The organism is Arcobacter sp. F2176, assembly GCF_004116465.1.
Lineage (GTDB): Bacteria > Campylobacterota > Campylobacteria > Campylobacterales > Arcobacteraceae > Arcobacter > Arcobacter siniprincipis.
The window spans coordinates 57,672-173,014 of record NZ_PDJV01000006.1 but is presented as its reverse complement, the minus strand read 5'-3'; the positions used below and the strand labels follow the sequence as shown (position 1 = coordinate 173,014).

Sequence of the window (115,343 nt, the reverse complement as noted above, 5' to 3'; positions counted from 1 at the left end):
ACTATCAGCAGCAACAACTCTAAACTCTAAACCTAGTCTTTCATAAATCTTTTTGTATGCATCTTCCATTACATGAAATTCTCTTACTAAATCTTCATGTGTAGCATGGAAAGAGTAAGCATCTTTCATCAAAAATTCTCTACCTCTCATAAGTCCAAATCTAGGTCTTGCTTCATCTCTAAATTTTGTATTTATGTGATATAAATTTACTGGTAAATCTTTATATGATGTAATTCTATTTTTTACAATATCAACTACAGTCTCTTCATTTGTTGGACTTAGTACAAATCCTGCACCTTTTCTGTCTTTAAATTTTAGTAATTCAGGTCCCATAACACTTGCTCGACCTGATTGTTCCCAAAGTTCTAAGGGTGTAACAAAACTCATCAAAAGTTCATTTGCACCTGTATTATCCATCTCTTCTTTTACAACAGCTCTTATTTTATCTAGTACGATTTTTCCAAGGGGTAAAAAATTATATAAACCAGAACCTGTTTGAGTTATAAAACCACCTCTTATTAAATATTGGTGAGATGCCAAAGTTGCATCATTTGGTGTCTCTTTTGTAGTTGGCATAAACATTTGAGAAAATTTCATTAACATATTCCTAATAATTAAATTTTATTGCGTGGTCACATTTTTTAATAGAGTTTGAACCACCTTCTAACCCAAAAACAGATTGTACTGTTCCCAAAATAATATCACATTCCACATCTTTTGATATCTTTTTTAATTGTGTTGTTGGTTCATGTAAAAACTCATTTAAAACTGTTTGACAAAGTTTTTTTATATTTTCTTCATCTTCAGCTTTTATAAATCCTTTTTTTATAGCATTTTCTAATTTCTTTTCAATTACATTGTCAGCTTTTTTATATAGATGTTTTACCACTGGTTCTACTTCTAGTGATTTTAGCCATTTGAAGAATTTCTCAGATTCTTGATTTACAATCATATATGCTCTTTTTGCTTGTTCTGCTCGAAGTATCATATTAGAATTTACAATATCTTGTAAATCATCTACCGCATAAATTTGTAAATTTGGACTTTCAAACTCTTCTATATCTCTAGGCAATGCTATATCAAACCAATATCTATTGAAAGTACATGGTTTTACCATATCTTCTTTTATGATTGGATATGGAGCTGAAGTTGCTGTAACCATAACAGGAACTTCATTTAAGTATTTTTCTAGATTTTCATAAGCTTGAACATCAACTTCAAAATCAAAAGTATCCACTAACATCTTAGCTTTTTTAATATCTCTACTAATTAAAATAATATCAAATCCAGCTTTATTTAAATGTTTCATAGTAAGCTCACTCATCTCACCTGCACCAATAACTAAAGCTTTCACACCTTGTGTGTCTTTAATAATATCTTTTGCTTTTGAAACAGCAGTAGAAGCCACCGATACAGAACCTGTACCTAAGCTTGTTTCATTTCTAACATTAGCAGCACATTTAAAAGCATAATTCATAGCTTTTGATATATCTTTTCCACAATACCCTTTAGATAAAGCTAATCTAAAAGAGTCTTTTAATTGTCCTACAATTTGTGTTTCACCAATTACAAGTGAATCCAAAGCAGATGCCACAGAAAAAAGATGATGAATAGCACCTGTATTATCATATATATCTGCTATTTCTATTAAATTATCAAAATCTAAACCAGAATATTTTGCTAAAGTATCAAAAATCTTATTTGTAGATTGTTTTATATTTGAAGAGGTAGTCATAATTTCTACTCTATTACATGTAGATAATAGTACAACCTCATCAATTGAGTCATCTGCTTTTACATTTTTTAAAAAAGTTTCTACTGAACTTTCATTTGAAAAAGCAATCTTTTCTCTTGTTTGTATATCTGTATTTTTGTGTGTAAAAGAGATACTTAAATAACTCATATCCTAAAACTCTCTTTCTATCATTTCTTTCATTATTTTAATTAGTCCTTCAGAATTTTCATCTTCTAAAATCATAATCGCCTCTCTTCCTAAAGCTTTTGCTTGAGAAATTGCATCATTTAAGGAATCTGTTCGCTCCATTTGTTGTTTTATCCAAAGAGCATCAACTTCGTTTAACTCTTTTTTGAAAAGCGATTCTAATTTTGTTTTATCATCTAATCTTTGATGTAACAACAAATATGGAATAGTAGCCTTTCCTTCCACAAAATCAAACATTGCAGGTTTTCCTAAAGTTTGTGCATCTTGCGTAATATCTAAAATATCATCAATCATTTGAAAAGCAAGACCAAGATTTTTTCCATATAGTGCATATTTTTCTTCATCTTTATTTGCTAGTATTGCAGCACTTGCAGCACTTGCTTCTATTAATGAAGCAGTTTTTTTATAAATCATATCAAGGTACAAACTATAATCGGTATTAAAATTCTTAGTTAAATCAATATCCATCATCTCACCAATACTTAGTTTTGTAACGGCACTTGAGATATTATATGCTACTTTTCTATTCATTTGTGAAAGTTCAGTAAAGGCTTTAGAGTATAAAACATCTCCAAACATAATAGCAGTTTTAGCATCATATAAAGCATTAACAGAAGGACTTCCTCTTCTAGTAGTTGCTTCATCTATAACATCATCATGTAAAAGTGATGCGGCATGAATCATCTCTACTATTGCACATAGTTTTATTGATTCTTCATTTACTCCTGCAATTTTAAGTATTAGTTTTGACCTTAGCATCTTTCCCGTTGCCAAATGTCCAAAAAGTTCTACACTTTTTTCATCTTCACACTCTTTTACAAACTCTAAAATTTTTTCTTTTACTATTTTTAATTCTTCCACAAAATACCTTATGAATCTAATCTACAAATAATTTCACCAGTAAACTCTATATATAAATCATCTTTTACTTTAGAGACTTCATCTAGATTTTCTAAAACAAAAGAGTTTATATCTTCATTTACATCATAAGATTCACCTTTATCTTTTGATAAAAGTAATTCCATCGCTGCGTATTTTTCAAATATTTTATCTAATTCATCACTTACAATTTCACTTGAAGCGTGTTTGACGACATCTAAAAATTTTGATTTAGGTGTTCCAAATAAAATATCATCCATATTATTTTTCTAATCTCACTCTTACAGATTTTGCATGGGCTGTTAGACCTTCTGTATCTGCCAATAATGCACAAGCTTCGCCAAGTTCATCAATCGCTTCTTGTGAGAAACTTATGATTGAAGATTTTTTCAAAAAGTTTTCCACATTTAATGGACTATAAAACTTAGCTGTACTTCCAGTTGGAAGTGTATGATTTGGTCCTGCTATATAATCACCTATTGGCTCAGGAGTATTTTTACCTAAGAAAATAGCACCTGCATGTTTTATTTTTGGCAATAATTCAAAAGCATTGTTAGTCATTATTTCTAAATGTTCTGGTGCTATTTCATTCATATATTTTATAGCTTCATCCATATCTTTTGCAATGATTATAACACCTCTTTCATCAATAGATTTTTTAGCTATTTCACGTCTGCTTAACTCTTGTAAAAATCTATCAACTTCTATTGAAGTAAGTTCTGCCACTTTGTCACAAGTTGTTATCATAATAGAACTTGCCATTTCATCATGTTCTGCTTGAGAAAGTAAATCAATAGCTAAAAATCTAGGGTTTGCACTTGCATCACTTAAGATTCCAATCTCACTTGGACCTGCAATCATGTCAATATTTACTTCCCCAAAAACTAACTTTTTAGCAGTTGCAACAAATATATTTCCAGGTCCTGTTATAACATCTACTTTAGGAATAGTCTCAGTCCCATAAGCCATAGCAGCAATAGCACTTGCACCACCTACTTTAAATGCTTTTTTAATTCCACAAATATGACATGCTGCAAGAAGAAGTTCATTAATCTCATCATTTGGAGTTGGAGTGCATACAACTATCTCTTCAACACCTGCAACTATTGCTGGAATTGCATTCATAAGTAAGCTACTTGGGTATGCAGCTTTTCCACCAGGGATATAAAGTCCTGCTCTATCAACCGCACTTACTTTTTGTCCTAAAATTGTTCCATTTTTTTCAAAATCAATCCAAGATTTTGGTAGTTGTTTTTCATGGTAAGCTTTAATTCTATCATATGCTATATGAAGTGATTTTTTTAATTTTTCATCAATATTCTCATAAGCTTTTTTCATATCATCAATTGATATTTCTAAATCACTATCTTCTTTTACTTCCCATTTGTCAAATTTTGAAATATGCTCTTTTATTGCACCATTTCCTTTTTCAACAATCTCATCAATAATATTTGTAACTATTGCAGAAACACCTTTGATATCAGTTTTTGCTCTTGCTTGTATATTTTCAAACTCTTCTTTAAAATTTGAATCTGTAGTATTTATTATTTTCATTTAGTCCTCATTCACACTTGCTTATTAATTCTTTAATAATATCTTCCATATCTCTAGCTTCCACATCAACTATTACATCAGATACTTTTTCATACTCTTTAATTCTTGTTTCATAAAGTTTTTTTGCTTCATCAAGATTTTTAAGAAGTGGTCTTTTATCTAGTTTTTGTTTGGCATTTGGAGCATCATTAATTCTTTTTAAGATACCTTCAAAAGAGGATTTCAAATAAACAACTTTACCAATATTTTTAATATTTTCTTGCCTATAAAATCCACCACCTGTTGATATAACGGTGTTTGTAATTGATTTTTCTAACCACAAAGCACATTGTTTTTCCAAGTCTCTAAAATAAGATTCACCTTCATCTTTGAAAATTGTTTTAATTTTCTTCTTTGTGATACTCTCTATTAAGTCATCTGTATCAATAGAAAATCTACCACTAGATTTAAACAAAGCTCGTGCAATGGTACCCTTACCTACACCCATAAAACCGATTAGTATAATATTGTTTTTATTCATAACTTGCGATTATAGCTAAATAAAATTAAAACTTTAAAGGATAGGCAAATAAATAAGGAAATTAGCACCTTTATATTTTTTATTTTCCCACTCAAACTCTTCATTTCTAACTTCAATTTTTCCATTAATATGATTTTCAATAATCTGATGAGTCATGTATAAACCAATACCTGTACCATTACTTTTATGCTTTGTTGTAAAGTATGGTTCAAAAATTTTATCAATTATGTCTTTTGGAACTCCGCCTGCATTATCTTTTATTGATAAAACTAAATATTTATCTTCTTTAAAAACATCAAAAAATATAAATTTCTCTTCATTTAAATTATTTAAGTTTAAAGCATCTTTTGCGTTGTTAAATATATTAACACTTGCTTGAATTAGTTCATTAAGATAAGTATTTATCTCTAAATCTTCACATTTATTGTTTGTAAAAAGTGTAATTGCATTATCTTTTAAAGTACTAATTATCAGATTTTTATTTTTGTCAATGATAAAATTTGATGTAACCCGAGTCTTTTCTTTATCAGATTTATAAAAATTTCTAAAATCATCTATAGTTTGAGACAAATATTGTGCTGATTCATTCATATTATCCAATGAAGAGATAACACTTTCTTCCTCATATTTGCCTACCATAAGTTTTAGTTTTAGACCTGTAGATACTGCACTAATAACGCTTAATGGCTGTCTCCATTGATGTGCAATATTTCCAATCATCTCTCCCATTGCTGCCATTTTTGATTGTTTGAAAAATAACATCTCTTTTTCTTTTATTTCCCTTAAATCAATTAGACTTATAACATAAACAGCTTTCCCCTCAAAAGCAGTTGTTTTTACTTTTATTAAAGAAGGAATTATATTATTATCTTTATCTTTTATATTTATTTCAAAGGGCTCATCTTTTGTATATAAATTTTTTATAATCTCTCGTCTTGAACCACTCTCAAGAAAGTTTAAAATATTTTTTCCTATTAATTCTTTTTTTTCTTTATATCCTAAGAGTTTTAAAGCATTTTCATTTGTATCTATACAAATATTCTTTTCAATCACAAAAATAGAATCCATAGTTGAACTAAGAAGCATTTCAAAACTTTTTAAAGTATGTTCTAACTCTTTTTGCATTCTTTTAAATTGATTATTACTCTCTTTTAATTTATTTCTTTGTTCTTGAATTTTCTTATTTTTATTAATCAATTCTTTTTGTCTATAACTAATCAGAAGTATTACTATTAAAAATCCAATAGTAACTTTCCATAATAAAGAGTAATCAATACCCTTATCAAACTTTATATTTATCCATTTATTTAGAATTTCTTGCTTTTTATCTTCAGGAATATTTTCTATAACTTTATTAAAAATCTCCAATAACTCCAAATCATCTTTTTGAACCCCAATACTTAAATCTAAAGCTTCATCAAATTTTCCTACTATTTTTAGTTCAGTTGTATACTCTTTTTGAATTTTATATCCAACAACAGATAAACAATCGATATATCCAAAAACCTCACCTGAGAGTACTTTATGCAATCCCTCTTCAATTGAATTTACTTCAACAATATTATTGTAATTATATTTTTCTTTTAAAATATCAACAATTCCATAATTTTTTACTACTGCTAATTTTCTTTTTCCTATGATTTTTTTTACATCAGGAACAAATAACTCATCATTTTTTGTGACAACAACAAAATTTGAAGAGATATATGGTTTTGTAAAATTAATATACTTTTCTCTCTCTTTCGTATCCATGGCAAGGGAAAGAATATCACACTTTTTTTCTTTTAATTTTTCTAAACTATCACTCCAACTATTTGTGGGTACTAAAATAATTGGTACATGCAATATACTTTGGAAATAATCCATATACTCTTTACTTATACCAATATATCTACCATTTTGTATTTTTTCTAAAGGCATCCAATTAGGATCAATACAAACATTGATTTTCTTTTTATTTTGTAAATATTCTTTATTTTTAGTGTTAAAAAGATCATTCTTTTTGTAATAGTTATTTTTAAATACAATATCTTTATTCGTAATATTTTTACTTAAATTAGAACTTTCTATTTTTTCAAGTATGCTTCCAACAAATTCACTTCTAATACTACCTATGTCATATATATCTGGCATGATTAGTTTTTCAATTTCATCAGCTTCAAATAATAGGGCATCTTTTGATTTTAGTTTTGAGTATTTGTAATAAATGATATTTACAATCTCTTTTTTATGACTAAAGGCATATTCCCAACCTTTATTTGTAGCATCAATAAATTTTCTTATTTGTTCAGGGTTCTTATCTACTGTACTTTTTAGTGAAAATAAATTAAGACTAAAAGTAGCTAAGTCATAATTTGAAGGATCGATTATATTATATGGTATTTTTGACTTTTTGATTTCGTATAGTTCATTTGATAAATATGCAGTTATAATATCTACTTTGCCATTTAAAAAATCTTCTGATGAAAAATGATGTGGCTCAATCTTTTTAAAATCACTTTTTTTGATTGAGAATTTTTTTAGCAATTCTGATAAAACAGATTTCTCTAATTCGTTTTTACTTGCCATTATAACTTTATTTTTAAAATCATATGGAGTAATAATATCTTGTTTTGATACAAAAACTAAACCAGACTTTTTCATATAATTTGCTAAAAGCATTAGAGGTTTTTTATCATTGTAATATTCAAATAATGATAAATCAAAAATACCAAAATCAGCTTTTTCATTTGTCACATCATCTATTATATTTGTATCTTTTGTAAATTCTCTTATATCTACATCAAGTCCGATATCTTTATAATAACCTTTTTCATATGCTGTTATAAAACCTGCAAATTCAAACTGATATTTCCAATTTAATTGAAGGGATACTTTCTCTAATTCTTTAGAAAAAAGAGCAGAATAAAAGAATAATAATATTAATAGTAATTTATTTATTTTCATTATTCACTATTTTAGTAGATTTAAACTTAAAGATATTTGTTTTTATATCTACTTACCATACTTTCATTACCTAAAATTCCGCCTTGATGTATATACAAAATTTCACTTTCATTAAAATATTTTGATGATACCAAAGTGAGCCAACCTAAACTATCATAAAGTAAATCAAACTCTATATTTGTTTGACTTAAAAGATTTAAATGCATTTCATAAAACTCTTTATAAAGCTTTCCAAAGTGATATTTTTTTTTAGTTTTTATTATTGTAGGATGTTTGATTTCATCACTATTTAATTGCAAAAACTGCTTTTTAAGATAGTTTTCATCACCTACACAAGGAGAAGTTAATACTTCTACATCTAAATGTTTTTGTAAAAAAAGTGCTGTTGTTCCAGTACCACTAGGCAAATACACTTTTAAATTTTCTTTTTTATTTTCTTTTATCCAAGTGTTTATTTCATGGGCTAATATCTTTATTCCATATTCAGCTTCTTTTACTCTTCCACCCTCTTCTATATATGCAAAATCTTTTTCATCTTTTAAAATTTCTTTTTCTACATACTCTTGACTTGACAAATCATCTTTTTGTATTTCTATTATATTTGCACCATTTTTTAATGCCTCTTTATAATTTCCTTGAGGATTCTTTTTTAAAAAAGAAGCTATGTGAGAGACATAAAAATCTAGTTTTACATTTTTTATTTTTGCTAAAACAGACAAAGAGTACAAAGAGTTTGCTTGGGGGGAACCAAAAGAGATGATTTTTTTAATACCATTAAAGTCTTTGTTTAAAAAATAGTAAAATTTTCTTGCTTTATTACCTGAGAACTCTTTACTTAATAAATCATCTCTTTTAATAAAAACTTGATGATTTTGAAAATTTATTGAATCAATTCTTGAGTTTATATATTCCATTAAACTTATTATACTAAAATAACTAAAAAATTTGGAGTAAGTAATGGATTTAATGCAATATGTTGATAAGGGTGGTGTTATTGTTTATATTCTTATTTTTTTAAACATAATAGGATTTACTATTATTATTTGGAAATTCTTTACACTTCCAAGAAAAAATGCCATGGTTAAAAAAATAAGAGATAAAGTAAATACTCAAAATGGTCTTACAATATATGCCCAAATAGAATATGAAGTAAAAAAATTAGAGACTGGTTTAACTTATGTAAAAAATATAGCTTCTATAGCTCCACTTTTAGGGCTTCTTGGTACAGTTTATGGAGTATTTAAATCTTTTGAAGCAATTACAAAAAATGGACTAGGAGATCCAAGTATTTTTTCTAATGGTATCTCTATTGCCTTGATTACTACAATTGCTGGACTTATTGTTGCTATACCACATCATATTGCTTATAATCATTTTATTTCACAAATAGATTCTATAGAATTAAAAGCAAAAAAAGAGATTGTTAAATCATGAAAAGAAGAGAGTCTTTAGGTATGGATTTAACACCCATTATTGATGTGGTGTTTATTTTGCTCATATTTTTTATAGTTACTTCTGTATTTAAAAAAGAAGAATTAGCTTTAGTTTTAGATTTACCAAAATCAAATGCTAAAGAGACTGAAGTCTCAAAGGATGAGATATTTATAGAACTTTCACCTACAAAACTTGCTATAAAAGGAATAGAAGTGTCATTTGAATCATTAGAAGACAATCTCAAACAAATAAAAGATAAAACAAAGCCACTAATAATTCGAATTGATGAAAAAGTTCAATATAAAAGAGTAGTAAAAGTTTTGGACTTATTGCAAAAATATAACTTAAATAATTTAGCATTAATAACGGAAAAACAAACTTCAAATGAATAGATAAAATAATTATTTTTTTAGTTTATTTATAAAGAAATTATTTTTTTTTTGCTATTATAAACAAAAAACTTCGATAATATCGAATCAAGGCACCATATGATAAAAAAATATTCTGATGAAATAATTCTTATTTTATTAATTTTAATAATTTCTCCCATTTTAATTGAACTTAATTTATTTGAAAATATATACAAATTCACTCGTGATTATGAAAAATATAGTGTAGATGAATTCTTTTTAGTTTTTATTTCTATATTAATTGCATCTTCACTTTACGCACTTAAAAAACTTAAAGATTTAAAGAAAATTAGAAAAGAACTTATTGCAGTAAATGAAATTGATTCTCTTACTAAATTAAAAAATAGAAATGCATTTTTAAATGTTGATGACAGAGAATATAATTATGTAGTACTTTTAAATGTTATTGATTTTGGTGTTTTTAATAAGTATCTTGGATTTAAAAAAGCTGATAAACTTTTAGTAATGATTTCAAATGAATTAAACTCCATAGTAAAAGAAAATTTAGAAGTAAATCTTTATAGAATTTATGGAGATGAATTTGCATTTTACTGTAATGAAAATGATATTGAACATTCTATAAAAAGAATAAAACTTCTATTTGAAAAAAAGTCTTTCCTTCTTGATAAAAATGAATTCACTATTCACTTAAATTTTGCCTATTCAGATAAAACACCTAAATATCTCACTGCTCTTTCTGCGTTAAGATATGCCCGAAATAGTATTCATAAAAGCATTTATCTTTATACTGAAAATATTGATATGAAATCAGATTCATTAGAAATGTTAACTACTTTAGAAAATGGATTTAAGGACAAAAGAGTAATTCCTGTTTACCAAGCAATTTATGATAATAAGAACAAATTAACATATAAATATGAAGCTTTAGTTAGAATAAAAGAAAAAGGGACTTTATTAAGTCCTTATTTGTTTATAGATGTGGCAAAGAAGTTTAAACTTTATCATAAAATTACAAGAAATATTTTTGAGCATACATTCAATGACTTTAAGGATCTTACAGATGAATTTTCAATAAATTTATCTTATATTGATGTTATAAATCAACACACAAATGAATTTATATTTAAAATGCTTGAATCACACCCAAATGTTGCAAATCGACTAACAATAGAATTTTTAGAAACAGAAAATATAATGGATTATGAATTTTTGATTCAATTTACAAATCAATTAAGAAAATATGGTACAAAAGTTGCATTAGATGATTTTGGTTCAGGATACTCTAATTGGAACAATATATTAAAACTAAAACCTGATTATTTAAAAATAGATGGTAGTCTTATTCAAAACCTTGTAAATAACCAAAATAACATAAATATTATCAAACTAATTGTAGAGTTTTCTAAAATTAATGGTATTAAAACTGTTGCAGAATTTGTTGATAATGAAAAACTTGCTCAATTAATTATTGATTTAGGTATAGATTATTCACAAGGTTACCTTTATGCTCAACCAAAAGAAAAACACTTAATTTGGGGAAATTAATACACTAAACTTCTTATTTTTAATTTATGCTTACTATTAGTATATATGTTAATCATATTCTTGCTAGAATTAAATAGTTTTAAATTATTCCAAGGAGTTTAAACTTGAAAAATAGACTTAATTTATTAAAAATAATTTCAATTATACTTTTATATACTTTTTTTGCAACTGGCTGCACAGAAAATGAAAACAATAAAAAGAAACCAAAAGAATACACACACTTCTATCCTTCTGAAAGAATTACATCAGACATAGATAGACATGAAACTGTATATGTTCCTGTATATTCTCATGTTTATACATCTGATGAAAAGTATGAACTAATGGGTATTACACTTAGTGTTAGAAATACAGATTTTAAACAAAATATGTGGATAAAAAAAATATCTTATTATAGTACACAAGGTGAACTTCTAGAATCATATGTTTCAAAATCTCATGAATTAAACCCTATGGCTTCAATTGATTTTGTTGTTGATTTAAATGATATAAGAGGTGGTTCAGGAGCAAACTTCATTGTGGAATGGGAAGGTTCAAAAACTTTATCTAATCCAATTATCCAAGCTGTTATGGTAAATAATTCTGGAAATAAAGCATTTTCTTTTATCACTAATGGAGAAAATTTAAAATAAATTGTAAAAGTACTTAAATTTGATATAAATTAAGAAGATAATAGCTTCTTAATTTTATATCAATTTTATTTTTTTAAAGGATAATATTCTTTTTAAATATCCTATTCTTTTACTTCTTTAAAAAAAGAATTTTTATTCCATCCTCCACCTAAACTTTTATAAACAGTTAATCCTGAACTTAAGAGTGCTTGTTTAGTTGTTATAGTATCAATCTGAGCTATAAGAAAATCATATTCCGCATCTTTAAGATTTATATAATCAGAATAACCATTCTCATACTGTTTTTGTGAAATTTTATAAATCTCCTCTAAGTTTTTTTCATAACTAATTTGTTGCACTAATCGTTCTGATAATGAATGTCTTATATTTAAAGCATCATAAACCTCTTGAAATGCTAATTGAACTGTTTGTCTATAAGTTAATATTGCTAATTCTTTATTTGTTTTAGCTGTTCGTACATTAGCATTAACTTTCCCCCAATTTAAAAATGGCATAGAAATATTTCCACCATAACTATTAGTTCCAGATTTGGATCCTACTAAACTAGTTAATTGAAGGCTTTCATATCCTAAAATTCCAGATAATGAGATTGAAGGAAAATATTCAGCTTTTGCAACACCAACTTGAGAATTAGTTGCTATCAATTTTTGTTCGGCTTCTTGAATATCTGGTCGTTTATTTAAAATATCAGATGATAAATTAGAAGGTACAACAATATCATTAGGCAATTTTTTTGCAAAATTTTCATTTTTAAAATTTATAATCTCTTTTGGAGATTTACCAATCAATGTAGCAAGAGCACTCTCTTGCAAATTAATTGATTGTTTAATCTCATTTTTTAATAATTTAACTCGATTAAGCTCTGCTTTTTTCTGAAATAAAATATTTTGAATAATTATACCAGAAGAGTATTGTCTATTAGAAATTTTTAAACTCTCCTCTTTTGCATTTACTGCCTTTTGTATCACATCAAGTTTTTCATACAAACTGATTAAAATAAAATAACTATCTGCTACATTTGAAGCTAGTGCTAATTTTACTGTATCTTTTTGAGCATAAGAAGAAATCAATAAAGCTTTTGAAGCTTTTTGGGCTTCTCTAACTTTTCCCCATAAATCAACTTCATAATTTAAAACACCACTTAATGAAAAGTTATTATAAGTATTATGTTTACTATTTTGAAATGTATTTGCACTAGTTTTTGTTTTTTCCCCATCCGCTCCAAGATTAAGACTTGGATATCTATCTGAAGTACTACTTGTTAAAATTGCTCTTGCTAAAGAGATATTTAACATTGTCTCTTGTAGATTATAGTTATTTTTAAAAGCTTCATCTATTAATAACGAAAGTCTTTTGTCCTTATACTTTTCCCACCAAGTATTATCAATTAAAGTTTTATTTTCATTTGAATTTAAACTAGATTCTTGTGGAAAATCCATTTTTGGAACTTCAAGTTTAGGAGATAAAGAACACCCGGCAAGAAGCACTGACACTAAAGATAAAAGTATAAGATTATTCTTCATCATGTTTTTTTCCTTTTTTTGTAAATTTTGTATTTAATCGAGCTAACCAATTATAGAAAAGTGGAATAAAAAATATTGCAATGCAAGTTGCTGCAATCATTCCTCCAAGAACACCTGTACCAATAGCATGTCTACTCCCCGCTCCTGCACCTGAACTAATTACTAAAGGAACAACTCCAATAGTAAAAGCAAGTGAAGTCATAACAATGGGTCTAAATCTTAAACGTGCTGCCTCTAGGGTTGCATCAAAAACTGATTTACCACTTTTTTGAGCTTGCATTGCAAATTCAATAATTAATATGGCATTTTTAGCTGATAATCCAATCAATACTAATAGTCCAATTTGAAAGTAAATATCATTACTTAACCCTCTCATATAAACAGCCAAGATTGCACCAAAAACTGCGAATGGCACAGAAGTTACAACTGCAAGTGGCATTAACCATCTTTCATATTGAGCTGCAAGAATCAGGAAAATAAATACAATACCAAAAATGAAGGCTTGCGTTCCACTTCCATTCATCGCCTTTTCTTGAAATGATGTTCCAGCCCAAGCAGGAACATAACCCTGTGGTGCTGTTTGTTTAACAACTTCCTCTATAGCTTTTAAAGCATCTCCTGATGTATATCCAGGCGCAGGTTCTCCTACAATTTTTGCTGCGCTGAATACATTAAATCTATCAACAACATCAGGTCCAATGCTACGTTTATATTTAACTAAAGAGCTAATAGGAATCAATTTCCCAGAATTTGATCTAACAAATACATCTTTCATATCTTCAGGTTTTTCTCTAAAATCTGTATCTGATTGAACATTTACTTGATATGTTCTACCAAATAAATTAAAATCATTTACATAATATGTACCAAAAGTTGATTGAAGTGTTCTAAATACATCATTAATAGAAATTCCTAATGATTTTGCTTTTTCACGATCAAGTGTCATTTCATATTGTGGAACAGCTGTGTTTAGTGTACTTCTTACCATAGTTAATTCTGGTCGTTTTCTTGCAGCATCGATTACTTTTTGAACAACACCATTTAAGTCATTTAACGAACCACCTGTTCTATCTTGTAAATACATTTCAAATCCACCTGTAAGACTTAGTCCAAAAATTGGAGGTGGATTTACCGTAAAGATACTCGCAGCTGCAATTTGTGAAAAAGCACCATTGTATACTTTACTTAACTCTATGGAGTGTTGAGCAGAATCTTTTCTTTCATCCCAATCTTTTAATATAAGAAAGTCTGTTGCTGAACTCGTTTTTCTTGCTCCACTAATAAAATCATATCCTGAAATAACAACTGAATCAATCAAGTTTTTATTTTTTAAAGCTATATTGTCAACCTCACTCATAACATCACGTGTACGACTTAAAGTAGAAGCTGGTGGTAAATTAACAAAAGAAATTAAATAACCCTTATCTTCCATTGGTACAAGACTTGATGGCACTTTTTGGAAAAGTTGATATGTAATTCCCATCAAGGCAGCAAATATAATAATACTTATAACTCCATGACGAATTACATTACTCACACCTTTTGTAAACATATTAGTAAGACGATCAAAAAATTCATTGAACTTTCTCATAAACCAAAATGGTTTGGGTTCATGTTTTCTTAAAAAAATTGCACATAAAGCAGGAGTTAATGTTAAGGCTACCATACCTGAAATTACAACTGAAATTACAATTGTAACTGCAAATTGTTGATACATTGACCCTGTAAATCCACCCATAAATGTAACTGGAATAAATACAGCACAAAGAACAAGTACAATAGCAATAACCGGTCCAGTTACCTCTTTCATTGCTTGAATAGTGGCATCTTTAACTGAGATATCACGTCTTGTGTGCAAAATTCGTTCAACATTTTCAATAACAATAATAGCATCATCCACAACAATACCAATAGCCAGAACCAATCCAAAAAGTGTTAAAAGATTGATTGAATACCCAAGTACATACATTCCTGCAAATGTACCAATAATAGAAATAGGAATAGCAATAACAGGAATAATAGTTGCTCTAATATTTTGTAAAAAAAGATAAACAATTAATACAACTAATAATAATGCCTCTAAAAGCGTTTTAACCACTTCTTGGACAGATATTTTAATAAATTTTGTAGTATCATAAGGCACTTTGTATTCTAAACCTTTAGGAAAAGTTTTTGATAATTTTTTCATAACGGCATCAACTCTTTGTGCAGTACCTAAAGCATTTGCTCCTGATTGTAAAAATATTCCAATAGGTACCATTGGTTTACCATTAAGTGTTGCTGTAACGTCATAAGATTTAGCACCTAGTTCTACTCTTGCTACATCTTTAATTCGAAGAGTTGAACCATCTTTATTTGATTTTAAAATAATATTTTCAAACTCTTTTACCTTATCAAATCTACCTTGAGTAGTAACAGTGTAAGTAAATGCTTGAGTTGATTTAGAAGGTGTTTGATTAAATCTTCCTGTTGCAAATTGTGAATTTTGTTCTGATATAGCTGAAATCACATCATTTGGTGTAAGATTAAATTTAGATAATTGATCAGGTTTCATCCAAATACGCATTGAATAATCATAATTACCAAATAGCGCTGCATCACCAACACCTTCAACTCTTTTTAATTCATCAAGAATATTAACTAAAGCATAATTAGCCATATAAATTTGATCAAAAGAATTATTTGGAGATTGCAAAGCAATAAATTCTATAATAGATTCAGACTTTTTACGAACAGTTACCCCTTGAGTTTGTACTTCACTTGGTAAATTAGCCAAAGCAGCTTGTACTCTATTATTTACATTAACAGCAGCTTGATCTGGATCTGTACCAATTTTAAAATAAACATTAATTTGTAATGTACCAGCTGATGAAGCAGTAGAAGACATATAAATCATATCTTCAACACCATTAATTTGTTGTTCTATTGGAGCAGCTACTGTTTTAGAAATAGTTTCTGCACTTGCTCCATTATAAGTAGCTTGAACTGTAACTTGTGGAGGTATTACTTGGGGATATTCTTCAATTGGTAAACCTCTTATACCCATTAAACCTGCAATAATAATCACCAAAGATAAAACCGTAGCAAAGATTGGACGGTTAATAAAAAATTTAGAAAACATTTTTATTCCTTAATTGTCGATGCACTTACTAGTACACCTGGACGTAACTTTGTAAGATTATTAGTAATTACTAAATCTTGATTTTCTAAACCACTATCAATAATATATTTATCTTTATATGTACTACCAACTTTGACATCAACTTTAACAACTTTCCCATCTTTTGCAACTAATACATAAGAGCCTAAAGCATCTTGAAGTAGTGCTTTTTGTGGAATAGCGATAGCACCTTTATAAATCAAACCTTTTATATCTACTCTTACAAATAATCCTGGAATTAAAGTATTACTTTTATTAGAAAATGTTGCTCTTGCTTTTATTGTAGATGTTTCATTGTCAACAAAACTATCAAGAAAATCTAAACTACCAATATCTTTATATTCGCTATTATCTGGCATTATTATGTGAACAGCCAATTTCGCTTGAGCAATATCATTCCAAGTACCATTATTTAAGCCATATCTTTTTTTAAGTAAATCAATATCAGGTAAAGAAAACTCAGCATAAATAGGATCCATCTGTGTAATTGTTGTTAATGTCATAGTTTCGCTATTATTCCCAACATAACTACCAATATCTTGTGCATTAAAACTTGTCATACCACTAATTGTTGCTTTTACGTTTGTATAATTAAAATCAATTTGCGCTTTTTTTAAAGTTGCTTGTGATAACTTTAACTTAGCTTCTGCTATTTCATAACTTGATAAGGCTTCATCTCTATCTTTTTGACTTATTGCATTTTGTACAAATAACTTGCTAATTCGATTCCAGTTTCTAGTAGCTACTTTTAAATTTGCCTCTTCAACCTCTTTTTGAGCTTGAGCTTCTTTAAGCAAAGCTCCATAACGAGAAGAATCAATTTGATATAACAACTTACCTTCTTTAACAAAACTTCCCTCTTTAAAGTGTTTATTTTCTAAAATTCCACTAACTCTTGCTACAATATTAACTTGTTTAACACTTCTAATTTTTGCAGGATATTCCAAGTTAATTGGTATATCTTGTAAAAGCACTTTATACACTGAAACAAGCATTGGAGCTACTACTTGTTTTTCCATTACTTGTTTTTCATCATTTCCTGCAAAACAACCAGTTAATACGCTACTAAAAATAATAGATACTAGTGAATATTTTAAAAATTTAAAATAACTATTTTTTTTATTCATTCTCATTCCTTTTTTTAATTCTGGAATATTATCCAATTGTGACATTATTGTCAAGTAATGACTTTTATGTCGTAATTGACTTTTTTTAAATTATTAGTTAAAATATAAAAAAGGATAAACATGATTGAACTAAATGGAAAACAATATAAATGTTCATGCAATATTCCTATGGAGATAGTTGATGATAAATGGAAATTTCTAATACTTTGGAATTTATCAATTAAACCATTGAGAATTAGTGAATTATCCGAAAGAATTCCAGATACTTCACAAAGAACAATCAATAGAAAGCTAAAATCTCTAGAAGAAGTATCCCTAATAAAAAGAGTTGTATTTCCAGAAGTTCCACCTAAAGTTGAATATTCACTTACAATTCATGGAGAAAGACTTGTTGAGATATTTGAAACAATGAGAAAATGGGGAGACCAATATGCTGAAAATATGGGAGGGAAAATAGAATAAATAGTTTTTTCTTACTTCCAATAAAATACTACTAAAACTAGTATTTTCTGCCTCTTTTCAAATAGTTTACTTATAATTTTTATTTTTAGATATTTGGGAACAATTACTTCTATTGTATTTTTATTATTCTCTTTAAAGTTGGATTTCAAGGTTTATTAGAGCTTTTTAGATTGTGTGGTGGTACCGCTAGTCGGACTTGAACCGACAAGACCGAGGTCACCGGATTTTGAATCCGGCGTGTTTACCAGTTTCACCATAGCGGCACACAAGCTAGTCTGTAAACTAGCTTGGGATTATATATTTTTATACATTAGTTTTTGTTTAAAGCTTTCAAATCTGTGTATGCAATTTCTAATCTTGCAATCATTGATTCCATTCCAGCTCTTAACCATTTTCTTGGATCATAATAAGATTTGTTTGGTTTATCTTCCCCATCTGGGTTACCAATTTGTCCTTGTAGATAGTCATGGTTTTTAGCTTCAAATGCTCGTACACCATTCCAAAAAGCCCATTGAGTATCTGTATCAATATTCATTTTAATTACACCATATTCAATAGCTTCTCTTATTTCCTCTAAAGAAGAACCAGATCCACCATGAAATACAAAGTTTACAGATTTAGCAGGAAGATTAAATTTTTCAGAAATGTATTTTTGAGAGTTATCTAAGATTTTAGGACTTAACATAACATTCCCTGGTTTATAAACACCATGAACATTGCCAAAAGATGCAGCAATAGTAAAATGAGGTGATACCTCTTTTAATTGCTCATAGGCATAACACACTTCTTCTGGTTGCGTATAAAGTAGAGCATTATCAACATCACTATTATCAACACCATCTTCTTCCCCACCAGTAATTCCAAGTTCTATTTCAATCATCATATCAATAGTTTTCATTCTTTTGAAATATTTAACACAAGTGTTAATGTTTTCTTCTAAGCTCTCTTCAGAAAGATCTAGCATATGGGAAGTAAAAAGAGGTCTTCCATGTTTTGAATAAAATGACTCGCCAGCCTCAATTAAACCATCAATCCAAGGCAAAAGTTTTCTAGCAGCATGATCTGTATGCAAAATAACAGGTACTTTATATGCTTCTGCTAGAGCATGAACATGCATAGCTCCTGAAATAGCACCATATATTCCTGCATTATTATCTTTTAAACCTTTACCAGCAAAAAATTCAGCTCCACCATTTGAGAACTGAATAATAATTGGTGAATTAACTTTTGCAGCAGCTTCTAAAACAGCATTTACTGAATCTGTACCTACAACATTAACAGCAGGTATTGCAAAAGAGTTCTCTTTTGCATATTCAAAAAGTTTATGTGCTTCACTACCACTTAAAACACCAGGCTTAACAATATCTAAAACTGACAAATTTTTTCTCCTATTACTTAATAATTATTTTTGCATCTTTTTTAAGTTTTGCAACTTCTTCTTTTATAATTTTGGCATATTTTTCTTGAACAATTAATTTTTCTATGTTATCTTTTACTTTATCAAAAGGTAACACTTTTGAGATTTCTTTGTTCTCTAAATAAATTACATGATAACCAAATTGAGTTTTAACTGGTTTTTTAGTGTATTCTCCTTTTTTTAACTTTAAAGCAGCTTCTGAAAACTCAGGTACCATTTGTTTAGCTTGGAATTTTCCTAAATATCCACCTTTTGTTTTTGTTGGTCCTATTGAGAATTTTTTTGCTAACTCTTCAAACGAACCTTTTTTATTTTTTGCAATATTTAGTTTTGCAATAACATCATTAGCTTCTTTTTCAGTTTTAACTAAAATATGACTAGCTTCTAAAGTATCAGGTGTTTTGAACTTCTCTTTGTTCTTATCATAAAAACTTTTTTCTTCTGCATCAGTTGCTTTTACTTTTGAATACTCTTTTTGCATCCATAATTCTAATGCTAAGTCTTCTTTAATTTTTGACAATGCATCTTTATATTTTTCATCTTTTTCTATACCACTTTTAACAGCTTTTTGTGTTAATAGTTTTTTTTCAATTAATTGACTAATAACTTTATCTTTTGTCTCTTTTGGAAGATTTTCAAATTGAACATTTTGTCCTCTTAAAAGTTGCGCAACATCTTGTGTTGTTACATCTTCACCATTAACAGATGCGAAAGTTTCAGCTGCACTTAATGTTGTAGCTGTCAATGCGAAAGCTGTAACAATACTTAAAATCGTTTTTCTCATATAAAATCCTTAAATTAGTTATAAAAGATATTTTACCAATTTTTTATTAATATATAGTTAATGACCCATCATATATATGTGCCCTAAAAAGAAATTTAGTAATTTTCCTTAAAAACCCTTTAAATTTGAAATTATTTATGATATAATTCGCGAAAATTAAATTAAACTTAAGTTTAACATAAGAAAGTAAGGGACATAAATGAGAATTTTAATTATCGAAGATGAAATTACGCTTAACAGAACACTGCAAGAGGGCTTGACTGATTTTGGTTATCAAGTTGACTCAGCAGAAAACTATAAAGATGCAGAATATTTTATAGATATCAGAAATTATGACTTAATATTAACAGACTGGATGTTACCAGATGGTGATGGAATTGAGTTATGTAAAATTGTTAAAAACAGAAGTAGCAGAACAGCAGTTGTTATTATCTCAGCAAGAGATGATAAAGATAGTGAAATCGAAGCATTAAAAGCAGGTGCTGATGATTATATTAAAAAACCATTTGATTTTGATATCTTACTTGCAAGAATTGAAGCAAGATTAAGATTTGGTGGAACAAATATAATTGAAATTGATGAATTATCAATCAATCCTGATGAAGAAAAAATTCTTTATGCTGGTGAAGAGATTGAATTAAAAGGTAAACCTTTTGAAGTATTAACTCACTTAGCAAGACATAGAGATCAAATTGTTTCAAAAGAACAATTACTTGATGCTATTTGGGAAGAACCAGAATTAGTTACTCCAAATGTTATTGAAGTTGCAATCAATCAAATTAGACAAAAAATGGACAAACCATTAAATATCTCTACAATTGAAACAATTAGAAGAAGAGGTTATAGATTCTGTTATCCAAATACTGATGACGAACCTACAGCTTAATTAAAGAGAATTAAAAAGTGAATTTCAAAAGCATTTATAAGCAATTTTATCAAAAACTTATAATTGCTACTTCACTTTTTATAATCACCCTTTCATTTTTATTTTACGGTTATACAAAAGCTACAATTTATGAAGGTATCAAAGAAAGTCTTTTCAATGATGCCAAAATCATCTACCAAATAAGTGTCAATAACGAACAAACAGAAGATAACTTTAATATTATTACAAACTCTGGAATTATTGTAGATATTGTTACGATAGAAGATCTTACAGAAGTTAAATACAAAGATTATCGACAAGATGATAAATATTATATTGAAATCTTATATCCATTTGATCTTAAAAATCACAAATTTATCAAAATAATAAAAAATGTTGACTATGCAATCTCAATGCTTAATAAGATATTTAATAATGTAATATTACTCTCTATTGGTGGATTGATTATGGTTGTTTTATATGCATTTACAGTATCTAAGACCCTTTTAAGACCAATTATTCAAATAACTGATAAATTATCAAATATGAATGAAAACTATTTAACAAAAATAGATAAAAATGGACTACCAATAGAATTTCATCCATTGGCAAACTCTATTAATAAACTTACAAATAGAATACAGACTTTTGTTATGTTTAAAAAAGAACTTTTTGTTGGTGCTGCCCATGAGCTCAAAACTCCTCTTGCTGTTATGAAATTAAAAAATGAAGTAACTCTTATGAAGCAAAGAGAACCAGAAAAATATCAAGAAACTTTAAAACTAAATATACAACAAATAAATGATATGAATAAAATGATTTCATCTATTTTAGATATAGGTAGACAAGAAGGTGCTCAATTTGAAAAAGCAGAAGAGTTAGATTTAGTTCAATATATGAAAAGAAAAGCAAATGACTTTAGAATGTTAAGTGCTGAGAAAAAAATAACAATAACATATTATGCAAGTGTAAATAACTTTTATACTTCTATTCAACCTACACTATTTAATCAAATACTACAAAACTTTATGCAAAATGCTATTAAATTTACACCCGTAGATAAAAGTATAGCAATAGTACTAGATAGAATAAATGATAAAGCCGTATTAACAATAACTGATGAAGGTATTGGTATTGATGAATCTATGGATTTATTTGCTCCATTTAAGAGATTTGGGGAAGAAAGTGGTGCAGGACTTGGATTATTTTTAGCAAAAAATGCAGCTGATGCTTTAGGTGCTAATATTACATTAAAAAATAGAACAGATGATAAAAGTGGAACTGTTGCAATAATAGAATTGCTAAACAATCCACACTTAAAACATCTAAGTAAACTTAAAACAGAGCCGCGTGCTCTATTTTAGTACATTTATTTTGTACTACTTTCATACCTGATTCTTCTGCTTTTTTAGCAGCTTCATTATTTACAAGCCCCAACTGGGTCCATACAGTATCAATATCTCCTCTTTTTATGCAAGCATCTACAACAGAAGCTATTGCAACTGGTTTTCTAAATATATCAACCATGTCTATTTTAAAAGGTATCTCTTCTAAACTTCTATAAACCTTTTCACCTAATATAGTCTCTTCTTTTGGATAAATTGGTACTATTTTAAAACCAGCATTTTGTAAATACCTAGCAACCATATTACTAGCTTTACTAGTATCAGGAGAAAGTCCTGCAATTGCTATTGTTTTAGTATTACTAAATATCTCTTTTATCTCTTCATTATTTGAATTAACCGTTGGAAATTCACACTCCATATTAGTTCCTTTTGTAATTATTGTTATATTAAACAATAATTAGCCTTATTTATCACTAAACTTTTTAGATGATACTGTTAAAAACATACCCAACTAAAATTATCCCAAAACCAACAATACTAAAAAAAAGTAGTATCAATTTAGTGTGTAAAACTCTTTTTAATATCATAGCTTCTGGCAAAGATAGTGAAGTAACAGCCATCATAAAAGCTAAAGCACTTCCTAAAAGCATACCTTTTGAAGTTAGAACTTCAACTAAAGGCATTACCCCAGCTGCGCTTGAGTACATCGGGATTCCCAAAATTACAGCTAGCGGTACAGTATACCAAGCATCTCCACCTGTATATTTTGCAATAAAATCAGTTGGAATATATCCATGAATAAAAGCTCCAATTCCTACACCTATTATCACATAAAGATATATCTTTTTAAATATGTCAACAGTATAATCCCAAGCCTCTTTTACTCTTTCTTTTGCTTCAAAACTTATAGTTGGATTTTCGCAACATCCTTCCATAGGCTTTATATCAAGCAAAATATATTTTTCCATATTTAGTTTTCCTATTACAAAACCTCCAACTATAGCGACAACTAACCCAAAACCAATATATATAGCTGTTATTTTCCAACCAAATAAGCCAAATAACATAGCAATAGCAACTTCATTATTTAATGGAGCTGATATTAAAAAAGAAAATGTAACACCTAAAGGAATTCTTGCTTGTATAAATCCTAAAAAAAGTGGAATAGCACTACATGAACAAAAGGGAGTTATGATTCCAAAAAGACTTGCTAAAATATTTCCTGTAAATTCTGACTTACCTTGCAGATAAGCTCTTACTTTTTCTACATTGAACCAAGTTCTTAAATATGAGACTAAAAATATAATTACTATTAATAATATAAATATTTTGATTGTATCAAATATAAAAAAGTGAAGAGAAGTTGCTAAGTGGTCTGTTTTGTTTAAACCTAAAAAACTATAAACAAAAAAATCAACTAACTTTTCCCAATAATAAAACATCTATTTCAAAGCCTCGATGATTTTAGGTAATAAAACCTCATCTATTTCTTTAAAAGTACTTTCAAAAGCTTCAAAACCTTTTCCATCTGGATCTTCAAAACCTACATGTATTTTTTTAACAGGTTTTGGAAACATAGGACAAGTCTCATTTGCATGATCACAAACAGTAATTATCAAATCATACTCATTGTCAATAACTGTATCTAAAGTCTTAGAATGATACTCCTCTTTCCACATACCTTTATCTTCAAGTAGTTTTTTTGCATTTGCATTGACTTTTCCACTAGCTTTTACACCAGAACTATCAGCACTGATTCCTTCAAGTTTACTATTTACCAAAGCTTCAGCGATTATACTTCTACAAGAATTTCCTGTACACAAAATTAATACTTTTTTATTCATTATTTTTTCCTTTTATATTAGTGTTAATAAAACTATAAATAGTACAGGTGGCGTTACTATAAGCCCAAATTTACTATATTGCCAAAATCCAATTTTCACTCCCTTTTGACTTAAAACATGAAGCCAAAGTAAAGTTGCTAGGGAACCAAATGGTGTCATCTTTGGTCCTAAGTTACATCCTACAATATTCGCATAAGCTAAAGTTTGATTTCCTACATCATGTAGTGCTATATCCATTATCATAACAGTTGGCATGTTATTCATAATAGCACTTAAAAAGGCACTGATAAATCCTGTTCCCATCACTGCTACAAAATCACTATGAGTACTTAAATCTTTTAAAATAACAGTTAAATAATCAGTAAGTCCTGCATTTTTTAAACCATAAACAACTATATATAGTCCAATACTAAACCAAACAACCTGCCAAGGTGCAGTTTTTATTGTAAGCCAAGCACGAGCAGATTTTGTATAACTAGCGATACCTAAAAATATAAGAGCGCCACCTAAGGCAAAAAGTGAGATTGGTAAATCATATCTATCTCCTATAAAATAACCAACTAAAAGTAAAGCTAAGAAAAACCAAGAAAATTTAAATAACATCTTATTTTTTAAAACATCATCTGGATTTTTAAGTAAGCTAGTATCTATTATTTTTGGAATATCATTTCGTAAGACTAACCATAAAACAATAATTGAAACAAAAGTACTAACAATATAAGGAATAAGCATATTTGATAGATATTGAATAAATCCTATATTAAAATAGTTTGCTGTTACTATATTTGTAAGATTTGAAAATACAAAAGGTAAAGAAGCACTATCACTTATAAATCCACCAGCTAATAAAAAGGCTAAAATTGTTTTGGCATTTAACTTTAAAATTCTCATTTTTGCTAATAAAATAGGAGTTAAAATAAGGGCTGCTCCATCATTTGCAAATAGTGCTGATACAAAAGAACCAAGAACTAAGGCATAAACAAACATTAAATGTCCATTTCCCTTTGATAGTTTTGCCATTTTGATTGCACACCACTCAAAAAATCCTATTTCATCTAAAACCATAGATAAAATAATGATTCCAATAAAAGCTAAAGTAGCATCCCAAACAATTCCTGTCACTACTAAAACATCATCTAAACTAACCACTTGTAAAACTAAAGCAACTATTGCTCCAATTACAGCTGTTGTTCCTATTTGTAATCCCTTTGGTTGCCAAATTACAAATATTAAAGTTATTAAAAAAATAGATATTGATAAAATCATACTTCACACCCTTTTTCTAATGTTGGAATGTCTAATTCCAAGTAACTTATCTCTTTAATAATTGATTGTCTAAACATATCCATTGGAGTTCTAATACTATAATATGCCCATCGCCCTTCTCTTCTTAGATTTAAAAAACCACCATCTTTTAAAATCTTTAGGTGTCTTGATACTCTTGATTGAATCATGTCAAATGAAGTTTCTATATCACATACACAAACTTCACCATTTATATCTATGAATCTTAAAATCTTAATTCGTGTTTCATCATTTATTGAACCTATTGTATTTAAAAAATATTCCAAGCTAGTCCTTTGCTATTTTTGAAATTGTATCATATTTATATTTATATATCAAGATATATTGATATATAAATATAAAAAAAGAGTATTAGAAGTTTGAGTTTTACTCAAACTTCTTAAAAACTCTCCCATTCATCATCATTTGATTTAGCTGGAGTTATAATTTTATTTGATGTTGTTTCTTTCTTTTCAACTTTTTCAGTTTTTGTTTCACTCTTATTATTTAATGTGTTAACTGATTTTTTCTGATTATTAACTTTTTGCTCTTTTGATGCACTTTTATTTAACAAGATACTATTTATATCTTTTCCTTTTAGAGTATCTTTGCCAGCAAATTCTTTAGCATTTGCATTACTTACAATTAATTTAGAAATTTCATGGGTAGCCATAGCAATATTATTTGTTTCCGATGCTATTGAAGCATTTTCTTGTGTTTGTCTATCTAGATTATTAATAGCAGCATTTATTTGTTCTACTCCATCTAATTGCTCTTTACTTGCCATTTCTATATCTGATATTAAGTTAATTGTATGAGTAATATTTCCATTAAGGTTTTCATATCCATTAATCATATTCGTAGCGATATCTTTACCTTCATTTGCTTTGTTGGTTGCCCTTTCAACTATATTTTTTATCTCTTTTGCTGCTTCTGCACTTCTTGTTGCTAGATTTCGAACTTCCCCTGCAACTACAGCAAATCCTTTTCCAGCTTCTCCAGCAGTTGCTGCTTCTACTGCTGCATTAAGTGATAAGATATTTGTTTGAAAAGCAATTTGATCAATTACTGTTATCGCTTCATGTATTGAAGTAACTTGTGTATTAATCTCTTCCATTGCAATAGTAGTTTTATTTGCTAATTCTTCACCCTCATTTACTGATTTTGTAACAGCATTTGATAATTGAGCCATTTTTGCAATATTATCTGTATTACTTCGAACATTACCTGTTACTTCTTCTAATGCAGCTGCTGTTTCTTCTAATGAGGCTGCTGCTTCGTTAGAACTTAGATTTAATTTATTCATATTAGATAATAATATATCCGAACCACTATCTAGAGTTAATCCATTTACTTTATTTTCAGATAAAATATTTGTAATTGAAGTCCCTAAATCATTTACTCCATTGGCAAGTTTTAATAAATCTTTTTTAATATCATTTGTACTTACTTTATTTAAATAGTTATAATGAGTATACTCTTCAAGTACATTAAGAACTTTATCTATATTATTTTCAAGATTTTGTGCCATACTATTTAATACATTTTTTAACTGTGAAAGTGATGGATTTTTAACATTAGAATTTAGTCTTTGACATAGATCACCTTGTTCAAATTCACTTAATACTAATATGGTTTCATCAATTAATTTTCGATCTTCTTCAATTCCAATTTTAGTTTTTTCAATATTTCTACTTACAATTCTAGACATATGACCAAATTCATCTTTACAAGTAATAGGTGTAAAGTTTATTTCATCTTTCTCTCTATTTAAAAAGGCAAAAAAGTTTTCGACATTTTCATTTAATAACTTTACTTTTGAAACAATATCTTTACTAACCATAGAAAATGTACTAAATAAGATAATTAAAATAATTAGAATAATTCCAGCTGCTTTAATTATATTATCATTAAAGTCTGCATCAATATCATCAATATAAATTCCAGTTCCAATAACCCAACCCCATTGATCAAATTTTTGTAAATAAGATAGTTTAGGCACAAGTTCGTTACCAGACGCTTTTGGCCAAGTATATTTTATAAAACCATTTCCATTTTCATTGGCAACTTTTGCAAAAGCTTTAAACATATTCATGTTATCAAGTTTGTCAACTTTATTTCCATACTCTATACTAAAGGCATTGTCATATTTTTTATCCTCAAGCGTAGTATTAACTAAGGACTCATCTATTGGATGCATTATAATTTTTGGTGTTTCTTCTGAATCATTATTTATAAAAACATAATTCGTTTTGTCAAATCTTAACTTTTTTAATAATTCTTTTGCATTTTCTTTTGCAGTCTTTTCATCGATTTTACCATCTTTGAATTGCTGATACTCATTGTCAACTAAACTATATGACATCTCTACAAGATTAGTTAATTTTGCTTTTTTCTCCATTAACATTACATTTTTTTGATTAACTATAAAATAAGCACTTAAGGAAGCAATTGCAAAAAATGTCAATATACCTATCGATAATAACTTTTTGAAAATACTTAAGTTCCCAAATATCTTTCTTCCAATCATAATAATATCCTTATACTAATTTTTTAAATAATATAGTATAGATATTTAATTATAACTTATAAAATATTTGTACTAATTATAATAATTATTAGTAAAAATATAGTTACTTTATGAAACATTTTAATCAATTAAATACTTATAAAATCTTTCTTATATTTTAGGACTTTTTTTAAATAATTTCGTGTTTCTTCATAGGGTAAATTATTTATAAGTACCTTATAAACTTCAGAAGGTTTTTTACTGTTAATTTTATTTTTAGCTTCGTCTTTATCTTTTGAAAAAGTTTTTAAAACATTCCCACTTCCTGTGTTATATGCACTTATGATACAATATTCTTTTGATATTGGATTTTCTATTCCTGTTAAATACTTACTTCCTAATATTTTTAAATATGCACTACCTAACTCAATATTATTTTGCGCATCAAATAAATATGATTTGCTAGGTTCCCAAGTTTTACCTTTAACATATTTATAAGCATCTTTTCCAGCGCTTGTAGGAACTATTTGCATAAGTCCATAGGCATTGGCACTACTTATTGCAAATTGGTTAAAATTACTTTCAGTTTGAATAATTGAATAAATTAAATTTTTACTAATATTATATTTTTTAGCAAATTTTTCAACAAAGGGTTTGAATTTTGACACTCTAATATTTGCATGATCTTTTACCATAGGTATTTTTACAAAATAGACTTTTACATCTTTCCCATCTTTTTTTATTGTTTTAGTGTTTAAATCATTTTTTACTAAAATATTTGCAAATCTATTTGCTCTCCATTCATATCTTATATCTTTATTCTGGTCGTCTTTAATTTCACCAAGTAAATAAGGAGTAGAGCCAAGTTTTACGCTTTTTGCTTCAAATAAATCAGCAGCTCTTGGATCATCTGGTAATAACAAAGTTGTTACTATTGCATTTTTTAAACTTTTTTCAAAGTTCTTATCATCTACTGTTTCAACAGTCACTATTCCATTATCAAAATCAACCAATGCCCTACTTTTATAATTTTGTAAATATTTTACATACTCTTTTTGTTTTGGTATTTTGACATTTTTTTCACCCCAAATATTTGTAATCTCTTTTACAAAATTTGATAAGAATTTATCTAAACTAGCTATGTCTTTTGATAGCCTTTTGGGATTTGTTGTATATTGAATAGATTTTGATTTTGCTATACTTTTTAAAGCATAAGAAGGGTCTTTACTAATTGCAGCTTGTGCTATATTTTGAACATCCGAAACACTACATGAACTAAAAAAAAACACTATGAAAATCAAAACAAATTTAATCATTTTTTCTGTTCTTTAAGCTCTTTATCTCTTAGGCTTATTACATCTAATAAATCTTCAATTCTTTTATTTCGTTCTTCTAACCTATTTTGTAAATCAAAAATTACATCTTTTTTTAATTCAATTTCAATTTCAAGCTCTTTAAAATCTTTGATAAGTTTATCATTTTCTGATTTTATTTTTCTTAAGGCAAAAATAGATTTAGAAACTTTATTATTTGCACTATCAATTAGCTCTTCATTTTTTTTTCTAATTGCAACTATTTCTTTATCATATTGGTTTATTTGAGCTTTTAATTGTCCATTTTTCTTTTTCATATTATCCATTTGCTCTAAGTACATAGACAAATCAGGTTTTACACTTGTTCTTATTTCTTGTTCTAATTCTCTTATTTTATTTATATACTCAATCTCTTTTTTCTTTGATTGTTGCATATTTTCAATTACTTTTTTTCTAAATTCTCTTTTTGAATTTTCTTCTTCTGTGGTTAAAAATCTTATTCCAACATACTCTACTATCTCATTTCCCAATTCATCAAAAAGAGGTATAACAGTACTATTTACATAATAGACAGAACCATCTTTTGCTAAATTCTTAATTTTTCCATTCCAGGTTTCACCTTTTTTAATTGTTTCCCAAAGATTTTTAAAAATTTCTTTAGACGAATCTGGATGTCTTACTATATTATGAGGTTTTCCAATAAGTTCTTCTCTTTTATATTTTGATATATCACAGAAAAAATCATTTGCAAAGGTAATATTACCTTTTAAATCGGTTTTTGAAATAATAGCAACATTATCTATTGCGGCTAAATATCTTTCTAATTCTTCTTTTTGTTTTTCAATTATTTGATTTTGATTATATTTATGAGCATCTTTTATAACTTTTTTTACCATTATTGATATATCGATTGGTTTTATAAAATATGCAGTAACATTTAATTTAATTACTTCTAAAAGGTTATTTTCATCTGAGTAAGCAGTTGTAAAATAAAAAGGAATATCTTCATTGACAGCTCTAATATTTTTTAATAAGGATATGCCATTCATATTTGGCATATTAAGATCACTTATTATTGCATCTACTCTTTTATTTTCTAAAGTTAATTTATTAAAGATTTTTAAAGCTTCTACACCATCATTTGCAACATATACCTCTTTAAAAAAATCTTTAAATATTTCTTCAAAGTTTATTCGAACTTGTTCATCATCTTCAACATAAATAATATTATATATTTGTTCAGAAGTCCAATTAATATCATCATTCATAATTTTACCTTAAAAAATAATTATTATATAATATCAGATTTATATGTTAAAAAAGATAATTTCATAAATTTAAGAATGTAAATAACTAAATTTAGATATAAATAATCTTATATTTTAATATTGTCTAATTTATTTTGAATATATTTTTTAACATCACTATAATTTATAACTTCTTTGAAATCATCGAATTTACAACCTGATGCATTAGGATGTCCCCCACCATTTGCCAATTTTTGTGCAAGTAATCCAACATCTAAATTCCCATCTGCTCTAAAGCTTGCATTTCCTCTTTTAGAAACATCAATAAAAAAGTCATAGTCTTTATTAGCTTTCAAAAATGCATTTGCGGGAATTGAAATACCACCTAGAGTATAAGTTAAAACGCCTTTTTTATCTTGGAAGTTAATTGTAAGTTCATCTTTTATACTTGTAATAGAATTTACTAAATATTTTGCACTAAGATTATCTATTGTATCATCCTGTCCATCAAGATTTAAAAACTCTTTTTTTAAACTATGGATTGCACTATCTAACTTTATATTTCCATCAACTTCATTTAAATACATAGATGCTTTTTTTAGTAAATGAATTCTAAAGTCTCTATTTTTATTTGCAAAAAGAACATTATTGATTTCTCTTACATGAGAAACCATACTAAGTAATACTTTCCCAAATTCAAAATCTTTTTTATTGTCTTCTATCCAAATATCAATTGCATTTATTGCATTTACAAGAGGCTCTATCCAAGTTTGGGATTCATTTTCAAATGCATTATAATTTTTTACAAAATAGTCATATGTGATTTTTGTAGCACATCTTGAAATATCTAAAAAGTACCAATCATACTTGTCAGCACAACTTTGACCTGTAGCATGATGATCTAAAAGTTGAAGTTTAATTTTATAACCATCTTCATTTAATTTTATTACTTCATTGTTTAAATATTTTGATTCAGCATTTGTTAGATTCACATCAGTTATTAAAAATAGTATTTCATCTTTTATCTCTTCATTTTTAATGTGTTCTATAAAATGAATAATACTTTGTTTTACTTCTAGTCCATAATTTGCATTTAAGTAGTAACTTTGGGAAAATATCTCTTTGGTTAAAAGTTGGCAACCATATCCATCTAAATCCGTATGAGAGATATGAAATAATATCATTGAGCGATGTCCTTTAGTGTTAATTCTTCTAAAAATTCATTTATCTTACCTTGGAGATTATTTAATAAAGGCCAAATAGAGCACAAGCTTCCAGAGTCACTAGGGCATGATTCCATTGATGGGGCACATTCAAAGACTGAAGGAATTTTTTCTTCAGCTGCAGCCGTTATTGAAAATATAGTAAGTTGATCATAAGGTTTGGCAAGAATAAATCCACCATTTACACCTCTTTGTGATATTACTATTTCATTTTTGGCTAAATTTTGCATTATTTTGGCTAAAAAAGATTTGGGGATTCTTAATTCTCTTGATAATTCATCCACATTTTTTGCTTTATCGCTTTTAGCAATAGAGATTAGAGAAAGAAGTGCGTACTCACTTTTTTTAGTCAATAACATCTTTGATTGATTCCTTTTTTAAAATTTTTCTATTTTACAAGAAAGAGTATTAATAATCATTATACAGTAAAATTAATTTTTTTATTTAAAAAAAAAGGGTTGTAACTAAAAAGTTACAACCCTTTTTAAAGTTAAGCAAAGTAAATTACTTAGCTCTGATTCCTAAATCTGCAACTAATTCAACAAATCTAGCATACTCAGTATTTCTAAGATATTTTAATAATCTTTTTCTTTTTCCAACCATTTTTAAAAGACCTAATCTTGATGAGTGATCTTTTTTATTGATTTTTAAGTGTTCAGTTAAAACTCTGATTTGCTCAGTTAAAATTGCAACTTGAACTTCACAAGAACCTGTATCTTTTTCATCTCTTCTGTATTTTTCGATAATACTGTTTTTTACTTCCTGATCTAAAGCCATAGAAGACCTCCTAATAGGTATACTAATCTCACTTCAATTGAAATGGACGCGAATTATAGTGAACTTATATTTAAATCTTGTTTAAGATTATACATTTATACAAAATTAAAACTTAATTCTTACTCCTGTATAAAAAAATACTCCAACATTTACACCAATATCTTCTTCTAATTGTTTATCAAAAATATTATCTACTCCACCATAAATAGCTAAAGTTTTATTTATATCATAATTTATTCCAATATCAACTAATGAATAATCTTCTGCCTTAGTTGTATTTTGGTTATTTGTATATTGCTCGCCAATATACCTAAGAGATAAATTCGTTGTTAAGTTTGGTATTATTTGATAATTTAACCCTAAAGAAGCTGATAAATCAGGTGTAAATAAGAGTTCTTTATTTGTATTTTTATCTTCTGTATTTAAATAAGTTAAATTAAAGTTTAAGTCACTATTTTCATTAATAATGTAGGCAATATTTAATTCAGCCCCTTTTATATCAACTTTCTCTAAATTTTCTGAAGTGTAATATTTTGCATTACCTGTTCCATATGAAGCAAGTTCTATTTTATCGTCTATTTTTGTATTAAATAAAACAATTTCTGAGAAAAGATTTTCTAATTTATTTGATAATGCTATTTCAAAAGTTTGCGATTGTTCAGGTTTTAAATCATAAGCTTTTGTTTTTGGTCCAAAAATTACATCTGATCCAAATCTTTTCCCATCTTTATATGAAGGCGAAACCACATATAACTCTGCAATATCAGGTGCCCTGTATCCTTGTGCATAATTTACTCTAAGATTTGTTTTATCATTTAGTTTCTGTACTAATCCTGCTTGAAAAGTAACTTTATTTTCTGCATTTGATATATTGTCATATCTTGCACCCATAGTTGCATTTAAGCTATCTGTGATTACCATTTCGTCTTGAATAAATAGTGACTTATATTTTACAACTTTTGTGACAAATTCACTTGAACTTGCATCTATATTTATTGCACTTGAATCTCTTGTTTCTTTTCTATATTCTAGGCCAGTTGTTATAATATTTGAATCATTAAAAAGATAAGTCAAATTTGATTCTAAAGTATCAATGGTAACATTTGCACTAAATTTCTTATTAACAGGTCCAGTGAAATTAATAGGCGTGGTTTCATTTCTTTTTTTATAATACGATCTATATACCGTTGTTTGTCCAGATAAATTATTTGATATTTGATATTTAAAATCAGATGATACATCGATTCTTTTATTATTATCTTCAGAATTAACAGGAGTATTTTTAATCAAGCCACCTCCTGAAAACTTAGCACTTCCTAGATACTTTCCTTTTCTGTTTTCATTTAAATAATTTACGTCTAACCCTAAAGTTATTTTATCATTTAAATCTTTTTCTACTCTTCCCCCAATATTATTTACAGTTCCTTCATCTATATATGTTACTTTACTAGAACCACTAATTCCATTTTGCGGGTTTCCATTCAAAATTACGCCTGTTGATGGATTTGTTGCAACTTGTGAATATGATTTATTTTTACTATAAGATGTTGTATTTATTATTGATCCAAAAAGTTTATATCTAACTTCATTTGTTACTCCACGTGTTGTAAAGTTTACATTTTTTTCTTTAGATTTACCTTGCCCACTTTGTCCATATTTCATATCAATCGTTGAACCGTTTGTTTCAATTTTTTTTGTAATGATATTGATTACTCCTCCAATGGCATCCGAACCATAAAGGGTAGACATAGAACCTTTGACGATTTCAATTCTCTCAATCATTGAAGTTGGTATTCTATTCAACTCATAAGGTCCTTCCGTTTCACCAGATAACCTTTTTCCATCAACTAAAATCAACGTTCCATTTGCTCCTGCTCCTCTAATTGATATAGAAGCTTTTGAAGCTGAACTAGGATGAGGAAATCTTCCAAATTGTGCATTTATTGAAGGTATTTTTTCAAATACATCTTTTAATGTCGAAGCTGCTATTCGTTCAATATCTTTTTGAGTAACTATTATAACAGAAGCACTGACACCTTCAATGTTTTTTTCAGTTTTTGTAGCTGTAGTTACAGTTACATCCTCTAAAATAGTACCAGCAAAACTATTTTGAAATAAAGCCAAACTTGTTATTGCTGAGATTAAAATTATTTTTTTCATTTTTGTCCTTTTATTGATAATATAAATTTGAATTAGGGATTTCTCCACCTATTGATTTTGGCTCACTTTTTTTTAAGATATTAAAGAAAAAGTCTAACTCCTCTTTTGCATCAATTGCTTTTATGCTTTCAAATGAAATATGAGCAATGGAGTCTGCTAAGCCTTTTTCTTCTAACATAGGAAGTTCTTTTACTATTAACTTTGAAGCTTCAATGGAATTTTGTTTGTACCATTCAAGTGATTTTGAGTACTCTTCTAAGAATCTATTTATTAATTTTTCTTTTCCTTTTGTATCTCCTATGTAAGCAATTCCTGCTTGTGGTAATTTAGCTTTTGTCGCAAATAGTTTTCCCCACTCTTCTTGCAAATCAACACTCCTATACAAATCAGGGGCAACAACACTTATAGGAAAAGATTTTGTTTTTCTCAACGCTATTGAAATGGCAGGTTCAGCTAATAAGGCATGATCAACTCTTCTTAAAATTAGCATTTGCATAGCATCAATTGGACTTGACACATATCTTAGTTTAAAATCTTTTTGAGGGTCTAAACCAGATTTTTTTATCAATTCTTTTAAAACAATATCCGGCATATCGGCTCGAAAAGGAACCGCAATCTCCTTTCCTTTAAAATCTTTTAATGTTTTTAAATCAGGATTTCTACTTATCATTCCTAATATTCCCCAAATAGAGACATTTAAAAGTTTTATATCTACACCTTTGTTGTATAAATTTGCAGCAACATTTGTAGGAATTGCTATAAAATTTATATCTTTACTTAAAATCAAAGCTCTTAGTTCATCTGGATTTTTCCAAATAACAAACTTGATATTTATTCCCATATCTTTTAGTGATTGGTTGTTTGCCATATGTATTATGGGGTGAGATACACTTGCAAATGGACCAGCCACTTTTATTATTATTTGTTTATTTATTTCACTTGAAAATAAAGAAACAGCCATAACTAACACACTTAATAATTGTTTCATATATACTCCTTTGAATACGTAAATTTTATTTTAACCGGGTATGCCATCAGCTCTTTTATTGACTAAAAAAGGAAAAAACATTTTCATATAAATCATAAAAGGAATGGCCCAAAGAATGGAAGAACTGATGTATATCATCATTGAGAACTCTTCATAAAAAGGTATAAAACTTCTGATTATTGTTGATAGAATTATTAAAAAAACTCCAAGATTTAACCAAAAGTTAGTAAACAGTTCTCTTCCAGTATGCACTGTTGAAATAACAACCATCACTATGAAAAAGACTATTCCAAAAACTCCAGTTGTCAAAAAATGTCGAAAATGATTTAAAGCATATATGCCTTCATTGAGATAATCAAATCCCAAAAGCCCATAACCAATCGCCATCAAAACTAAAATACTCATCAAATAAACAACAAAAGGTTTAAATAAAATATTGTTATCTTTTAAAATAAAATCATTTAAAATATTCAAAATAGCTGCTGCACTTGCAAAGGCAAAATAACCTAAAATATTATTGTGAGGATAAAAAAATTCTACAAAGCTGTACAGAATTACACAAAAAATAGCAAGATTGTATCTTGGTGATCTGGCATAAAAGGTTTCATCAATTCCTTCTTGTTCTAATAACTCATTGATAGCTTCCATATTAACTCTACGAAGAGCCAATAAGATTAAAACCATAAATAATCCAAGAGATAAAAGCATAATTGAATGGGTATCAAAAGAGATGAAGCCTGCAGAACTTGCAAAAAATAAGGTTTGAGTTACAATCAAAGAGACAAGTGAAAAGCCAAGGGAAATATGCCTTTTTGTAATATCAGCAAAAAGAGGTTTTATCACAAGTGCAGTAATATAAATAAGTAAAGATATATTTATAAAACCGACAAAATAAATACCCAAATAATCCATACACCAAAAACTGATTCTCCCTACTATCCATAAAAGAATAATAAATGCTAATTTTTTCCCAACAATAGGAATGGTTCCAGGAAATAATTCAGGAGCACCCGTTAGAAAAAAAGCTACAATTCCAGCACTTCCTATTCCAAATATCATTTCATACATGTGCCAGCCAAGAAGGTCAGTTATAAAAGGAAGAGAAATATACCCAGCAAACACAAAAGACCATAATATGATTGAAACTACAATATAAGGAGCAAGAACTAAAAACATAGGTCTAAAGGCATATGCCAAATAAGAAGGATATTCTCCTTTTGGATAGTGCGTATAATGATTTGTTGCGTATTGTTTTTTTGTTTCTTCTGTCATTTTAATTCCAATTCAAATGTATTTATAATAGTTTCATCACTTAAAAGTTTTGCTGTTTGTTCATACACAAAAGTATTGTCTCTTAGATTTTTAGGATAATTAAACATGAAACTTTTAATGATATGACCTACAGGTTCAGCTTTTAAAACAAGCACCTCATCACTTAGTTTTATCGCTTCCATCAAATCATGTGTTATAAAAAGAATGCTTAACTCTTTCTCTTCTATTATTTGAAGCAATAAGGATTGTAACTCTTTTTTTAATCCAATATCTAAAGCAGAAAAAGGTTCATCTAAAAAAAGTAAAGTTGGATTTGTCACAAGTGCTCTTGCAAATGAGACTCTTTGTTTCATCCCTCCACTTAAATCTTTTGGAAATTTATAAAAATCATCTTTTTCTAAACCAAATTTTAAAGCAATTTCTTTTGCCTCTTTTTCTCTTTTATCTTTTGCCATACCTTGTGCTTTTAATCCTAGAGCAATATTATCAATGACATTTTTCCAAGGAAGAAGTCTTGCTTCTTGAAAAGCAAAAGAAGAACTGTTAAAACTGTTTTTTATCTTTCCCGTTTCAAGTGTCAATAATTTTGCACAAAGATGCAGTAAAGTTGTTTTTCCACCACCACTGGGTCCTACTATTGATATAACTTTTCCTTTTTTTAAAGTAAAACTTATATCTTTTAAAATATCACTGAAACCAAAAGAGTGTGAAACATTTTGAACTTTTAACTCTTCTATTATCTCCATGACTCAACCTCTCTTTTTATAGGCTCTAAAATAAGATATTCAATGAAGAGTAAAGTTCCAATCATAATTACAACTAAAGCTAAAGCAGTTGGCGTATCAAGTTGACTTCTTGCAATTGCTAAAGCAGAACCTATTCCATCATTTGCAGATAATAATTCAGCCATAACAACAATTTTCCAAGCCATACCTAAAGCTCCAATCCATGCTGGAAAAATATAAGAAAATATATGAGGGAAATATAAATCAAACAGTTTCATTTTAAAAGGAAGATGAAAACTATCAGCCATCTGTTTTAAATCTCCTTCAAGAGTTCTTGTTCCTTGTAAAGCACCTATAAAAATAATAGGAAAAGAAGCTACAATTACAGTAAAAATAACAGTCATATCTCCCATTCCAAACCAAATCATTGCTAAAACTATCCAAGCTATTGGTGGCATCCCCATAAGAATAGTAACTATTGGTCTGCTCATCATTGAAGTTGTTATAAAAAGCCCGGAAAGTAACCCTAAAAGTGTTCCAAAAAATAAAGATATAGAAAACCCGATAACAGCTCTTTTTGTAGTAATTAATATCTCATTTAACATGCTTTCATTTTTTAACATCTCAGAAAGAGTCAAAAATGTCTCTTTTGGACTTGGTAATATTAAATTTCCGTATATTTGATTTCCCATATCCCAAAAGACAAGAAACAAAAATATAGATGAAATAGCACCCCAACCACTCCACAAATAAGAGGGGAAATCTTTTATAATCTTTATGAAAAAGTTCATTTTTTAATCCAATTTTTATTTAATTTCCTAACTATACTAATATCAATAATAATTATCATTGATATAAATCAATACTTTTAATTATTTTTGATAAAATAAAAATTTAGAAAGGTTTTAATTATGAATATTATAGATTTTGAAAATATACATGTGAGTTATGACGATAAACTTATATTAAAAGAACTCAATTTGAAAATAGAAGATAATCAGCATTGGACAATTTTAGGGGCAAATGGTAGTGGTAAATCTACCCTTATAAAACTAATCTCTTCTCAAATTCATCCAAGACAAAATTATCCACATAAAAAGTTAATCTTAGGAAAAGAAAGATACTCACTATTTGATTTAAGAAAAGCTATGGGAATAATCACAAATGATTTACATAATCATTTTTATGATCAAGGAAATTTTTTGACAGGATATGAAGTTGTACTTAGTGGATATTATAGTTCAATTGGAGTATTTGAACATCAAGATTTCACCCAAGAACAACATGACAAAGCAAATGAGATTTTGGAATACCTTGAAATCACTGACTTAAAAGATAAAATTGTAGCAAAAATGAGTACAGGACAACTTAGAAAATGTATCATTGGACGAGCTTTAATTCATGATCCAAAAGCTTTTATTTTAGATGAACCAACAGTTGGACTTGATATAAAAGCCCAATTAAACTTTATAAAACTATTAAGAAAACTAAGCCAAAAAGCAAATATTATTTTAGTAACACATCATCTTGAAGAGATTTTTGAAGAGATTACCCATGTGGCATTAATAAAAGATGAAACAATATTTAAACAAGGTAAAAAAGAAGATATTTTAACTTCAGAAAATATCTCTAATACTTTTGGATTAAAATTAAAAATCAATTCATCAAATAGTAGATATTTTATTCAAGAAGTATAAAAAGAGCAAAAGCTCTTTTTATGATTTGAAATCCATTGAAGATATTATTCCAGATGTTCCATCTTCTCTTACAAATATTGAGTTAGATTTTAAGTACGCTAAACTTTCATTTACTGATTTGTTATATGCCATTCCAGCTTTTGTATCATTTAAATATATAGCACCTATTCCTGTTTGTCCTAAGGCAATAAGTTTATCTTCTCCACTTTCATTTTTAGTCCAGATTTGTAACTTATCAAATATTGGGTCATTTTCATCTATCCAATTGTTCCCATCACTATCGTATTCGCTTAATTCTCCAAAACCATCATTTGAAGAAGGTCCAAATAGTTCTGTACCATTATCTATTGTTCCATTTCCATCTTTATCAAATACTAAAAATCCATTTCCATCTTTTAAAAGTGGTAGTTCTTTTTCATCCCCATCACTATTAATATCAAAATTGAAACACATTTTGTCGCTTATGCTATCAAAAGCAGTAGATGCACAATCATATTGAATAACTAAGGGATCCATAAAATGTGTCTCTTCAAATTTTAGTGTTTCACTATGTTTTTCATAAAACTCTTTTGAATAAGATAAATCTAAATCGATATTTATATCTTTATCTTTAGTTTTAATTGTAGCTTGCGAATTAAAAGATATAGAATCACTTCTATAATACTCATGTGTAGTTTCTATGGATACTGTTCTTTTCATCAACATCTTAGGTATGCCTGCTGTAGGATCTGTAGGCTCAGAAGAACCCGTATTTTTGCATTTTAAGTCATTTAAGTTTTTAAAATCGACTTTTTTATTTCCACCTAAAAATGCTTGAAGAATCATTTCTAATATTATTCTTGTAACATCTTCATATGGCTTTACTAATGCTTCTGTTTGTTCTATATTTTCGATAGCATCAACTTTTTCGAAACCATCTGATTCAAGACTTTGGTTTTTTTCATTTACATCTAATAAACCTAATAACTCATTTCTAAAATCTACTTTTGACTGACTTACCATTTCATAAGAACTCATAGTTTCTGAGCTCATTTCAACTTTTGAAGACTCTATTATCATAATAACTCCTTTTTCAAATATAGTTATTATCAATGATAGTATTATTTGAATATAAAAAGAAGAGAAAAGAGATGCAAATAATAAATAATATTATTTATTATTTGCATTTTTATTTAATGTAAAGAAATGAATAGTTAAGTTTATCACCCACCAGTTTCATAAAAAGCGCGTGTTGAGATTTCTGAATTTTCTGACCATTTGTTTTTTTCGGGTTTATTTAACAATACATCTTTTAAAATAGCTGCAGCTTTATCAATGTCATTATTTTGAATAGCCTCTTTTATACTTTGAGAATCTTCAAAATATAAACAAGGTATTAGAATACCGCTTGCGGTAAGTCTTATTCGATTGCAATTGGCGCAAAAATCATCTTTGTGTGGTTCTATAATTCCAAATACATAACCATCATCCATAATATAATCTTGAGAAGGAGAGGTGCCGCTTCGTTCCTGTTTTTCAAATTTGTATTTAGTTTTTAAGATATTTTGAATTTGGGTAGAGTCATATCCTTTAGCTCCATCTTTTGCATGATTATTTTCCATAAACTCTATAAATCTGACATTATAACCTCTAGTTTTACAAAATTCAACTATATCACAAAGTTCATTATCATTTATATTTTGCATAGGAACGCAATTTATTTTGATTTTAAGTCCTGCTTTGTGCGCAGCTTCAATGCCTTTTAAAACTGTTCCTAATACATCTTTTTGGGCAATCTTTTGTGCAACTTCTGGTTTTAAGCTATCCAAAGAAATATTTAATCTTTTTAATCCTGCATCTGCTAATTTTTGTGCAACTTTAGGAAGCAAATATCCATTTGTAGTTAAAGCTAAATCAATATCATCTTTATATTCAGATATCATTCTTATAAAATTATCTAAACCTTCTCTTAAAAGTGGTTCCCCACCTGTAATTCTTACTTTTTTAACACCACTATCAATACAAACTTTTATAAATTTAAATAATTCTTCGTATGATAAAAGTTCTTCTTTAGGAACCCAAGAAAATGGTTTTTCTGGCATACAGTATTGACATCTAAAGTTACATCTTTCAGTTACTGATACCCTTAAATAGTCAACTACTCTTCCATGTCCATCTTTTAACATTTGCACACCTCAACGCACCAAAAAAAATGGCACTTAATATAAAATTTCGTTAGCTTATTATAAAATTCCTTAAATAAAAAGTACACAAGGAATTTAGTGGACAAAATAAAGACTATTACTCAATTAGACTTTTTTACGCAATTAAAAGAAGAGGAAATTAAAGAATTAGCGACAATATCTAACTTAATTACTTATCCTAAAGACTCAATACTTTATTATGAAGATGAAATAAAAGAAAATATTCTTTTTTTAGTTAATGGCCTTATAAAAATATACAAATTTGATAAATTTGGGAATGAGATATTCTTATATCATATTTACAAAAACTCAATGATTTCTGAATTAACTTCTGTAAATAATAGCAATATTTATTGTTTTTCAAATGCAGAATTTTCAGAGGATTCTATTGTTTTATCAATAAATTTTGAAAAGTTTAAAGAAATGTTTTTATCTAAAAATATTTTATCAATAAAACTAATTGAAACACTTCTAGAAAAAACTCACCAATTGCAATGTATAGTAAATAGAGAATTAGTTTTTGACTCAACAGCAAAAGTTGCTTTTATGATTTACAATGATCTTGAACTGTTCAATAAACTAAAAAGGCAAGAGGTATCTTTTATGTTACATATTCAGCCAGAAACACTTTCAAGAGTTTTAAAAAAGCTTACTAGAAATGGTTCTATTAGTATTGAAAAAAGTGATGTTATAGTTTTAAATAAAGAACAATTAGAATCAACCTTTAGAGGAGTTGGGATTTGAAAACAAATAAAATAAGTACAAAGATAAAATTATTAGGTGCTTTATTTATAGTATTAATGGCTATGATAATTTTTACTACCGTATATTTAAATGATAGAAATAAAAAAGATGCATTGATTATGAATATTGTAGGAAAAGAAAGGATGCTTACACAAAAGATATCAAAAAATATTTTTTATCTTTATTACACGAAAAAAACAAACTTTTCTGAATTAAATAGTGCAAGTGATGAATTTATTAAAAATCTAGATTCATTAAAAAATGGAAATAAGTTAATAGGTATTTCACCTGTTCCCAATGATAAGATTGGACAACAAGTATATAAAGTGGAGATTTTATGGAAAGAATTCTTTCACAATATAGAAGAGTTTAAGAAACTACAATTAAAAAATGATGAATCTAGTTTAAAACTTTTAGCTTCTATAGTTGAAACAGTTTATAATACCAATAATAATTTACTTCAAGAAGTTGATAACTTAGTTAGCATGTACACAGTTTATACAGAAAATAAAACTATTCTAATCAAAAACTTCCAATACATAGCTGCCTTTTTAATAATAATATTAATAGTATATAGTTTTATTCAACTAAAAAGTATTGAAGAAAATGCTAATAAGTTTTTAGAATTTTCAAAAAAAATAGCTAATGAAAGTAATGAACAACTAACACCTATTTCTATTGATGTAAATGAAAAAGAGATTTTAGATGTAACTGATACTTTTAATTGTTTTATTAATAAAATAAATTCTGCTATGAATGATTCAGCTGTTGCTATGCAACATTCACAAAATGCAAGTTCTAAGCTTGAAGAGATAACAGATGAATTTGACAAAGTATTAGATGAACTTGAAAACTCTTCAGATGTAAATAGAGCAATAAATAAAAGTGAAGATATAATTATTCAATCTACAGAAGATTTAATTAATTCAACAAAAAAACTTCAAGAATTAAGAAATGAATTAAATAATTTAGTCATTGGGCGAAAAACAAAAATATAGATATAAAAAAGGCAATATGTGGGAAAAGTTTATTTAACAGGTGCAGGTCCTGGTGATCCTGAATTATTGACATTAAAAGCTATAAATGCAATAAAAAATGCAGATATCATAGTTTATGATAGATTAGTAAATAAAGAGATATTAGAATATGCAAAAGAAAATGTTGTTTTAAAATATGTTGGAAAAGAGAATAAAAAACACACTGTTCCCCAAAATGAGATAAATGAAATACTTTTTCAAGCCTCACAACAGTATGAAAATGTTGTTAGATTAAAAGGGGGAGATCCTTTTGTATTTGGTAGAGGAGGAGAAGAAGCAATTTACTTATTTGAAAGAGATATAAAGTTTGAAATAATTCCAGGTATTAGTTCCTCTGTTGCTGTTGCTTCATATGCTGGAATTCCAGTAACTCATAGGGGAATTACTACTTCTTTTAGAGTAGTAACAGGACATGAAACACCAAATAAAAAAATCTCACAAATAGAGTGGCAAACCTTTTTAAATGACGAAACAATTGTCTTTTTAATGGGATTACATAATATTGATTTAATTAGCTCAAAACTAATAAGTCTTGGAAAGGATAAAAATTACCCCTGTGCTGTTATTTCAAAAGGAACAACAAAAGAACAAAAAGTAGTAACTGGAACTTTAGAGAATATTGTTGAAAAATCAAAAGGTTTAAAATCTCCTGCAATAATAATAGTAGGAAAAGTTGTGAACTTAAGAGAACAGTTAAGATGGTTTGATTAAATTTATTTTATAGAAGAGATAAACTCTTTACTTTTTTTTCTTAGCATTTCCATTCTCTCTTCTCCTTTTGGCATAGTAGCTCTTAAGTTTTTCATATTTTTTAAAAAGCTTCCTACATTATTTGGAATAATCTTTTCCAAATATTTTTTTAATTCTTTTGAAAAAGAAGGAGAAGCTCCACTTGTGGAAATAGTAATTACTAAATCATCTTTTTTTATTATTGATGAGAAAGTAAAATCACACAATTCATAAATATCTACACAATTATATAGAATATTTTTTTCTCTTGTATGTTTGTAAATCTCCCTTTGAAGATTTATATCATCAATACAAGCAATTACAATGTGAAAATTTTCAATATCACTCTTTTCATATCTCTTTTTTAAAGTTTTTATATTAAGTTTTTCCAACTCATCACTTATATTGGGTGCAAGTACAACTATATTTTTTGTAAAATCTAACAATTTCTTTATTTTGCTTGTAGCAATTTTCCCTGCACCTATAACTAAAATTTTTTTATTTTCTAAATTTAAAGAGATAGGAAAATTACTCATTAATCTAACATCTCATAAGCACTATTTATATCATCAGCTTTATTTGCACAAAATAAGTGTAATGCTGCATTTAGTTTTGCTAATTTTTCTAAATCTGCACTTGGATTATTGATCTCTTCTATTGCTTCTTCTAATGTAATCTTTTCAAAAGTTTTATTGTAATTTATTCCATAATACTCTGGGTCTATAATAAACTCTTCAAGTCCATTTTGGGTTTTTAACCAAGCTTTTGATTTATTGAAAATCTCTGGTCTTCCCTCTGCTGCTTTTACTACAATAAATTTTTCATAGTTTGAAGCAAATATTTCACTATACTTTTCTACATAAGGTTTATGATACGCAGAAGTTAATGCAAATCTTGAATTTGCAGGATTAAGTAGTTTTTCCACAGTATTAAAAGCACTTCTTAATTTTAATATTCTTCTTAAATCAGTAATTGCACTTAGTTTTGGTAAGAATTCAGCTCTATCAAAATAATGAATATTATCATCAAGTTTTACATTTGTAGCAATATCTTTTATTGTAATACCACTTTTAGCTGGTTGCATAATATCACCACTTATAACAATGTCCAAATCAAACTTTTTTAAATACTTTCCAACAAGTGGGAAAAGATATGTTGCATCTGTTTTACCATCATAAGGAAATCCTAACTCTATAGAATTAGGAATATTTACTTTTTTGATATATTCATTACACACATCTAAAGTAGCTTTTAGTTCTGCATTTGTTTCAAGTCTTACTCTCCATCCTAATAAAAAAGCAACTATAATTTCATTTGACACTTCTTTATTTAAAATTTGCCTAATACAATCTTTCATCTCTTCTTGTGTTAATTCTCTATTTGATTTAGGTCCTGTTCCAACTGCTCTTATAAATGTATGAAAATCCATATAAACTCCAAAATATTATCTATCAAAATTTTTAATTTATTATAACAAAATATAACACAAAAGTAATAGGACAAAAAGACTCCTTAATTAAAACTTATAAAAATTGATTAGAGTCAAGGATTATGTTAATTTTAACGGTTAGAATTAGGAAGTTAGAAATTGACTTAAACTTTTCAAAGGAGATAAAATGACATTATCAAGAAGAGAATTCTTAAAAAGCTCTGCAGCAGCAAGTGCAGCAGCAGCTATTGGTATGAATGTACCAACTGCCCTTCAAGCTAAGGCAAATGAAGCTGAAGGTGGCTGGAGATGGGACAAAGCTGCATGTAGATTTTGTGGTACAGGTTGTGGGATTATGCTTGCAACTAAAGGCGGAAAAATAGTTGCAGTAAAAGGTGACCCAGCAGCACCAGTAAACAGAGGACTTAATTGTATAAAAGGTTACTTCAATGCAAAAATTATGTATGGAGCAGATAGATTAAAACAACCATTATTAAGAGTTAACCAAAAAGGTGAATTTGATAAAAATGGTGAGTTTACACCTATTTCTTGGGAACGAGCATTTGATGAGATGGAAGTTCACATGAAAAAAGCTCTAAAAGAAAAAGGTCCAGAAGGAATTGGTATATTTGCAAGTGGACAATATACAGTTATGGAAGGTTATGCAGCTCAAAAAATGATGAAAGCTGGTTTTAGATCAAATGCAATTGATCCAAATGCTAGACACTGTATGGCAAGTGCTGTTGTTGGTTTTTACCAAACATTTGGTATTGATGAGCCAAGTGGTTGTTATGATGATATAGAACTAACTGATACAGTTGTATCTTGGGGTTCAAATATGGCAGAAATGCACCCTATTTTGTGGTCAAGAGTTACAGATAGAAAATTATCAAATCCTGATAAAGTAAAAGTTATAAATTTATCAACTTATAGACATAGAACCTCAGATTTAGCTGATACTGAAATTATATTTAAACCAAATTCAGACTTAGCATTGTGGAATTATATAGCAAGGGAAATTGTTTATAATAATCCAGAATCTATAGATTGGGATTTTGTTAAAAATAATATTGTATTTGCAGCAAGTCCTGTAAATATGGGTTATGGGATGAGAAGATCTGATGAAAAATCAATTGTTGAAGGTAAATATACGCAAAAAGAGATGGAAACTATCTCTAAAGAGATGCAAAAAGTTGTATCAAAAGATGAAGCACCAGCCTTAGCTCCTTATGGATATAAAGAAGGTGATATGATGGTTAACAAAAATGCCGGATTAAAACATTGGGAAATATCTTTTGAAGAATATAAAAAATTCTTAGAACCATATACTGCTGATTATGTTACACAAGTTTCAAAAGGTAATCCTGATGAATCAGATGAAGATTTTAAAAAGAAAATCAAAGAATTAGCTGATCTTTATATTGAAAAAAATAGAAAAGTTGTTTCTTTTTGGACTATGGGAATGAATCAACATACAAGAGGTTCATGGGTAAATACTCTAGCTTATAATGTACACTTTTTATTAAATAAACAAGCAAAACCAGGTTCGGGAGCATTTTCACTTACAGGACAACCAAGTGCTTGTGGAACAGCTAGAGAAGTTGGAACATTTGCACATAGATTACCAGCTGATATGATGGTAGCAAATCCAAAACATAGAAGTATTGCTGAAAAAGTTTGGGGAATTCCTCAAGGTACTTTAAATCCAAAAGGTCATCAAGACATTATGAAAATTCATAGGGACTTAGAAGATGGTTCTATGAAATTTGCTTGGGTTAATGTTTGTAACCCTTATCAAGATAGTGCTAGTGCATCTCATTGGATAAAAGCCGCAAGACAAATGGATAACTTTATTGTTACAAGTGATGGATATCCTGGGATTTCTGCAAAAGTGTCTGATTTGATTTTACCATCAGCTATGATTTATGAAAAATGGGGAGCATATGGAAATGCTGAAAGAAGAACTCAACATTGGAGACAACAAGTATTACCAGTAGGTGATGCTATGAGTGATACTTGGCAATGGCTTGAATTATCAAAAAGATTTACGGTAAAAGACTTATGGGGTGAACAATCATTATTAAGTACTGGTGGTAAGAAAAAACTTCCAGATGTAATAAATGAAGCTAAAAAAATGGGTTATGATGAAAATACAACTATGTATGAAATTTTATTTGCCAATGAAAAAGCGAAATCTTATAAAGCTGATTTAGAAGACCCAGTTCAAGCAGGATTTGATAACTCTGAAGTATTTGGAGATAAGAGAAATGTTGTAGGAAGTGATGGAAAAGTATTTGAAGGATATGGATTCTTTGTTCAAAAATATTTATTTGAAGAGTATGCTAGTTTTGGTAGAGGTCATGGACATGATTTAGCTGATTTTGATACTTATCACAAAGTAAGAGGACTTAAATGGCCAGTTGTAGATGGGAAAGAAACACAATGGAGATTTAATGTTAAATATGACCCATATGCAGCACATGCAGTAAAAGAAGCAGGTACAAATAATTCTCACGCTTTTTATGGAAAACTTGCAAAAGCACTTCCATTTGGAGATTTACAAGGTATTACAAATAAAGAGAAAAAACCTTTAATTAATAAAGCAAAAATATTTGCAAGACCTTATATGGATGCACCAGAAATACCAAATGAAGAGTATCCAGTATGGATGTGTACAGGAAGAGTTTTAGAACATTGGCACTCAGGAACAATGACTATGAGAGTTCCAGAATTATTTAGAGCAGTACCAGAAGCCTTATGTTATATGCATCCTGTTGATGCTAAAAAATATGATGTAAAACAAGGTGAATTAGCTTGGGTTGAATCAAGAAGAGGAAAAGTAAAAGCTAGAATTGAGACAAGAGGTAGAAATAGACCTTCAAGAGGTTTGGTTTTTGTTCCATGGTTTGATGAAAAAGTATTTATTAATAAAGTTTGTTTGGATGCAACTTGTCCAATGTCAAAACAAACAGATTATAAAAAATGTGCTGTAAAAATTTATAAAGCATAAAAGAAGAAAAAATGAATAATGATAGAAGAGAATTTCTTTTAAAAAGTGCAAGAACAGTAGGTCTTGTAGCTCTTAGTGGTCTTATTTGGAGTGCTTATGTTGATGAAGTAACTGCCTCTAAATTAATACTTAGACCACCTGGTGCTTTAAATGAAAAAGATTTTTTATCAACCTGTATTAAATGTGGTTTGTGTGTTGAAGCCTGTCCTTTTGATACTTTAAAATTAGCAAAACCAGGTGATAATAAGCCCCTTGGAACACCATTTTTTACTCCAAGGGAAATACCATGTTATATGTGTATTGATATTCCATGTGTTCCTGTTTGTCCAACTAATGCCTTAGATGAAAAGTTAGTTAGTACAAATGGAAAACTTGATATCAACAGTGCAAATATGGGAGTTGCTGTTATTGATAACCAAAGTTGTATTGCTTTTTGGGGTATACAATGTGATGCATGTTATAGAGCTTGTCCAATATTAGGTCAAGCTATTACTATTGAATATGAAAAAAATCAAAGAACAGGAAAACACTCTTTTATGAAACCTGTTGTTCATACAGATGTTTGTACTGGATGTGGATTGTGTGAAAGAGCATGTGTTACACAAAAAGCTTCAATTTTTGTCTTACCTAAAGAAATTGCCTTAGGAAAAGCCGGCGATTATTATGTAAAAGGTTGGGATGAAAAAGACCAAAAAAGAGTTAAAAATGCAAAAGAGATTAAAACAACAACAAAGATAAGTAAAGATAAAGCAATTGATTCTTTAAATGATATGGGAGATTTATTAGATGACTAATTTACTTTTAAAAAACCGATATCTTATTTTAAGAAGAGTAAGTCAAATATCAATTATGACTTTGTATATCTTTGCAAATATTTATGGAATAACAATTTTACAAGGGAATTTAAGTTCATCATTATTATTTGAAACAATTCCTTTAAGTGATCCATTTGCTGTTTTACAAATGCTCTTTGCAGGTGCGTTAGTATCAATAAATATAATTGTAGGTGCATCAATAATAACACTATTTTATTTTTTTATTGGAGGAAGAGTTTTTTGTTCATGGGTATGCCCTGTTAATATAATAACTGATTTAAGTTCATTTATTAGAAGAAAATTAAGATTTGACACTGTACAAAAAAAACAACCAGCTAGTAGAAATATGAGATATTGGGTTTTAGCTCTAAGTTTAATACTATCAACTATCTTAGGTGTAAGTGCTTTTGAATTCATTTCACCTATATCTATGGTTCATAGAGGTTTAGTTTTTGGTCTTGGATTTGGCTGGGCTGCAATGCTTATCATTTTCCTTTTTGATCTTTTTGTTTTAAAAAATGGATGGTGTGGTCATATTTGTCCTTTAGGTGGATTTTATTCACTTGTAGGAAAATATAGCTTTTTAAGAGTTACTCATAATCATGTTAAATGTACTGAATGTATGAAGTGCAAAGAAGTATGTCATGAGAACCAAGTTTTGTCAATGATAGGAAAAGAGTCAATCCCTGTTCTTTCAGGAGAGTGTACTAATTGTGCTAGATGTATTGAAGTTTGTGAAGATGATGCTTTAAATTTTTCAATAATTAATAGATTAGCAAAAAAATAGGAGAAAAAAATGAAAATTACTAAAATAACTTTAGGATTAGCAACAATAACTGCAATATTTGTTACAGGTTGTGCTATTGCTCAAAAAACTTATTCAGAAGAGTCTTTAGGCTTAAGAAAAGTAGATATTTATACTGAAAAGAGTATTGTTCCAGATAAAACAGATTATGCTAAAGCAGCAGCTGGAACATCAACAAAAATTGATAGAGCATTTGAAAATGCTCCACCAATGATTCCCCATGATGTTGAAGGAATGTTACCAATAACTATAGATAATAATCAATGTATTATGTGTCATGATCCAGCAATTGCAGAATCAATGGGAGCAGTTCCTGTACCAAAAACACACCTTACAGATTTTAGACCGAAAACTTCTTTATCTGAAAATGGTAGAATTGTAAAAGATGGTAAAATGATTGTAAATACAAGTGACTTAAAACTTCCAGAACAAAAGAGTTTAGGACATTTGGCAGGGGCAAGATTTAACTGTAGTCAATGTCATGCACCTCAATCAGAGACAAAATTAATTGTAGGAAATAATTTCAAAGCTGATTTTAGAGAAAGCGGTGAAAAAAACTCATCAAATTTAATCAAAAATATAGATGAAGGTGTAAAATAAATTATGAAAAGAAGAGAGCTATTTAGCTCTCTTGCTTCATCATTTAAAAATAATGAAAAGCAAGAGAAAGTAATTCGTCCACCATATTATAATAATGAAGCACTCTTTTTAAGTGAGTGTATCAAATGTGAAGGATTGTGTGCTAACTCTTGTGAAGTAAATATAATAGTAATACAAAAAGACAAAACTCCAAAACTAGATTTTACAAATAGTGGATGTACTTTTTGTGATGAGTGTGTAAAAGTTTGCCCAAGCGAAGTTTTAAAACTTGAATATAAAAAAAATATATCTGCAAAAATAGAAATAAATATTTTAGAATGTCTAAGTTGGAATCAAACCATGTGTTTTTCTTGCAAAGACCCTTGCCTTGATGATGCTATAAAATTTTTAGGAATGTTTCGACCACAGATAAGTGAAAATTGTACCTCTTGTGGATTTTGTTTAAAAGTTTGCCCAACAAATGCGATAAAGATAGGATAAGAATGAATACTGTAAAAATTTTACTTATACTTTTTATGATATCTTTTTTAAATGCAAATGAAATAATGCCAACAAAAATAGTGAACATAAGTGCAGGAGCAACTGATTTAGTTATAAATGATAATAAGTTATTTGTTTCAACAAGTGCTGGAAGAATAAACATCTTTAACTTAAAAGATTTCAAATTAATTTCAAATATTACAATTCCTCAAGTAAAAGATTTTATAGGAGAAACTAATGACAGTAAAATATACTCAATTGATGTATTAAAAAATAAAATTTTAATTTTATCTCAAGGAGAAAAAGGGGCAAGAAAAATTGATATTTATGAAAATGGAAAGTTAAGTACTATTGTTCCGGATACAAAACATTTATTTATTGCACAAGCTAAATTTATAAATGAAAATGAAATTATATTTTCACTTTTAAGTAATGAATTACTCTTATATAATATAAATGAAAAAAAAATTATATACAATAAACAAATGAGCCAATCAAAATTTTCTTATTTTGCACTAAATGAAAATAAAAAAAAGATTATAATTGCAGATGAAAGCGGAAATTTAAAATTATGTGATGTTCAAACAGGGAATTTACTGAAAACATACAAAGGTAAAAATTTGGACAATGTCTTTCAAGTTGATTTCAAAAATGGGAAAATTTTAACTGCTGGACAAGATAGAAGAGTTGTATTTTACTCAAAAAATGATGCATTTTATAAAGAATCAAGTTTTTTAATTTATTCTTGTGCTTTAAATTCAAAAGCAACCCTAGCCGCTTATTCATCAAACGAAAACAATGATGTAACTATTTTTGATACTTCATCAAAAAAAGATTTATGTCAATTAAAAGAGAATAAAATGACACTTACTAAAATTTTATTTATAAATAACAATGAAATTTTAGTTGCCAGTGACAATGACAAAATAAACTATTACAAAATAAAGGAATAATATGAACATTTCAAGTATAGTAGTTCAAACACTACCAAAACATTTAGACCAAGTTATAGAGGATTTAAAAAACTGCAAAGCTTGTGATTACCATATGAATGATGAAAAAGGAAGAGTTATCATCACTATTGAAGGAAGTAGCGTTAAAGAAGAATTAGAAAAGTTAAGAATAATAGAGGCAATTCCTAATGTTATGAGTGCTGATATGCAAATGGCTTATAGTGAAGATGAACTTGATGAAAATATAAAAGTATTAAATAACTCAGATGCTGTTCCAAGTATGTTAAAAGATGATAATGTTGATCCAAGAAAAATTGTTTATAATGGAGATTTAAAGAAAAAAGACTTATATAGTTTCTCAAAACATCTAGAAGATAAAAAGTAAATTTACTACTTTTTATCTTTTATTCCTCTATCAAAATTACTGAAAAAACTATCTCACACACAAATTTATTTTTAAATAAAATTAAAAAAGCTATCAATTTATTAAAAGTGGTTAAAAAATATACAGCTCTGCTACTCTTTTGCTATGCAATTCTAGTAGAATTTTCTATGAATTAAATTTCAATTTACACTAAACAAAAGGATTAGAAATGAAACTATTAAAGACACTATCTTTAAGTATAGCTGCGCTAGCGATTGCATCGACTGTATCATCTGCTGATACATTAGATACAACTATGAAAAATGGGAAATTAAGTTGTGGACTAAACACAGGGCTTCCAGGTTTTGCTGCTCCTGATTCAGATGGGGTTTGGAAAGGTATTGATGTTGATGTTTGTAGAGCAGTTGCTGCTGCTGTTTTAGGGGATGCATCAAAAGTTAAATATGCTCATTTAAATGCAAAAGAGAGATTTACTGCCCTACAAAGTGGTGAAATTGATGTACTAGCTAGAAATACAACTTGGACAGCTACAAGAGATACTTCATTAGGTTTAAACTTTACAGGTGTAAATTACTATGATGGTCAAGGTTTCTTAGTATCAAAAAAATTGGGTGTTAAATCTGCAAAAGAATTAAGTGGAGCAACTTTTTGTATCCAAGCTGGAACTACAACTGAGCTTAACTTAACAGATTACTTTAAAGCAAATAAAATGGATTATACTCCAATTACATATGATACATCAGCACAATCAATTCAAGGTTTTGAAGAAGGAAGATGTGATGCTTTAACTTCTGATGCTTCTCAATTATATTCATTAAGAACTCAATTAAAAGACCCAAATTCAGCAATTGTACTTCCTGAAATTATTTCAAAAGAGCCTTTAGGCCCTGTTGTAAGACAAGGTGATGACAAATGGTTTAACATCGTAAAATGGACTGAAATTGCAATGTTAAATGCAGAAGATTTAGGTGTTAATTCTAAAAATGTAGATGAAATGTTAAAAAGTCCAAATCCAAATATCCAAAGACTTCTTGGAGTAACTGGTGATATTGGTAAAAATCTTGGGTTAGATCCAAAATGGGCATACAATGTAATCAAACAAGTTGGAAATTATGGTGAATCATTTGATAGAAATGTTGGTAAAGATTCTCCTTTAAAAATTGAAAGAGGATTAAATAAACTTTGGAAAGATGGTGGTCTTCAATATGGAGCACCTATTAGATAATCTAAGTAAACTATTTACAAAAATTATTTAATAAAAAAAGAGGGGAAGAATAACTTCCCCTTTTTTAATTATAAGGTGAAAGAATGAAAGAACACAAAAAAATAGTAAAAGGCGTCGCTTTTTACAATAATCCAAAGATTAGAGCAATTATTTATCAAATATTAGCTTTAACAATGATATTTTTATTTACATATTATGTTTTACACAATATGTTTGTTAACATCGAAAAACGTGGGATTAATACAGGATTTGACTTTTTAGGTAATGAAGCTGGATTTGGTATCATATCAACACTAATTTCTTATACAGAATCAGATACTTATGCAAGAGTATTTGTAATTGGAATATTAAATACACTCTTAGTATCAGGTATTGGTATATTCTTTTCTTCAGTAATTGGACTATTAGTTGGAATTGGTAGATTATCAAAGAACTTTATGATTTCTAAACTTTGTTTAGTATATGTAGAGACATTTAGAAATATTCCAATACTCTTACAAATACTATTTTGGTATAATGTTGTATTAGCCGCACTCCCAGGTCCTCGACAATCAATGTCTTATATGGATGCATTTTTCTTAAACAATAGAGGATTATATATCCCTAGACCTATTTTAGAAAGTGGCTTTATTTCTGTTATTATTGCATTTTTTATTGCCATTGCAGGTGTTGTTTATCTTGCAAAATGGGCAAAAAAGAAACATGATGAAACAGGAGAAGAATTTCCAGTTTTTTGGACTTCTTTAATTATCTTAATTGCAGGACCTATTTTAGTTTACTTTATTAGTGGTTCACCTGCATCACTTGAATATTCACAACTTAAAGGCTTTAACTTTGTAGGTGGTTGGACAATGACTCCTGAACTTTTAGCTTTATCTTTTGCATTAAGTATTTATCCAGCAACTTATATAGCGGAAGCTGTAAGAGCAGGTATAGAAGCTGTGCCAAAAGGACAAAAAGAAGCTGCAAATGCATTAGGATTAAAAAACCATATTATTTTAAGAAGAGTTATTCTTCCTCAAGCACTAAGAGTTATTATTCCTCCTGTTATTAATCAATATTTAAATTTAATGAAAAATTCATCTCTTGCAACTGCAATTGGATACCCAGAACTTGTAACATTATTTGCAGGAACTGCATTAAATCAAGTTGGTCAAGCCATAGAAATAATTTTAATGACAATGGCTGTGTATTTATCAATTAGTATATTCATTTCTATTATAATGAATGTTATTAATGCAAAAATACAAATAAAGGAGAGATAATGGCAATTTATGAAAAACTAGAAACAAGACCCGCTCCTTTAGGAATAAGTGGACCTATTAAGTGGATAAAAGAAAATCTTTTCCCATCACCAATTAGTTCGATTCTAACTATTTTATCTCTTGTTTTACTTTATTATATTATTCCACCATTGTTAAATTGGATGATTTTTGATGCAACATGGACAGGAACAAAAGAAGAGATAACAAAACATGGGGCAAGATGGATTTTTATTTATGAAAAATTCAATCAGTTTATTTATGGTTTTTATCCAGAAAACTTATATTGGAGACCAAATCTTATTTTAGCTTTATTTGTAGCTTCAATAGTATTATTCAAAAAAATAAAACACATAAAAGTAAGAGCAAGTATACTTATTTTATTTCCTATTATTTCATACATATTAATTCACGGAGGATTAGGTTTAGAAGTTGTTCCAACAACAAAATGGGGTGGATTATTGCTTACTTTAGTTGTTGCATCTGTTGGTATTGTTGTATCTTTTCCTATTGGGATTATATTTGCATTAGGAAGACAATCGAACATGCCAATAATAAAAACAATAAGTGTTTTATACATAGAATTTATTAGAGGTGTTCCTTTAATTACTTTGTTATTTATGTCATCTGTAATTCTTCCTTTATTTTTCCCAGAAGGTGTAACTTTTGATAAATTATTAAGAGCATTAATAGGTGTTACTCTTTTCCAAGCTGCCTATATTGCAGAAGTTGTAAGAGGTGGATTACAAGCGATTCCAAAAGGTCAATATGAAGCTGCTGATTCAATTGGACTTTCATATTGGCAGGCAATGGGATTAGTTATCTTGCCACAAGCATTAAAAATATCAATTCCTAATATTGTTGGATCATTCGTTGCTTTATTTAAAGACACAACGCTTGTATTGATTATTGGATTATTTGATGTTTTAGCAATGGTAACTTTAACAACAACAGATCCACATTGGTTAGGATTTGAAACAGAAGGTTATGTTTTTGTAACCATGATTTATTGGATAATTTGTTTTAGTATGTCGAAATATGCACAATCAGTAGAAAACAGATTTAATACAGATCATAAATAAGAATAGGAAAAGATTATGAGTAATTTAGATTATATGATAGAGATGACTAATGTTAATAAGTGGTATGGAGATTTCCATGTACTAAAAGATATTAATTTAAGAGTTAAAAAAGGTGAAAGAATTGTTATTTGTGGACCTTCAGGTTCTGGTAAATCAACAACAATTAGATGTATGAATAGACTTGAAGCTTTTCAAGAAGGTGAAATGTATGTTGCAGGTTTAGAGTTAACAGAGGATGTTAAAAGGATTAGAGAGATAAGAACTCATGTTGGAATGGTATTTCAACATTTTAATCTTTTCCCTCATCTTTCAATTTTGGAAAACTTAATCTTAGCTCCAACTTGGGTAACAAAAACTCCAAGAAAACAAGCTATAGAAACAGCAATGCATTATTTAGAGCGAGTAAAAATTGCAGAACAAGCACATAAATTTCCAAATCAATTATCAGGTGGTCAACAACAAAGAGTTGCAATAGCAAGATGTTTATGTATTAATCCAGAAATCATGCTATTTGATGAACCAACATCAGCCCTAGATCCTGAAATGATTGGTGAAGTTCTAGATGTAATGACAGAGCTTGCAGGAGATGGGATCACTATGGTTTGTGTAACTCATGAAATGGGATTTGCAAAAAAAGTTGCAGATAGAGTTATATTTATGGATGCAGGACAAATAGTTGAAGAGAATACTCCAACTGAATTTTTTGATAATCCTCAGTCTGATAGATTAAAACAATTTTTAGAGCAAATTTTAGACCACTAATAAAATAAGGACAAAAATGAACTTATTAAAGATAATTGCGCTTGTAAGTGGAATATTTTTATTAATAACTACTCCAATTTTGGGAGTAGTTGTTATAGTTTTTATTGCATTTGGAATATTTCTTCTTTTTTTAGCTTATAAAATATTAACTTCAAAAGATAAAAGCACTCCTGAAAAAAAAGAAAAAAGAAAAGTCAATATCATAGCTGGTGGATTAATGCTTACAGCGGGTGGTGTTTTATTTATTAAAAAATAATTTATGTTTCAATATTAGAATCAAGGTGATGACTATTTATAATAAGTAAAAAATATTTTAATATTAGTTTAACTATAACTAAATATTCTTATATGAACTTTTTTAACTATAAAATTTAATATATAAATTAAGGACTATAATGATTAGTAATTCAATAAATAAGAAATTTTCAATTTTAATTGGAATCACTCTTATAACAGTAATGATTATATTTACTGTTATCATGATAAATAGTATTAAAACAAAGATTATAGAAGATTTAGAAATAAACTTACAATCTCAAGCAGGTGATTATCTGCAAACTGCAAAAATATATAATGACACATTAGAAGAAAATGCACTAGTTCTTTTTGATGTATTTAAAAAATCTTTTTTAAATTTAAGAATAAGAAATACAGATACAGTTAAAATAAATGGAGTTGAGACATTAATACTTTATGATGGATTTGCAAGATTAAATAAAACATATGAGAGAGTTGATCGTTTTAAAGAACTTACAGGTGAAATTTCAGCAGTATATGTTAAAGATAAAAATGAATATACAAATATTTCTTCATCAATATTAGATGAAAAAGGGGAAAGAATTTTAGTCAATAAAATTGATCCAAATGGAAAAATTTATAAAAAAATTGAAAATAAAGAGAAATATGTAGGATTGGAAGAAATTGCAGGGAAAACATATATGTCTATTTATTCACCAATTGTTAAAAATGATAAAATTATAGGAGCATTATATGTTGGCTATAATTTTACAAAAGGATTAGAAACATTAAAAAAAGAGTTAAAAAAAGTAGTTATTGGAGATACTGGGTATATTTATATTCTTGATGATAAAGGTAAGTTGATTCTTCATAAAAATTTAGAAGGTAAAAATGTATTTGGTTTAAAGGATACCAATAATAAAAGTTTTATTCAAGAAATACTAAAAAAGAAAAAGGGTGTAATACACTACAATTATCTTGAAAATAATAAATCAACTAAAAAAATTGCTGCATTTACTACTTATGATAAATGGAATTGGACCATTGTAGTTGGTTCCAATGAAAGTGAATTTCTTGAAATATCAGAACAAGTTCAAATAATGTTTATAATAGCAACAATTATTTTAACTGTACTTTTACAAGGTGTTATTTTTATTTTAATGAATAAAATGGTTTCTAAACCTCTTATAAAATTTCAAAATGGACTATTAGATTTCTTTGCATATTTAAATCAAACAAAAGATGATGTCTCAAAAATCGATATTAACAGTAATGATGAAATTGGTAATATGGCAAAAGTTATTAATGAAAATATCGAAGCAACAAAAGCTAACTTAACAGAAGACAAAAATCTAATTGTAAATGTAAAAGAAGTAGTAAATGATATAAGTAAAGGGGCTTTATCTAATAGAATTCAAGCTACAAGTAATACTCCATCATTAAGTGAATTAAAAGACCTTATAAATAATATGTTGCACAATTTAGAAGAGTTTGTAGGGAAAGATATAAATGAACTAAGTTCTGTATTAGAACAATATGCAAAAAAAGATTTTACAAAAAATCTCAATAAAAAAGATAATGGCAAAATAGGTCATGAAATTGCAATAATGAACAATATTATTACAGACATGTTATTAGATAATCAAGAAGATGGAATAAAATTAAGAGACACAGCAAATGAGTTATCAAATAATGTTAGTGTATTAAGTAAAAATGCTACCAATCAAGCAGCTTCATTAGAAGAAGTAGCAGCTTCAGTTACAGAAGTTACTGCAAATGTTGATCAAACCAGTCAAAAAGCACAAAATATGTTTACAATCTCTTCAGAAACACAAAAATCATCAAATTTAGGTAAAGACCTTGCTAATAAAACTGTTTTAGCCATGGATCAAATAAATGAAAAAGTTCAAACTATCAATGAATCAATTGCATTAATTGATCAAATTGCTTTCCAAACAAATATTCTATCACTTAATGCTGCTGTTGAAGCAGCAACAGCAGGAGAAGCAGGAAAAGGATTTGCCGTTGTTGCACAAGAAGTGAGAAATCTAGCTTCAAGAAGTGCAGAAGCAGCTAAGGAAATAAAAGATTTAGTTGAATCAGCTAGTCAACAAACCTTAGAAGGTAAAGAGATTAGTACTAGTATGATTGCTGGATTTGAAAAATTAGAAGAAAAAATAAATGAAACGAATATAATCATTAATGATGTTGCAAGTGGAGCAAAAGAGCAAACTGAAGCAATGATTAGTATTAGCGAAACAATAAATAATTTGGATAAATTTACTCAACAAAATGCCCAAGTAGCTGAAGAGACAAATAAGATTTCAAATAACACAAATGAAATTGCAAATAAAGTTGTAGAGAATGTAAATGAGAGTGAATTTAAAGGGAAAAAATAGTTTTATAGGAATTTAGGTTAAAGCTAACCAAATTCCTATTCCTATCATCATAGAACCAGCTATCTTATTCAAAAGCTTTACATTTGATGAGTTTTGTAGTAGTTTTCTTAAAGTAGTACCACCCGATGCATATATAATTAAACATGAGAATTCTAATAAAAGTATAAGAAATATCAAAACAGCTAATTGAGGTACATAAGCTAAGTTTTCATCAATAAATGGTGGCAATAAAGCAATAAAAAAAGCCCAGCCTTTTGGATTTGCAATTGCAGTTACAAAACCTTGAATTGCAAGGTTTTTCTTAGAAACATTGAAACTACACTCTTCTAAATTTAAAGCCATTTTTCCTCTTGATAACCACATAGTTACACCTAAATATATTAAATAAGCTCCTCCACAATATTTTAAAACTAAAAAAATAGTTGGATGATTTAGCATAATAGCAGCAACACCAATAACTGAAGAAGTGGCAACTAACCCTACTCCCAAAAGTTCTCCTATCATCATATACATTGTTTTTTTCAAACCAATGCTCATCCCCATACTCAAAGACAAAGTCATGCACATTCCTGGAGTAATTGAAACAAAAAAGAAAGTTGGTATAAAAATTGCTAAAATTGATATATTTATATAATCAAACATAAAAGTCCCTTTTAAAAAGGAAAAATTATACAAAAGTAATATTAAATTAAAGCCAATAATATAAATTATTGGCTTTAAAAAAGAGATTGTTAGAAATTTACAGGTTCATATGCAATATTTAAACTTTTTGCAACAGCTTCATTTGTTAATTTTCCATCATAAGTATTAAGACCATTTAATAAATGTTTATCATCAGCTAATGCTTTTTCTAAACCTTTATTAGCTATTGCCAAACCATGTCTTAAAGTAGTAGCTGTTAATGCCAAAGTAGAAGTTAAAGAGACAGCTCCTGGCATATTTGCAACACAATAATGTAATACATCATTTACCACATAAGTTGGATTATCATGATATGTAGCTTTTGATGTTTCAAAACAACCACCTTGATCAATTGCAACATCAACTACAACTGCATTTTTCTTCATAAGTTTTAAATCATCTTTAGAGATAAGTTTAGGAGCAGCAGCACCTGGAATTAAAACAGCACCAATTACTAAATCTGCTTCTTTGATTGATTTTAAGATATTTGATCTATTTGAAAATAGAGTATTTATTTTTGAACCAAATAAATCATCATAATATGCCAATCTTGAAGCTGAGATATCCATAACTGTAACATTTGCACCAAGTCCAACACACATTTTGCAAGCATTAAGTCCAACAATTCCACCACCAATAATTACAACATTACCCTTTTGAACACCTGGAACTCCACCTAATAAAACACCTCTTCCACCAAATGGTTTTTCTAAATATTTTGCACCCTCTTGAGCTGCTAATCTTCCTGCAATCTCACTCATAGGAGTTAGACAAGGTAATCCACCCTCAGCAGATGTAATTGTTTCATATGCTACTGCTTTTACTTTTTTAGACAGTAACATTTCAGCTTGTGGTTTATCAGCTGCTATATGTAAATATGTATATAAAATCTGACCTTCATGGAAAAAATTATACTCCTCAGGTAATGGTTCTTTTACTTTTACAATCATTTCAGAATCATCAAAAAGCTTTTGTTTATCTTCAACAATTGTTCCCCCAGCTTTTACATACTCTTCATTTTCAAATCCAGCCCCAATACCCGCATCAATTTCAACAAAAACAGTATGCCCATTATTTACATATGCTGCAATATCATCAGGTGTTAAACCAACTCTATACTCATGCACTTTAATCTCTTTTACTAATCCGATTTTCATCTTTTTATCCTTTTAATAATTAAATATTTTTTTATGATTTTTACTTACATATCTTTTTAAAAAGTAAGCTATAAAGCCTTTTACTTTTATGCCTAAAATTATTCCTACTGTATTTTTATCTGCCAAATCTACCATAACTCCTTTTGTCTGTGATTTATTTTTAATTAGTAAGTTTCCTTCTATAGAATTTAATAAATTCTGTGCAACTATATTTGCATGTAATTTTGCCACTTGTGCTGTTGGTAAAACATAGTTTCCATTTTTGCCTTTTGTTTCTGCCACATCACCCATAACAAAAACATCTTCATGATTTAGTAATCGTAAATATTCATCAACCAAAAATTGATTTTTAATATTTATTTGTGCACTTTCATCATTTGATAATTTTTCACTTGAAACTCCTATCAAAAAAAGTACCATATCAAATGGAATTTCATTTGAATCACTCAAATAAATTACATTCTCTTTTACCTCATTGACAAAAGTTCCATGATATCTTTTGATATTTAATTTATCACAAGCTTTTCTTGCCTGATTCACTAAAAAAGAGTCCATATTTGGTAACACATCTGGAAATTGTTCGATTAAAGAAATTTGACAATCTTCTTTTGTCAAAGCTCTTTTTCTTATTACACTTGCAAATTCTAAAGCAATCTCAACACCAGATAGTCCACCGCCTACAATTGCAATATTTTTCTCTTTCTTTTTTGAGTTCAATAAATCTAAAAATTTTGTTCTTTGTTCTTTTAGTATATCTATCTCTTTTATATCAGCTTTATATTCTTGAATATTTTTTATTTGGTTTGGAAAAAATGATTTACTTCCAGTTGCAATAACTAAATAATCATATTTTAGATTTTTGTTATTATTTAAAATTACTCTTTTAGTTTTAAATTCAATATCTTCTACAAAAGCTTCAATAAAGTTAATCTTTTTATTCATACAATATATCTCTAAGTTAAAAGATATATCTTCTAATTCACATTGTCCACTTATATATTTATGAATATCAGTTTGATGTAAATGATATAAATTTTTATTTATTAAAGTTACTTCAAGATTTTTATTGTTACTGATTTTCTCAACCAAGGAAATACCACTATAACCTGCACCTATAATCACAACATTCTTTTTAATACTATTAAACATTTTAAATCCATGATATGTTAATTATATTAAAATAAATCATTTTAATATAATATATTTTAATATAATTAAATAATAACATATATTTTAAGATTTTTTTTAACTTTTTGTATAAATATTATACAAATTTTTATTAAATAGTTTAATTTAGTTAAATATTTTATTTTATTTGGTTAAGAAAATTTATGTTAGAATTGAAATTATTACTTAAAGGGCAGATTTTGACTGAAGAATTCAATGTTGGTAAAAAAATAAAATTTCTTAGAAAAGAAAAAAAGATGAATGCAAAAGAACTAGCAAAAGATGCTGGTATTTCATATGGAATGCTTTCACTTTTAGAAAGTGGCTCAACTCAAGGTTCAGTTGAGACTTTAAGAAAGATTGCAAAGGTTCTTGGTGTAACTATTGCTCATTTATTTACAAACAGTGAAGATAGTGATTTAGCCACAAGACCAAAAGATTTGGACAATGAAACTTCTTATGTTGTAAGAAAAGACCAAAGAAAAAAAATATCTTTCCCTGATCCCCAATATACTTGTGAATTGCTTGTTCCTGATTTACAAGGTGACATTGAATTTTTGCAAGTAAATATGGAACCAAATAGAATAACTGAACACTTAATTCCACATACAAAAGGTGGTGAAGAGTGTGATTATGTAGTAGAAGGTGAGATTGTTGTTACTTTAAATGAAAAAGAGTTTGCCTTATCTCAGGGTGATTGTATAAGATTTAATCCTGAAATTCCACATAAAATAGAAAATAGAAGTTCAAAAAAAGCCTCTTATTTATCTGTAATTACTCCAGTTTCTTTTTAAAAAGTAGAAAATAGATTTCTACTTTCTACATATATTTTTTTAAAACTTCTGGAATAGTAATAGTTCCATCTTCTTGTTGATAGTTTTCCATAATAGCCACAAGTGTTCTTCCAACAGCTAATGAAGAACCATTTAAAGTATGAGCTAAGATATTCTTTTTACCATCTTTATATCTTATTTTTGCTCGTCTTGCTTGGAAATCTCTTGTATTTGAAATAGAAGATATTTCTCTATATTTACCTTGACCTGGTAACCAAACTTCTAAGTCAATAGTTCTTGTAGCACTAAATCCTAAATCTCCAGTACAAAGCATAACTTTTTGATGAGCAAGACCAAGTGAAGTTAATAAATCACTTGCACAAGAAACCATTTTTTCAAATACTTCTTCACTTTGTTCTTGTGTTGTAATAGCTACCATTTCAACTTTATCAAACTGATGTTGACGAATCAGTCCTCTTGTATCTCTTCCTGCACTTCCAGCTTCTTTTCTAAAACATGGAGTATATGAAGTCATAAGATAAGGTAACTCTTCTACTGGTATGATTTCATCATTATAAAGATTTGTTAAAGCAACCTCAGCAGTTGGAATCAAATACAAATCTTCACCCTCAATTTTAAATAAATCATCACCAAATTTTGGTAATTGTCCAGTTCCTTGAAGTGCATTTGTATTTGCCATAAAAGGTACATACCACTCTTCAAAACCTCGCTCTGCGTTAAACTTAAGCATATAATTAATAAGTGCTCGCTCTAATTTAGCGGCTTGACCTCTCATAGCTGTAAATCTTGATTTTGCAAGTTTTACACCTCTTGTGAAATCAAGTGTTCCATTACTCTCACCTAAATCCCAATGCTCTTTTGGCTCAAAAGAAAAACTTGGTTTTTCACCAATAGTTTCTAATACTACATTTTCATTCTCATCAGCACCATCTGGTACATCAGTATCTGGCATATTTGGAACACCTAAAATAACAGATGAAAGTTTTTCTTCTAAAACTCTAACTTGCTCTTCTAGCTCTTGTTTTTGATTTTTAAGTTTATTGATATTTTCTTGTAAAGGTGCAATATCTAAACCTTCTTTTTTATATCTACCAAACTCTTTTGATAAAGAATTTTGTTCAGCAGTTACATTTTCCATCTCTTGTCTTTTTGCTTTTGCATCAACAGAAAGAGCTTTTAAATTATCTAAAATATCTTGGCTAACACCTTTTCTATTCAAAGCTGTTGCAACTTCATCAAAATCTTTTTGTAATAGTTTAATATCAATCATTTTCTCTACTTCTTATATTTATTTTTAAGATATCTTTTATCTTTTTTAATTTTCGAAATTATATCCAATACCAAATTAAACTTATAAAATATAGCCTTAATTAATCTTTCTCCTTGTCATGATTAATAAATAATTAATTCAAAATTAAATAAATTCTGATTATTATTCTCAAAATCATATATTATTAAAGGTAAACTATGAAATTAAGTAAACTAGTATGTGCAAGTTTGATAACTGTGTGCACCTTAGATATTGCATTAGCAGAAGATACATCTTCAGATATTACACAAGATGTTATTGGATATCAGGAAAGTGCTTATGGACAATTAAAAGGTATCGTTGCAACTAAAAGTTCAACAGGTTCTAAAATGGATATTGATATTACAGAAATACCACAATCAGTATCTGTCATTACAAATGATATGATGAATACTATTGGTGCACAAAGCATTCAAAATGTCACTTCTTATGTATCATCAGTTATACAACCATATGGTGAAAATGGTGATCAAAGAACAAACTATGGGAAACTAAGAGGTATTGGATATTTATATAAATCAACATTCTTAGATGGAATGAAACTACTTCATGCTGGTCATTTAATTCCTAAAATTGACCCTTATGCATTAGAGAGAGTTGAAGTATTAAAAGGTCCAGCATCTGTACTTTATGGAGCAAGTGCTCCAGGTGGTCTTATAAATATGCAAAGTAAAACTCCTACCATAGAACCTTTAAAAGAAATAGGTATCTCATATGCTTCAAATAACAATAAATCTGTTTTTGCAGATATAAGTGATGCTATCAATGAAAAAACTCTATTTAGATTGACAGGAAAATATAAAGAAGGTGATAATGAATTACAAGATTCAACAAATAAATCATACTTTTTTAATCCTTCATTGACATATTATATTGATGATAATAGTTCAATAGATGTTATTGCTTCAGTGGCAAAAGACCAAATCAAAGGTTTGGGAATGAGTTTTAGTGGTTCCAAAAGTATACTAAATTATCAAAATAGTATTGTAGATAAAGCATCAACTATAAGAGCATATCTTAATAATACTTTTGGTTTAGGTCTTACACCACCTTATGATGATAACTTAAAAAGTTCAGCTGCCATAGTTAATGCTTTAAACCTACCTAGTGATTTACTTATTGGTTTAAAAGATAAGGAAATCTTTGAAAAAAGTCACCAATCTATTTCAACTGTATATAAAAACAATATCAATGATGATTTAAAATTTCGTTCAAATATTAGATTTATGCATATGGATGGGAAATATAACTATTCAACTCCATCCGCTACTGGATTAGGGCCACTTTTAGCAACACCGGCACCTGATTTAACTCAATTCCCTTTAGCATACATTGAAATAGCATCTAAGATGAAGACTTTTGCAACAGACAATAATCTACAATATACAGCAAAAACTAAAAATGCAGAATATACTTCATTGGTAGGATTAGATTTTCAATACACAGACTATGATAGAAAAACAACAAAACAAACTGAGTATTCTTATGATTTAGTAAATAGACGACCAACAAGTATTCCTAGTGCCTCAAATACATATACTGATGATTTTAATCAAAAGTCTTTCCAAACAGGTTTATATGCGCAAAGTCAAATAAAAACATATAATAATTTTATTATCTCATCTTCTCTAAGATATGATAAATTAAGACAGAAAAAAACAGATCATCTTACAGATACACAAAGTTCACAAAGAGATAACAATCTTTCAGGAAGATTGGGATTGAGTTATCTATTTGACAATGGTATTACCCCTTATGTTTCTTATTCTACTTCTTTTCAAAGTAATATTGGATCAGGATTTGATGGAAATACATTTGATCCATCTATTGGTGAGCAAGTTGAAGCTGGTATTAAATATAAACCAAATAATTTAGATGCTTTATTTACACTTTCAATATTCAGTTTAAAAGAAAAAGACATAGTTCAAAATGACCCTGAGCATACAGGATCAAAAATACAACAAGGAGATGCAGAAGTAAAAGGTTTAGAATTTAATATTCTTGCAAGTCCTACAGAAAATCTAAATACAGTTTTCTCATTTTCAAAAATGACTGGAAAAGAAGTAAATATGGCAAATCATGATTATGAAGGAAGAGATTTAGCTGATATTCCTGACTTTTCTGTAAGATTATGGACAGATTATACCTTCCCTAAAACTCCAATAGGTGATTTAAAAATAGGTGCAGGAGTTAAATATACAGGAAAATCAAAAGCCTTAAGTGCTGATCAATTTAACTTGCCAAGCAGACCTCAAAAACTTTATGATGTGGATGATTATACAGTTGTTGATGCCCTAATTGCAACAAAATACAATAACTGGGATATCTCTTTAAATATTTACAATGTATTTGATAAAGAAGCAAAAGTAAATAATAATTCAATACAAAGTGCCCAAATAGCTAGTAGATCATTTATGTTAACTACAAAATATAAATTTTAATGGAAGAGTTAAACTCTTCCACTGAAAAGAAACTATTATGACTATAATTAAAAACTTATTTAAAAAAGATACTAATGCTTCATTAGGGGCAATAAGACTACTTTGTTCTATACTTGGTTCCCTTGCTGTTGCTTACTTGTTATTAATAAAATTTGCACAATTATTAAACTTCTCAATATTTGAAAACATCGTACTTGCAATTATACTATTACCAATACTTTGGTCTTCTATTGGCTTATGGGTTGTTTTGTCAAAAACTAAAATTGAAGCACTATTAAAAGTTTTTATTCCTTTTATATTGCTATTTTTCATTATTTACGGATTGGATTAAAATGAATAAAAGATTATTTAACATACATAAACTAATAGGTATAAATGTTTTATTGTTTTTCTTTATTTCTATATTTTTTGGAATATTGACTATATTTAGACCTTATGTTTCTTTTTGGGAAGATAAACAAAAACATATTTCTAATGTAGAGATTCAAAATATAAATTTCGAAAAATGCATTAAAGAAATAAAAAAAAGAAAATATGTTGGTGAAGATGGTAAAGTTATGAGAAATGACTTTATAAAACTAATATTACCAGCAAAAGAGTTTAGGTCTAATAACTTAATTCAAGTAAATAATAGACCAAACTTTTACCTAAATCCAAATACCTGTAAAAAAATCAAACCAAAGAATTTTACTATTTCAAAATTTTTTGAACTAATACATTATGGTCGTATTTTCAATTCTTTAGTTGCTCAAATGATTTTTGGTTTTGCAGCTGTAGCTGTTGTCTTTTTATGCCTTAGTGGTGTATTTTTAATCATAAAAAATAATTATAAAAACAAAAAGACTAAAAATCTAAAAGGTTTTTTTGCTAAATACCACAGACTTTTATTATTATATACCTTACCTTTAGTTTTTATGTTTGGATTAACAGGAGCTCTTTTTAATCTAGGGATTTATAGTACTCCTCTTATGACTAATTATTTGACTGATTCAAAAACATCAAATCTTTTAACTGTAGATAAAAATATTTTAATAGATAAAGATTTAAAACTGTATGAACCATCGCAAAAAGTTAAAACATTAGACATTAATACTTTATATAAAAAAGCAAAGGACTCATTTTCAAATATCTCTTTTTATGCCATACAGATATATAACCTTGATGATATAAATGCAAGGATTAAATTTATAGGATATGAACCTAAATCATTTTTTATAAGTTCTGTATACAATGAAAGCTATGTTGTCTTAAACGGCACCAACGCAGAAGTTATCTCTAAAAAAAGTGCCAGTGATGGAACATTTACTGAAAAAACTTTAGATTCGGTATTTTATTTGCATTTTATAAGAACTTTTAGTGATATTCCAAGAATTATCTTTGCAATTATTTGTTTTACAATTTTATTTGGTGTTACTGTAGGATTATTGTTGTGGATGCAAAGAGCAAAAAAAGACAAATTTACATACAAAGTACTACAACCATTGAGTTACACAGTTGTTTTAGGATCATTAATAAGTGCTAGTTTATTATTTGCAACAACTTGGTTAATTCCAAAACAATATATGTATTTTAATTTCTTAAATACTCTTTACAATGTACAAGAAGTTTTATTTTATAGCGTGTTTATTCTTATATTTATTTATATAAAAGTTATCTCATCTTTATATAAAGCAACTAAGCATAATCTATTTTTTAGTGGTTTGTTACTTATAATTGCAACACTTTCCCATAACTTTACAAGTGGGTTTAATCTATTTAAATCTTTTTCATTAGGTTTAAATGAGATTTTCTATACTGATTTAGTTTTATTTTTTTTAGGAGTATTACTAATTTATCTTTCATTTAAAATTTCTACTAAATTTTTTATTGAAACAGAAGAAATAAAAAAATAGTAATTACCATGAATAAGAATAGTTTAATCAAGGTTTAAAATAATTTTGATTACTATTCTCATTATTTAAACAAAAAAGGAAAATAATGTTTAAACCATTGAATTATCTTATACTCTTTGCTTTTATATCATCAGGGCTTTTTGCTTCAGATTTAGATAAATCTCTTGATGTTATACAAAAAAGCAATAATACACTACAGTCTTATCAGAAAAAAATTGATAAAAATGAAGATATACGAGAAACTCTTTTTGATCAATATAAACAAAAAACTGCACAATTAAAAAATACCCAAAAATATAATGAACAGTTAGAAAAAATCTTTGTATCTCAAAAAGAAGAGCTACAAAGTATGGATCAACAGCTCATAGATATTGAACAAACAAAAAAGAATATCTATCCTTTAATGTTAGAGATGATTAGTTCTTTAAAAGTTTTAATTAAGTCTGATACACCCTTTTTACTACAAGAAAGAGAAGATAGGGTAAAAAGACTTGAAGAAAGTCTTACAAAAGCAGATATAAAAACAAATGAAAAATTTAGAATTATTCTTGAAGCTTTTAAAATTGAATATGATTATGCAAAAACAATAGAAGCATATCAAGAAAAAATAGGAAATACAAGCTACAACATTTTGCGTCTTGGAAGAGTTGCTTTATATTATCAAAGTTTGGATTTGAAAAACTATGGTTACTTTAATAAAGAAACAAATAAATGGGAAGAAATCACAGATAGCACTTCAAAATCAAATATAAGAACAGCTATAAAAATTGCAAAAAAACAAGGGAATGTCACTTTATTAAATTTACCCTTCTTAGCTAAAAAGGAAGCAAAATGATACGATATATACTTACTCTAACACTTTTTAGTACATTATCATTTTCAATGGACTTAACTTCACTTTTACAAAGTGTTCAAAATGATTCAAAAAAAGAAATGCAAGCTGAAAAACAGAGATTACAAACATTTATTGATAATAAAGAAAAACAAAAAGAACTCCTTAATCAAACAGAAGAAGAGCTTAAAAAAGAAGAACTACGAACTGATAAATTAAAAAAACTAATTGAGGAAAAAGAAAAAGTATTAACTAAAAAAGAAGAAGAACTTAAAATAAAAGCAGCTAATTTAGGCGAAATATTTGGAAGTGTTAGACAAACTTCTTCTGATTTTTTAATTAACTTTCAAAGTTCACTAACAGCATCTGAAGATTCAAATAAAGAAGAACAGTTTTTAAAACTATCAAATTCTAAGAAACTTGCAAATATCCAAGAATTAAAAGAGTTTTGGCACTCTATGTTAGATGAAATTATCAAAAGTGGAAATATTGCACAATACGATGCTGATGTGATTTTAGCATCAGGAGAAAAAACAAAAGAAAAAGTTACTAGAGTTGGTTTATTTGCTGCCACATCAAATGGTAAATATTTAACTTATTCAAATGATATGAAGTCATTAGTTGAATTAACTGTTCAACCAAGTGGTTCTGCTGTTCAATTAGCAAAAGATTTTGAATCATCAAATGAAATTTCAAATATCATTATTGATCCAACAAGAGGTACACTTTTTGAAATGATTGCAAATAATCCAACCATAATGGATAGAATCACACAAGGTGGGATTGTAGGATATATTATCTTGATATTAGGAGCCTTAGGTTTACTTTTTGCTTTATTTAAAATGATTGTATTAAATATTAGTTCAATAAAAATCAAAAAACAGATGAAAAATATATCTGAAATAAATCAAGATAATTCATTAGGAAAGATTGCACATATTTTTTATAAAAATTCAAATGATTCTATAAATGATTTAGAAATTAAAATCGGTCAAGCTATTTTAAAAGAAACAACACAAATAAAAAAAGGTCAAAGTTTTGTAAAACTTCTAGCAGCTGTTACTCCTTTATTGGGATTATTAGGAACAGTTACTGGGATGATTGCAACTTTTCAAGCCATAACTTTATTTGGTACAGGTGATCCAAAACTTATGGCAGGTGGTATTTCAACTGCATTGATTACTACTGTTTTAGGATTAGTTACAGCAATACCACTTCTTTTTGCATATACATACATCTCTTCAAAATCAGAAGAACTTGTATCTATATTAGAAGAACAAAGTATTGGATTATTAGCAAAAACATTGAAGTAATATGATTGATTTATATATAGATGATTTATTCTCTTTCTTTGATAAGGGTGGTTTAGTTTTATATTTTGTTTTTTTTCTTGCAATTATTTTATGGACATTATTAATTGAAAGATATGTTTATGTTAGTTTTACATATAAAAAAGAAAAAAAAGCGATTATAAAAGAACTAGAGGATATTCCTTCTCAAACTAAATTTAAAGATGAGATTAAAAGATATTTTCTTCATAGTTCATCTTTTAAACTTAAATCAGGTCTTGATTTAATCAAAACTATGATTATGGTTTGTCCCTTAATTGGTCTATTAGGAACAGTTACTGGGATGATAGAAGTATTTGATGTTATGGCAATTACAGGAAGTAGTGATGTGAAATCTATGGCAAATGGTGTATCAATGGCTACTATTCCAACAATGGCAGGAATGGCTGTAGCACTTAGTGGTATTTTATTTGAAAAGAAACTAGAACTTTCAATCAGATATAAAATACAAAAATTCGAACTAGAACTTTCTAAGGTAATATAATATGAGAAGATTTTCACAACATAAATATAAAGAAGAAACAGAAATCAATCTAACTCCAATGCTTGATGTTGTTTTTATTATGTTAATATTTTTTATTGTTACAACTTCTTTTGTTAAAGAAACAGGTATTGAAGTAAATCGTCCAAGTGCAAAATCATCAGAACAAAAAGGTAAAGCAAATATCTTAATAGCTATAAAAAATAATAATGAAATCTGGATTGATAAAAGAATGGTAGATATTCGTTCAGTAAGAGCAAATATTGAGAGATTAAAAGCCTTAAATTCTCAAAATTCTGTGGTAATACAATCAGATGTAGATTCTAAAACTGGTATCTTAGTAAAAGTAATGGATCAAATAAGACTTGCAGGTATATTTAATATCTCAATTTCTACACTAAGAGATAACTAAAATGCGATTTCTTTTAGCTTTAAGTTTGTCTATCATTATTTGTCTTGGTTTATTTTTTGGTATGTTTATAATGACAAATAGCAATAATAAAAAATTTGAAGAACCTACCCAATTGCGACACTTAGTATATTTAAGAGAAAAAGATGATACAAATATTGAAAGAAAAAAAAGAATTAAAGAAAAACCAAAAGTAAAAAAACTAGAGCAAAAACCAAAATTTCTTAAAAAATATTCTACAGAACCTGAAAAAAATGTGAAAATTGTTCCTTTTAAAATTCAGCAAAAAATCGAGATATCAAAAATATCATCATTATCTGGTGCAAAAGTTATTTTAGATGCAAATACTTTAGCACCCTTAAAAAAAGTAAATCCAAAGTACCCAAGACAAGCAAAATCTAGAAAACAAGAAGGTTATGTCAAATTAATTTTTGATATTGGTAAAGATGGTTATGTTTCTAATGTAAAAGTTTTAGAATCCAATCCGGAAGGTATTTTTGAGCATAGTTCAATAAGTGCAATTAAAAGATGGAAGTTTAATAGAAGTGAATACTCAAAAACTGCCACTATAAAATTTAATTTTAGGTTAGCAATATGAAAAAAATAATCTTAATTATAACTATTTTAGTTTTATCATCATTTGCAAAAGAGACTCTTTCAAGTGCAAACTTTAAAAAGCTTCAAGAAGCAGAAAAACTTATTGAAACAAAAGATTATAAACAAGCATCTAATCTTTTAAAACCATTATTAAAAGATACAAATGATATTACAATATCTTATGCTTTACAAAGTTATGCAAGTATATATTTAGAACAGAATAAATATAAAGAGGCGATTTCAAATTATGAAAAAATACTTAAATTAAATGTTTTTAAGCCAAATGAAATAAATAGAGTTAAATATGTTTTATCTCAATTATATTTATCTGAAACTCTATATAAAGAAAGCATTAAATACTCATTGGAATTATTAAAATCAAAAGATATTAATAAGCAACTCATTTATCAGAATTTAGCTTTAGCATACTACTATGCACAAGAATATAAACAAAGTATTGTGTATGACGAGAAAGTAATTGAATACAAAAAGGAATTATTAGAAGAGTATTTAAAAGATTCAAAAGAAAATCAAAAAAATAAAAGTAAACCAAATTTGGAAACTTGGTATAAAATTTTGTATTCATCTTATTTTGAATTAAAACAATATCCTAAGGCTATTGAAATTATTAAATATATGATTAATAATTTTGAATCAAAAGAAGAGTATTGGATGCAATTAGTTTTGATTTATCAAAATACAAATGATCAAAAACAGATGCTCTCTACCTTAGAATTAGCATATGACAGAGGACTAATTAACCATAAAAACAATATCCAATATTTTGTAAATTTATTATTACAAAATGACTTATATAATAAAGCAGCACTTTTAATCGAAGATGGTATAAAAAAAGGAATTTTAGAAGATAATAAATCAAATTTTAAAACTTTAATTAATTCACATTTAAATGCAAAAAATATAAAACATGCCATAAAACTTTTAACTACCAACGCAAATGCAAAAAGTGAATATTACGAAATTTTATTAGCAAATATTTATTACAATGAGTCAAATTATAAAAAAGTAATTTCAACTTTAGAAAATTCAGAATTCAAAAAAAATTCAAAAAATGATGGGCAAAAAAACATCTTACTTGCCCTTTCTTATTATGAATTAGAAAAAGAAGATTTTTCAAAAAAATACCTAAAAGAAGCTCTATTAAATAAGTTTGAACATGCAAGGGCCAAAAAAATCATCAAACAATTAGGTTACAAAATATGATTAATCACAAACGGACATATTTTAGCCATATTTTTTCATTATAATATTAATACTTACTATTAATATAATTTATGAAAAGGTGGCTAATGACCCTAAATGAAATAATCCCATTTAAACCTGCAATAATCAAAGAGATTAATGCAACAGGTATATTATTACAAAAACTTTATGATATGGGATTTATAGAAGGAACTTCCATAAAACTTATTAGATACTCTCCTTTAAAAGATCCTTTAGAAGTAGAACTATTATCTTATCATATTACATTACGAGTAAATGAAGCTAAAGCAGTTAGAGTAAGTTATGAATAGCACCAATTTAGCCTTAGTAGGACAACCTAATTGTGGTAAGTCTACTATTTTCAATATGTTAACAAACATCAAACAACACATTGCAAATTATCCTGGGGTAACAGTTGATAAAAAAGAGGGTTCATATACTTATAAAGATTCAAGATACAATGTAATTGATTTACCAGGGACTTACTCTTTTTCTTCATATTCAGAAGAAGAAAAGATCACAAGAAGTTATATCTTAAATAAAGAAACTAACATAATCATAAATACAATTGATGCTTCAAATTTAAGAAGAAATTTGTATTTAACTATGCAACTTTTTGATATGCAAAAACCTATGATAATTGCATTTAATATGTTGGATATTGCAAAACAAAATGGTCAAGAAATCAACTTTGAAAAATTAGAAAAATTAGTCAATGCAAAAGTTGTGCAAACAGTAGCTACAAAAAAACAAGGATTGAATGAACTAAAAGATTCAATTATAGAAGTAAATAATGACTTAATCTCTCATGTATCCACTGCCTTGTTTTATGAAAAGTTGCAGCCATATATTGATAGATTGAAACCTCAACTAAATGTGGATTCTTTTGAATTATCTAAACATTTTATTTGCATAAAACTTTTTGAAAATGATGAAGGAATTAAATCCTTTGTTAAAAACAATGATTATAATTATGATGAGATATTTGATATTGTTGAGAAGTATAAAAAAGAATTTAAAGATATACATAAAATAAGTGTTGAACAATATATTGTTAAAATTAGATATGAAAAAGCAGATGAACTAGTCAAAGCCTGCACAACAAAAAGTAAAACAAAAGAAAAAACAATAAGCGAAAAAATTGATACAATAATATTAAATAAATTTCTTGCCCTTCCTATTTTAGGTCTAATTATTTTTACTTTATATAAGTTTTCAATAGTATACGGATATGACCTCACTAATATTACTTGGCCCATACTAGCTTGGCTTAAATATACCGTAGTTTCATTATTCCCAAGTGAAGATATTAGTTCCATTCCATATTTAACTCAACTTGCTATTTGGATGATGAATAGTATTATTGCTTTACTTAATTATATTCCAATATTTTTAATACTTTTTTTCTTAATTGCTATACTAGAAGATGTGGGATATATGCCACGAATGGCCTTTATTTTAGATAGAGTTTTCTCAAAATTTGGCTTGCATGGAGAGTCTACCTTGCCCTTAGTTTTAAGTGGAATTTTTGCAGGTGGTTGTGCAGTTCCTGGAGTAATGGCAACAAAAGGAATGAATGACAAAAGAGCAAAAATAGCTACAATTTTAACTATTCCTCTTATGAACTGTTTAGCAAAGATTCCTTTTTTTATATTGATTATTGTGACTTTCTTTAAAGTGCATATGGCTTTAATGATGTTTATGATTTCAACTATTACACTTTTTATTGCATTGATTATTTCTAAGCTATTAAGCATGAGTATTTTAAAGGCTTATCCAAATACTCCTTTTATCATGGAATTACCCTCTTATCATATACCTACATTAAGAGGCTTATTAGTTAAAGTTTTTGATAGGGTTTGGTTATATTTAAAAAAGATTGTTACAATCGTAGCAGCTGTTGCTATAGTTTTATTTGTACTAATACAATTTCCTGGTCTCTCTCAAAAAGAAAAAAATCAATATGATATTCAAAGTAAAGCAATGCAAGATACTTTTTATAAGCAAACAAAACATAGCAAATATTTTACTTATGTAAATGAGAAAAAAGAACTAAAAGAGTTAATTAATTTTTATACTCAATATAAATATGAAAAAATGAATACAAAAGATGTAACTGTTTCAAAAGCTATTGATGAAAAATTTCAAGATAAAAATCAACTGTTTTTTCTTTTTGCTAAACCTAATAAAAATAAAGAAGCTAGAAAAATAAATAAAGCGTTAAAAATACTTTTAAATACAAGAAAAAAATTACTAAGAGAATTAAAAAACAATAAAATTGAGAATTCTTTTTTAGGTTCTATTGGAAAATTCTTTGTTCCAGTTACCCAATATGCAGGCTTTGATTGGAAAATCAATGTGGCATTTTTAAGCTCTTTTGCAGCAAGGGAAAGTTCGGTTTCAACTCTTGGTGCATTATATGAAAGTAATCAAAATAACTCTTTAGGAGATAATCATACATACTCTCCACTAAGTGCTGTGGCGATTATAATATTTATGGCATTGACACCTCCATGTATAGCAACAATGATTATGATAAAAATCCAAACAAACTCTTTAAAATGGATGTTATTTGCCCTATTCTATCCAATAATTTTAGGGCTAATATGTGCTATTTTTATTTTTCAAATGGGCACAATTTTTAGTTTATCAGAAATTGAAGCTATGGGTTATTTTTATATCTTTATTATATTAATAACTCTTGCTTTAGGATTAATACCAACAAAAAAGGAAACATATGTTTAAAAAAATTTTACTAACAAGTATACTTTTAATAAGTAGTTTAGATGCACATACGGCAATCATGACATGCTTTGACAATGGTGATGATAGTATCACTTGCGAAGGTGGTTTTTCAAATGGAAGTAGTGGAAGTGGTGTAAGAATGTATGTAAAACATGATGACAAAAAGATTGTTGAAGGTTTAATGAATGAAAATAGTGAATTTACTTTTTCTAAACCACAAAACTCATATGAAGTTGTTTTTGATGCAGGAGAGGGGCATATTGTCTCTATAAAAGGTAAGGAGATTATAGAATGAGTCTATATGAACTACTTTTTACTGTAATTATTTTTGTTCTTGCACTTTATTACATATACAAAACCCTCTTTAAAAAGAAAAGTTGTGGTGGTTCTTGTGGTTGTGGTGCGCAAAATAGTTCTAAAGAAAAAAAGAAATTCTCCTCAAATTAGGAATTTCTTTTTTTAGACATTCTTTAGCCATTGTTTTTTCATACAATTTAAGTATGAGTAACAATGAAATATTAAATTATTTAAAAAATGCCAAAATCGATACTACTGTTCTAAAAAAAATATGCAAATATTTTACAGAAGATTATACAGCAATACAAACGGCTCAAAAATTAAATCTAAGTAGACAAACCATAAATAATTATTATAAAATTATTAGATCATTATTACTTTCAAAACAAGATGAAATATTTTATTTATTAAAAAATAACCATTTATCTAATAATAGCTTTTTAATAAAATATGTAAAAAATGGACCATACATTAACTATTTTATTGAATACCAAAAGAAAGCTTTTATTTTTGAAAATAGTGAAAATATTTTTCCAAATCTTCAAGAGTTTATAAATGAAAATATTCATTTACAATTACAAAATAGTAAAAAAACCAATTCTGCAAAAGTTTCATTTGATAAAAAAGAGAATAAATATACCTTATTGTATCTTACAAAAAGTGATGAGAGTATTCAAGATTTTATTCAAAATAGATTAAAGAAATTTAGAGGACTAAACAAAAATAACTTATTTTTGCATTTAAAAGAGTCTCAATTTAGATATAACCATTCACAAGATGTTTTATATGAAACTCTTCTTTCTTTATTGCATTTAAAAAAATCTAATATGACTTATACTTCAACTTTAAAACAAGCTCCTTCTTTGGTATTATAAGCACTAATTGTACCTTCAAAGTGTGATTCTACAATTATTTTTGACATATAAAGCCCTATTCCACTACTATTATTTTTCGTACTAAAATAAGGATTAAAAATCTTGTTTATAATATCTTCAGAAATTCCTTTTGCATTATCTTTAACTGTTAAAATGCTTTTATTATTTGTAAATTCTAAATAAATATCTATTTTAGGGTTTTTAATTTTTCTTAAATGTAATACCTCTTTAGCATTACTAATAAAATTTAATACTACTTGAGAATATTCATTTTCAAATGCTTCTACTTCACTATCTTGATGAATTGTAAAGCTTAGATTTATATTCAAATTATTTAAAGAGGGTTTGATTATATTAATTGCTTTATTAACAGCTTCACTTATAAAAAACAGTTCTTTATTTTTAACTGGTTGATAAAAATCTTTAAAGTTATCAATAGTCTGAGACATAAATTCAATTTGCTCATAGGATTCATTTATTTTTTCATCTAAGTATTTTTTATCTAATTCTTTAGTATCTTGAGCCGTTTGTATATCCATATTTATAAATGATAGGTGAGTTAAGGGTTGTCGCCATTGATGGGCGATATTATTAATCATTTCACCCATAGAAGCCAATTTACTTTGGTGTACTAAAAGTTGCTCTTTTTCTTTATTTTCATGAATACTTTGTTTTAATTTATAACCAAGGGCAAAACTTAAAATCATAGATTCAATAGGAAATCCAATATGAAAAATAAAGAGTTCATTTATATCTATTAAATTATATTCACTAACTGCTAAACTTATAAAAAGAACACTCCAACCCAAAATATAGAAGATTGCTACTTTTTCTCCTTTGTATAAAGTGATAATTCCAGCCATCATTAAAAATAAGATAATTAATGTTCTAGATATATATTCATACAAAATTGAATATCCTATAAAAGGTATACAAAATAAATCTAACACATTTATCATAATCAATCCATACAAAAACTTATCCATAATAGGTATATTTTTTTTTGTATTTAATATCTCTTTAGAAAATAAAATAATCACAATAAGGCACAAAGTTTCAAGTATATCAAGGACCATAATTTCAAAAGAGCTTCTATATGTCATAGTAGAAAACCTAACAAGGTCAACTAAAATAATTAACAAAAAAATCTGCATTAAAGAGTAGTAAAAGAAGGCTTTTTTTCTGGTATTTAAAAATATCACAAGATTATATAAAAAGGCTGAAAAGATTATTCCATATGCTATTCCATATAATATGCTTTTATTTTCTAACATATATTGATATTCAAATTCACTAAATACCAATATCTTAAAATTTAATAGTTTTTGTTTTTTATTTTCATATGAAAAATATATATTAGAAGGAGTATTTTTATCAAGTTTTACTATTATCTTATCTAAGCTTTTATTATAAGCTACATTTGAACTAATTAAACTTTTTACATCAGTAGTTATAAATAAATAGTATGTTTTATCTTTTAACGCTTTTTTATTTATTTCTAGTTTTACATCGAATTTTTTAAAATAGTCATTTTTTAAATCATATTGTTTATAATTTTTATAGTTTCCTTTATCTGTTGAAAAGTAAGCCCCAGTTATTAAACTATCTTTTCCATTAGCATAAGCAAAAATATTTATTATGAAAATACAAATAATAATTCTAGCTAATGGCATTGAAGTTTATAACCCATTTTTGCTATATTTTCTATACAATCTTCTGGTAACTTTTTTCTTAGTTTTCGAACCATTGAACGAAGTGCATCTTCACTCATATATGAGTCATACCAAATTATATTCTCTATTTCTTCATATGTTACTACACGAGTTAGATTCATACATAATAATTCTAAAAACTCTAATTCTGTTTTGGATAACTTTACTATTTGTTTATCAAAAATGAGTGTTTTATTAAAAATATCATAAATGCAATTTTGACTAATATGAATAAGATTTAGCCTATTTTCTTTGATATTTACAGCACATTGTTTTAAAACAGAGTGCATCTTATCATGTCGTATTGGTTTGATTAAATATTTTACCAGATTCAATTCTACAGCTTCAAGTAGAAAATTCGTATCTGTATATGCAGTTAGAATTACTATTTGACATCTTTTATCTAGTTCTCTAACCTTTCTAACTAAGTCTATACCTGACATTTTTGTCATTTTTATATCAGTGACTATAATATGGGGTTTAATATCTTTAAAGATATCAAATGCATCTAAAGCATCTTTTGCTTCATACACCGTATCAAATAAACGACTAAAATAAGACATAGCAACTTTGCGTATGTTATTTTCATCTTCAACATATAATAATTTTAAGTTCTTAAATTCGTTCATTGCCATAAATTATTTTATCATAATATTGTTTAATTATAATAATCACTATCATAGTTAAAGCTATTTTAAACATATTTTACTATTATAAGAATTTAATTGTAAGGAAAATCAACAGATGCTATATAGATTATTAAATAATTTTTAAATACAAAATGAATGACACACTTAAAGTAAATTATACAGATTTAATTGATATTATTAAAAAAACACAAAACCCTTTTTCTAGAATAACTTATATTGCTAAAATAAAAAAAGAGTATGGAGAAGGTTTTACTATTTTTTATGATATGGGAAATGGTATTGGTCTTTTTGTTAGAAAATTCATTCCAAAAAAAGACTTAATATTATACGAAGAATCTCAAGTTCCTGGTGCATGTTTGATTTTTAACTTTGGTAATAATATCAATTTTACATATAAAGACAAAAAAGAATATGTTTTAAGAAGTAATCATTTTTTTATTGAATTAGCATCCAATAAATTTTATTGTGAAATTCCATTAAAAAAAGATGAACCTTTTATCTGTATTTTTGTAGGTATAAAAAATGATCTATTTTTGAAAATGGCATATCCAATTGCAAATATTGAAAGATATATGAAACTGGCATTTCAACAAAGTTACTATATTTTAAAAGATTTACAAATTGATGCATTGCAATTAGAGTTATCAAATGATTTTAGAGATGAAAATTCTTTTGAAGATATTTTAAAAAGCATTTATCTAGAATCAAAAATTACAAACTTACTTCACTACACTGTTGAAAAGGTTTCCAAATCTTTGAGTAATTCCTATTCTATAAGTCATAAAAAAGATAGAATTTCATCTTTAGAAAGAGCAAAAGAGATTATTATGAATAACTACAATTCAAAATTATCTATAAAAACTATAGCCTATAAATCTGCAATAAATGAATGTTATTTAAAAAAAGACTTTAAAGAGTATTATGGCATGACTATTTTAGAAATGATTCAAAAAAGACGATTAGAAGTAGCAAAAAAACTATTAAAAGAAAATCATAGCATTAAAGAAGTTGCAGTAAAAATAGGATATAACAATGCTAGCTATTTTAGCAAATTATTCTTTGATCATTTTAATATAACTCCAAATGATTATAGAAAAGAACTCAATAACTTTTAATTTTTCCCTTTATCCCATAAACTTTTCCTCATAGTGTCTTTTAACATATTGATAATTAGTATCAATTTATATATTATCCCTAAATAAAAATTTCAGGAGTATTATATGAAAAAAAAATTTCTTAAAAGAAATTTATCAATAGGCCTTTCTTCTCTTTTATTAACAAGTGAGCTACTTCTTGCCCAAGAAAGTACAAAATTAGATGAAGTTAATATTATAGAGAATAGCATTTCAAATTATCAAAGTGAAGAAAAAGTAAAATTAAATCGTACAGGTATAGATATAGAAGATACAGCTAAATCAATTCAAGTATTTAATCAAACTCTTATTCAAGATGCAAGTCTTAGAAATATTGATGATATTATAGAGTTATCATCAAATACTGTTTACACTGGTGATACAGATGGAAAATCAACTAATATATCTATGAGAGGATTTTCAGGAGTTCCTATTTTAATTGATGGATTAAAAGTTACAAATAAAATCTCAAATCCAGAAGTTTTTGCTTTAGAAGCAGTTGAGATACAAAAAGGTCCAGATTCATTACAATATGGACAATCAAGTCCTGGTGGAATAGTAAACTTAGTTAAAAAGAAACCTTCAAAAGAGACTATTGCAAATATTGAATTACAGATGAATAATAATCCTTCTTTTAATCCTAAAGTTGATATTGGAGGTAGTTTAAATGAAGAGAAATCATTATATTTTAGACTTATTTCTACTTACGAATATGATGAGGGATACACAAATAGTAATACAAACACAAATAAAATATTTATTGCCCCTAGTTTAGCTTATGATATAAATGATAACAACACTTTTACTTTTCTTAGTGAATATACTAAAGAAACAACTCCTACAAGATTTGGAAGTAATGTTAATAGCAAGGGAGAGCTTGTAGCACCTATAGAAAATGTTGCTTCTCATCCTGATGAAGAGTATAAAAGAACACAAAAAGTTATTGGATTTAATCTTGATACTATTTATGATACTTGGAACTCTAACTTTAAATATAAATATATCACACATGTAAGAGATTATGGAAATGTTTATTTACCACTTTCTTATAATGAATCAACAAACACAGTCACAAGATACCCTGCTGATCAAAGAAGTGAATTTAAAGAACATGCTTTACAATATACACTTAACAAAGAATTTAAAATATTTGATGTGAAGAATAACATTAGCATTGGAGCTGATTACAATAAGGCTTATTCAGAAGGAACTTCACATATTGCAATGCAGGCATATAATATAAATCTTGCAAATCCAGTTTATGAGAAACATATAAATTCTGTAGATTCATATCCTATCACACGGGATATGTCAGGAGAAGATTCATATGTAAAATCATGGGGAACATTTCTACAAGATAGTATAAATATTACAGATGATTTAATATTTAGTGCAGGAGTAAGATATAGTGAATCTAAACCAAAAAATGGTAAAAAAACTGATGCAATTAGCCCTTCATTTGGAATAGTTTATCATGTCACTGATAAAACAAGCCTATATACAAATTACTCTGAATCTTTCACACCAAATAGTGCTACAGATAAAAGTGGAAATGTTTTAGACCCAGAAACGGGAAAAGGATATGAAATTGGAATCAAACAAAAACTATTTGATGATAGATTAAATTTAACAGCTGCAATATTTAAAATAGAAAAAGAAAATATTGCATTGGCAGATCCTGATGCTCCATCTTTAAGTGGTTGGTCAGTTCCAAGTGGTAAACAAGAAAGTAAAGGATTTGAATTAGATTTAGCAGGTGATATTACATCAAACTGGTCTATGATTGCTTCGTATGGATATACTAAAACAAAAAATAAAAATAATGATGATAAAAACTTAAGAAATATTCCAAAACATACAGCAAATATTTTCACAACATATAAATTATCTACTTTTGATTTACCAGATTTTTATGTTGGTGCGGGAGCTAGATATTTAGGAAGTAAATATGCAGATGATGCAAATAGTATAAAACTAGATTCTGCAATTATTTATAATGCAACAATTGGTTATAAAAAAGGAAATTGGAAAGCAAATATTAGTGTTCAAAATCTAACAGATGAAGAGTATGTTGATGGATCAGCTTCAGGTAAGACAAGTGATACCAGAGTATATGTAGGAGATCCAAGAACTGTTCTTGCAACAATCAGTTACAGATTTTAAAATATAATATTAACAGTTTTCACTATATAATTAGTGAAAACTGTTTAATTATAATAATCACTATCATTAATTAAAGTTATTTTAAATATTTTTTACTATCATAAGTATTTAACTCTAAGGATATTTAAAATAATGGAAAAAATAAATCACACAGATTTAATAGAAATTAGCAAAAAAATTAATAATCCTTTTTCAAGAGAAACTTTATTAACAAATGTAAAACAAGATTATGGAAATGGCATTTTTATATGGCATGATTTTGGTAATGGAATAGCTAGTTCTTCATGTAATCATATTTTAAATAATGATTATAATATTTATCTTTCTTCAAATATAGCAGGTGCTGTACTAATCTTTAATTTATCAAATAATATTAAATATCTTTTTAAAGATAATCATGAATTTATATTAAAAAAGAATTCATTCTTTATTGGCCTTTCCTCAGATGATTTTTCCGTTGATATGCACTTAAAAAAGAATAAACAATGCAAAGCAATAACAATTGGAATAAAAGAAGTACTTTTTTTACAACTTGCACAAAAACTAGAAAGACTAGAAGAAAGAATGAATGAGACAAAAGTTCATAATCACTCCATCATTGAAGGTGGATATATTGATTCATACCAACTTGAAATATTGTCTCATTTTGAGAATGAAACAATTGATCACAATAGTCTTTCTAATCTTCATCTTGAATCTATGGCATTAAATTTAGCTCATTACACAATTAATAAAATAATCAAAAATAATTTTTCTAATGAAAATATAGATATTGAAAAAATCAAACCATTAGAAAGAGCAAAAGAGATAATTACTAAATATTATAACTCTCCATTAAGTATAAAAGAGATTGCATATAAATCTGCAATCAATGAATGTTATTTAAAAAAAGATTTTAAATTGTATTATGGAATGACAGTTTATGAAATGATTCAAAAACAAAGATTAAAAATAGCAAAAGAACTATTGAATAAAAATTACAGTGTAAAAGAAGCTTGTTTCCAAGTTGGATACAAACACACAGGCAATTTTAGTAAACTTTTCTCTATGCAATATGGTATCAGCCCTAGTTTATACAAAAAACAGCAAGAATAATCTTATTTTTCCCCATTGTGTATAAAATATTCCTTTTTTTGACTACTAGATATTGATAACAATAATCATTTAATGTATTATGCCATAAATTTTACAGGAGAATATTTATGAACTTCAATCATTTACATAAACACTTATCAGTGTCACTTAGTGCATTGATAATAACAAGTTCTGTATTACTTGCAGATAATAAAAAAGAAAGTGAAAGTACAACATTACAAAGCATTGATATTATTGGTGAGGATGTTGCAGCAGATTATTTATCCAATGAAAAAGCACACTTTAATAGAACAAACATAAAATTAGAAGATACTGCAAAATCTATTCAGGTTTTTAATGAAAACTTTATTCAAGATGCTAACCTTCAAAATATTGAAGATATTATAAAATATTCATCAAATACAGTTTATACAGGTGATAGTCATGGAAGAACTAATCAAATTTCTATGAGAGGATTCTCGGGAGTTCCAATTTTATTTGATGGATTAAAAGTTACAAATAAAATGGCCCATCCTGAAGTATATAATTATGAAGCAGTAGAAGTACAAAAGGGTCCAGATTCATTACAATATGGGCAATCAAGTCCCGGAGGAATAGTAAACCTAGTTAAAAAGAAACCTTCAAAAGAGACTATTGCAAATATTGAATTAGAAATAAATGACAATCCATCTTATACTCCAAAACTTGATATTGGAGGTAGTTTAAATGAAGATAAATCACTTTATTTTAGACTTGTTTCTACAATGAAACATGATAAAGGATATTTTGATAATAATACAAATACAAATAGTGTATTTATAGCTCCAAGTTTAGCTTATGAGATAAATGACAATCACACTTTAACTTTTATTTCTGAATATACAAAAGAGACTACTCCTTCATCTTTTGGAACATATGTAAACAGTAGAGGTAAAATTGTAGCTCCTCTTGATACTGTTATTTCTAATCCTGATGAAGAATTCAAAAAAACTCAGAAAATCATTGGATTTGATTTAAATAGCACTTTTAATACTTGGAATTCAAATTTTAAATATAGATATATCGATTATGTAGGAGATAATGGCAATGTACATATGCCACAAAAATACAATGAATCAACTAATGTTGTAACAAGAGCTTATGCATATCAAAAACAAGAATTTCAAGAACATGCACTTCAATATACAATAAATAAAGAAGCCAATATATTAAATCTAAAAAATAATATTACGTTGGGTGTTGATTACAATAAAGCTTACTCAAAACTTGATATGTATTATGATGGTGCAACTGCATATAATTTAAATTTATCAAATCCAACATATGAACAACTTACTAATTTATCTAATCACTCAGGGGCAAGGGATATGTCAACTCCTAAAACAAATGTCAAATCATGGGGGACATTTTTGCAAGATAGTATAAATCTAACTGATGATTTAATATTTAGCGCAGGAGTAAGATATAGTGAATCTAAACCAAAAAATGGAAAAAAAACTGATGCAATCACTCCATCTTTTGGATTAGTTTATCATGTGACAGACCAAACAAGTATATATACAAATTATTCTGAATCTTTTACTCCAAATACACAGATAGATATTAGTGGAAATATTTTAGACCCAGAAACGGGAAAAGGATATGAAATAGGAGTCAAACAAAAACTATTTGATGATAGATTGAATTTAACTGCTGCCATATTTAAAATAGAAAAAGAAAATATTGCTCAACTTGATCCAGCTGATGTTACCAATACAAAATATAAATCAAGTGGTAAACAAGAAAGCCAAGGTTTTGAGTTAGATGTAAATGGAGCAATAACATCAAACTGGTCTGTGATTGCTTCATATGGTTATACTAAAACAAAAAACAAAGATAATGACAATAACTATTTAAGCAATATTCCAAAACACACAGCAAGTATTTTTACGACATATAAATTATCTACTTTTGATTTACCAGATTTTTATGTTGGTGCGGGAGCTAGATATTTAGGAAGTAAATATGCAGATGATGCAAATAGTATAAAACTAGATTCTGCAATTATTTATAATGCAACAATTGGTTATAAAAAAGGAAATTGGAAAGCAAATATTAGTGTTCAAAATCTAACAGATGAAGAGTATGTTGATGGTGCGCTATCTAGTTCAGCAGCTGGTACAAGGGTATATCTTGGTAAACCAAGAACTTTCCTTGCAACTATAAGTTATAAATTTTAAAGAAAGCAATAATGATACAAAAATTATATAAATATTTATCAACACCAGAAAAAAGTGGCAAAAGAATAGGAATATTTAGAACAATAACCTCCATATTTGGAGGTTTAGTTGTGGCTTACTTAGGTATGACCCTACTAGCTTTTTTAATTCCAATTGAAGTACAAAAGTCTGCAATTATATCTATAATGTTAAATACTTTTGCTTGGGCAATAGCAACAATATATATTGCATTATCCTTTACAAAATTAAGTGCATTACTTAGATTTTTAGTTCCTACAATCGTATTTTCACTTGCACTTTATATTTTTTATTAAAGGTTATAAATGAAAGAAACAAAAGCAAAACTATTTAAACAAAGACTTTTTAGGATGCACATAGCAATAGGAATACTTTTTTCTTCTTTTATGTACATTTCTATTTTTTTTGGAATTTTTACAATACTATTACCATATATAAAAACATGGGAAAAACCATCAAGACTTATAGAAAAAATTGATATTAGAAAAATTGATTATAATTCTATGATAAATAAAGTTTTGGAGAATCCAGACTTCCCAAAAGATAATATACTTATTAATCTACCTGGAAATATGGGCGATCCAGCAGTTACTATAACTCATAGATTTGCAAAAGAACATGCCTTTAATCCTCATACTAATAAAGAAATAAACAATGAAACAAAAGAAGAATCTAATCTTGCTGATTTTTTAAATCAATTACATTATGGGTGGCCCTTAAAAACTATTGGAATGATCTTTTTAGGATTTGTAGCAGTTGGAACGCTTGTATTAATAATCACAGGACTTATTTTGATTATTATTGTAAAATTTAAAAATAAAGGTCAAAATCAACAAGCCCTATTTTCAAAAATTCATGTGAAGATTTTCTCATGGATATTTTTACCCTTAACCTTGATTACCATTACTGGTGCAGTTATGAACATAGGATTAATCACTGCTGGTCCAATGTCACAATTGCTTACAAAAGGTGAAGCAAAAAGTATTGATGCAGTTGTAGGGAAAGTATTATTTGCACAAAATAAACCACCAAAGAAATCAAATGAAAAAGCACAAATGAAAAAGCTTAGTGATTTATTAATAAAAGCAGAAAAGATAAATCCTCAACTTAGCTTCAAACAAATAAAATTAATCAACTGGAATGATAAAAAAGCACAAGTTGAAATCATAGGATATAACCCATACAAACCATTTTTTAATGGAGGTATTTTTAACAAACCAACTATCATATTAAGTGCTGTTACAGGAGATTTGATAAAAAATCAAAAAGTAATGGATAAACAGTGGCCAGTATTTGTTGCAGAAGGACTATTCTTCTTGCACTTTTTATTTGGTATTGATATATTTTCTAGAATTATTATGGCTTTATTAATGGCTTTATGCGCTATAGCAATTGGATTTGGAACAATGTTATTTCTTGAGAAAAAAGCAAAAAAGTTTCAAAATAAAATTGTATTTTATCATTGGATAGGAAAATTCTCCCTTGCTAGTATGGTAGGAGTTATTCCAGCTACAGGGATGTTGTTTGTTTTGCAATGGATTTTTCCTTTTGATTTACAAGATAGAGTATTATGGCAAAAAGGGATTTTTTATAATGTATGGTTATTTACTCTCTTTTGGTCTTTTTACAAAATAAATTCTTATGAAGCAGCTAAAAACTTCTTTTTTATTGGAGGATTTTTATTTATACTATCAGTAATCCTTCATATAGCTTTTTTAAATATTACAATATCAGAACTATTTAGTCTGAAGAATATACTTGCAGTAGATATAGGTTTATTTTTATTTGGTGCAAATTTAATTTATGTTGCAGAAAAACTACCTAAAAACAGAAACGAAGCAAAACAATTTTGGACACTAAAAAAAAAGGTTAACACATGAAAATTTACTTAAAAATAATTATACTTATACTTCTAGCCATAAATCTTTATGCCCATGAATTAGATATAACAATAAAAGATAATAAAGATAATACAATGACAATAATAGCATTGTTTAATACAGGTGAAAGTGCTGCTGGAGTATTACTTAGATTAGAAGATAAAAAAACAAAAGAAGTACTTTATGAAAAAAGACTTCCACCTGACAACAAATTAACAGTTGATATTCCTAAATTTGCTTATTTAATAATTCTTGATGAAGGAGATAATGACTTAACAATTAAAGAAGGAATTCCTCCAAAAGAAGGATTTCAAGAACAGAAAAAAGTAAAAAAACAAAAGAGCAGACTTGATACTCAACTCTCTACAAGTAAAGCAATAACAGTATCTATATTTATTGCTTTCTCATTACTCTTTGCAACAATATTTGTAAGTATGAAAAATACTAATAAATTAATAAAAGAGCTCCAAAACAAAAGATAGAAGCTATTTCTATCTTTTATATTTCATTTAGTTAACTATAATTTGTTTTATTATAAAGTATTTAATATAAAATAAAAGTGATTGTTATGAAATATAGTTTTTTGAAAATATCTATTCCCATTTTAATTGTTATTATTGCTATGTTTGCTATAACATCAAAGTTTATTCAACCAGCTCCTATTAAAAAACTGGTTATTGCAACTGGTTTAAAAGATGGCAATTATTATAAAATAGCAACTGAATATAAGAAGCTTTTAGAAGAGAATAAAATAGATGTAACTTTACTTACTACAAAAGGTTCAGTTGATAATATAAAACTTATAAAAGAGGGAAAAGTAGATATTGCCTTTGCACAAAATGGAATATTAAATATTTCTGAACCAAATATAGAATTTTTAGGGAATATTTACTATGAACCCTTATGGATATTTTATAAAAATGACCAATACAAAATTGATTATCTCATTCAACTAATCACTAAAAAAATATCAATTGGTGAAGATGGAAGTGGCACTAAAGATTTATCAATGAAACTTCTAAAAGATAATGGAATAGACAATAGCAATAGCACAATTTTATCTCTTGATACTCAAACTTCAAAGAAAATGCTTCTTGATGGTAAAATTGATGCTATGTTTATGGTAACTTCCCATAAATCACCTGTAGTAAAAGAGTTACTTGAAGATCCAAAAATAAATGTATTAAGTATAAAAAGAGCAAAAGCTTATGGACAAAAGTATGGATTTTTGGCAGCTTTAACTCTTTATGAAGGGACACTTGATTTATATAAAAATATTCCAGAAGAAAATATAAATTTATTATCTACAAGTGCTAGTTTATTAGTTAATAAAAATGTTCCAGCAGAACTTACTCGACTTTTTTTAAAACAAGTTAAACTAATACATTCAAAAGAGTCTTTATTTGCAAAAGAGAATCAATTTCCAAATTTATTAAATACAAACCTTGAAATAAACAAAGAGGCAAAACAATACTTTACTAATGGAGATACTTGGTTAGAAAAGATTTTTCCATATTGGATTGCCTCTAATATTGATAGATTAAAGCTTCTTTTAATTCCATTATTAACTTTAATGTTCCCACTTTTTAAAGGCATTTTTCCTTTATATCAATGGAGTATGCGTTCAAAAATATATAGATGGTATAAAATATTAAATAAAATTGACAAAAAAATAGCTACAGCAAGTAATGAAGAGTTGGAAAAATTTAATGAAGAACTTGATGAATTAAGTATTGAAATACAAAAAGAGACAAAAGTTCCCTTATCTTTTATGGGTGAATATTATAATTTGATGGTTCACCTGGAACTAATCCAAAATAAAATCAAAGAGAGACTAAATCTAACACAAATCAACAATTAGATATAATTCTGAAATTTTTTATAAGGACTAAGATTTGAGAATACTTTCAGGAATACAACCCTCAGGAATTATTCATATAGGTAACTACTTTGGAATGATTAAAAAAATGATTGAATCACAAGATGATGGTGAACTTTTTGCCTTTATTGCTTCATATCATGCATTGACAACTGTAAAAGAAAAAGAGCTTTTAGAAAAAAATATCTTTGAAGTAGCAGTAAACTTTTTAGCACTTGGAATGGATCCAGAAAAATCAACTTTTTGGGTACAACATCATGTAAAAGAAGTACTAGAGTTATACTGGCTTTTATCAAATCATACATCTATGGGTTTACTTGAACGAGCACATTCCTATAAAGATAAAGTAGCTCGTGGTTTTCAAACAAACCATGGACTATTTTCTTATCCTGTACTTATGGCTGCTGATATTTTAGTATATGACTCAAATATTGTACCAGTAGGAAAAGATCAAATCCAACATGTGGAGATGACAAGGGATATAGCAAATAGTTTTAATAACCACTATAAAACTGATATTTTAGTATTGCCAGAAGCAAAAGTTGATGAAGTTGTTGCAACAGTTCCGGGAACTGATGGAGCAAAAATGTCAAAATCTTATGGAAATACAATTGATATGTTTGGAGACGCAAAAACAATCAAAAAGCAAGTTATGGGAGTAGTAACTGACTCTAAAGGATTAGATGATGTAAAAGATCCTACAACATGCAACATTTACAAACTTAGTGAACTATTTATGAATGAAGAAGAATTAGCAGAGCTAAGACAAAGATATGCAACTCCTGGTGAAGGATATGGACACTTTAAAATGACCCTATTAGATAAAATCAATGAGCATTTTGAACCATATGCCCAAAGAAGACAAGAGCTTTTAAATAATCCAAAAGAAGTACATGAAATACTTGCATTTGGAGCCGAAAAAGCTGGCAAAGTAGCAAAAGCTAAAATGGAAAAAATCAGAGATATAGTAGGACTATAAAATAAAAAGTGTAGTTAAACTTTAACTACACTTATTACCTCATCAACTTTATTAAATATCTCTTCAACTCTTTTTTGCCAAAGATTTCCAAACTCTTTTATCTCTTCTTCATTTGCTTTTTTTGAAAGAGATTTTTGCATCAAAAATTGAAGTTCTTCACTCATGTTTATTGAACTTGTATCATAAAAAACATCTACACTATTTTTTGTATCAATCCTTGTAAATCTAGCATTTGAAGAAATATCTTTTTCAAAAAACATCAAATGTCTTCTATCAAAATTACCAGACAAACCTTTAAATCCAGTATCATAAGTAGCACCAGTTATATTAGACATAACATTTGAGATAACTCCTGTGACACCATCATTTTGTTTACTTGAAAACTCTATTTTAATTTCGCCTCGAACTGGTATTTCATTTGTATACAACTCTTCTAAAGCTTTATATGTCATAAGATATGCACCTAAAACTGTAGGACAAGAGTGCCCTGCACTTTTTACTATCTCTTTATATGAGAAGACAAGTTCACCATCACTGAAGGCTCCTAAAAAGCTAGAAAGATTATCTTTTAATTTTATTTGGGGAATTTTGTCAAAAAATTCTGGGTAGTTCATAAAAAATCCTTTTAAGATTTTTTACAGATATATATTTCCTTATCACTTTGACCGTAATCATGCAGATTAAAATCAATTACTCTTTCAACTTCAAAACCAGACTCTTTTAGAAGTTCTTTTAATTCATTTCTTTCATAGTAATATTGAATAATAGCATCATTCTCTTTTTTGAAAAGATTGTTTTTATCTTGTGTAAAAAGGGTAATATCTGTAAATAGTTTCTCTTCTTCAAAAGTAGCATCTATAACTATAAATTTATCACCTAAATCCATACTCAAAGTTCCTTGTGCCACATCTTCAAATCCAAAAAGTGAGTTTACATCAAAAATAAAATATCCGCCTTGATTTAAAACAAGATTCATCTCAGTAAAAAATGTTTTTACATCTTTTTTTGGTATATAATTAATAACATCAAAAATTGCAGTTGTGCAATCATATTTTTCTTTTACTTCATTTAAAGGCAAACTTGCTACATTTTTGATGCCATTTTTTTTACAGATTTTTATTTGTTCACTACTTAAATCTATACCGTAAGAGTTTAACTTTAAAGAAGCTAATTGATTTAAAAAAGACCCCTGTCCACAACCTACATCTAAGATATTATCGAGTTTCTTTTCTATTATTATAGAGATAAATTCACTATGAAGTCTAAAAACCTCATCTTCAAAATCTAAATATTCTTCTATTTTTGCATATAAATTTAAACCCATTATAAAACTGCTTTGATTCTTTCTCTTAGTTCTAAGATTTTATCTTTTTTTGCATAATATGAATTCTTGTTTGCTATTAGGTGTGCACTACTTAACATAATAGTTGGACCTACTTCTAAGCCATTTTGTTTCATTGTTTCACCTGTTTCTACAATATCCACAATACAATCACTTAGATTAACTAAAGGTGCAAGTTCTATAGAACCATAAAGTTTTATAATTTCAACAGCCATTGCTTTTTCTTCGAAGTATCTTTTTGCTATTTTTTCATGTTTTGTTGCAACTGTAATTTTACTTTTTGTGAAGTCTAACTCTTCGCCCTTTCTAAGACCAAAAGCAACTTTACACTTTCCAAGTTGCAAATCAAGAAGTTTGATTAAGTCGTACTCTTTTTCTTCTAAAACATCTAAGCCAACAACACCTAAATCAGCCGCTCCATGCATTACATAAGTTGGTACATCTTGGTTTCTTACATTTAAAAACTTAAATCCACTTTTCTCTAAAATCAATTTTCTTTTTTCAAATATAAACTTTTCACCAAAAGCTTTCTCAAATTTGTCTAAAGTCTCTTCTGCGATTCTTCCCTTAGGCAATGCAATTGTTAGCATCAATAATCCTTTTCATGTTCTTAAATATCAAATCTTTTTTATATATACTATTTTCAAAATATTTACTAAATAGCTCTCCGTCGCCACCTGTAAAAATGATTTTTCTGTTTTTGCTTACTTCTTTGATTGGTAAAATAATAGATTTCATCATGGCATATGATATAGCATCTTTTGTTTGAAGCGGTATTTTATCCAAATTTATATTTATATCAAAATCAAAATTTAGTTTTTTAGAGATTTTAGGGTAAGTATTCATATATGCTCTACAACCTGGTAATATAAAACCACCAGAATGTTTCTCATCCATAATATCAACTGTTATGGCACTTCCTGCATCTACAACTACACAATGTTTTTCAAAATAACAAGCAAGTGCTCTATCTATTCCCAAGCCTTTATATTCTGTCTCAAACTTCATTAGCTTTTCTATATTTTTTGCTTGTGGATTTGATTTTATAAGTTTTTTAGAACCCTTATCATTTACTGAGACAAAATATATTTCATCATCAAATTTTGGTAATTCTTCGTCTAATAAATATCTTTTATCTTTACCATTTATCAAAAAATGGTATGTACTATTTCCTATATCACATAAAATCAATATCAACACTCCATTTATTATCCACAAGTAATTTTTTAGCTTTTGAGCATAAAGGTGAACCAATGAGCAAAATCTTTTTCTTAAAATTATGTTCTTTATAAGCACTTAGTTTTTCAAGAAGTTCCATCAATTCTTCCGCAGTCTTTCGTATAAATCGACTTTTTGAGTTATGTAATATAATAGCATAGTAGTTTTTATCAATTCCAGTTGCACAATAAATTTCAACTTTTTTTCGACTCCCAATAGTTTTTGGGTCTATCTTTTCTATTGATTTAAAAATAATATCTTTTTTGTTAAAATAGTTGGTTAAATCTTTCAAATATGATTTCCTTATAAAAAAAATATTGTATCAAAAAAATCGTTTAAAAGTGTTAAGGGTAAATTATAAGAATGAATAACTAAACAGCATAGGCTTTATTAAGTTTCTTTTCTAATTTCTTTTGAATATATGTAAATACTAAAACAATAACCCAATAAACTAATGCAACTGCAAGAAATGACTCAAAATATTTATAACTACTAGAAGCTTCAAGTTGAGCTTTTGCCATTATTTCAGGTACACCTAGTGTAAATGCAAGAGATGTACTTTTTATTAAATCAATGAAGTTATTCATCAAACTTGGCACTGCAACTCTAATTGCTTGAGGTAATATAATATATATGAAAGTTTGTGTGTTTGACAAACCTAATGAAGAAGAAGCCTCAAATTGACCTTTGTCAATTGATGAAATAGCTCCTCTAATTGATTCTGCCATGTATGCAGAAAAGTGTAAAGATAGACCAGCAATTGATGCAGAATATGCATCTAAATTTGCAAAAACTGGAAATATTTGAGGAAGTCCATAATATAGTAAAAATAGTTGAACTAATAAAGGAGTTCCCCTTAAAAATGAGATATACAAATCACAAAATTGAGAAATAACTTTTACTTTATATGTTTTCATTATAGCAATTAATATTGCAATAAATAGTGCTATTACAGTTCCTATGAGTGCCATAGATACTGTAATATCAATATATTTAAATAGTATTGGGAAAATTCCCAATGCGTAATCTACATCAAATGTTTTCATTATTTATCTGTAATATTAGTATCAAACCAATATATAGAGATCTTTTTTAATGTTCCATCTTTTCTAAGTTCTTCAATAGCTTCATTTACTTCTTTGATCAATGTCTTATTTTTTTCATTTTTTACAAAAGGAAAAGAGTTTGTCAATATTTCAAGAGGTTCCCCCACTATTTTTAAAGGCAATTTAGTTTTTTTAATAAGTTCAACCGCAGAAGTTCTATCTTGAACAAAAGCTGCTATTCTATTTAATTTTACATCTTGTTCAAATCCATTTCCTTCATATGTTACAAGTTCAATTTCATTGTTTTTATCTAAACTTCTTACAATTTGTGCATAATTTGTACCTAAAGTTACACCAACTTTTTTACCTTTTAAGTCATCAAAAGATTTTATATCATTATTATCTTTATTTATGATAATTTGCGCACCATCGTATACATAAGGAGTTGTGAAGTCATATTTTTCTATTCTTTTATCTGTCATTGTTACTTGGTTTGAAATAGTATCAATTTTACCAGTTTCTAACATTCCAAATAGTCCTGAAAACTTAGCAGTTTTAAACTCAATTTTTGCATTTAATTTTTTACCAATGGCATTCCAAACATCAATTTCAAACCCTTGTAGTTTATCATCTTTATAAAATGTAAATGGAAAATATGCACCTGAAGTTCCAACTTTAATGACTTTTTCATTTGCTGTTGTATCTGCACCTTTTTTCTCATCTGAACAACCTATAAATAATAGAGTTGATAAAGTAAGAAAAATTAATGTTAATTTTTTCATTAATAGCCTTTTATTTCTTTTTTGGAATTTTACACACTTTTGGTTAATCCTTACTTACTTTTTATTTGTATATTGTAATTTATAAGTTAATATTTTGAATAAGAATTTTAAATGCAATAATTATTAAGATTATTCCACCAAATATTTCAGCTTTACTTTCATACTTTTTAGTTCCTTTTGAGCCAATCATAACACCAATAAAACTAAATATAAATGTTATAATTCCAATAATAAATAGTGATAAATATATATTTAAATTAAATAAGTGAAGTGAAAAACCTGCAGCCATAGCATCAATACTTGTTGCTATAGCTAAAGTAAATAATATTTTTGTTGAGACTTTTGTTATCTCTTCTTCAACATTTTCTCCTAGCGCTTCCATAATCATTTTAATAGCAATTATAAGCAATAATAAAAATGCAATGATATAATCAAAACTACCAATATAATCTTTTAATCCAACTCCACCTAAATATCCAATAAATGGCATTAGAGCTTGGAAAAAACCAAAATATAATCCAGCTTTTAATGCTAATATTTTTAAGTTTTCATTACTTTTTATTCCAAGTCCAATAGATACAGCAAAGGCATCCATACTAAGTGCAAATGCTAAAACCAAAACCTCTAACATATCACTTTTGTCTTTTTGTATAACAAGCTAACTGCAAACAATATTATAAATGTAATTCCCGCAAAAACAAATGGGAAATTAGGATTTATTGAATACAAAATAGTACTTAAAAGTGGTCCAACTATTATTCCAAGACCTTGTGCTGAAGATACTGTCCCAGCTGCAATTCCTTGTTCATGAGCCTCTACACTATTTGCTGTAATTGCTAAAAATGCAGGCATTATCATTCCTAGCCCAATAGTTCCTATACAAAAAGCCATCGTTAATTCTTCTTTTGTGGTAATTATTCCTATTAATAAATAACCAATAGCACTAAATGTTGCACCTAAAGTTAACCAATTTATAGGTTTTACAGATTTTAATTTTGAAACAACAATTTGAGTTAAGATAAAAACGACTCTAATAATGGCTAATATATAACCTGTGATTTTTGCTGTTTCAATCTCATTCGTTTGAAATCTATCTAGAATAAAAAATCCTAAACAAATTTGTGATGTGACTATACTAAACATTGTAATAAATGATGCAATCATTGGAAGTCTTAATCTTTTATCTAAAAAATGCAAAGGTGTGTCTTTTATTTTTTCTATCTTTCTATCTTTTTCTAAAAAGAAAAGGGCAATAAAAACAGCAAATAAAGGCAAAATCGCAGCAGCATATAAAGGAATAGCTAACCCATAAGTTGCCAATGCACCGCCAATAATTGGACCTAAAATCATCCCTAAGCCATTTGAGGCACCTAAACTAGCCATATATGAAGTTCTTTTTCCAGATTTTACTTTATCAGCTATTAAAGCATTACAAACTGGCGGAATTGCTGAATAAAAGACTCCTATAAGTAGTCTAGTTATTATTAGAACTATAAAAGAAATAATTACCAAAGGTGGAGTAATAACAGCATAATTTACAAATATTGCTAAGAGTAAATAAGATATGAAAAATCCAAAAATACTTAATAATAAAATATTCTTTCTTCCAAAAATATCACTTTTTTTACCCCAAAATCTTGACAAAAATATCCAAGCAATACCAGCAAGTGCTACCATAACACCGGCATGCCACTCTTGCAAATTTAGTTTTCTAATAATTGGACCTACTACGGCTAAAAATGCCATCATTGAAGAAACACATAAAATAGTAATCCCTATTAATGGTTTAATCTCTTTCATTTATAATTCCTTTAAAAAATAATACTACATATATCATTGAGATAAATGAAAATAATGAGGAAACAATAATCATCGTGTTATATCCAAAAATTCCAGATAAAGAAATACCAAATACACTAGCAATAACACCTGTTAACATTAAAGGTGTAAACTGTAAAGCATATTCAGTTGTAGGTGATTTTGTTGATAATTGATCCATCATAAGCGCATGAATAATTGGCATAGAAGCACTATAACTTATAAAAATAATTCCCATAGATAAGGAAGCAAATAAAATATTTGAGTGACCATTAACAAGAAATAATAGTGTTAAAAAACCAAAACCTTCAAAAATACTAATACTAATAAGCATCGTTTTCCTTGAAAATATTCTTAATAAAAAACCACTAATAACGGCTGCAATAACACCTATGACACTTCCAACTACACCATTTATAAACCCAATTTTATCTAAAGAATAACCAGCATCTACCAATATTGGAGTTAGTAAAGCATAGGACATACTCATTCCTATTGGATAAATTATTAATAAAATAAGTAATAACAAACGCCCCTTTTTATTCCAAAATTGATAAAAAAGTCTCCATGAAATATCATGGATTGTATGTTCAACTTCACACTTAGATTCTTTATAAAAAAATAATTGAATAAGAGTAATAGTTGTAATAAAAGCTAAAAGTAATATAGTAGCACTCCAACCAAAATACTCATAAATGGCTAAAGCTCCCCCAACGCCTACAATATTTCCAATAATTCCTCCTGTTGTTTTAAGAGTACCTCCCAATCCTCTTTCATTTATATTTAAAAGTTTAAAAGCTAATCCCTCTGTTGCTATGTCTTGACTAGCTGCTAAAAGTCCCACTAAAACCAAAGATATAATTATGATTAATTTATCTTCAATAACATCAAAAAAAGAAGAAAAAGAGTTTGATATAATCAATAAAAGCTGAACTATTTTAAGAAAACTAGAGTAATATCCCTCGTGTTTTGTAACATATCTATCTACCCAAGGAGCCCATAAAAACTTTACAACCCAAACTAAACTAATTAAAGAAAAAAAGCCTAATTGTTCCAATGGCATGCCACTTTTTCGCCAGATTGCAATAATTGCAACTGAAAAGAAAGAAAATCCCACATATTGAGTAATATATAAACTAGCTAATAGAAAAATAGATTGGATATTCAAAGCAGAACATTTATGCATCCAGACTCCATTCTTTTACTCTTTGTTGAGCAGACCACATATCAAAATATTTGTCTTTGTTATTTACTAATTCATTATGAGTACCCATCTCAATCACTTCTCCATTATCTAATACAAGGATATTATCTGCACTTGAAATAGTAGAAAGTCTATGAGCAATTACTATTACTGTTTTATCTTCAAGAAGTTTATCAATAGCTTTTTGTACAGCGACTTCACTTTGAGTATCAAGAGCAGCAGTGGGTTCATCAAGAATTACTATGGGTGCATTTTTTAATATAGCTCTTGCTATACTTATTCTTTGCTTTTCTCCTCCACTTAAGCTTCCACCAATATCTCCTATTGTTGTATTATAGCCAGCAGGTAACCTAGAAATAAACTCATGACAAAATGCACTTTGGGCTGCAATTTCTACTTCTTTATCCGTAGCATTTTGATTTGCCATACGAATATTATTCATAATAGTATCATCAAATAAATATACATCTTGAAATACCACTGAGATATTTTTCATCAAATCTATTGAACTCATATTTTTTATATTTATTCCACCAATTTTAATACTTCCAGTTTGGGGATCTGAATATCTCATAATCATTTTTGTAAGTGTTGTTTTACCACAACCTGAATGTCCAACTATAGCTGTCATTGTTTTATTTGGCATAGAAAAACTTACTTTTTTAAGTGCATTTGTTTTCTGATTTTCATAAGCAAAACTTACATTATCAAAAGTAATATCAAAAGTTTCTGCCTCTTGATATGGTTTTTCTATAATTAATGGATAAATAGCGAAAATAGCTTTTATTCGATTAAATGCTGAATCCATGATATCAAATACTGAAACTACTCCTAAAAAAATAGATAAGGGTTCTGATAATCTAGATACAACAATTACAGCAGCAGCTAAAGTTATAATAGATAAGCTATTATCTAATATAAAATATGAGCCTATAAAAACCAATGCCAATAAAGTTATTTCAATCAAGATACCCATAAGTACAAAGGGAATTTGTCCTTTATTTAATCCTTCTTTTTGTACTTCTTTTACATGGGCTATAGAATCATGTAAATTTTGAGCATTCACTCCAACCTTATTCACAGCTCTTAATACAGGTAAACCTTGAATGTATTCTATAAAATCAGCTTCTAAAATTGCATTTGCTTTATTAAATTCAACTTTTTCTTTATTTGAATCATTTCTTTTCCAATTATAAAGAGGAATAGCAAATGGCAAAATTAATAAAATCAATAAAGCCAATCGATAGTCAACGAAGAAAGTAAAAATAACAATGGTTATTGGTACAATTATGATTTGTAAAAACATAGAAGCAATCATCCCCATGTGTAAAACAGACTCATCCACATTACTTGAAAAGATTGAATTTAATTCTCCAGTTTTATACCTTGAAAGTTTTTCTAAAGGCATTTTTCTAAGTGCAACGCCGAGTTTTGTTCTTATATCATGACTTATTTCTACTATATTACCCGTATAATCAAAATCATGCCCTTTCCATTTTGCCCAAAATGATATGACACTAAACAAAGCCATTACTCCTAAATATAAAAAAGTATTTGATAAAATAAATGTCTCTGCAAACATTGATTTTAACATAGGATAAAACATACCAAAAGCAAGACCTTGTGATACAAAAGCCAAGGTAAAATATATCAAACTTTTTTTAAACTCATTTTCTTTATCACCTGCTAATTCTAAAGTGAGTTTATAAATAGTAGAAATAGAGGTAAATTGATTCTTTTTCATTTTTCAGCTCCTATATGTTGCATATCCCAATTTTGAGCTTTTTCATAATTGCTCCAAAGATTTGCATAAATCCCTTGCATCTGTAAGAGTTCTTCATGCTTTCCTTTTTCTTTTATTTCACCATTATCAAATACTATGATTTGATTAACATCTTTTATGGTTGAGAGTCTATGTGCAATTACAATAACTGTTTTATTTTTCATCAGATTTGCTAAAGCTTTGATAATTTCTTCTTCATTTTCAGGATCAGCAAAAGCAGTTGCTTCATCAAGCACTACAATAGGAGCATTCCTTAAAATCGATCGAGCAATCGTAATTCTTTGTTTTTGACCACCTGAAAGATTTGTTCCTCTATCTCCTGCCATTGTTTCATAGCCATTGGGTAAACTTTGGATAAATTCATGAATTTGAGCTGCTTTTGCAGCTTGTATCATATCTTCGTCACTAGCATTATTATTGGCTATTTTTATATTATTTCCAAGGGTATCATTAAATAAAAAGGTATCTTGAAACACAAAGGAAACTGTATTCATTAAAGTTTCTGAATCAATATTTTTGATATTTACATCACCTATTTTAATAGTTCCACTTGTTACATCCCAAAATCTAGGAATAAGTTTTGCTACAGTACTTTTCCCTGCTCCACTTGCTCCTACAAGTGCCGTTACTGTATTTTTAGGTACTTCAAAAGAGACTCCTTTAAGTGCGTAATTATCTTCTTCCTTATATTTAAATGAAACATTTTCAAATACAATATTGGTATTTTCGATTTTTTCTTTTTTATCACTTATTTTTAGAGTAGGAATTGCCATAATTTCTTGTATTCTTATAGCAGCTGCAGTTGATTTTTTGACAAAATTACTCATCCACATTAAAGGTATCATTGCATCTGCCATTCCTGTACTTACAAGTAAAGCAGCAATAAAAGGAGCAAATAAAAGAGTGCCATTTATCATAAAAAATAATCCAGCAATACTTATAGCTAAAAGCGTTGGCATAGGACTTAGTATAGTCATAGATATTCTAGCTGGATTACTTGTTGTTGCTATCCACTCTTTTAAATGCATACGGTATCGATCAAGTGAATTATTATATCGTTTAAAAGAAGTTGTACCATCATCAAATGTTCTAACAACTGGCATTGCTTGAATAAATTCAACAACTGCTTTATTGATTTCGGATTGGCTTTGTTCATAATTATTCCTATAATTCACCGAATCCTTCATCACAAGACTCATAAGAATGCCACCAATTAATAATACACCAAAAGCAACAAAAGCTAATCGATAATCAATAAAAAATAGTGCTATCATTGAAGCAATAGGAGAAATAATTGCTTTTGCCATAAAAGGTGTATTATCTGCCACAAAAGCATGCAAGTTTTTCACATCATCAAGTAAAACTTTTTTTATCGCACCAGTACCTATAGTTATTATATGACCTAATGGAACTTGTGACATATGAGTAGTAATCTTTACTCTTAAAATTTGTTCTAACCTAAAAGCTCCAAGATGAGATATTACAAAAGAATAATACTTAGCCAGAAATGAAAAAATTGTAATTACAGATAAAAGAATCAAAGATTCTTTTAATTCAAAGTTTATTCCAAATAAACTAATAGACCCACCTGATGTCAACCCTATAACGTATGCTAAAAGGACGAATCCCATAACTGAAGTAATTGCGCCAATAGCTGATAAGAACATCGCAAATTTTATATAAATATTAACTGGAGCAATAATACTCCAAAGTCCTTGTTTTTGTTTTTCATATTTTTTCATATATTTGTCCTAAAGTTTAAATAAAGAGTATATAGATATTGATAACTTATATCAATATCTATTTTAGGTTAAAGGGATTATTTTTTGTTAAGTTGGTATTAAAATTTATAAATTGCACCTACACCAAAACGTCTAGGTTCATTAAACCCAACCCAAGATCCACCACTTTTTGACATATATGAATTAACATAATCTTCATTAGTAATATTAGTAATATAACTATATATATCCCAATCACCAACTTTATAACCAACTTTTATATTTGATGTAATTCCTCCGTTTGATTCAATCATTCTGTCACTATTTGCCCCATCAATAAAAGTTGTTTCTCCTCTTGAATAAATATCTAATCTCCCATATAAACCTTTTTCTTGTATATAAGCGATCCCTAAACTAGCCGTATAATTTGGAGTATATTCTATTTTATTCCCATCAAATTTTTTAGTTCCATTATCATAGTCATCATATTTAGCTTGTATAAAACCTACTGCTCCTGATAATTCTATATTATTAGTTAAATAATACCTTCCATCAACTTCTATTCCTTGAGAGTGAGCTTTCTTTGCATTTGATGTTTGAAAAATAGTGCTTCCACTTAATTGTTTATAAACATGAATATCTTCAATATTCATTCTAAAAATTGAAGCATTAATAGAATAATTTTCGCCCAAGTATTTCATACCAATTTCATAATTAATTGATTCTTGTGGCTCAAAAGTATTGTCTTCACTACTTGAATTTGAGGGGTAGTAGTTAAAGCCACCTGGCATATAACCTTTTGTAATAGAAGCAAAAGTTTTTAAATTATCATTAACTTTATATGAAATAGCAACTTTAGGTAAAAAACTATTCCAAGTCTTTTCATCATTATAATTTATATCAGAATTTGATACACCTCCCCAACTTGATTTAGCAATAGCATCTATCTCTTTTTTTATTTTTTGATACCTAGCACCTAAGGTTAATTCAAATTTTTCTCCCAAAGGAATCATTGTTTGCCCAAAAATTGCTTGAGTTTTACTATTACTTGTAGAATATGCATCTCCTACATAAATAGCCCCCATATAAAGTTGTTCTGCTCCATAAGGACCTTGTTCTCTTTTTTCTTTATCAAAATAAACACCACTAATCCACTTTATATCTTGATTTTTACTTGTAAGTTTAATTTCTTGTGTCCAAGTATCTGTGTTTGTATAATTGAATTGTTTTAAGCCATCATTAGTATTATTTGCTTGGTTATCAGTATCATACTGTCCATCTAAATCAAACTTTTTATGTGTAGTTGTTGAATCAATCTTAAATTTTTCCACTTCATATGATAAATTTATTGCTTGAGATTTTACTTTTGTTTTTTCAAATGTCGGCACATCAAAATTTACATTCTTCGCTGTTTTACGTTTTAAGCTATTTATATCTAAACTCGGATCTGAGCCAAACCCATCAATAAAGTAATTTTTCTTGTAATTATCAGTTAATGTTAATTTAGTCAAAAATTCATCACTTGCTTTATATAAAAAAAACCCACTTGTTTTTCTATCTTGCTTTTTATTAGCATTTTTATTCATGCCTTCATGATGATTAGTAATCCAACCATCATCACTTTTAAATGATCCATTTATTCCAGCAAATAATTTATCTTTGATTAAAGCTCCACTAGCATTTAGAGTTGTTCTCATATAGTTATAATTGCCATATTCAGCACCTATTGCTCCTCTCCATTCATTTTCAGGTGTTTTAGTAATAATATTTATAACTGCACCTATGGCATCTTTCCCATAAAGTGTACCTTGAGGTCCTCTTAATATTTCTATTTGTTCTACATTAACCAATGAGGGATCAAAATCATATCTATCATAATAAGGAACACCATCTACATAAATGACAACAGGATTATTATTTGTAAACATAGAACTATTCAATCCTCTAAATGACAAATTAGTCCCCATCCCTGTATTTCCTCTTATATTCATATTAGGTACTTCTTTTACAACATCAAAAACTTTTTTTATTCCTTTTTCTTCTAATTCTTCATTTGTAATCACCGTAATACTTTGAGGTACATCAGATATACTTTCTTCAACTTTATTTGCACTTACCATTACCTCATCAAGTGTAACGTTTTGATTAGCATATAAAGTAGAACTCACAATTAAGGAACAAGTAATATATTTCACTAAATTTACTTTTTTCATTTTCTCTCCCTAGATTAATGATATATTAAATAATTCTGGATTATAATAATAATAATTCTCAACTTCAAGTATGTTTTTAAGAAATCAGTATTTTTTTTTAATATTAAGGGATAAAATGTCTTATAATTTTACATTAAACAATATGAGTGAATTTATGTGTTCATCAACTTTAAAAGAAGATTACAAAATCAATTTCCCAGATAATCTGGGTTTTATGTCATGCAAAAAAGAAATTGTTACTGAAGATATTTTTCTTTTTAAAACACATGCACTTGCAAATAAAACTCTTGCTTTACAAGCTATCTCTGAAGTAAAGGGTTTAGTAATTAGTATCATATTAGATGGTAAAATACACTATAAAGATAATATGAACAATCAAGTTGAAACTTTTAAGAAAAATAATCTTTATATAAAATATATAAATGAATATGATTCCACTACTATAATAGATCAAAATTCTTCATCAAAAGGAATAGGAATAATTCTAAGAAATGATTTTTTAGAGAAAAACTTTTTAAATCACTTTAGTCACATAAACGATATAAAAGAAAAAAATTCAAATAAACTTCCATCATTATCTATTTATAGAAAAGATATTTCAAAAAATCTCCACCTTGCTAAAGAATTATATAATTCTCCTTTTCATGGAGGATTACACAATATTTATTTACAAAGTAAATGTTTAGAAATAATTTATAATGAATTTAATGAAATATTATCTTGTCCTAAATGTAATACAAAAGAAAAAATAAAACTCTCAAATGAAGATATAGAAGCTTTATATAAAGCTCGAGATATTATACTTTTGACCCATGAATTCCCGGATTTAAGTACTTTAGCAAAGGAAGTAGCTATTAATGAATTTAAACTAAAATATGGATTTAAAAAACTTTTTAGTACTAGTCCTGGGAATATGATACTTGAACAGAAAATGTTACATGCAAAACAACTTTTAGAAACAAGCGAATACTCTATTGCAGAAATTGCAAACTTTGTTGGATACAAATATCAACAAAGTTTCAGTAATGCATTTATTCATTTTTTTGGCCTTCGTCCTATAGATGTAATTAAAACAAGAAACTATTATTATTAATTTTCAAAAGAACGATAATTATCTTTTATAATAATTTAATATTGATTATCAATTGAATTTAAGTTAAAATTATATACTATAGGGGGTATACTATACTAAGGAATAAAAATGGCATATTGTTGTGATGTGGAGAGAAAAAAGTTACAAAATAGGATTAGCAGAATTCATGGGCAAGTTCATTCTTTAAAAAATAAATTTAATGACGAAAAGTTCAATTTAGATAATGACCCTTATGAAACCATTAGACAATTGACTGCTATAAAAGGTGCTGTAAGCGGTATGATAAGTTCTTATATAGAACATTATGCAAAAGGTCACTTAATAGAAAATATAAAAAAAGGCACAAGCTCAGAAGCTGAAGCACAAATTGATAATCTATTAGAAATAATCAAAGTATATGGAAAATAAAGGAAATAAATATGGGAACTTGTAAATTTGGGTTAAATGATCATAAGCCTTTTCTTGATGATAAAAACCATCATGATCATGAACACGAACATCATCATGGGCATAATTGCTCACATAGTCATGAAAAAGAACATTCACATGATCACTCACATGACCATAGAGGAACAGATAAAAAAGTATTAAAGTGGGCATTAGGTATTACACTTATTACAATGTTTGCAGAATTCTTTTATGGCTTTTTATCAAATTCATTAGCTCTTGTTTCTGATGCTATACATATGTTTACGCACTCCTTTGCACTTATAATTTCACTTTTAGCAATTATAATTGCAAGTAAACAAGCCCCACTTGAAAAAACTTTTGGATATTATAGAGCTGAAGTTTTAGCTGCATTTATAAATGGTATAACAATAGTTTTATCTATTTTGTGGATTATTTATGAAGCCATTGAACGATTTTTAAATCCTGAAGTTATTGATATAAAAATTGCTATGATTGTGGCGACTATTGGACTTGTTGTAAATATTATTACTGGTGTAATTTTAATGCAAGGAGATAAAAATAATATTAATTTAAAATCATCTTTTATCCATATGTTAAGTGATGCTCTATCTTCTGTAGCAATTATTATTGGATATATAATAATTTATTTTACTCATTGGTATTTTGTTGATATTATATTAGCAATATTAGTTGCTTTTGTTATTGGGAAATGGGCAATAGGTATATTAAAAAGTTCTACAAATACTTTAATGGAAACTTCTCCAGTAGAAATAGAAAGCGTAAAAAACTTTATAGAAAAAAAAGATAAAGTAATTGAATTACATGATGTACATATTTGGGAAATTACCCAAGATATGTACAATATGACGGCACATGTCAAAATTGATTCAAAATATATTGATAATTATGAAGATATCTTACATAATATAAATCATGATTTAAAAAAGAAATTTAAAATCGTACATACAACATTTCAGTTTGAGTGGTAAGAGTTTTTAATAAATATATTATTTTTTATACAATTATATTCATTAGTTTTTTAATAAAAGTGATAAAATACTTTTATGGAAAAAACTAATGAATTATGAAGAACAAACTGAAATTACACGAGCTGTTATAAAATCAGCTGTATTAATGTTAGAATTTGGAGCTGAAAGTATTCTAATAGAACAAACTGCACAAAGACTTGGTCGTGCTTTAGGTGTTGATTCTGTAGAGATATCTTTAATACCTTCTGCTATTGTTTTAACTACTTTAAAAGACTCCCAATCAGTAACTACAACAAGGCGTTCACATCACAAACCAATTAATATGTCAATTGTTTATGATGTACAAAAAATGACAATAGATGCTGAGAAAAATCCTAATTTGACTGCTGATTATATAACTACTACTTTAAAAAATATAAAACCAAACTATTATAATAGATGGCTTGTGGTTTTTATGGTGGGCTTGTCTTGTGCTTCTTTTGGATACTTAAGAGGTATAGATTTTAATGGCTTTTTTGTAACTTTTTTCGCTTCTTCAATTGCTATGATAATAAGACAAGAATTAGCAAAAAAGAAATTTGTATTGATTTTAACTTTTGGAATTACTGCTTTTTTTGCAACAGCAATTGCACACTTAGCATCATATTTTAATATTAGTTCCACTTCAAATATTGTTTTATCAGCTTCTGTTTTGCTTTTAGTTCCCGGATTCCCATTTATAAACTCAATGCTTGATGCAACTAAGGGATATTTATCAATGGCTTGGGGTCGTTGGATGCAAGCTTCACTTTTGACACTTGCAACTTCTATTGGAATAATTATTGCCATGTCAGTTTTTAATATAAAAGGATGGTGAGATGATTGATACTTTAGAAAATATTCTTTTGCATGCTATTTTTGCAGCTATTCCAGCTGTTGGATTTGCTATGCTTTTTAATGTACCAAAGTCAGCACTAAAATATTGTGCTATGGGTGGAGCTATTGTTTATACTTGTAGAGAATTTTTTATGACTTTACATTTGACAATAGAATTATCAACATTTTTAGCTTCTGTTATTATTGGAATTATTGCACTTTATTGGTCTAAAAAAAACTTAGTTCCAAGACCTATTTATACTGTTGCTTCTATTATTCCTATGATTCCAGGAACTTATGCTTTTACAGCCATGATAAGTTTAGTTGATATGAACTCCCATGGAGTGAGTATGGAGTTAATTGCTATTTTTATTGACAATGGATTAAAATCAGTCTCTATTATTGGAGCAATTAGTTTTGGTCTTGCACTCCCATCACTGTATTTCATGAGGTATAAAAGACCAATAATCTAATTATAGAAGTATTAAAGTTGCAAGTCCTAAGAAACTAAAGAATCCAACAACATCAGTAACAGTTGTAAGTAATACTGTACTTCCAATTGCTGGGTCTATTTTTAATTTTTGCAAGGTCAATGGTATAACTGCACCAAAAAAACCTGCACTAATTAGATTGATAACCATAGACATTGCAATAACAAGTCCTAATAAGGGTAATTTAAACCATAAATATGCTATTACTCCTATGACTCCTGCAAAAAGCAAACCATTTACCAAAGATATTATTACTTCTTTTATTATAGTTTTTTTTGCATCTTCATTTTCAATATCACCTAAAGCCATCTGTCTTACAGTTACGGTTAATGTTTGTGTTCCCGCATTTCCACCCATAGAAGCTACTATTGGCATAAGTACAGCAAGGGCAACAAGAGATTGTATAGTTGCATCAAACATACCAATTACAATAGAAGCAGCGATTGCAGTAAGCAAGTTTACACCTAACCAAATCGCTCTACTTTTACCGATTTGATACATACTCTCTTCTTGCTCAGCTTCATCATTAACCCCTGCCATGTTATAGATTTGCTCAGTTGCACTATCTTGGATAATGTCATAAACGTCATCTGAAGTAATTCTACCAATAAGTCTATTTCTATTATCCACAACAGGTAAACTAGATAAGTTATAGTTTGTAACCATATCTACCACTTCTTTTAGGTCAGCTTTATGGGATACATTATAATTTCTTAGTTTATCGCTTGGAACATCAGAAAACTTCATATCATGTTCAAAAATAATAAGCTCTTCTAATCCAACACTTCCTAAATAAACGCCACGCTTATCTGTAATATGACAATGCCAAATATTATCAACTTCTCCAATCTCTTTTAACTCTTTTAACCTTTTTATTGCATCACCAATTTTTTCATCTTCTCTTGCACTAAAAAGCTCTGTTTGCATATAAGCACCGGCTTCATCATCATTATAAGAGATAAGTTGTTCAAGTAACTCTTTATCTTCATCATCAAAACTTTCTAAAATCTCTTGTGCTAATTCTTCATTATCTTCAGAAATATTTTGGATAAAGTCAGCTGCATCATCGGTATCCATACTCGATGTAATTGCAACTATTTTTTTAGTACTGATATGATCACTAATCTCTTCTTGAACAATATCTGGCATCTCAGATAAAACTTCAGCAAGAAGAGCACTTGGAATTCTTTTAAGCATTTTAGAGTATTCATCTTCATCAATATCTCTAAGTTTTAAAAGTTGTTCAGAGATATCATAAGGGTGAACGCTATTGTTATTATCTGTTTTAAACTCTAATATTTCACTATTAAGTATTTCAACTAATTGATCAAGCTGTTCTATGTTTTTATCATTCATATTAAATCTTCTTTTTTATCTCTAGTTTTTGAGGCCTAATTGTTATATCAGTAATAACACCATTATAATTTATGATTTCTAATACACTTTTTGCAATATCGTCTGCTATTAGATATGAATTTTTACTATCTCCTGGTTCAAAATTAAAATCGTCGAAAAAATTTGTTTTTGTAAGGTCTGGATTTATTGTTGTAACTTTTACATCACTTCGTCTAAGCTCTTCAAATAGTGCTAAACCAAAATTCCTAAGTCCTGATTTTGTAGCAGTATAAAGTGCTGAAAACTTTGAATGTCTTGTAGCTTCAATTGAAGCTACATTTATAATATGTCCCTTTGTCTTTTTCAAACTTCTAAGGAGTAAATTTGATAAAATTATTGGTGCTGTTAAATTTACATCAATTAACTCTTTTATTTTAGCTAAAGATATCTCTTCATGGGGTTTAAAAATACCAATACCTGCACAATTTACCAAAATATTGATATCGTTCTCTTTAAGTAAAGATTTTATCTCTTTTTCTAAAGAATCAAAATCATTTAATCTACTTTTTAGTTTTATAACTTCATAAGCATTACTTTCTAAAATATCAGAAATAGCTTTTCCAATTCCTGAGTTATATCCTGTAACTATTGCTTTCATACTTTTAAACTTTTTCTTTTAAAATTTTTATAATAAAGGTATGCAACTATACTTAATACTATTAAAATAGCAATAATAATAACTCTTAAATACTCTTTGATTAAAAGTTGATTATCTCCTATAAAGTACCCTACTAAAACTAATATTATAACCCAAATAGCAGCACCTAAACTAGTATACAAAGAGAATAAAAATATATTCATTTTTGCTAAACCTGCTGGAAATGAAATATATTGACGAACAGCTGGAATCAATCTTCCTGAAAAGGTTGAAATATTCCCATGATCTTTAAAAAACTTTTCCATTTTATTTATAGTCTCTTCATTTATGAAAAAATACTTTCCATATTTAATTAAAAACTTTCTTCCAAATTTTACGGCTAAATAATAGTTAAACAAAGCTCCAGATAAACTTCCCAATACTCCACAAATAATTGCAATACTCATACTCATCTCGCCTTTAAAGGCTAAATATCCAGCTGGTACCATAACTACTTCACTAGGAAAAGGGAAAAAAGAGCTTTCTAGGAACATCATAATAAATATTCCTATATAGCCTAAACTCCCAACTGTTTGAACGATGAAGTCAACTATTTCATGTAACATTAAGCACCAACTCTAATTTTTTTATATATTATAAACATAAATAGTGACATTGCGCTTACAATTATTATAGTTGCCCCTGAAGTTAAATTATATGTATAAGATAAATAGAGTCCAACTAGCGTAAAAAGTGAAGATAAAAGAGCTGATATTATCATCATTCCATACAGAGAATTTGATAGTTTTTCAGCAATATATATGGGAATTGTCAAAAGAGCAATTACCAAAATCAATCCCACAACTTTAATTGCAATTACAACAGTTAATGCTGATAAAACTAAAATAAGTGTATAGAATACTTTTACATTTATTCCTCGTAATGAGGCATATTCACTATCATATGAGACAGCCAAAATGTCCCTATAAAAAAAACTTACAATAGTAATTATAAAAGCAACTAATGTTCCCATAAAAACTAAATCATCTTTTCCAACTGCTAATATTGATCCAAACAAATAACTCATCAAATCCACATTATACCCAGGTGTTAAATCAACTAATATAATTCCAATAGCCATACCACAAGCCCAAATAAGACCAATAAATGTATCTATTCTTTCCCTTTGATAAAGAGTCAAATATGACATTAAAAGTGCAGCCCCAATTGAAAATACAGTAGCTCCTAAAAAAATAGGAAGTCCAAAATAAATAGCAATACCAATTCCACCATAAGAAGTGTGTGCCATCCCACCTGCTAAAAATACCATTCTATTTACAACAATCAATGAGCCAATAATTCCAGCAGCAATACTAACTAACAATCCTGCAATAATTGCATTTTGAATAAATGAATAATTTAATGCTTCTAACATCTGCAACTCTTTTTAGTACCAACATTAGTTCCAAGTAATTGAAGCATTTCAACTTCACAAAAATGATTATCAGCATTTGGAATATCACTTTTTCTATTTGAGATATCATGAAAAGTCAATTTTTTATTTATATGAGCTACTTTTGAAGCATACCCCAAAATAACCGAAATGTCATGGCTAACTACAACAATTGTAATTGATTTATTTAAAAGTTTTAATAAATCATAAATCTGTTTTTGTCCATCAACATCAATACTAGCTGTTGGTTCATCTAAAAGTAAAATTTTAGGATGAGCACAAAGTGCACGGGCTATCATTACCCTTTGCCTTTGCCCTCCTGAAAGTGTTCCAATTTTTACATTGGCAAAATCTTGCATACCAACTTGTTCTAAAGCACCCATAGCACAAGCAATCTCTTCTTTTTTATAGCCAAGTAATGGTCGCTTATGTCCAACATGGCCCATCATTACTACTTCAATTACTTTTATTGGAAAATTTACATTTACATTTGTATTTTGAGGAACATACCCTATTGTAGAAATATTTTTTTCAACCTTAGAACCTAGGAATTTAATTTTCCCTTTTTTAACTTTGTTTATTCCCAAAATTGCTTTTAATAAGGTAGATTTTCCTCCACCATTAGGTCCAATAATTGCTAAAAAATCATTCTCTTTTATTGTTAAACTTATATCCTCAAGAATAACTTGTTTATCATACGAAAAGCTTAATTTATCTATTTCAAGTATATTCATTTATCTTCTTTTATTTATTTTGCTTAAATACGACATTTTCATCATATCTTCCATTTGATTGTTAGAAAAATATTCATAACCAAAACAATCTTTCCAAAGTTTGTGGTCTTCCATGCATAAATAGAAGTATACCTTATTGTGCCATGCTTTAAAAGAGTCATAGGCAAATTTAAACATCTCTTTTTTTATTTCATAGGGATATGATTGTTTTTTATTTATCTCTTCAAAGGGCATTTGTAAGATTTTTGATTTAAAATCTCTACTTTTTATTTTATTTATAACTGGTTTTATAAAGGTAAGTGTTCCAAAGGATACTAAAGCTACATCATCTGGATTAAATTCAGCTATTAATTTATCAAAAACCTCTTTATACTCATCTAAATAGTTTTCATAATGAACAATTGGATGAAAGTGAAAGCCTACAATTACACCTTTACTTGCTAAAGCTTTTGCAGCATCAACTCTTTGCTCTAATGTTGCTGTTAGATGTTCTTCATTTTTTATGATTGTAGGTGTATTTAAGGACCAAGTACAAATAATATTTGCTGGAACATCATTTTCCAAAAAGTATTTTATGTTGTTTGATTTTGTTTTAAACTCTAAAATAACATTTTGGTTTTTTCTTGCAAAATCAAATAGTGCATCTAAAAGACCATCTTTATTTCCCCACATAAGAGAATCAGAACTCTGTCCTGTTCCTATATGATAAGTATAATTTGGATCAAGTTTTAGTTTTTTTAAATTATCTTTGAAATTTACATCAAAGCCTATTTTATCTTGATTGTAAAAGGATTGAATAGAACAATAAGAGCAATCAAAACCACAAGACTGAACCGCATCTAAAGTTAGTAAATTACAACATCTAGTACTTTCACTTGCAACAGGACAAGAACCAAGACCAACACTCTCTTTTTTTATCTCATTAAAAGAGAATCTTCTAGGTTTTTCGTAAGCTTTTTCATCAAAACTTTTATATGAGTTTGAAGATGACTTTAACTCTTCCCAAATCTTTCTTATATGATTAAAGGCATTTTTTCTTGAAGGATACTTTTCTTCAAAAACTTCATAAAGCTCTTTTTCATTCCACATATTAAAATCAATTGCAAAATCGATTAGTTGTTTTAACTCTTGATATGAAAAAAGATATTTTAAATATATCTCTTTGATAAACTCTTTATTTTTCTCTTTTAGATTTTCATAATTAGTTTTTGTAATGTGCTCATTAAATTTTTCTATACTCATATATATTTTTCCCACGATTTAAAGCTTTTTTGAATAAGCTCAATAACAAATGATTTTTTAGGAATTGTTACATCTAAATAATCAGAAACCACCTTAAAAATATATACATCTTTTATATATTTTAAACAAATTTCTTTAAAATGTGAACTTTCCATATCTACTAAGAGTGTTTCTAAGTTTTCATCACTATTAAGAGGTTCCTCAACTGTAGTAATTGGTGCAAAATTTATATTTAGTAGTATTCTATTTGTACAAAATAGTGTCCCTATTTTTACACTTTCATCACAACACCCTACAATTCCAACATTTATAGCTTTTTTAATATTATAGTTTTCAAATACATATTTTAAAGAATCTATAGTATTTTTTTTACCCATACCTGAAACTATTAAAATAATATTATCATTAAAAAATAGTTTGAAATTTTGAACAGAAATGTCTTGTTTGAGTTTATAGTAGTTGATTAAATATTGTGCTTCTGGTTGAAGTGCTGTATGAATTAAGACTTTAAAGTCAAGCATAAGAAGAAAAAGTCGAAGTAAAAACTTCGACTAATAAAAGATTACTTTTTAAGCTCTTTAATTCTAGCTTTTTTACCAGTTAATCCTCTTAAGTAATGAAGTTTAGCTCTTCTTACTCTACCTCTTCTTATTACTTCAAAAGTTTTAATTGACTCTGAATATAATGGGAAAATTCTTTCAACACCAACTGAGTTAGCTCCAATTTTTCTTACTGTAAGAGTAGCGCTTACACCTTCAGCACTTCTTGCAATAACAATACCTTCGAAAGACTGAACTCTTTTTTTCTCACCCTCTTTAATTTCAATACCAAGTCTAACAGTATCACCCGCTCTAAATTGAGGAATCTCTTTTTCTGCAATTTGCGCTGCTTCAAAGCTCGCAATGTATCTATTTTTCATTGTATTTCCCTTTGGTGAAAGTGCCCGCATTTGCAAGTTGCGGGGTATCACACTTCTATTTTATTTTTTTATTCGTGATTAAACCTGGTCTATAATATTTTGTTTTGCAAATAGCCAGATTATTTTTCAAGTCGGCAATTTTACTATGATTTCCCTTTAAAAATTCTTTAACTATACTTAATTTTTGGAAATTTTCAGGTTTTGTAAAAGATGGAGCCTCTAAAAGATTATTTTCATAACTTTCCATTACTAATGAGTCAGCATTTCCAAGTACACCTTCAACATTTCTAGAAATTGCATCTGCCATAACTAATGAAGGTAATTCTCCACCAGTTAGTATATATTCACCTATACTAAATACTTCATTTGCATACTTTTCTATAACTCTTTCATCAATTCCTTCATATCTTCCACTTA

114 protein-coding genes and 1 tRNA gene (2 of these 115 cut by a window edge) are annotated in these 115,343 nt (G+C 27.7%); 53 read left to right on the top strand and 62 right to left on the bottom strand.

Going from position 1 to position 115,343, the window contains the following annotated elements; genetic code table 11:
• The 8 genes in view from CRU95_RS07860 to CRU95_RS07825 are tightly spaced (at most 33 nt apart) and all read right to left on the bottom strand, a layout consistent with a single transcriptional unit that may run on beyond the window.
• A protein-coding gene (locus CRU95_RS07860; protein WP_129100592.1) for a proline--tRNA ligase crosses the window boundary here: on the bottom strand, positions 1-597 show its start. Its footprint begins 1,122 nt before the window's first position; the window shows 597 of its 1,719 coding nt (coding positions 1-597); the start codon lies at positions 595-597; its stop codon lies off the left edge, out of view.
• Positions 598-607: 10 nt separating this feature from the next.
• On the bottom strand, positions 608-1,903 hold the full coding sequence (gene hemA, locus CRU95_RS07855; protein ID WP_129100591.1) for a glutamyl-tRNA reductase: 1,296 nt from the start codon (positions 1,901-1,903) through the stop codon (positions 608-610).
• Positions 1,904-1,906: 3 nt separating this feature from the next.
• Positions 1,907-2,803, bottom strand: a complete 897-nt coding sequence (locus tag CRU95_RS07850) for a polyprenyl synthetase family protein (protein ID WP_129100590.1) — start codon at positions 2,801-2,803, stop codon at positions 1,907-1,909.
• A gap of 8 nt (positions 2,804-2,811) precedes the next feature.
• A complete protein-coding gene (locus CRU95_RS07845) occupies positions 2,812-3,081 on the bottom strand; it encodes a DUF2018 family protein (RefSeq protein WP_129100589.1) in 270 nt (89 codons plus the stop codon).
• Between the two features lies 1 nt (position 3,082).
• Positions 3,083-4,375, bottom strand: coding sequence for a histidinol dehydrogenase (gene hisD / locus CRU95_RS07840; RefSeq protein ID WP_129100588.1), 1,293 nt, complete (start codon positions 4,373-4,375; stop codon positions 3,083-3,085).
• 7 nt (positions 4,376-4,382) lie between these two features.
• Positions 4,383-4,895 (bottom strand): shikimate kinase, encoded by a 513-nt coding sequence (locus CRU95_RS07835; protein WP_258238659.1) that lies wholly within the window; start codon positions 4,893-4,895, stop codon positions 4,383-4,385.
• Positions 4,896-4,928: 33 nt separating this feature from the next.
• Positions 4,929-7,841 carry an ABC transporter substrate-binding protein gene (locus CRU95_RS07830; protein WP_129100587.1) on the bottom strand — a complete coding sequence of 971 codons (2,913 nt, stop codon included), beginning with the start codon at positions 7,839-7,841 and terminating at the stop codon, positions 4,929-4,931.
• Positions 7,842-7,867: 26 nt separating this feature from the next.
• Positions 7,868-8,755 (bottom strand): pyridoxal-phosphate dependent enzyme, encoded by an 888-nt coding sequence (locus CRU95_RS07825; RefSeq protein WP_129100586.1) that lies wholly within the window; start codon positions 8,753-8,755, stop codon positions 7,868-7,870.
• A gap of 43 nt (positions 8,756-8,798) precedes the next feature.
• Here CRU95_RS07825 and CRU95_RS07820 point away from each other — a divergent pair, with 43 nt between their 5' ends.
• From CRU95_RS07820 to CRU95_RS07805, 4 genes are all read left to right on the top strand, one after another.
• The gene (locus tag CRU95_RS07820; RefSeq protein ID WP_129100585.1) at positions 8,799-9,275 is read left to right on the top strand and encodes a MotA/TolQ/ExbB proton channel family protein; all 477 of its coding nucleotides are present in this window, start codon (positions 8,799-8,801) and stop codon (positions 9,273-9,275) included.
• On the top strand, positions 9,272-9,667 hold the full coding sequence (locus CRU95_RS07815) for a biopolymer transporter ExbD (RefSeq protein ID WP_129100584.1): 396 nt from the start codon (positions 9,272-9,274) through the stop codon (positions 9,665-9,667). Before CRU95_RS07820 ends, CRU95_RS07815 begins: the two co-directional genes overlap by 4 nt.
• 96 nt (positions 9,668-9,763) lie before the next feature.
• The gene (locus CRU95_RS07810; RefSeq protein ID WP_129100583.1) at positions 9,764-11,191 is read left to right on the top strand and encodes an EAL domain-containing protein; all 1,428 of its coding nucleotides are present in this window, start codon (positions 9,764-9,766) and stop codon (positions 11,189-11,191) included.
• Positions 11,192-11,295: 104 nt separating this feature from the next.
• Positions 11,296-11,823, top strand: coding sequence for a DUF3124 domain-containing protein (locus CRU95_RS07805; RefSeq protein WP_164969748.1), 528 nt, complete (start codon positions 11,296-11,298; stop codon positions 11,821-11,823).
• A 101-nt stretch (positions 11,824-11,924) separates the two neighbouring features.
• On the opposite strand, the gene CRU95_RS07800 is transcribed toward CRU95_RS07805, so the two are convergent.
• The 3 genes from CRU95_RS07800 to CRU95_RS07790 are packed head-to-tail and all read right to left on the bottom strand — an operon-like array spanning position 11,925 to position 17,633.
• The gene (locus tag CRU95_RS07800; RefSeq protein WP_258238658.1) at positions 11,925-13,349 is read right to left on the bottom strand and encodes an efflux transporter outer membrane subunit; all 1,425 of its coding nucleotides are present in this window, start codon (positions 13,347-13,349) and stop codon (positions 11,925-11,927) included.
• Entirely contained in the window at positions 13,336-16,467 is a 3,132-nt protein-coding gene (locus tag CRU95_RS07795; protein WP_129100581.1) for an efflux RND transporter permease subunit, read from the bottom strand. The genes CRU95_RS07800 and CRU95_RS07795 overlap by 14 nt, the downstream gene beginning before the upstream one ends.
• A gap of 2 nt (positions 16,468-16,469) precedes the next feature.
• On the bottom strand, positions 16,470-17,633 hold the full coding sequence (locus CRU95_RS07790; RefSeq protein ID WP_129100580.1) for an efflux RND transporter periplasmic adaptor subunit: 1,164 nt from the start codon (positions 17,631-17,633) through the stop codon (positions 16,470-16,472).
• 120 nt (positions 17,634-17,753) lie between these two features.
• Here CRU95_RS07790 and CRU95_RS07785 point away from each other — a divergent pair, with 120 nt between their 5' ends.
• Positions 17,754-18,095, top strand: coding sequence for a helix-turn-helix domain-containing protein (locus CRU95_RS07785; RefSeq protein ID WP_013134442.1), 342 nt, complete (start codon positions 17,754-17,756; stop codon positions 18,093-18,095).
• 178 nt (positions 18,096-18,273) lie between these two features.
• On the opposite strand, the gene CRU95_RS07780 is transcribed toward CRU95_RS07785, so the two are convergent.
• From CRU95_RS07780 to CRU95_RS07770, 3 genes are all read right to left on the bottom strand, one after another.
• Positions 18,274-18,358, bottom strand: a tRNA-Leu gene (locus CRU95_RS07780).
• 47 nt (positions 18,359-18,405) lie between these two features.
• Positions 18,406-19,473 carry a class II fructose-bisphosphate aldolase gene (gene fbaA, locus CRU95_RS07775; RefSeq protein ID WP_129100579.1) on the bottom strand — a complete coding sequence of 356 codons (1,068 nt, stop codon included), beginning with the start codon at positions 19,471-19,473 and terminating at the stop codon, positions 18,406-18,408.
• A gap of 13 nt (positions 19,474-19,486) precedes the next feature.
• Positions 19,487-20,296 (bottom strand): peptidyl-prolyl cis-trans isomerase, encoded by an 810-nt coding sequence (locus CRU95_RS07770; RefSeq protein ID WP_129100578.1) that lies wholly within the window; start codon positions 20,294-20,296, stop codon positions 19,487-19,489.
• 199 nt (positions 20,297-20,495) lie between these two features.
• On the opposite strand from CRU95_RS07770, the gene hsrA reads away from it, so the two are divergent.
• The gene (hsrA, locus tag CRU95_RS07765) at positions 20,496-21,182 is read left to right on the top strand and encodes a homeostatic response regulator transcription factor HsrA (protein WP_013134419.1); all 687 of its coding nucleotides are present in this window, start codon (positions 20,496-20,498) and stop codon (positions 21,180-21,182) included.
• 17 nt (positions 21,183-21,199) lie between these two features.
• Entirely contained in the window at positions 21,200-22,525 is a 1,326-nt protein-coding gene (locus tag CRU95_RS07760; RefSeq protein ID WP_129100577.1) for a HAMP domain-containing sensor histidine kinase, read from the top strand.
• Here the strand turns inward: CRU95_RS07760 and CRU95_RS07755 are convergent.
• The 16 genes from CRU95_RS07755 to CRU95_RS07680 all read right to left on the bottom strand — a co-directional run bounded on the left by CRU95_RS07755 (position 22,497) and on the right by CRU95_RS07680 (position 38,640).
• Entirely contained in the window at positions 22,497-22,925 is a 429-nt protein-coding gene (locus tag CRU95_RS07755) for a CoA-binding protein (protein WP_129100601.1), read from the bottom strand. The genes CRU95_RS07760 and CRU95_RS07755 overlap by 29 nt on opposite strands.
• Positions 22,926-22,989: 64 nt before the next feature.
• A complete protein-coding gene (locus CRU95_RS07750; protein WP_129100576.1) occupies positions 22,990-23,949 on the bottom strand; it encodes a permease in 960 nt (319 codons plus the stop codon).
• On the bottom strand, positions 23,950-24,351 hold the full coding sequence (locus CRU95_RS07745) for an arsenate reductase ArsC (RefSeq protein WP_129100575.1): 402 nt from the start codon (positions 24,349-24,351) through the stop codon (positions 23,950-23,952).
• 12 nt (positions 24,352-24,363) lie between these two features.
• Positions 24,364-25,617, bottom strand: coding sequence for an arsenic transporter (locus CRU95_RS07740; RefSeq protein WP_129100574.1), 1,254 nt, complete (start codon positions 25,615-25,617; stop codon positions 24,364-24,366).
• A complete protein-coding gene (locus CRU95_RS07735) occupies positions 25,614-25,922 on the bottom strand; it encodes a metalloregulator ArsR/SmtB family transcription factor (RefSeq protein ID WP_129100573.1) in 309 nt (102 codons plus the stop codon). The genes CRU95_RS07740 and CRU95_RS07735 overlap by 4 nt, the downstream gene beginning before the upstream one ends.
• Before the next feature lie 113 nt (positions 25,923-26,035).
• On the bottom strand, positions 26,036-28,165 hold the full coding sequence (locus CRU95_RS07730) for a methyl-accepting chemotaxis protein (protein ID WP_129100572.1): 2,130 nt from the start codon (positions 28,163-28,165) through the stop codon (positions 26,036-26,038).
• A gap of 128 nt (positions 28,166-28,293) precedes the next feature.
• Positions 28,294-29,460 (bottom strand): murein transglycosylase domain-containing protein, encoded by a 1,167-nt coding sequence (locus CRU95_RS07725; RefSeq protein WP_129100571.1) that lies wholly within the window; start codon positions 29,458-29,460, stop codon positions 28,294-28,296.
• Positions 29,457-30,725, bottom strand: a complete 1,269-nt coding sequence (locus tag CRU95_RS07720) for a response regulator (RefSeq protein WP_129100570.1) — start codon at positions 30,723-30,725, stop codon at positions 29,457-29,459. Before CRU95_RS07720 ends, CRU95_RS07725 begins: the two co-directional genes overlap by 4 nt.
• Positions 30,726-30,832: 107 nt before the next feature.
• Positions 30,833-31,888 carry a DHH family phosphoesterase gene (locus tag CRU95_RS07715; protein WP_129100569.1) on the bottom strand — a complete coding sequence of 352 codons (1,056 nt, stop codon included), beginning with the start codon at positions 31,886-31,888 and terminating at the stop codon, positions 30,833-30,835.
• A complete protein-coding gene (locus tag CRU95_RS07710) occupies positions 31,885-32,286 on the bottom strand; it encodes an Rrf2 family transcriptional regulator (protein WP_129100568.1) in 402 nt (133 codons plus the stop codon). Before CRU95_RS07710 ends, CRU95_RS07715 begins: the two co-directional genes overlap by 4 nt.
• Before the next feature lie 145 nt (positions 32,287-32,431).
• Positions 32,432-32,704: a 30S ribosomal protein S15 gene (gene rpsO / locus CRU95_RS07705; RefSeq protein ID WP_013134407.1), complete on the bottom strand. Its 273-nt coding sequence runs from the start codon at positions 32,702-32,704 to the stop codon at positions 32,432-32,434.
• A gap of 105 nt (positions 32,705-32,809) precedes the next feature.
• Positions 32,810-34,864 (bottom strand): TonB-dependent siderophore receptor, encoded by a 2,055-nt coding sequence (locus tag CRU95_RS07700; protein ID WP_129100567.1) that lies wholly within the window; start codon positions 34,862-34,864, stop codon positions 32,810-32,812.
• 10 nt (positions 34,865-34,874) lie between these two features.
• The gene (locus CRU95_RS07695) at positions 34,875-35,852 is read right to left on the bottom strand and encodes an ABC transporter substrate-binding protein (RefSeq protein WP_129100566.1); all 978 of its coding nucleotides are present in this window, start codon (positions 35,850-35,852) and stop codon (positions 34,875-34,877) included.
• Between the two features lie 30 nt (positions 35,853-35,882).
• Positions 35,883-37,124, bottom strand: a complete 1,242-nt coding sequence (locus CRU95_RS07690; RefSeq protein WP_129100565.1) for an NnrS family protein — start codon at positions 37,122-37,124, stop codon at positions 35,883-35,885.
• Positions 37,121-37,870, bottom strand: coding sequence for an ABC transporter ATP-binding protein (locus tag CRU95_RS07685; RefSeq protein ID WP_129100564.1), 750 nt, complete (start codon positions 37,868-37,870; stop codon positions 37,121-37,123). The genes CRU95_RS07690 and CRU95_RS07685 overlap by 4 nt, the downstream gene beginning before the upstream one ends.
• A complete protein-coding gene (locus CRU95_RS07680; protein WP_129100563.1) occupies positions 37,861-38,640 on the bottom strand; it encodes an ABC transporter permease in 780 nt (259 codons plus the stop codon). Before CRU95_RS07680 ends, CRU95_RS07685 begins: the two co-directional genes overlap by 10 nt.
• 120 nt (positions 38,641-38,760) lie before the next feature.
• Here CRU95_RS07680 and CRU95_RS07675 point away from each other — a divergent pair, with 120 nt between their 5' ends.
• Positions 38,761-39,546: an ABC transporter ATP-binding protein gene (locus CRU95_RS07675; protein ID WP_129100562.1), complete on the top strand. Its 786-nt coding sequence runs from the start codon at positions 38,761-38,763 to the stop codon at positions 39,544-39,546.
• 18 nt (positions 39,547-39,564) lie between these two features.
• Here CRU95_RS07675 and CRU95_RS07670 read toward each other — a convergent pair whose 3' ends face one another.
• Both CRU95_RS07670 and moaA read right to left on the bottom strand, forming a co-directional pair.
• Positions 39,565-40,605, bottom strand: coding sequence for a hypothetical protein (locus CRU95_RS07670; RefSeq protein ID WP_129100561.1), 1,041 nt, complete (start codon positions 40,603-40,605; stop codon positions 39,565-39,567).
• A 143-nt stretch (positions 40,606-40,748) separates the two neighbouring features.
• The gene (gene moaA, locus CRU95_RS07665; RefSeq protein ID WP_129100560.1) at positions 40,749-41,711 is read right to left on the bottom strand and encodes a GTP 3',8-cyclase MoaA; all 963 of its coding nucleotides are present in this window, start codon (positions 41,709-41,711) and stop codon (positions 40,749-40,751) included.
• A 96-nt stretch (positions 41,712-41,807) separates the two neighbouring features.
• Here moaA and CRU95_RS07660 point away from each other — a divergent pair, with 96 nt between their 5' ends.
• Genes CRU95_RS07660 through cobA form a run of 3 tightly spaced genes read left to right on the top strand, consistent with a single transcriptional unit; the run spans position 41,808 to position 44,221 of the window.
• Complete coding sequence (locus CRU95_RS07660; protein WP_129100559.1) at positions 41,808-42,473, top strand: Crp/Fnr family transcriptional regulator; 666 nt, start codon at positions 41,808-41,810, stop codon at positions 42,471-42,473.
• A complete protein-coding gene (locus CRU95_RS07655; RefSeq protein ID WP_129100558.1) occupies positions 42,470-43,471 on the top strand; it encodes a type IV pili methyl-accepting chemotaxis transducer N-terminal domain-containing protein in 1,002 nt (333 codons plus the stop codon). The genes CRU95_RS07660 and CRU95_RS07655 overlap by 4 nt, the downstream gene beginning before the upstream one ends.
• 18 nt (positions 43,472-43,489) lie before the next feature.
• Entirely contained in the window at positions 43,490-44,221 is a 732-nt protein-coding gene (gene cobA, locus CRU95_RS07650) for a uroporphyrinogen-III C-methyltransferase (RefSeq protein ID WP_129100557.1), read from the top strand.
• A 2-nt stretch (positions 44,222-44,223) separates the two neighbouring features.
• Here cobA and CRU95_RS07645 read toward each other — a convergent pair whose 3' ends face one another.
• Together CRU95_RS07645 and CRU95_RS07640 are read right to left on the bottom strand one after the other, a co-directional pair.
• A complete protein-coding gene (locus CRU95_RS07645; RefSeq protein WP_129100556.1) occupies positions 44,224-44,775 on the bottom strand; it encodes a bifunctional precorrin-2 dehydrogenase/sirohydrochlorin ferrochelatase in 552 nt (183 codons plus the stop codon).
• Positions 44,775-45,668, bottom strand: a complete 894-nt coding sequence (locus CRU95_RS07640; RefSeq protein WP_129100555.1) for a glycosyl transferase — start codon at positions 45,666-45,668, stop codon at positions 44,775-44,777. The genes CRU95_RS07645 and CRU95_RS07640 overlap by 1 nt, the downstream gene beginning before the upstream one ends.
• Positions 45,669-45,855: 187 nt before the next feature.
• On the opposite strand from CRU95_RS07640, the gene napA reads away from it, so the two are divergent.
• The 13 genes from napA to CRU95_RS07575 all read left to right on the top strand — a co-directional run bounded on the left by napA (position 45,856) and on the right by CRU95_RS07575 (position 59,683).
• Positions 45,856-48,678, top strand: a complete 2,823-nt coding sequence (gene napA / locus CRU95_RS07635) for a nitrate reductase catalytic subunit NapA (RefSeq protein ID WP_129100554.1) — start codon at positions 45,856-45,858, stop codon at positions 48,676-48,678.
• 11 nt (positions 48,679-48,689) lie between these two features.
• Entirely contained in the window at positions 48,690-49,472 is a 783-nt protein-coding gene (gene napG / locus CRU95_RS07630) for a ferredoxin-type protein NapG (protein WP_129100553.1), read from the top strand.
• Positions 49,465-50,280: a quinol dehydrogenase ferredoxin subunit NapH gene (gene napH / locus CRU95_RS07625; protein WP_129100552.1), complete on the top strand. Its 816-nt coding sequence runs from the start codon at positions 49,465-49,467 to the stop codon at positions 50,278-50,280. The genes napG and napH overlap by 8 nt, the downstream gene beginning before the upstream one ends.
• A gap of 9 nt (positions 50,281-50,289) precedes the next feature.
• Positions 50,290-50,898, top strand: coding sequence for a nitrate reductase cytochrome c-type subunit (locus tag CRU95_RS07620; protein WP_129100551.1), 609 nt, complete (start codon positions 50,290-50,292; stop codon positions 50,896-50,898).
• A 3-nt stretch (positions 50,899-50,901) separates the two neighbouring features.
• On the top strand, positions 50,902-51,378 hold the full coding sequence (locus tag CRU95_RS07615) for a ferredoxin-type protein NapF (protein ID WP_129100550.1): 477 nt from the start codon (positions 50,902-50,904) through the stop codon (positions 51,376-51,378).
• A gap of 2 nt (positions 51,379-51,380) precedes the next feature.
• A complete protein-coding gene (locus CRU95_RS07610) occupies positions 51,381-52,331 on the top strand; it encodes a WD40 repeat domain-containing protein (protein WP_129100549.1) in 951 nt (316 codons plus the stop codon).
• A gap of 1 nt (position 52,332) precedes the next feature.
• Positions 52,333-52,716, top strand: a complete 384-nt coding sequence (locus CRU95_RS07605) for a chaperone NapD (protein WP_129100548.1) — start codon at positions 52,333-52,335, stop codon at positions 52,714-52,716.
• Positions 52,717-52,924: 208 nt separating this feature from the next.
• Entirely contained in the window at positions 52,925-53,941 is a 1,017-nt protein-coding gene (locus CRU95_RS07600) for an amino acid ABC transporter substrate-binding protein (protein WP_129100547.1), read from the top strand.
• Positions 53,942-54,024: 83 nt separating this feature from the next.
• Positions 54,025-55,206, top strand: coding sequence for an amino acid ABC transporter permease (locus tag CRU95_RS07595; RefSeq protein ID WP_129100546.1), 1,182 nt, complete (start codon positions 54,025-54,027; stop codon positions 55,204-55,206).
• Positions 55,206-56,285: an amino acid ABC transporter permease gene (locus CRU95_RS07590; protein ID WP_129100545.1), complete on the top strand. Its 1,080-nt coding sequence runs from the start codon at positions 55,206-55,208 to the stop codon at positions 56,283-56,285. Before CRU95_RS07595 ends, CRU95_RS07590 begins: the two co-directional genes overlap by 1 nt.
• Before the next feature lie 33 nt (positions 56,286-56,318).
• Entirely contained in the window at positions 56,319-57,047 is a 729-nt protein-coding gene (locus CRU95_RS07585; RefSeq protein WP_258238660.1) for an amino acid ABC transporter ATP-binding protein, read from the top strand.
• 16 nt (positions 57,048-57,063) lie between these two features.
• On the top strand, positions 57,064-57,303 hold the full coding sequence (locus CRU95_RS07580; RefSeq protein ID WP_129100543.1) for a hypothetical protein: 240 nt from the start codon (positions 57,064-57,066) through the stop codon (positions 57,301-57,303).
• Positions 57,304-57,442: 139 nt separating this feature from the next.
• A complete protein-coding gene (locus CRU95_RS07575; RefSeq protein ID WP_129100542.1) occupies positions 57,443-59,683 on the top strand; it encodes a methyl-accepting chemotaxis protein in 2,241 nt (746 codons plus the stop codon).
• Positions 59,684-59,695: 12 nt separating this feature from the next.
• On the opposite strand, the gene CRU95_RS07570 is transcribed toward CRU95_RS07575, so the two are convergent.
• The 3 genes from CRU95_RS07570 to CRU95_RS07560 all read right to left on the bottom strand — a co-directional run bounded on the left by CRU95_RS07570 (position 59,696) and on the right by CRU95_RS07560 (position 62,670).
• Positions 59,696-60,325, bottom strand: coding sequence for a LysE family translocator (locus CRU95_RS07570; protein WP_129100541.1), 630 nt, complete (start codon positions 60,323-60,325; stop codon positions 59,696-59,698).
• A gap of 89 nt (positions 60,326-60,414) precedes the next feature.
• Entirely contained in the window at positions 60,415-61,521 is a 1,107-nt protein-coding gene (ald, locus tag CRU95_RS07565) for an alanine dehydrogenase (RefSeq protein ID WP_129100540.1), read from the bottom strand.
• A 12-nt stretch (positions 61,522-61,533) separates the two neighbouring features.
• Positions 61,534-62,670: an NAD(P)/FAD-dependent oxidoreductase gene (locus tag CRU95_RS07560; RefSeq protein ID WP_129100539.1), complete on the bottom strand. Its 1,137-nt coding sequence runs from the start codon at positions 62,668-62,670 to the stop codon at positions 61,534-61,536.
• A gap of 218 nt (positions 62,671-62,888) precedes the next feature.
• Here CRU95_RS07560 and CRU95_RS07555 point away from each other — a divergent pair, with 218 nt between their 5' ends.
• A complete protein-coding gene (locus CRU95_RS07555; protein WP_164969747.1) occupies positions 62,889-63,482 on the top strand; it encodes a helix-turn-helix domain-containing protein in 594 nt (197 codons plus the stop codon).
• 25 nt (positions 63,483-63,507) lie between these two features.
• Here the strand turns inward: CRU95_RS07555 and serS are convergent, their stop codons facing one another.
• Complete coding sequence (serS, locus tag CRU95_RS07550) at positions 63,508-64,752, bottom strand: serine--tRNA ligase (RefSeq protein WP_129100537.1); 1,245 nt, start codon at positions 64,750-64,752, stop codon at positions 63,508-63,510.
• 197 nt (positions 64,753-64,949) lie between these two features.
• Between serS and CRU95_RS07545 the strand changes: the two genes are divergently transcribed.
• From CRU95_RS07545 to CRU95_RS07480, 14 genes are all read left to right on the top strand, one after another.
• Positions 64,950-67,232, top strand: a complete 2,283-nt coding sequence (locus tag CRU95_RS07545) for a TonB-dependent siderophore receptor (protein ID WP_129100536.1) — start codon at positions 64,950-64,952, stop codon at positions 67,230-67,232.
• A 37-nt stretch (positions 67,233-67,269) separates the two neighbouring features.
• Complete coding sequence (locus CRU95_RS07540; protein ID WP_129100535.1) at positions 67,270-67,563, top strand: hypothetical protein; 294 nt, start codon at positions 67,270-67,272, stop codon at positions 67,561-67,563.
• Position 67,564: 1 nt separating this feature from the next.
• Positions 67,565-69,124: a PepSY-associated TM helix domain-containing protein gene (locus CRU95_RS07535; RefSeq protein WP_129100534.1), complete on the top strand. Its 1,560-nt coding sequence runs from the start codon at positions 67,565-67,567 to the stop codon at positions 69,122-69,124.
• Positions 69,125-69,209: 85 nt separating this feature from the next.
• A complete protein-coding gene (locus CRU95_RS07530) occupies positions 69,210-69,959 on the top strand; it encodes a DUF3450 domain-containing protein (protein WP_129100533.1) in 750 nt (249 codons plus the stop codon).
• Positions 69,956-71,269: a MotA/TolQ/ExbB proton channel family protein gene (locus tag CRU95_RS07525; protein WP_129100532.1), complete on the top strand. Its 1,314-nt coding sequence runs from the start codon at positions 69,956-69,958 to the stop codon at positions 71,267-71,269. The genes CRU95_RS07530 and CRU95_RS07525 overlap by 4 nt, the downstream gene beginning before the upstream one ends.
• A gap of 1 nt (position 71,270) precedes the next feature.
• Positions 71,271-71,789 (top strand): MotA/TolQ/ExbB proton channel family protein, encoded by a 519-nt coding sequence (locus tag CRU95_RS07520; RefSeq protein WP_129100531.1) that lies wholly within the window; start codon positions 71,271-71,273, stop codon positions 71,787-71,789.
• Between the two features lies 1 nt (position 71,790).
• Positions 71,791-72,198 carry a biopolymer transporter ExbD gene (locus CRU95_RS07515; protein ID WP_129100530.1) on the top strand — a complete coding sequence of 136 codons (408 nt, stop codon included), beginning with the start codon at positions 71,791-71,793 and terminating at the stop codon, positions 72,196-72,198.
• A gap of 1 nt (position 72,199) precedes the next feature.
• Positions 72,200-72,793 (top strand): energy transducer TonB, encoded by a 594-nt coding sequence (locus tag CRU95_RS07510; RefSeq protein WP_129100529.1) that lies wholly within the window; start codon positions 72,200-72,202, stop codon positions 72,791-72,793.
• Positions 72,790-74,016 carry a hypothetical protein gene (locus tag CRU95_RS07505; protein ID WP_129100528.1) on the top strand — a complete coding sequence of 409 codons (1,227 nt, stop codon included), beginning with the start codon at positions 72,790-72,792 and terminating at the stop codon, positions 74,014-74,016. Before CRU95_RS07510 ends, CRU95_RS07505 begins: the two co-directional genes overlap by 4 nt.
• Before the next feature lie 86 nt (positions 74,017-74,102).
• Positions 74,103-74,327: a ferrous iron transport protein A gene (locus CRU95_RS07500; RefSeq protein ID WP_164969746.1), complete on the top strand. Its 225-nt coding sequence runs from the start codon at positions 74,103-74,105 to the stop codon at positions 74,325-74,327.
• A complete protein-coding gene (feoB, locus tag CRU95_RS07495; RefSeq protein ID WP_129100526.1) occupies positions 74,320-76,761 on the top strand; it encodes a ferrous iron transport protein B in 2,442 nt (813 codons plus the stop codon). The genes CRU95_RS07500 and feoB overlap by 8 nt, the downstream gene beginning before the upstream one ends.
• A complete protein-coding gene (locus CRU95_RS07490; RefSeq protein WP_129100525.1) occupies positions 76,754-77,056 on the top strand; it encodes a hypothetical protein in 303 nt (100 codons plus the stop codon). Before feoB ends, CRU95_RS07490 begins: the two co-directional genes overlap by 8 nt.
• Entirely contained in the window at positions 77,053-77,208 is a 156-nt protein-coding gene (locus CRU95_RS07485; protein ID WP_129100524.1) for a FeoB-associated Cys-rich membrane protein, read from the top strand. The genes CRU95_RS07490 and CRU95_RS07485 overlap by 4 nt, the downstream gene beginning before the upstream one ends.
• A gap of 53 nt (positions 77,209-77,261) precedes the next feature.
• The gene (locus tag CRU95_RS07480) at positions 77,262-77,933 is read left to right on the top strand and encodes a hypothetical protein (RefSeq protein ID WP_129100523.1); all 672 of its coding nucleotides are present in this window, start codon (positions 77,262-77,264) and stop codon (positions 77,931-77,933) included.
• Here the strand turns inward: CRU95_RS07480 and CRU95_RS07475 are convergent.
• Positions 77,891-79,606 carry a sensor histidine kinase gene (locus CRU95_RS07475; RefSeq protein ID WP_129100522.1) on the bottom strand — a complete coding sequence of 572 codons (1,716 nt, stop codon included), beginning with the start codon at positions 79,604-79,606 and terminating at the stop codon, positions 77,891-77,893. The genes CRU95_RS07480 and CRU95_RS07475 overlap by 43 nt on opposite strands.
• Entirely contained in the window at positions 79,597-80,280 is a 684-nt protein-coding gene (locus tag CRU95_RS07470; RefSeq protein WP_129100521.1) for a response regulator transcription factor, read from the bottom strand. The genes CRU95_RS07475 and CRU95_RS07470 overlap by 10 nt, the downstream gene beginning before the upstream one ends.
• 146 nt (positions 80,281-80,426) lie before the next feature.
• Between CRU95_RS07470 and CRU95_RS07465 the strand changes: the two genes are divergently transcribed.
• The 9 genes from CRU95_RS07465 (at position 80,427) to trpS (ending at position 91,640) form a co-directional block, all read left to right on the top strand.
• A complete protein-coding gene (locus CRU95_RS07465; RefSeq protein ID WP_129100520.1) occupies positions 80,427-81,410 on the top strand; it encodes an AraC family transcriptional regulator in 984 nt (327 codons plus the stop codon).
• Between the two features lie 105 nt (positions 81,411-81,515).
• Complete coding sequence (locus tag CRU95_RS07460; RefSeq protein WP_129100519.1) at positions 81,516-83,591, top strand: TonB-dependent siderophore receptor; 2,076 nt, start codon at positions 81,516-81,518, stop codon at positions 83,589-83,591.
• 132 nt (positions 83,592-83,723) lie between these two features.
• Positions 83,724-84,686, top strand: a complete 963-nt coding sequence (locus tag CRU95_RS07455) for an AraC family transcriptional regulator (RefSeq protein ID WP_129100518.1) — start codon at positions 83,724-83,726, stop codon at positions 84,684-84,686.
• Between the two features lie 107 nt (positions 84,687-84,793).
• A complete protein-coding gene (locus CRU95_RS07450) occupies positions 84,794-86,884 on the top strand; it encodes a TonB-dependent siderophore receptor (RefSeq protein ID WP_129100517.1) in 2,091 nt (696 codons plus the stop codon).
• Positions 86,885-86,895: 11 nt separating this feature from the next.
• Entirely contained in the window at positions 86,896-87,198 is a 303-nt protein-coding gene (locus tag CRU95_RS07445) for a hypothetical protein (protein ID WP_129100516.1), read from the top strand.
• A 9-nt stretch (positions 87,199-87,207) separates the two neighbouring features.
• Complete coding sequence (locus CRU95_RS07440; RefSeq protein ID WP_129100515.1) at positions 87,208-88,782, top strand: PepSY-associated TM helix domain-containing protein; 1,575 nt, start codon at positions 87,208-87,210, stop codon at positions 88,780-88,782.
• A complete protein-coding gene (locus CRU95_RS07435) occupies positions 88,779-89,264 on the top strand; it encodes a hypothetical protein (protein ID WP_129100514.1) in 486 nt (161 codons plus the stop codon). Before CRU95_RS07440 ends, CRU95_RS07435 begins: the two co-directional genes overlap by 4 nt.
• Positions 89,265-89,350: 86 nt before the next feature.
• On the top strand, positions 89,351-90,643 hold the full coding sequence (locus tag CRU95_RS07430; protein WP_129100513.1) for a TAXI family TRAP transporter solute-binding subunit: 1,293 nt from the start codon (positions 89,351-89,353) through the stop codon (positions 90,641-90,643).
• Between the two features lie 34 nt (positions 90,644-90,677).
• Positions 90,678-91,640: a tryptophan--tRNA ligase gene (gene trpS / locus CRU95_RS07425; protein WP_129100512.1), complete on the top strand. Its 963-nt coding sequence runs from the start codon at positions 90,678-90,680 to the stop codon at positions 91,638-91,640.
• Positions 91,641-91,654: 14 nt separating this feature from the next.
• Here trpS and CRU95_RS07420 read toward each other — a convergent pair whose 3' ends face one another.
• The 13 genes from CRU95_RS07420 to CRU95_RS07360 all read right to left on the bottom strand — a co-directional run bounded on the left by CRU95_RS07420 (position 91,655) and on the right by CRU95_RS07360 (position 104,767).
• On the bottom strand, positions 91,655-92,254 hold the full coding sequence (locus tag CRU95_RS07420; protein ID WP_129100511.1) for an FmdE family protein: 600 nt from the start codon (positions 92,252-92,254) through the stop codon (positions 91,655-91,657).
• A gap of 11 nt (positions 92,255-92,265) precedes the next feature.
• Positions 92,266-92,964, bottom strand: a complete 699-nt coding sequence (locus CRU95_RS07415) for a class I SAM-dependent methyltransferase (RefSeq protein ID WP_129100510.1) — start codon at positions 92,962-92,964, stop codon at positions 92,266-92,268.
• Entirely contained in the window at positions 92,964-93,572 is a 609-nt protein-coding gene (gene hisG, locus CRU95_RS07410) for an ATP phosphoribosyltransferase (protein ID WP_129100509.1), read from the bottom strand. Before hisG ends, CRU95_RS07415 begins: the two co-directional genes overlap by 1 nt.
• The gene (locus CRU95_RS07405; RefSeq protein ID WP_258238657.1) at positions 93,550-94,182 is read right to left on the bottom strand and encodes a type III pantothenate kinase; all 633 of its coding nucleotides are present in this window, start codon (positions 94,180-94,182) and stop codon (positions 93,550-93,552) included. Before CRU95_RS07405 ends, hisG begins: the two co-directional genes overlap by 23 nt.
• Positions 94,160-94,492, bottom strand: a complete 333-nt coding sequence (locus CRU95_RS07400; RefSeq protein WP_129100508.1) for a hypothetical protein — start codon at positions 94,490-94,492, stop codon at positions 94,160-94,162. Before CRU95_RS07400 ends, CRU95_RS07405 begins: the two co-directional genes overlap by 23 nt.
• A 79-nt stretch (positions 94,493-94,571) precedes the next feature.
• Positions 94,572-95,246, bottom strand: a complete 675-nt coding sequence (locus tag CRU95_RS07395; protein WP_129100507.1) for an amino acid ABC transporter permease — start codon at positions 95,244-95,246, stop codon at positions 94,572-94,574.
• A complete protein-coding gene (locus CRU95_RS07390; protein ID WP_129100506.1) occupies positions 95,246-96,028 on the bottom strand; it encodes an amino acid ABC transporter substrate-binding protein in 783 nt (260 codons plus the stop codon). The genes CRU95_RS07395 and CRU95_RS07390 overlap by 1 nt, the downstream gene beginning before the upstream one ends.
• A gap of 79 nt (positions 96,029-96,107) precedes the next feature.
• A complete protein-coding gene (locus CRU95_RS07385) occupies positions 96,108-96,659 on the bottom strand; it encodes a manganese efflux pump (RefSeq protein ID WP_129100505.1) in 552 nt (183 codons plus the stop codon).
• A complete protein-coding gene (locus tag CRU95_RS07380) occupies positions 96,653-97,828 on the bottom strand; it encodes an MFS transporter (RefSeq protein WP_129100504.1) in 1,176 nt (391 codons plus the stop codon). The genes CRU95_RS07385 and CRU95_RS07380 overlap by 7 nt, the downstream gene beginning before the upstream one ends.
• On the bottom strand, positions 97,815-99,032 hold the full coding sequence (locus CRU95_RS07375) for an MFS transporter (RefSeq protein WP_129100503.1): 1,218 nt from the start codon (positions 99,030-99,032) through the stop codon (positions 97,815-97,817). Before CRU95_RS07375 ends, CRU95_RS07380 begins: the two co-directional genes overlap by 14 nt.
• On the bottom strand, positions 99,025-100,794 hold the full coding sequence (locus CRU95_RS07370; RefSeq protein WP_129100502.1) for an ABC transporter ATP-binding protein: 1,770 nt from the start codon (positions 100,792-100,794) through the stop codon (positions 99,025-99,027). The genes CRU95_RS07375 and CRU95_RS07370 overlap by 8 nt, the downstream gene beginning before the upstream one ends.
• Positions 100,791-102,575: an ABC transporter ATP-binding protein gene (locus CRU95_RS07365; RefSeq protein WP_129100501.1), complete on the bottom strand. Its 1,785-nt coding sequence runs from the start codon at positions 102,573-102,575 to the stop codon at positions 100,791-100,793. Before CRU95_RS07365 ends, CRU95_RS07370 begins: the two co-directional genes overlap by 4 nt.
• 98 nt (positions 102,576-102,673) lie before the next feature.
• The gene (locus tag CRU95_RS07360) at positions 102,674-104,767 is read right to left on the bottom strand and encodes a TonB-dependent receptor (RefSeq protein ID WP_129100500.1); all 2,094 of its coding nucleotides are present in this window, start codon (positions 104,765-104,767) and stop codon (positions 102,674-102,676) included.
• Between the two features lie 115 nt (positions 104,768-104,882).
• On the opposite strand from CRU95_RS07360, the gene CRU95_RS07355 reads away from it, so the two are divergent.
• The 5 genes from CRU95_RS07355 (at position 104,883) to CRU95_RS07335 (ending at position 108,588) form a co-directional block, all read left to right on the top strand.
• Entirely contained in the window at positions 104,883-105,860 is a 978-nt protein-coding gene (locus tag CRU95_RS07355; protein WP_129100499.1) for an AraC family transcriptional regulator, read from the top strand.
• Positions 105,861-105,968: 108 nt separating this feature from the next.
• On the top strand, positions 105,969-106,268 hold the full coding sequence (locus CRU95_RS07350; protein WP_013134343.1) for a metal/formaldehyde-sensitive transcriptional repressor: 300 nt from the start codon (positions 105,969-105,971) through the stop codon (positions 106,266-106,268).
• 11 nt (positions 106,269-106,279) lie between these two features.
• On the top strand, positions 106,280-107,260 hold the full coding sequence (locus CRU95_RS07345) for a cation diffusion facilitator family transporter (RefSeq protein WP_129100498.1): 981 nt from the start codon (positions 106,280-106,282) through the stop codon (positions 107,258-107,260).
• Positions 107,261-107,348: 88 nt separating this feature from the next.
• Positions 107,349-108,116, top strand: a complete 768-nt coding sequence (locus CRU95_RS07340; RefSeq protein WP_129100497.1) for a threonine/serine exporter ThrE family protein — start codon at positions 107,349-107,351, stop codon at positions 108,114-108,116.
• Between the two features lies 1 nt (position 108,117).
• The gene (locus tag CRU95_RS07335) at positions 108,118-108,588 is read left to right on the top strand and encodes a threonine/serine exporter family protein (RefSeq protein ID WP_129100496.1); all 471 of its coding nucleotides are present in this window, start codon (positions 108,118-108,120) and stop codon (positions 108,586-108,588) included.
• Here the strand turns inward: CRU95_RS07335 and mgtE are convergent, their stop codons facing one another.
• The 9 genes in view from mgtE to trmD are tightly spaced (at most 55 nt apart) and all read right to left on the bottom strand, a layout consistent with a single transcriptional unit that may run on beyond the window.
• Positions 108,589-109,962, bottom strand: coding sequence for a magnesium transporter (gene mgtE / locus CRU95_RS07330; RefSeq protein ID WP_129100495.1), 1,374 nt, complete (start codon positions 109,960-109,962; stop codon positions 108,589-108,591).
• A gap of 1 nt (position 109,963) precedes the next feature.
• Positions 109,964-110,599, bottom strand: coding sequence for an SDR family oxidoreductase (locus tag CRU95_RS07325; RefSeq protein ID WP_129100494.1), 636 nt, complete (start codon positions 110,597-110,599; stop codon positions 109,964-109,966).
• Entirely contained in the window at positions 110,596-111,204 is a 609-nt protein-coding gene (locus CRU95_RS07320; protein WP_129100493.1) for a DedA family protein, read from the bottom strand. The genes CRU95_RS07325 and CRU95_RS07320 overlap by 4 nt, the downstream gene beginning before the upstream one ends.
• Positions 111,204-112,013 carry a metal ABC transporter permease gene (locus CRU95_RS07315; protein ID WP_129100492.1) on the bottom strand — a complete coding sequence of 270 codons (810 nt, stop codon included), beginning with the start codon at positions 112,011-112,013 and terminating at the stop codon, positions 111,204-111,206. Before CRU95_RS07315 ends, CRU95_RS07320 begins: the two co-directional genes overlap by 1 nt.
• Positions 112,007-112,765: a metal ABC transporter ATP-binding protein gene (locus CRU95_RS07310; RefSeq protein WP_129100491.1), complete on the bottom strand. Its 759-nt coding sequence runs from the start codon at positions 112,763-112,765 to the stop codon at positions 112,007-112,009. The genes CRU95_RS07315 and CRU95_RS07310 overlap by 7 nt, the downstream gene beginning before the upstream one ends.
• Complete coding sequence (locus tag CRU95_RS07305; RefSeq protein ID WP_129100490.1) at positions 112,766-114,007, bottom strand: spore photoproduct lyase family protein; 1,242 nt, start codon at positions 114,005-114,007, stop codon at positions 112,766-112,768.
• A complete protein-coding gene (locus CRU95_RS07300; protein ID WP_129100489.1) occupies positions 114,004-114,528 on the bottom strand; it encodes a nucleoside phosphorylase in 525 nt (174 codons plus the stop codon). Before CRU95_RS07300 ends, CRU95_RS07305 begins: the two co-directional genes overlap by 4 nt.
• 41 nt (positions 114,529-114,569) lie before the next feature.
• Positions 114,570-114,926 carry a 50S ribosomal protein L19 gene (gene rplS / locus CRU95_RS07295; RefSeq protein ID WP_013134329.1) on the bottom strand — a complete coding sequence of 119 codons (357 nt, stop codon included), beginning with the start codon at positions 114,924-114,926 and terminating at the stop codon, positions 114,570-114,572.
• Positions 114,927-114,981: 55 nt separating this feature from the next.
• On the bottom strand, positions 114,982-115,343 hold the 3' portion of the coding sequence (gene trmD / locus CRU95_RS07290) for a tRNA (guanosine(37)-N1)-methyltransferase TrmD (RefSeq protein ID WP_129100488.1). 328 nt of this gene lie beyond the right edge of the window; the window shows 362 of its 690 coding nt (coding positions 329-690); the start codon falls outside the window, past its right edge — the gene reads right to left on this strand; the stop codon is at positions 114,982-114,984.

Bases quoted from the DNA above. Each gene is read 5' to 3' on its own strand.
- hemA (WP_129100591.1), bottom strand. From the start codon at position 1,903: ATGAGTTATTTAAGTATCTCTTTTACACACAAAAATACAGATATACAA.
- CRU95_RS07845 (WP_129100589.1), bottom strand. From the start codon at position 3,081: ATGGATGATATTTTATTTGGAACACCTAAATCAAAATTTTTAGATGTC.
- hisD (WP_129100588.1), bottom strand. From the start codon at position 4,375: ATGAAAATAATAAATACTACAGATTCAAATTTTAAAGAAGAGTTTGAA.
- CRU95_RS07835 (WP_258238659.1), bottom strand. From the start codon at position 4,895: ATGAATAAAAACAATATTATACTAATCGGTTTTATGGGTGTAGGTAAG.
- CRU95_RS07830 (WP_129100587.1), bottom strand. From the start codon at position 7,841: ATGAAAATAAATAAATTACTATTAATATTATTATTCTTTTATTCTGCT.
- CRU95_RS07825 (WP_129100586.1), bottom strand. From the start codon at position 8,755: ATGGAATATATAAACTCAAGAATTGATTCAATAAATTTTCAAAATCAT.
- CRU95_RS07820 (WP_129100585.1), top strand. From the start codon at position 8,799: ATGGATTTAATGCAATATGTTGATAAGGGTGGTGTTATTGTTTATATT.
- CRU95_RS07815 (WP_129100584.1), top strand. From the start codon at position 9,272: ATGAAAAGAAGAGAGTCTTTAGGTATGGATTTAACACCCATTATTGAT.
- CRU95_RS07810 (WP_129100583.1), top strand. From the start codon at position 9,764: ATGATAAAAAAATATTCTGATGAAATAATTCTTATTTTATTAATTTTA.
- CRU95_RS07800 (WP_258238658.1), bottom strand. From the start codon at position 13,349: ATGATGAAGAATAATCTTATACTTTTATCTTTAGTGTCAGTGCTTCTT.
- CRU95_RS07795 (WP_129100581.1), bottom strand. From the start codon at position 16,467: ATGTTTTCTAAATTTTTTATTAACCGTCCAATCTTTGCTACGGTTTTA.
- CRU95_RS07790 (WP_129100580.1), bottom strand. From the start codon at position 17,633: ATGAATAAAAAAAATAGTTATTTTAAATTTTTAAAATATTCACTAGTA.
- CRU95_RS07785 (WP_013134442.1), top strand. From the start codon at position 17,754: ATGATTGAACTAAATGGAAAACAATATAAATGTTCATGCAATATTCCT.
- CRU95_RS07770 (WP_129100578.1), bottom strand. From the start codon at position 20,296: ATGAGAAAAACGATTTTAAGTATTGTTACAGCTTTCGCATTGACAGCT.
- hsrA (WP_013134419.1), top strand. From the start codon at position 20,496: ATGAGAATTTTAATTATCGAAGATGAAATTACGCTTAACAGAACACTG.
- CRU95_RS07755 (WP_129100601.1), bottom strand. From the start codon at position 22,925: ATGGAGTGTGAATTTCCAACGGTTAATTCAAATAATGAAGAGATAAAA.
- CRU95_RS07750 (WP_129100576.1), bottom strand. From the start codon at position 23,949: ATGTTTTATTATTGGGAAAAGTTAGTTGATTTTTTTGTTTATAGTTTT.
- CRU95_RS07745 (WP_129100575.1), bottom strand. From the start codon at position 24,351: ATGAATAAAAAAGTATTAATTTTGTGTACAGGAAATTCTTGTAGAAGT.
- CRU95_RS07740 (WP_129100574.1), bottom strand. From the start codon at position 25,617: ATGATTTTATCAATATCTATTTTTTTAATAACTTTAATATTTGTAATT.
- CRU95_RS07730 (WP_129100572.1), bottom strand. From the start codon at position 28,165: ATGATTGGAAGAAAGATATTTGGGAACTTAAGTATTTTCAAAAAGTTA.
- CRU95_RS07725 (WP_129100571.1), bottom strand. From the start codon at position 29,460: ATGATTAAATTTGTTTTGATTTTCATAGTGTTTTTTTTTAGTTCATGT.
- CRU95_RS07720 (WP_129100570.1), bottom strand. From the start codon at position 30,725: ATGAATGATGATATTAATTGGACTTCTGAACAAATATATAATATTATT.
- CRU95_RS07715 (WP_129100569.1), bottom strand. From the start codon at position 31,888: ATGATATTATTTCATATCTCTCATACGGATTTAGATGGATATGGTTGC.
- CRU95_RS07710 (WP_129100568.1), bottom strand. From the start codon at position 32,286: ATGTTATTGACTAAAAAAAGTGAGTACGCACTTCTTTCTCTAATCTCT.
- rpsO (WP_013134407.1), bottom strand. From the start codon at position 32,704: ATGGCTTTAGATCAGGAAGTAAAAAACAGTATTATCGAAAAATACAGA.
- CRU95_RS07700 (WP_129100567.1), bottom strand. From the start codon at position 34,864: ATGAAAAAAATAATTTTAATCTCAGCAATAACAAGTTTGGCTTTATTT.
- CRU95_RS07695 (WP_129100566.1), bottom strand. From the start codon at position 35,852: ATGAAACAATTATTAAGTGTGTTAGTTATGGCTGTTTCTTTATTTTCA.
- CRU95_RS07690 (WP_129100565.1), bottom strand. From the start codon at position 37,124: ATGACAGAAGAAACAAAAAAACAATACGCAACAAATCATTATACGCAC.
- CRU95_RS07685 (WP_129100564.1), bottom strand. From the start codon at position 37,870: ATGGAGATAATAGAAGAGTTAAAAGTTCAAAATGTTTCACACTCTTTT.
- CRU95_RS07680 (WP_129100563.1), bottom strand. From the start codon at position 38,640: ATGAACTTTTTCATAAAGATTATAAAAGATTTCCCCTCTTATTTGTGG.
- CRU95_RS07675 (WP_129100562.1), top strand. From the start codon at position 38,761: ATGAATATTATAGATTTTGAAAATATACATGTGAGTTATGACGATAAA.
- CRU95_RS07670 (WP_129100561.1), bottom strand. From the start codon at position 40,605: ATGATAATAGAGTCTTCAAAAGTTGAAATGAGCTCAGAAACTATGAGT.
- moaA (WP_129100560.1), bottom strand. From the start codon at position 41,711: ATGTTAAAAGATGGACATGGAAGAGTAGTTGACTATTTAAGGGTATCA.
- CRU95_RS07645 (WP_129100556.1), bottom strand. From the start codon at position 44,775: ATGAGTAATTTTCCTATCTCTTTAAATTTAGAAAATAAAAAAATTTTA.
- CRU95_RS07640 (WP_129100555.1), bottom strand. From the start codon at position 45,668: ATGGATTTTCATACATTTATAAGAGCAGTTGGAACAGGACCTAAATCA.
- napA (WP_129100554.1), top strand. From the start codon at position 45,856: ATGACATTATCAAGAAGAGAATTCTTAAAAAGCTCTGCAGCAGCAAGT.
- napG (WP_129100553.1), top strand. From the start codon at position 48,690: ATGAATAATGATAGAAGAGAATTTCTTTTAAAAAGTGCAAGAACAGTA.
- napH (WP_129100552.1), top strand. From the start codon at position 49,465: ATGACTAATTTACTTTTAAAAAACCGATATCTTATTTTAAGAAGAGTA.
- CRU95_RS07620 (WP_129100551.1), top strand. From the start codon at position 50,290: ATGAAAATTACTAAAATAACTTTAGGATTAGCAACAATAACTGCAATA.
- CRU95_RS07615 (WP_129100550.1), top strand. From the start codon at position 50,902: ATGAAAAGAAGAGAGCTATTTAGCTCTCTTGCTTCATCATTTAAAAAT.
- CRU95_RS07610 (WP_129100549.1), top strand. From the start codon at position 51,381: ATGAATACTGTAAAAATTTTACTTATACTTTTTATGATATCTTTTTTA.
- CRU95_RS07605 (WP_129100548.1), top strand. From the start codon at position 52,333: ATGAACATTTCAAGTATAGTAGTTCAAACACTACCAAAACATTTAGAC.
- CRU95_RS07600 (WP_129100547.1), top strand. From the start codon at position 52,925: ATGAAACTATTAAAGACACTATCTTTAAGTATAGCTGCGCTAGCGATT.
- CRU95_RS07595 (WP_129100546.1), top strand. From the start codon at position 54,025: ATGAAAGAACACAAAAAAATAGTAAAAGGCGTCGCTTTTTACAATAAT.
- CRU95_RS07590 (WP_129100545.1), top strand. From the start codon at position 55,206: ATGGCAATTTATGAAAAACTAGAAACAAGACCCGCTCCTTTAGGAATA.
- CRU95_RS07585 (WP_258238660.1), top strand. From the start codon at position 56,319: ATGATAGAGATGACTAATGTTAATAAGTGGTATGGAGATTTCCATGTA.
- CRU95_RS07580 (WP_129100543.1), top strand. From the start codon at position 57,064: ATGAACTTATTAAAGATAATTGCGCTTGTAAGTGGAATATTTTTATTA.
- CRU95_RS07575 (WP_129100542.1), top strand. From the start codon at position 57,443: ATGATTAGTAATTCAATAAATAAGAAATTTTCAATTTTAATTGGAATC.
- CRU95_RS07570 (WP_129100541.1), bottom strand. From the start codon at position 60,325: ATGTTTGATTATATAAATATATCAATTTTAGCAATTTTTATACCAACT.
- ald (WP_129100540.1), bottom strand. From the start codon at position 61,521: ATGAAAATCGGATTAGTAAAAGAGATTAAAGTGCATGAGTATAGAGTT.
- CRU95_RS07560 (WP_129100539.1), bottom strand. From the start codon at position 62,670: ATGTTTAATAGTATTAAAAAGAATGTTGTGATTATAGGTGCAGGTTAT.
- serS (WP_129100537.1), bottom strand. From the start codon at position 64,752: ATGATTGATATTAAACTATTACAAAAAGATTTTGATGAAGTTGCAACA.
- CRU95_RS07545 (WP_129100536.1), top strand. From the start codon at position 64,950: ATGAAATTAAGTAAACTAGTATGTGCAAGTTTGATAACTGTGTGCACC.
- CRU95_RS07540 (WP_129100535.1), top strand. From the start codon at position 67,270: ATGACTATAATTAAAAACTTATTTAAAAAAGATACTAATGCTTCATTA.
- CRU95_RS07535 (WP_129100534.1), top strand. From the start codon at position 67,565: ATGAATAAAAGATTATTTAACATACATAAACTAATAGGTATAAATGTT.
- CRU95_RS07530 (WP_129100533.1), top strand. From the start codon at position 69,210: ATGTTTAAACCATTGAATTATCTTATACTCTTTGCTTTTATATCATCA.
- CRU95_RS07525 (WP_129100532.1), top strand. From the start codon at position 69,956: ATGATACGATATATACTTACTCTAACACTTTTTAGTACATTATCATTT.
- CRU95_RS07520 (WP_129100531.1), top strand. From the start codon at position 71,271: ATGATTGATTTATATATAGATGATTTATTCTCTTTCTTTGATAAGGGT.
- CRU95_RS07515 (WP_129100530.1), top strand. From the start codon at position 71,791: ATGAGAAGATTTTCACAACATAAATATAAAGAAGAAACAGAAATCAAT.
- CRU95_RS07510 (WP_129100529.1), top strand. From the start codon at position 72,200: ATGCGATTTCTTTTAGCTTTAAGTTTGTCTATCATTATTTGTCTTGGT.
- CRU95_RS07505 (WP_129100528.1), top strand. From the start codon at position 72,790: ATGAAAAAAATAATCTTAATTATAACTATTTTAGTTTTATCATCATTT.
- CRU95_RS07500 (WP_164969746.1), top strand. From the start codon at position 74,103: ATGACCCTAAATGAAATAATCCCATTTAAACCTGCAATAATCAAAGAG.
- feoB (WP_129100526.1), top strand. From the start codon at position 74,320: ATGAATAGCACCAATTTAGCCTTAGTAGGACAACCTAATTGTGGTAAG.
- CRU95_RS07490 (WP_129100525.1), top strand. From the start codon at position 76,754: ATGTTTAAAAAAATTTTACTAACAAGTATACTTTTAATAAGTAGTTTA.
- CRU95_RS07485 (WP_129100524.1), top strand. From the start codon at position 77,053: ATGAGTCTATATGAACTACTTTTTACTGTAATTATTTTTGTTCTTGCA.
- CRU95_RS07480 (WP_129100523.1), top strand. From the start codon at position 77,262: ATGAGTAACAATGAAATATTAAATTATTTAAAAAATGCCAAAATCGAT.
- CRU95_RS07475 (WP_129100522.1), bottom strand. From the start codon at position 79,606: ATGCCATTAGCTAGAATTATTATTTGTATTTTCATAATAAATATTTTT.
- CRU95_RS07470 (WP_129100521.1), bottom strand. From the start codon at position 80,280: ATGGCAATGAACGAATTTAAGAACTTAAAATTATTATATGTTGAAGAT.
- CRU95_RS07465 (WP_129100520.1), top strand. From the start codon at position 80,427: ATGAATGACACACTTAAAGTAAATTATACAGATTTAATTGATATTATT.
- CRU95_RS07460 (WP_129100519.1), top strand. From the start codon at position 81,516: ATGAAAAAAAAATTTCTTAAAAGAAATTTATCAATAGGCCTTTCTTCT.
- CRU95_RS07455 (WP_129100518.1), top strand. From the start codon at position 83,724: ATGGAAAAAATAAATCACACAGATTTAATAGAAATTAGCAAAAAAATT.
- CRU95_RS07450 (WP_129100517.1), top strand. From the start codon at position 84,794: ATGAACTTCAATCATTTACATAAACACTTATCAGTGTCACTTAGTGCA.
- CRU95_RS07445 (WP_129100516.1), top strand. From the start codon at position 86,896: ATGATACAAAAATTATATAAATATTTATCAACACCAGAAAAAAGTGGC.
- CRU95_RS07440 (WP_129100515.1), top strand. From the start codon at position 87,208: ATGAAAGAAACAAAAGCAAAACTATTTAAACAAAGACTTTTTAGGATG.
- CRU95_RS07435 (WP_129100514.1), top strand. From the start codon at position 88,779: ATGAAAATTTACTTAAAAATAATTATACTTATACTTCTAGCCATAAAT.
- CRU95_RS07430 (WP_129100513.1), top strand. From the start codon at position 89,351: ATGAAATATAGTTTTTTGAAAATATCTATTCCCATTTTAATTGTTATT.
- CRU95_RS07420 (WP_129100511.1), bottom strand. From the start codon at position 92,254: ATGAACTACCCAGAATTTTTTGACAAAATTCCCCAAATAAAATTAAAA.
- CRU95_RS07415 (WP_129100510.1), bottom strand. From the start codon at position 92,964: ATGGGTTTAAATTTATATGCAAAAATAGAAGAATATTTAGATTTTGAA.
- hisG (WP_129100509.1), bottom strand. From the start codon at position 93,572: ATGCTAACAATTGCATTGCCTAAGGGAAGAATCGCAGAAGAGACTTTA.
- CRU95_RS07395 (WP_129100507.1), bottom strand. From the start codon at position 95,246: ATGAAAACATTTGATGTAGATTACGCATTGGGAATTTTCCCAATACTA.
- CRU95_RS07390 (WP_129100506.1), bottom strand. From the start codon at position 96,028: ATGAAAAAATTAACATTAATTTTTCTTACTTTATCAACTCTATTATTT.
- CRU95_RS07385 (WP_129100505.1), bottom strand. From the start codon at position 96,659: ATGTTAGAGGTTTTGGTTTTAGCATTTGCACTTAGTATGGATGCCTTT.
- CRU95_RS07380 (WP_129100504.1), bottom strand. From the start codon at position 97,828: ATGAAAGAGATTAAACCATTAATAGGGATTACTATTTTATGTGTTTCT.
- CRU95_RS07375 (WP_129100503.1), bottom strand. From the start codon at position 99,032: ATGCATAAATGTTCTGCTTTGAATATCCAATCTATTTTTCTATTAGCT.
- CRU95_RS07370 (WP_129100502.1), bottom strand. From the start codon at position 100,794: ATGAAAAAGAATCAATTTACCTCTATTTCTACTATTTATAAACTCACT.
- CRU95_RS07365 (WP_129100501.1), bottom strand. From the start codon at position 102,575: ATGAAAAAATATGAAAAACAAAAACAAGGACTTTGGAGTATTATTGCT.
- CRU95_RS07360 (WP_129100500.1), bottom strand. From the start codon at position 104,767: ATGAAAAAAGTAAATTTAGTGAAATATATTACTTGTTCCTTAATTGTG.
- CRU95_RS07355 (WP_129100499.1), top strand. From the start codon at position 104,883: ATGTCTTATAATTTTACATTAAACAATATGAGTGAATTTATGTGTTCA.
- CRU95_RS07350 (WP_013134343.1), top strand. From the start codon at position 105,969: ATGGCATATTGTTGTGATGTGGAGAGAAAAAAGTTACAAAATAGGATT.
- CRU95_RS07345 (WP_129100498.1), top strand. From the start codon at position 106,280: ATGGGAACTTGTAAATTTGGGTTAAATGATCATAAGCCTTTTCTTGAT.
- CRU95_RS07340 (WP_129100497.1), top strand. From the start codon at position 107,349: ATGAATTATGAAGAACAAACTGAAATTACACGAGCTGTTATAAAATCA.
- CRU95_RS07335 (WP_129100496.1), top strand. From the start codon at position 108,118: ATGATTGATACTTTAGAAAATATTCTTTTGCATGCTATTTTTGCAGCT.
- mgtE (WP_129100495.1), bottom strand. From the start codon at position 109,962: ATGAATGATAAAAACATAGAACAGCTTGATCAATTAGTTGAAATACTT.
- CRU95_RS07325 (WP_129100494.1), bottom strand. From the start codon at position 110,599: ATGAAAGCAATAGTTACAGGATATAACTCAGGAATTGGAAAAGCTATT.
- CRU95_RS07320 (WP_129100493.1), bottom strand. From the start codon at position 111,204: ATGTTACATGAAATAGTTGACTTCATCGTTCAAACAGTTGGGAGTTTA.
- CRU95_RS07315 (WP_129100492.1), bottom strand. From the start codon at position 112,013: ATGTTAGAAGCATTAAATTATTCATTTATTCAAAATGCAATTATTGCA.
- CRU95_RS07310 (WP_129100491.1), bottom strand. From the start codon at position 112,765: ATGAATATACTTGAAATAGATAAATTAAGCTTTTCGTATGATAAACAA.
- CRU95_RS07305 (WP_129100490.1), bottom strand. From the start codon at position 114,007: ATGAGTATAGAAAAATTTAATGAGCACATTACAAAAACTAATTATGAA.
- CRU95_RS07300 (WP_129100489.1), bottom strand. From the start codon at position 114,528: ATGCTTGACTTTAAAGTCTTAATTCATACAGCACTTCAACCAGAAGCA.
- rplS (WP_013134329.1), bottom strand. From the start codon at position 114,926: ATGAAAAATAGATACATTGCGAGCTTTGAAGCAGCGCAAATTGCAGAA.